Below are 110,179 nucleotides of genomic sequence, written 5' to 3'. Positions count from 1 at the left end.
GGATCGGAGTCGTGGACGATGCCCGCGCCGACGCGGAGGTGGTACTCGTCGCGGTAGCGGACCAGCGTTCGGATGACGATGTTCAGCGTCGCCCGGTCGTCGAATCCGAACGCGGCGATACTGCCGGTGTACGGCCCGCGTCTGGTCGCCTCGACCTCCTCGATGAGTTCCATCGTCCGCGGTTTCGGCGCGCCAGTGATGGTGCCGCCGGGGAACACCGCGGCGACGGCGTCGGCGAGCGTCGACTCCTCGCGCATCCGGCCTTCGACGACCGAGACGAGATGCATCACGGCCGCGTAGCGGTCGACCCGGCGGTACTCGGTCACGTCGACGCTGCCGTACTCGCACACCTTCCCGAGGTCGTTGCGTTCGAGGTCGACGAGCATCGCGTGCTCGGCGCGCTCTTTCTCGTCGCCGAGCAGGTCGGCTTCGAGTTCGGCGTCCTCCTCGTCGGTCGCCCCCCGTCGCCGGGTTCCGGCGATGGGTTCGGTGACGAGTCGGTCGCCCGCGCGTTCGACGAGCAGTTCGGGACTCGCGCTCACGAGGTCGACTGAGTTCGGGCCGCGCGCGCCGGAGAACTCCAGCAACCCGGAGTACGGCGCGGGATTCACCCGGCGGAGCGCCGCGTACGCCGTCACGGGGTGAACCGCAGCGGGGGCGACGAGGCGCTGGGAGACGTTCGCCTGAAACGTGTCGCCGTCGCGGATGTACCGCTTGATGGTCCGCACGCGGTCGGCGAACGCCTCGCGGCCGCAGTCGCTCTCGAACTGTCCTCGTTCGGTCGCGGCGGCGAGCGGTTCGACGCTCGGGTCGCCGGTCGTCGCGCGCTCGGCGAGCGAACTCGCCCGCTCGACGGCCGTCTCGTACTGTTCGTCGAGGTCGGTTTCAGGGTCGATTCGGGGGCAAGCGGTCACGCGGAGCGTCGTCCCTCCGCCCCGCGGTTCGCGCCACGCGGCCACGCAGTCGTAGACGCCGAGTTGCAGATGCGGGAGCCGCCGGTCATCGACCGCCGATTCGGGCAGCGTTTCGAGTTCGCGGGCGAGGTCGTAGGAGAGCCAGCCGAACGCGCCGCAGGGGTACGGCACCTCGCAGTCGCCGCGGGCGAGCGTCTCCGAATCGAGCAGCGCGGACAGCGCCGACAACGACGGCGACCCGGCGGCCGGTCCGGTGTCGTCCGCGTCCGTGCGCTCGGGACCGTCGCGGACGACTGCGTCGGCGCTCACCTGCAGTCGCTCGACGGGGTCGACGCCGAAGTACCCCCACCCCGACTGGCCGCCGGTCGTCTCCAGGAAGAATCCGCCGGGGCCGTCCCGCGCGCGTCGGTACGCCTCGAACGGGTCCGACACCGAGAGTCGGAGTTCGACCGGAACGCGAGCGCCCGGCGGCGCGTCCGTCGCCGTCGCTCTGAACTCGCGTCGAGAGGTCCGCACAACGGGTTCGGTCATCGGCGTCGAAGCGGCCGCGGGCGGTCCGCGCGTCCGGCAGCTTTCACTGCTCCCGAGCGCGCGCAATCCACGTGTCGACGCGCTTCTCGGAGACGTCTATCTGCTCGCCGAGTTCGGCGGCGTCGGCGGCAGCGAGGTCCGCGACGGTCTCGACGCCCGCGTCGGCGAGCCGCTGCGCGTAGGCCGGCCCGATCCCCTTGACCGTATCGACGGAGTCGGAAGACTCCGACGCCGGTTCGTCCGCGTCGGGCTCGGCCTCGGCGGTGTCGGCTTCCGCTCGGTCATCGTCGATGTCTATCTCGTCGCTCTCGGGACCGGCGGCCTCCGACGGCTCCGCTGCGGCCTCGTCCTCGGCGTCCTCGTCGACCATCGACTCCGTCGACGCCGTCGCGTCGGTATCCGCCGCGACCGGTTCGTCCTCGGTGGGCTCTTCCGCCTCGCTAATCGGCTCCGCCTCCTCGACGACGGATTCGTCGGCGTCTTCGACGGCCCTCTCGTCTGTCTCGTCGGACTCGGAACCGTCGGCCTCGTCTGCCTCGTCGAGTTCCGTCTCGAGGTCGGTGTCCATCTCGTCGCTCTCGGGGCCGGCGGCCTCCGCCGGTTCCGCCGCGGTCGTCTCCTCGGTATCCTCGTCGACCAGCGTCTCCGTCGACGCCGCGGCGGCACTGTCGGCGGCGGGGTCGGCGGATTCGGCGGCGTCGGCGGATTCGGCGGCGTCGTCTGCCTCGACGGACTCGTCGGTTTCTTCGACTGCGGCTTCCGTCTCCGTACTCGCCTCCGTTCGCGTGTCGCGTTCGACCGTCACGGACGGGTCGCGCTCACGCTCGTCGGTCGACCCGTTGAGGCCGAGCAACGACTTGAGCTTGTCCAAGAGTGCCATTGGCCGGTAGTATGATGCCTCCGTATTTAAAAACCCCCGACAGGTCACAGCCGCGACCGGAGGGCGGCGTCCATCTCGTCGACCGGCGCGTCCCGGCCGGTCCACCGCTCGAACGCGACGACGCCCTGGTACAGCAGCATCCAGGCCCCGTCGATGGTCGTCGCGCCCGCCTCGCGCGCCTCGCGCAGCAGTCGCGTGTCCGGCGGGGCGTACACCGCGTCCAGCACCGCGAGCCCGTCGTGCAGCAGGCCCGACGGAACGGGCGTCTCGTCGGACTCCATCCCGACGCTCGTCGCGTTGACGAGCACGTCGGCTTCGGGAACGGCGGCGTCGAGCGAGTCGAGGTCGCCGCCGGTGGCGACCCGGTCGGTCGCCTCGTCTCCGTTCAGTTCGTCGGCGAGTGCGGTCGCGCGCGAGGCGGTTCGGTTGGCGACGTGGACCGACGCGCCGTCGTCCGCGAGCGCGAACGCGGCCGCACGCCCCGCCCCGCCCGCGCCGACGACGACGGCGTCCGTCCCGTCGAGCGAGACGTCGTGGCGGGCGAACGACCGACTGACGCCGGCGGCGTCGGTGTTGTACCCGCGCGGGGTGTCGCCGGCGAAGTCGACGGTGTTGACCGCGCCGATTCGCTCGGCGAGCGGGTCGGCGTCGACGAGTTCGAGCGCGTCCCGTTTGAACGGAATCGTGACGTTGAGGCCGGCGACGCCGAGCGCGTCCGCGCCGTCGAGAGCGGCCTCGAACCGCTCGGGCGACGGTTCGAAGGTGACGTACCGAGCGTCCATCCCGAGCGCGTCGTACGCCGCCTCGTGCATCGGCGGCGACAACGAGTGACCGACCGGGTTGCCGACGAGTCCGAACACTTGCATACGTCGCGGTGGTCGCGGAAGCGACATAAGCACCCCGACAGCGGTGGAACTGGCGACTCGGTTGCGGCGAGAGCGTTACGTTCGTACGGGGACTTCGAAGCAGAAGAAATAGGTTTACCACCTTGGAAGTCAACGACGATGAGTTCAGTTCTTCGACACCCGCTGATGGCCGTCGCGGCCACGACGGGTCTTACTCTCCCGTGGGTCTACGTCTGGGCGACCGGGTCGGCGGAGTCGCTGCCGCCACTCTGGACCGTCGCCGTCAGCGGGGTCGCCGTCCTCGGGTCGTCGTTCCTCCTCGCGTGGGGGGCCGAGACCGCCGAGAAAGACGTTCCCCGCGCGTTCGCCATCGCGGTTCTCGCGGTGCTGGCCGTCGCCCCCGAGTACGCCGTCGACGCGCTGTACGCCTGGACCGCCGGGGCGAACATCGGCACGGCCCGCGGCGCGGAGGCCGCGAACCTCGCCGTCGCCAACATGACCGGCGCGAACCGCATCCTCATCGGACTGGGCTGGTCCGGCATCGCGCTGTTCACGCTCTACCGAGTCGGGAGCGCCTCCGACCCCGCGGTCGAGTCGCGTCCCGGGACGCTCGCGGACGTCGTCAACCTCGACCGGGACATCTCGACCGAAATCGCGTTCCTGCTCGCCGCGACGGCGTACGCCTTCTTCGTCCCGCTCAACGACGGTATCGGCGTCGTCGACACGCTGGTGCTGGTCGGTCTGTACGCCCTCTACATCGCCGTCATCGTCCGCGGCGACGTCGAAGAACACGAACAGCAGGTCGGCGTTCCCGCGTACTTCCACGGCTACCCGAAAGGCGGCCGCGTCGCCGTCGTGCTGACGCTGTTCGCGTACTCGGGCCTGATGATCTACTCCGCCGTCCACCCGTTCGCGCACGGCCTGGAGACGCTCGGCACCGAGTTTGGCATCCCCGCGTTCTTCATGATCCAGTGGATCGCGCCGCTGGCCAGCGAGAGCCCGGAACTCATCGTCGTCGCCTACCTCGTCAACAAGGCGCGCTCGACCGCCGGGTTCAACGCGCTCATCTCCTCGAAGCTCAACCAGTGGACGCTGCTCATCGGGACGCTCGCCGTCGTCTACAGCCTCGCGGCGGGGGCGGTCGGAACCCTCCCGTTCGACTTCAAGCAGTCGGCCGAAATCTGGATCACGGCCGCGCAGAGCTTCTTCGCGCTCGCGGTGCTCGTGAACTTCAACATCAGCGCCCGCGAGGCCGTCGCCCTGCTCGTGCTGTTCGTCTCGCAGGTCGGCATCGAGTTCCTCATCATCCGAGACCTCGTGACGCTCCCGTTCGGTATCGACGCTATCGACGTCCTCCTGATCTACACCGCCGTCTACCTCGTCCTCGGAACGGCGCTTTTCGTCCTGCGCCGCGACGAGCTCCGGGGGCTGCTCGACCGGACCGCCGACACCGCCCAAGACGCCTTCGGCCGGGGTCAGTCGCAGGCCGAACGCGCCGACTGAGTTCCCGGCCGTCTGACACTCCGGTCGACCGCGAACCGAATCCCGACTCGTTTTACGGTCGCTTCGCCTACGACTCGCCAGTGATCGCCATCGTCGTCAGTCGGGCCGACTACGCATCGGAACACATCGGCGAGCACCTGCTCGAACTCGCCGACTGGGAGGAACACGTAGACGACACCCGCCCGGACGCCGACGGCGGCGGGACCGTCCACCGAACCGACGGCTTCGAACTCCGGACGTTCGACGACCTCCACATCTACCTCGACGACCCCGCGGCGGCGTTCGTCGACGCCGCGGATTCCGGCGTCGACACCGAAACCGACGTCGACTCCGCTGCCGCCCCCGACTTGCTCGTCTTCGCCTCTCGGCACTCCGGCGAGACGGGGGCGCTTCTCACCGCTCACTTCACCGGCAACTTCGGCCCCGAGAAGTACGGCGGCGACGACCGGGAACTCGCGCGCGCCTGTCCGGGTGCACAGAAAACCGTCGTGAACGCGCTCGCCGAGCACGCGCCGGACGGCTACGAGGTCGGTATCGAGGCGACACACCACGGCCCCACCGACCTCTCGCTCCCGTCGATGTTCGTCGAACTCGGCAGCGACGACCCGCAGTGGGAGGACCCCGAGGCCGCTCGCGCGGTGGCCGAAGCGATTCTCGACCTCCGCGAGGCGGCGGTGAACCTCGAAAGCCCCGGCGACGAACCCAACCGCCACGTCGTCGGCTTCGGCGGCGGCCACTACGCGCCCCGGTTCGGCCGCGTCGTCCGCGAGACCGAGTGGGCCGTCGGCCACGTCGGCGCGGACTGGCAACTCGACGCGATGGGCGCGCCCGAGGCGAACCGCGACGTGCTCGAACGGGCGTTCGAACGGAGCGACGCCGAGTTCGCGCTCGTCGACGGCGAGAACCCGGAACTCGAAACCGTCGTCGACGACCTGGGTTACACCGTCGTGAGCGAGACGTGGCTTCGAGAGGTCGGCGACCGACCGCTGTCGGTCGTCTCCGCGCTCGAAGACGAACTGTCGACGGTCGAGGACGGTCTCCGATTCGGCAGTCGGCGCGTCGACGACCCCGACGCGTTCTCCGTCGTCGAGTTCCCCGCCGAACTGCTCGCCGAAGCGCAGGGCGTCGACGCCGAGTCGGTGCGCGAGGCGGTGCTCGACTCCGCCGTCGCCTTCGAGACGCAGGAGAGCGGCACGCGGGCCGTCGGCCGCCTCGCTCTGGCGGACGAGAGCGACTACGACGCGCTCGTCGACGCGCTGGCGACGGTTCTCGAAGCGAAGTACGACGACGTCGAACGCGACGAGAGTGACCGTGTCGTCCGTGCCAGCGAGCGCGCGTTCGACCCCGAGCGCGCGAAGACGCTCGGCATCTCCGAGGGGCCGACGTTCGGCAAACTCGCGGCCGGGCGAGCCGTCGAACACGAGGGCGAACGAATCGACCCGGACGTCGTCCACGTCGACCGGACGGTCGCGTTTCGGTACTAAACCGCCTGGCGGGTTTCCGGCGAGCTAACTGGTCGGCTATCTGTTCGGATAAATCTCCGGTTACCCTCGCGGAAAAATCGTCAGACGACCGTCCGACGCGAGGGGGAAAAGATAATTAAGGCCGCTCAGTAAGCTTTGCGCATAAATATGGACTCGATCGTCGACGAAGCAATAGACGAGGCCGAACAGTCGGGTGGGACCGGCGGCGAGGGATTCGACGCCGAACCGAAGCGTTCGGGGACGATGACGGACGACGAACTGCAGGACATTCTCAAAGACCTCCAGACGAACATCACCGTCGTCGGCTGCGGCGGGGCCGGCGGGAACACGGTCAACCGCATGGCCGAAGAGGGCATCCACGGCGCGAGTCTCGTCGCCGCCAACACGGACGTCCAGCACCTCGTCGACACCTCCGCGGACACGAAGATTCTGATGGGTCAGGAGAAGACCCAGGGCCGCGGGGCCGGGTCGCTCCCGCAGGTCGGCGAGGAGGCCGCTATCGAGAGCCAGCAGGAGATTCACGACGCCATCGACGGCTCGGACATGGTGTTCGTCACCGCCGGCCTCGGCGGCGGCACCGGCACCGGCTCCGCGCCCGTCGTCGCCAAGGCGGCCCGCGAGTCCGGCGCGCTCACCATCGCCATCGTCACGACGCCGTTCACCGCCGAGGGCGAGGTCCGACGGACGAACGCCGAGGCGGGGCTGGAGCGACTCCGCGACGTCGCCGACACGGTCATCGTCGTCCCGAACGACCGCCTGCTCGACGCCGTCGGCAAACTGCCGGTCCGTCAGGCGTTCAAAGTGAGCGACGAAGTCCTGATGCGCTCGGTGAAAGGCATCACGGAGCTCATCACGAAACCCGGTCTCGTCAACCTCGACTTCGCCGACGTCCGCACCGTCATGGAGAAGGGCGGCGTCGCCATGATCGGTCTCGGCGAGTCCGACTCCGAACAGAAGGCCCAGGACTCCGTGAAGTCGGCGCTCCGCTCGCCGCTTCTCGACGTCGACATCTCGGGGGCGAACTCCGCGCTCGTCAACGTCACCGGCGGCACCGACATGAGCATCGAGGAGGCCGAGGGCGTCGTCGAGGAGATTTACGACCGTATCGACCCCGACGCGCGCATCATCTGGGGGACCTCCATCGACGAGGAGCTCGAAGGTCAGATGCGGACGATGATCGTCGTCACGGGCGTCGACTCGCCGCAGATCTACGGCCGGTCGGACGAACCCGGCGCACAGCAGAGCCAGCAACCGCAGCAACCGCAGCAGGCCGAAGATATCGACTTCGTTGAGTAATCGAGTAGTCGAGTAATCGAGTAATCGAGTAGCCGAGTAATCGAGTAATCGGACGGTCACGTCGCGGTATCGCGGGGCGACCACGGAACCGGGCGGACGCCGACCCCGCGCCCGCGTCGGCTATTCAATAGATAGAAAAGGCATCACGCTCTATCGGTGACAACATGGACGTAAAATACGACATCGCGAGCTACGTGCGGGTACTGAAGATGGCGAGCACGCCGGAGTGGGAGGAGTTCAGCCAGATCGCCAAGATCGCCGGCATCGGCATCTTCCTCGTCGGCTTCCTCGGTTTCGTCATCTTCGCGGTGATGAGCTTCATCCCCGGGGGCATGTGAGATGGGCATCTTCGCCGTGAAGACGACGGCGAGACAGGAGCGCACCGTCGCCGACATGCTCGCCACGAAGGAAGAGCCCGAGATTCACGCCGTCATCGCGCCGGACTCGCTGACGAGTTACGTGATGGTCGAAGCCGACAACACGGCCGTACTCGAACGCCTCATGGACGAGATTCCGCACGCCCGGAGCATCGTCCCCGGCAACTCCAGCCTCGCGGAAGTCGAACACTTCCTCTCGCCGACGCCCGACGTCGAGGGCATCGCCGAGGGCGACATCGTCGAACTCATCGCCGGGCCATTCAAGGGCGAGAAGGCCCGCGTCCAGCGCATCGACGAGGCCAAAGACCAGGTGACCGTCGAACTGTACGAGGCGACGGTCCCGATTCCGGTGACGGTCCGCGGCGACCAGATTCGCGTGCTCGACTCCGAAGAACGGTAGTTCCGAACCGTGCGAGCGGCGTAGCCGCAAGCAGATTCCGAAGAGCGCTGACGCGCCCTTCGACCCCTCCTTCGCTCGCGTTGCTCTCTCGAGAGACCAGTGAGGAGCGACAGCGCCTCGAACCGTGCGAGCGATAGCTCCCGACCAATCCGAGCCGAGAAGCGAAAGAACGCCGGCGAGACTCGTCCCGACCGCTGTTTCAGTTTCCCGAAGGAGAAGCGCAGACGCGCCGTCGCAGCCCGTCGCTCGTCGAATCTATCCGGACGCTCCGTGGGCCGCGGCCGCCCGCGACCGGTTACTCGGGTTCCGTCTCCGACTTTGCCTGTCCACCGGCGTCCACCTGCTCGACGATTCGCTGGAGGTCCGCCTCTTCCTCGATTGCCGACTGGATACCCTCGCGCATGCGGACGGCCGCGGAGTCGGCGTTGTACGCGCGGATGTACTCGGCGCGGGAGTGCTCGTCGAACGCGTGGCGGATGGCGAAGTAGCCCTCGGGGACGATCGCGCCGCAGACTTTGCACTCGGTGCGTTCGTGTTCGTTGGTCTGGTGAACGACGGCGGATTCGGCGTCTTCGAACCGCGCGTCACAGCCCGCGACACCACACGTCCAGAGCGACATATCAGCCGACATGTAGGGAACTGCTAAAACCGTTTTCCTCGCCCGGCATCGTCGTCGTCGAATAGCAATCCCTAATTGAGTACTCTCGAGAGGGAGACTGTGAGTGGAAGCGAACGGACGCGGGTCGACATGCACGTCAAGTGTTTAGACGAGCGTGTCGTCGCCAGGGCGAAGCGCCGCGGTGTCGACGTGCTCGTCTACGCGCCGCACTTCACGCGTCTCCCGACGATTCGCGCCCGCGCCGACCGATTCTCCGACGACGAGTTGCTCGTCGTCCCCGCCCGCGAACTGTTCACCGGCCCGTGGAGCGACCGGAACCACCTCCTCGCTATCGGCCTCTCGGACCCGGTTCCGGATTTCATCACCATCGAGGGCGCGCTCGCGGAGTGTCGCCGACAGGAGGCGGCCGTGCTCGTCCCGCACCCGGCGCTGTTGAACGTCAGCCTCGGCCGGGTCGAGATCGAGGCGTTCCGGGACGAACTCCACGCCGTCGAGACGTACAACGGCAAGTGCTTTCCCTACCAGAACCGCCGCGCCGCCGCCATCGCAGACGAGTTCGACAAACCGGGGTTCGGGTCGTCGTACGCGCACTTGCGGGGAAACGTCGGCGAGGCGTGGACCGAGTTCGACCGACGCATCGAGACGGAGGCGGAGCTCGTGACGGCGCTTCGCGGGGGTGCGACGCGCCGCGTCGACCACCGACGCGGACTCCGGCACCGACTCAGAAACCTCGCCGAGTTCGCCCACCTGGGCCACGAGAACACGTGGGGGAAGATAGACCGCCTGCTCCTCTCCGGCACCGAACCGACGCACCCGCGCCAACTCGTCTACGAGGGTCGGTTCGACGACGTCGCCGTCTACTGACCGGCGACGAGTCCGAGCGGCCCGTCAGAAGCCGAACAGCATCGTGACCGCATCGAGACCGCCGTCGAGCGGCACGACGAAGTAGTGAACCGCCGCGAACAGCGCCACTTCTCCGATCGTGATGAGAACCGTCGCGAGGTCGGCCCACTTGCTCGACGTGGTGACGCCGAACGGGAGGCTGTACTCCTTCTCGTAGGGGTAGAAGAACGCCAACCCCCGCCTGCTGCCGAACAGGTCGAGCACGTAGTGCGTGAGGATGCCGACCCAGACGAAGTGGAGGTTGTCGAAGAGAATCGGGAAGGCGACGAAGATGCCGAGGACCGGGAGGTTGTGCAGCGTCTTTCGGTGTTTCCCGAACGCGGTGTCCACGTCCGGAAACAGCGCGCCGAGGACGAGCGGCACCGACAGTTCGGCGATGGCGACGAACGTAGGCACGTCGCCCGACGGTTCGAGCACGTAGCCGAGACCGATACTGAGGAGGGCGGCGTTCAACACGTGACCTTTCTTGTTCATCCGACGACGGTCCGTCGAACCGGACGGATACAAACGTTTCCACCTGTCGGCGGCGGGCGGGAGGCCACCGGTGTTCGACGCGCCCTCAGTCGACCAGCGCGCCTTCGAACGTCTCCATCGCCGCCCGCGCGAACTGCTGTTTCACTTCGAGACGCGTCCCGTCGAACTCGTGGCGCGTCGATTCCACGTACGACTCGCCGGTCCCCCACTCGGCGGCGTACGCGAGGCCGACGTACACCGTTCCGACGGGTTTGTCGTCGTCGCCGCCGCCGGGTCCGGCGATACCCGTCGTCGCCAGGCCCCACGTCGCGTCGGCGGTGTCTCGGACGCCCTGGGCCATCTCGCGGGCGACGGCGGCGCTCACCGCACCGTGTTCGTCCAGCGACTCCCGGGAGACGGCCAGCAGGTCGCGCTTCGCGTCGTAGGAGTAGGTGACGACCGAGCGGTCGAAGTAGTCGCTCGACCCGGGGACGTCGGTGAGGAGCGACCCGACGAGGCCGCCCGTGCAGGACTCGGCGACGGCGACGGTGTCGCCGCGTTCTCGGAGCGCGTCGCCGAGGCGTTCTTCGACCGGCGGCTCGTCGTCGTGTTCTCGCATGAGCGTGCTACGGTCCCGGTTCGCAAAAGTCTCTCCCGATTCCCCCGGAGTCGCCCGCCCTCGTCTACCGCGGGCGAAAGAGGCAACTACCCCCCGTCCGACGCCGTACCATGGACTACGAGGAACCGCTGTTCTTCCGGGTGATGCGCTACGCGGCGGCCGCCGACCGCGACGTGATAGACATGGTGAGCGGCAACCCCGACTGGGACGCCCCGGAGGCGCTCCGGGACGGCCTTCGGGAGTTCGCCGACGCCGACGTCGACGCGTTCCAGTACGGTCCGAGCGCCGGTCTCGACGAACTGCGCGAAGAGATAGCCGAGCGCCGAAACGTCGACCCCTCGCAGGTCGTCGTCACGAACGGCGCGGGCGAGGCGAACTACCTGGCGATGGCGCGGGCGCTGGAGCGCGACGCGGGCGACGGCGTGTTGCTCACCGACCCGGTGTACCCGTACTACCCCGGGAAGGCGCAGATGCTCGGCGGCGACGTGACGCTCGTCCCCGTCGTCGAGGGCGGCGACCCCGACGTGGCGGCGATGCGCGAGGCGGCCACGGAGGAGACGGCGCTCATCGTCGCCAACACGCCGAACAACCCGACCGGCGTCGTCTACGACCGCGAGACGATGGAAGAGCTCGTCGCGCTCGCAGAGGAGGTGGACGCGCTGCTCGTCGCCGACGAGGTGTACGACCACTTCGACTACACCGGCGAGTTCGAGAGCGCGCTCACCATCGACTCCGAGCACCGCGTCGTCACCAGCGCGTTCTCGAAGTCGATGTCGATTACCGGCTTCCGGGTCGGCTACGCCATCTTCCCGGAGGCGCTCGTCGACGCGGCGAAGACCCGACACATGCTCGTCAACGTCGCCGGGAGCAACCCCGCGCAGTACGCCGCGTTGCGGGCGCTTCGGGAGACCGACCCCTCGTACTACGAGGAGACGCGCGCGATGCTCCGCGAGCGCATCGCCGCCTTCACCGATGCACTCGACGAAGCGGGTGCGGAGTACACCCGACCGGAGGGCGCGTTCTACGTGCTCGCGCGGTTCGACGGCTTCCCGGGGACGATGGAGAACGTCGAGCGACTCATCGACGAGGCGGGCGTCGCCGGGATGCCCGGCGAGGCGTTCGGCCCCGCCCGTGACGAGTGGATTCGGTTCGCGCTCGTCACGCCGCGGGCGCAAGAGGCGGCGAAGCGACTCGCCGACTACTTCTGAGTCTCCGCCCGCGCGGACACCTCCGCGTTCTGACGCCCGAGCGCCGACCGGACCGACGGGTACACAAGCGCTCGGACGCGATGGGGCGTATGGCAAATCTCGACGTGGAACCCGTCGACGCCGTCGACGACTCCGAGGAAGCGGGCGGAGACGACGCGGCGTCGACAGACGTGGAAGTCGAGGCGACCGACGACCTCTCGGAGCTTCCCGGCGAGGTCGACGCCGCGGAGTTCGTCCTCTACGGCGGGAAAGGCGGCGTCGGCAAGACGACGATGGCGGCGGCGACGGCGCTGCGGAGCGCCGCAGACGGCGCGACGACGCTCGTCGTCTCCACCGACCCCGCGCACTCGCTGTCGGACACGCTCGGCGGCGAGATTCCGGCGGAACCGACGCGCATCCGCGAGGACATCCCGCTGTTCGCCGCCGAGATCGACCCCGACGCCGCGATGGACGAGGGGCTGTTCGGCGAGGGCGGCGACGCGTTCGGCGGGATGGGCGGGATGGGCGATATGTTCGGCGGGATGGGCGGGATGGGCGGTATGGGCGGCGCTGGAGGGAGTGAGAACCCCTTCGGCGGCGACGAGAACCCGTTCACTGCCGACGAGGGAGAGAACGGCCACCCGCTCCTCGACGGAACGATGCCCGGCGCGGACGAGATGGCGGCGATGCGGCAACTGCTCGAACACATGGACGACCCTCGTTTCGACCGGGTGGTCGTCGACACCGCGCCGACGGGGCACACGCTACGCCTGCTGCAGCTGCCGGAGATGCTCGACTCGATGGTCGGCCGCCTCGTCAGTTTCCGCGAGCGGATGCGGGGGATGATGGAGAACCTGAAGGGGATGTTTGGCGGCGCGGACCCCGGGCCGTCGGGGATGGAGCAACTCGAAGAAGCCAAAGAGCGGATCAAGCGGCTCCGAGCCGTGCTCAGAGACCCCGAGCGGACGGATTTCCGGGTCGTGATGATTCCAGAGGAGATGAGCGTCGTCGAGTCCGAGCGGCTCGTCGCCCGCCTCGACGAGTTCGGCATTCCGGTGCGGACGCTCGTCGTCAACCGCGTGATGGAGGACCCGAGCGACGTGGCGGGCATCGACCCCGAGTGGACGGTCGCGCCCGACCCCGAACACTGCGAGTTCTGCCAGCGCCGCTGGCAGGTCCAGCAGCGCTCGTTGCGGCGGGCGACGGAGCTGTTCCGCGGCCGCGACGTGAAGCGCGTGCCGCTGCTCGCAGACGAGGTTCGAGGCGAGGACGCGCTGCGGGTCGTCGCGGCGTGTCTGGCCTGAAACGAACCGGTTCTCCGACGCCGTTTAGCCGAGTTTCCGCGCGAGCCCGAAGAGACTGTCTCGGACGCCGTCGGGGAGGAAGCGGGCGAAGGAGCCGACGTCGGCGACGATACCGACCGGGTAGCGCGCCGCCGGTTTCGTCGCGCTGGCGGCGTTGACGATGTCGTCGGCGACTCGCCGCGGCGGCACCGCGCCGGGTCCGTCGCCGCCGAGCGCCCGGGTGTCCTCGAACAGTTTGTAGAACGATTCGTACGCACCCGAGCGCTCCGTCCCGTCGTCGACCTCCTCGTCGGCGCGCTCGGAGAACTGCGTCTGGACCGGTCCGGGTTCGACGAGGACGGCGTCGATACCGTACTCGGCGACCTCCGCGCGGAGCGCGTCGGTCATCGCTTCGAGCGCGAACTTCGACCCGGCGTAGACGCCGCTGCCGGGGAACGAGACGCGGCCGACGACGCTGGAGACGTTGACGATGGTGCCGTCGCCCGCCTCGCGCATGTGGGGGAGGACGGCGCGGACGAGGCGGTGCGGGCCGAACACGTTGACGGCGAACTGCTTTTCGACCGTCTCGGTGGGGACGTCTTCGATGGGGCCGAACTGCCCGTAGCCCGCGTTGTTGACGAGGCAGTGAATCGCTCCCTGCTCGTCGACGATGCGGTCGACGACCCTGTCGACGTCGCCCTGGTCGGTGACGTCGAGCGTTGCGAGTTCGCATCCCTCTTCGCCGAGCTGCTGGATGTCGGCGGGGTTGCGCGCCGTCGCGTACACCACCCAGTCCTCCGCGAGGAAGGCCCGGGCGGTGGCGCGACCGATACCGGACGAACAGCCAGTGATGAGGACAGTCTCTGGTTTCACACCGAAACGTCGTCGCCGGGATAGTTAACTGTACGGCGTTCGACGGGTGGGTTCAGTCGCGGTACTCGCGCTTGACTTCGTCGGCGTAGGCGTCGGCCAGCCGCGTCGGCTCCGGGAGTTTGTAGCCGTCGCAGAGCCGCTCGACGAGGTCGACGGTCGTCTCCGCGGAGACGCGGTGGCCGGGGCTGACGTACAGCGGGTTTATCTTGCGGCTCGACGCGTACTGCCGCGACTGGAACGCGTAGCCGACGACCGTCCCGTCGGGGGCGTCGACGCGACCGTCGGCTTCGATGGGCGTCCGCCAGCCTTCGGGCCGCTCCTCGACCGGCTCTCTCGGCGTCCCGCAGAGCAGTCCCTTGGCGACGCCGACGCTCGGCACGTCGAGGACGACGCCCATGTGCGTTGCCAGCCCGGCCTGTCTGAAGTGGATGCGACCGCTGCCGTCGAAGACGACGAAATCGGGCTCTGTCTCCAGCTTCTCGAACGCGTCGAGAATCGGCCCGCCCTCGCGGAACGACAGCAGGCCAGGAATGTAGGGAATCGAGAGGTCGGTGACGGCGTACGCGCGCTCGACTATCTCGGTGCCGCGGGCGACGACGACGGCGCTGACGGCCTCCTCGTCGAGAAACGCCTGGTCGACGCCGGCGACGAGCGGTCGTTCGCCCCGCGGGACGAGCGTCGATTCGGCGGTGGAAACGGCCGCCGGGTCGAAGTCGAACTCGTCCTCGAACCGGGCGACGTCGGCGATGTCGCGCTGGAGCTGTTCCATCTCCTCACGGGAGAGCGCCGGGTCGGGGACGAACTCGGGGTGGGCGGGAACCATCGCTCAGTAGCGGCGACGACCTCCGCCCATCCCGCCGTTGCCGCCGCCGAAGTTGAGGCGGTTCGGTATCTGCTGTTGGCCCTTGACGTACTGGCCGACGAGGAGGCCGACGAGGAGACCGGCCAGGTGGGCGTAGTGGGCGATGCCGCCGCCGAAAATCGGGGTGATAGCGCCCGTGAGGTCGAAGAGGACGTAGAAGCCGGTCAGCGCCCAGATGGGTAGCGGAATCGGCGGAATCAACAGCATCACGCGGAGGTCGGGGTTGACGACGGTGAGCAGTCCGAGCACCGCCATCGCCGCGCCGCTGGCTCCGAGGACGGCCGACGCCTCGCCCGTTGCGAGGGCGGTGCCTATCTGCGCCAACCCGGCGATCGCGCCGCTGGCGAGAAACAGCGCGGTGAAGCGTTTCGCGCCGAGGTAGCGCTCGACCAGCGGGCCGAAGAAGTACAGCACGATGCTGTTGGCCGCGATGTGGAAGAACCCGCCGTGCGCGAGAATCGAGGTGAACCACGTCCAGACGTACTCGGGGTTCTCGGAGGTCAGAAGGAAGATGCTCCGCCACGTCTCGCTGACGGTTCCGTAGTAGGTGACGCCGGCCCCGTTCGGCGGGAGACCGCCGGTGAGAAGGTAGCCGACGATGTACTCGGAGATGAACGTTATCCACATCAGCCCGAGGAACACGTAGGTCATGTTCCCGCGGAAGTAGCCCAGCGGACCGCCCGTCCCGGTCAGGCGGTCGAGAACGCCGTCGGAGCTCCCGCCCGTCCCGACGCTGTCGTCGAAGCTGCTCTCGAAAACTCCGCTCGGGTCGTCCCACTCGCCCATCCCGGGACAGTTGTGGTTCTCGGGGAGGCGATGTTCGGCGCAGAAGGTGTTGCCGCAGCGCCGACACTGGTACGGCAAGTTCTCGTACTCGCCGCACTCGTGACATTCTGCCATTGTGACTCCGTAGTCGTGGGGTGATAAAAGGGGTTTGCCTCTCGTGCGACCGGAGGGGACGAACGGCGGCGTTCTCCGACACGGGAGGTCTCGTCGGGTACGAACGGCCGCTCGATTCCTGCGTACGGCGCGTCGCTCACTCGGCCGCTTCGTCGTCCTCGCCGTCCGGGGAGTCGGACTTCTCGGGGACCTCGAAGTTGGTCGGAACGACGGTCACGTGGTCGACGCCGAGTCGCGGCTGTTTCGCTGCCATCTCGACCGCACGTAGCCGTCGAGGCCACAAAAGATTACCCATGCGCATAATTTATCGCGGGGCGGGCGCGGGATGCGCCCGACGTATATTCGGCCGGAGAGCGGGACGTAGCCGAACTGAGCCGGTTTAAAAGGGGACTGCCCGTTCAGCCGAAGTGTTCGTCGTAGAGCTCCTGAGCGTGTTCGATGGCGTCCATCGCGGCCTGCTTGTCCTCCCAGCCCTGCGTCTCGACTTCCTTGCCTTTCTCGAGGTTCTTGTACGTCTTGAAGAACTCGTCTATCTCGTCGAGTTTCTGCTGCGGGATGTCCTCGAGGTCCTCGATGTGCTGGAAGCGCGGGTCCTCGGTGGGGACGGCGATGACCTTGTCGTCCTGCTCGCCGTCGTCGTCCATCTTCATCAGGGCGACGGGGCGCGCCTCGATGATGCAGCCGGGGAACGTCGCGTCCTCGACGAGCACGAGCACGTCGAAGGGGTCCTCGTCGTCGTAGTACGACTGCGGGATGAAACCGTAGTCGCTCGGGTAGTGAACGTTCGAGTGCAGCACCCGGTCGAGAACGACGCCGGGGATGTCCTTGTCGTACTCGTACTTGTTGCGTTCGCCTTTCAGACACTCGACGACGGCGTAGATGACTTCCGGTGCGTCGGGTCCCGTTTCGAGGTCTTCCCAGAGATTCGTCATGCGTCCGTATATCCGCTAAGCGAGGGAAATGGTTTTCGGGACGTGTGTGGGGCGTATTCGCACACTTCGGCGTTCGGGCACTCGGCCACAAACTTCTTTCGTGTGTCGGACAATTGTTGTCTCGGGACCGAAACAACAGTTCGACCCGAACCCCGGCGGGAACACGTCCGGAAACGTACGCTTGTCGGATTCAAACAAACGATTTCCGACAAGTGTAGACGAGTTCTAATCAGTGGTTTAGTCCGGGTGTTCGGCAGTCCCTACCAGAAACAAACGTTGAGTTGAGAAGCGTTAAGTAGTAAGATGACATTTTAGTACGTATGTCAGAGGCACAAACAATCAACGACTCCGGCAGCGCACGGGACCTAACCGCGTTCCAACAGAACATCCTCGTCATCCTCGCCGAGGAACCCATGTACGGCCTCGCCATCAAGCGCGAGCTCGAGTCGTACTACGGCACCGAAGTCAACCACGGGCGTCTCTACCCCAACCTCGACGACCTCGTCGAGATGGACCTGGTGGAGAAGAGCGAACTCGACAAGCGGACGAACCAGTACGAACTGACCGAGACCGGGCACTCGGCAGTGCTGGACCGCCTCGACTGGATGCTCTCGAAGTTCGTCACCGACGAAGACCGGGCAGACGAAGTTCGCAGCGTCATCGAGACGTACGAGTAACGCCGGGGAACGGCTCTCCGGCCCGCTGGAACAGCAGTTCGAGCGACTCACGAACCATCGTTTTTTGCGCCTCAGTCGGCCAGGAGTTGCGCGGATAGTACTCCGTGACGAACTCCCGAAGTTCCGGCGTTCCGGCCGTCTCGACGCGTCGCACGTAGTGGTTGCCCATGAAGTCCGCGAACGCTCTGGCGTTGGCCGCGTGGTCGGCCCCCGACGCCTCCTCGACGGCGGCGACCAACTGCGAGTTGTGTCTCTCGACGGCCTCCCACTCGTCTTCCTCGCCGGTTCCCGAGAGCGACCGTTCTATCGCTCGGTCGGTGTCGTCGATTCGGTCGAGTACGACGGTACCGTCGTCGTCGATCCACTCTACGGGGTACAGGACCAGCGTGTCGTCGGCCTCCCTGTAGCGGGCCGTGTACCCGTAGTCGGCGAGCGACGCGTCGCGCCGCTCCCGATACGCCTCCGCCTCGTTCGAGTCCACCGCGTCGCGTGCGAGTCGGGTGAGCCGCTCCGCCGTCGTCCGTACGTCCTCGGGGAGTTCAGCCATCGTCGAGTGCCTCGTTCGCGAGGTTGTCGGCGCGTTCGTTTATCTCTCGCGGCACGTGTTCGAGCGTCCACCGGTCGAACCCCATCAGCAGTTCGTTCGCCTTCACGCGTCGTTCGCGCAGTCCGGGGTCGTTCGTCTTCCACTCGCCGCGGACCTGCTTGACGATGAGCTGCGAGTCGCCGCGCACGTCGACCTCGGCGAGTCCGTAGTCGCGGGCCGCCTCCAGCGCCGCGACGAGCGCCTCGTACTCCGCGCGGTTGTTCGTCGTCTCGCCGATTCGCTCGGAGCCTTCGGCGACGATTCCGTCGCTCGTGACGATAGCCCATCCGATAGCCGCCGGCCCGGGGTTGCCGCGACTCGCGCCGTCGAAGTAGACGTGGCCGCGCCCGCCACCCTCCCGCAGCAGTAGCGTGAGGTCGGACGGGTTCGCTCCTTGGACGACGATTTTGCTGTCGTAGGCGACGGCGACGGCGTCTCCGCGGGCCGCGCGCCACCGTTCGTGGTCGGTGTTCCCCGGAGAAACGTCGACGTCGGCGGCCTCCAGCCGTTCTCGGGCCGCCTCGGCGTCGCACTCGATAGTCGGCATCGACGGAGATTCGAGCGCTCGACTGAAAGGCGGTTCGTCTTCTGTCGCCCCGCTTCGCTCGCTCTTCGCGCCCGCGCTCGCCGCACACGACGGATACCTCTCGCTCGACCCAGATTTTAACAAGCTCCAGCGTACAATTACATAAACACGATGGCAGGACCCACTCGTGAGCGGCGGCGCGAGCGGCGACGGGCGCGAGGCGACCGGTCGGCCGAAACGGAGGCCGACGCGGACGAACTCGACGACATCGACCCCGACGACCTCGTCCGGACGGCGGACGGGGACCTCATCCACGAGGAGACGGGACTGGTCGTCGAAGAACAGAACATCGACCGCGGGCCGGAGTGGCGGGCGTTCAACCACTCCGAGCGCCAGTCGAAGTCCCGCGTCGGCGCGCCGATCACCGAGACGATGCACGACAAGGGGTTGACGACGACCATCGACTGGAAGGACAAGGACGCCTACGGGCGCTCGCTCTCCTCGGAGAAGCGTAGTCAGATGCACCGACTGCGCAAGTGGCAGGAGCGCATCCGAACCAAGGACGCCGGCGAACGAAACCTGCAGTTCGCGCTCAGTGAAATCGACCGCATGTCGTCGGCGCTCGGCGTCCCTCGATCCGTTCGGGAGGTTGCGTCGGTCATCTACCGCCGCGCGCTGAAAGAGGACCTCATCCGCGGGCGCTCCATCGAGGGCGTCTCGACCAGCGCGCTGTACGCCGCCTGCCGGCAGGAGGGGATTCCCCGGAGCCTCGAAGAGGTCTCGGAGGTCTCGCGCGTCGAGCGGAAGGAGATCGGCCGAACCTACCGCTACGTCTCGCAGGAACTCGGTCTGGAGCTGAAACCCGTCGACCCGAAACAGTACGTCCCGCGCTTCGCCTCCGCGCTCGACCTCTCCGAGGAAGTCCAGGGGAAGGCCAACGAGATAATCGACGAGACGGCGGAACAGGGTCTCCTCTCGGGCAAGTCGCCGACTGGTTACGCGGCGGCAGCTATCTACGCGGCGTCGCTTCTCTGTAACGAGAAGAAGACCCAGCGCGAGGTTGCCGACGTCGCGCAGGTGACCGAGGTCACCATCCGCAACCGATACCAGGAACAGATCGAAGCGATGGGCATTCCGAGTTAAGATTTACAACCGAAGACGGGACCACCCCCTCGCGTGCGCTGACTCGCGCCCGACGACCGGACGCGGTTGTGCGATTCGACGGTCGTCGAAGCGGACAGTCGGAGGCGAGGGGACTCGTCGCTCGCGCCGCCGCGAACTCGCTCGAATCGCCTGCTCGCAAGCGCCGAAATCGACGCCGTGAGTACATGCCGAAGCTTCTTACCCGCTGCGCGGCTATCTCGGTTGATGCGGCTCGACGACTACATCGAGTTCGAGGAGAACGAACGCGCCGAGCGACGGCGTCTGGCGATGGAGAAGTCCTACGCCATCGTCGACCACCTCGAATCCTTCCAACACCGGTTCGACGAGCGACTGCAGGGCGACTCGCTGTTCGGGAGCGTCTCGCCCTCCATCTTCGTCGGCCGCGCGAACTACCCGAACGTCTCGACCGGCATCCTCTCTCCCGTCGGCTTCGAAGACGACGCCGCTACCTTCGAGACGAGCGGCGCGTGGTACGACGAGGGCGTCGGCATCGAGGACGTGTTCCAGCGCCGGACGAGTTTGCTCAACTCGAACCAACCGGCGGGGGTGAAGGTGGGCGCAGACGCCAACGTCCACGACGCGTGGGACGGGTTCCTCGGCGTCCAACGAGAGGTCGCCATCGCCGACCGACCGGTGTCGGTCGAGATCGGCCTCGACGGCGCACCCGACATCGACTTCGACGTCGGCCGCGACGACGTGGCGACGCCGACGGGGCCGCGCGCTCGGGCGCAGTCGGCCGACTTGGCCGAGAACCCGCACGTTCCCCGCCCGGTGAAGAAGACGCTCGAAGACGACGACTGGCAGGCGCAGGGGGCGATGACCTACCTCTACCGCCGCGGCCTCGACGTCTACGACATCAACACGGTGCTCTCGGCGGGCGCGCTCGGCGAGTCCGCGAGTCGAAGGCTCGTCCCGACGCGGTGGTCCATCACCGCCGTCGACGACACCGTCGGCCAGTACCTCCGCGGGACGATCCGCGACGCCCCGAGCGTCGACACCGTACAGGTGTGGCGCAACGAGTATCTCGGCAACGCGTTCTGGGTGATTCTCGCGCCCGGTCAGTGGGAGTACGAACTCGTCGAGATGAAGGCACCGGGGAGCATCTGGAACCCCGACCCCGAGTCGGGGATGTGGGTCGCCAGCGACCGCGAGGGGTTCGAGGGTCGAACGGGGTACGTCGACGAGACGGCGGGCGCGTACTACGCCGCCCGACTCGGCGTGCTCGAACACCTCTCGAACGTCGGTCGTCAGGCGAAGGTGCTCGTCCTCCGGCACGTCTCCGACGACTACTGGGGGCCGGTCGGCGTCTGGCAGGTCCGCGAGTCGGTCCGCCACGCCTTCGAGGGCGAACACGGCGAGAGCGAGACGTTCGCCGACGCCGTTCGAGAGGTGGCGAACGTCCTCCCGGTGTCGATGGCGAACCTCCGGCGCAAATCCGCGATGGTCGCCGGCTTACAGACGAACCTCGCCGACTTCGGCGTCGGGAGTTCGGGTGACGACTGACGGGGAGCAAACTGCCCGCTGGTGATTACGCCGTATCGAGGTTCGCGTACGCCTCGTCGACCAACTCGCCGGTCTCGGCGACGATGTCGGCCATCACCTCGTCGTCGGGCGCGATACCCGTCAGGCGGGCGATGCGCATGATACTCACGTGGTACACCGTCTGAACGCCCGGTTCCTCCTGCCAGACGACCACGTTACAGGGGAACAGCGCGCCGATCTTGTTGTCGGATGCGTCGAGCACTCTGTCGGCGACGCTCGGGTTGCACGCGCCGAGCACGTAGTACGGGTCGCGGTCGGCGTCGACCTTCTCGTTGAGCAGTTCCGAGGGCGAAAACTCCGTCGGGACGCCGAACCCCGCGTCGAGGAACACCTCTCGAACGTGTTCGACGGCCTCCTCGTGGTCCATGTGGAGCGTCGCCCGTTTCTCGCCGATGTCTCCGGATTCGAGCGCCGACGGGTCTACTGGTAGCGCCATAGCTCACAGTCGGGTCGCCGACGCAAAAAGCGGGGTGGTCGTCGCCGTTCAGTTCGACGTCTCGACCGGGCCGTCGCCGACGACGGCGTGAATCTCGCGGACGAACGTCTGCCGCGTGTCGAAGTACGTCTCGTCGACGCGGTCGAGGACGTCCGAGAGCGTCTGCGGACCGCTCGGCGTCCGAACGACGGCGTCGCCCTCTTTCTGTCGGATGCTGCTCGCCTGTTGCGGCCAGGTCAGTCGGGACGCGACCTGCGCCAGCGGTGCGCCGTCGACCGGCTCGCCGTCGCCGAGTTCGACGACCGGCCCCTCGTCTTCGGCATCGTCGTCAGCCATACCCGCCGGTTTGCCACCGCCGACATTAATCTCTTCGACCCGCCTCCGACGGTCCCTCACGACCCGGCGCGTACCGACGGTCCCTCACGACCGACGGGAGGACTCCGCGACTGGTGCTCGACGCGGGGTTGCGAGTCGCGCGCCGGGGTCTCCGAATCGAGTCGAGCGGGAGGACGCGTGAGGCCGATTCGCGCCCGTTCGCGGCCGTACTCGCGGGGCGTCTGACGCGCGTCTGACGTATCGTTTTGTGGGGGGGTTACGTAGCCGCGCCCATGACGAGTCTCTCGGAGGCGTACAGGGCGGGAACGAAGCACACGAGCCCCCGTCGGCTGTACGCGGGAGTCGGGCTGTTTCTCGCCGGCGCACTGCTCGTCGTTCTCGGTATCCTCACCGCGACGACGAATCTCATCGTCGGTGCCGAGGCTCCCCTCTGGCAGGCGCGGGAGCTCGGTATCACGCTCGGCGGCCTCGGTCTCCCGGCGGTGTTTCTCGGAATCTTCGCCGTCCTCCCCGCCGGCCGTCGAACCCGCTTCGCCGCCGTCGTCGGTGCGCTCGTGACGCTCGCCGGCGTCGCGTTGTTCTGGGAGGCGTACCCCTGTCAGTGGTCCGGCGCGAACTGTCCGAGCGTCCAGGGTCCGGAGCTCACGCTGCCGACGGTCGGGCTGTACTTCCTCGGTAGCGCCACCACCTTCTGGTGTCTGTTCGTCGGCGTGGCGAACTTCAAGACGCGAAACGACCCCGGCGGAACGGTTCGCATGGAGATCACGCGACAGGGCGAGACGAAAATCGTCGAAGTCGAACGCTCGGCGGTGAAAGGACTCGGCGGCGTCGGACTGCTCGGTGCGACGCCCGACGGCGAAGTCGAGACGCAGACGAACCAGCCGGCGAGTAGACAGTCGGTGGACACAGTCGACGGCGAGTCGGCGACTCGCACAGGCCGCGAGAACGCCTCCGTCTCGGGCGACACCGCCGACTCGGTGCAGTCACCGGGGTGGGGCGGCACCGCTAACTCGACCGTCAGCGACGGCGGCGCGGCGGACTCGGACATCTACTCGCCGCTGGACGACCACGTTCCCGGCGACGCCGAGGTGTTGTCGCCGGAGACTCCGAGTCAGCCCCGACAGCCGAAGGGCGACAGCTACTGCGGCAGTTGCGCGCACTTCCAGTACGTTCAGACCGACCAAGGGATGCGGCCGTACTGCCACTACCACTCCGAAGTGATGGACGACATGGCCGCCTGCGAGGAGTGGAGCAGTCGAAGCGAGGGGCACCGTTGAGCGGTTCGAGCCCTTCCGTACTTTTAAACGGCTGACAGCGTCTCCTCGACGGCGTCCCAGTGGCTTCCCTTCCAGAAACACTGTCCGCAGCGCGTGCATCGGAACACCGCGCGCTCGTTCGGGTCCGGCGCGTACTCGGGCGTCTCGTCGTCGCCGTCGACGCGTTCGACCGGGCCGTTGCACCGCCCGCAGCGCGCAGGCCGCTCGCCGGGTGTGAGGTCGAATCCGGCGTCTCGTAGCTCCCGCAACTGGTCGACGACCGCACGTGATTCGAGGAGGACGCCGTCGCTCGCGCGCCGAGCGAGTTGCACGTCGCGCGTGAGGAGACGACGGCCCTCCCTTTCGGCGAGAGCCAGTAGCCGGTCGTCCGCTTCTATCCCTCGGTCGAGCGCGTAGACGGCGTCGTAGCCGCACATCCGGAGGTACACCGCGAGTTTACCGAGCATCACGTCGAGTAACAGCGGTGCGTCCGCCGGGTTCTCGGAGCACTCGTGAGCGGCGGCGTTCTCGGTCATCTCAGTGCATTCTCGTGAGCGGCGTCATCTCAGTGCAGGAACTCGCGGAGGCCAGCGGCGTCGCGGGCGTTGAGCACGTCCGTCGTCTCGGCCCAGCCGCGACGCGCGGTGTGGACACCGTAGCGGACGTTCTCGAACTCGCCGGGGCTGTGCGCGTCGGTGTCGACGGCGATGGTCGCGCCCGCGTCGACGCCCACCATGACGACTTCGCCCCAGAGGTCGAGTCGCGCCGGATTCGCGTTGATTTCGAGTGCAGTGCCGTGTTCGGCGGCGGCCGCCGCGAGGCGGTCGAAGTCGAGGTCCAACCCCGCGCGCTGGTTGATGAGCCGTCCGGTCGGGTGACCGAGTACGTCGACGGAGGGGTGTTCGACGGCGGCGACGAGCCGGTCGGTCGCCTCCTCGCGCCCCTGACCGAGCGCGCTGTGCGGCGAGGCGACGACGATGTCGAGTTCGGCCAGTAGGTCGTCGTCGACTGAGATGCTGCCCTCGGCGTCGATGTTCGCCTCCACGCCGTGGAACACCTCGATGTCGGCGTCGGCGCGAACGGCCTCGATTTCGTCCATCTGGTCTCTGAGTTCGTCGTCGGAGAGGCCGACGCCGCCGACCATTCCCGGCCCGGTCGCGTGGTCGGTGACGCAGTGGTACTCGTAGCCGCGCTCGGCCGCGGCAGCGACCATTTCCTCGACGGAGTTGGCACCGTCGGACCAGTCGGTGTGAGTGTGGAGGTCACCGAGAATCTCTCCCTCTTCGAGGAGGTCCGGGAGCGCGCCGATCTGCGCCGCCTGAATCTCGCCGTTGTCCTCGCGGAGTTCCGGCGGGATGACGGGCAGGTCGAGCGCGTCGTAGATTTCGGCCTCGCTTTCGCCGCCGATTCGTTCGCCGACGCGTTGGCCGGCGTCGGGGTCGTCGACCCCCGAAATGTCGAATATCCCGTACTCGTTTATCTTCAGGCCGCGTTCGATGGCGACGTTCCGGAGTTGGATGTTGTGGTCGCGGCTGCCGGTGAAGTACTGCAGCGCCGACCCGAACTCCTCGGGGACGACCACTCGCAAGTCGACGCGGATGCCGTTCGAGCGGAGGCTCGCCTTGCTCTCGCCGGCCTCGATGACGCCGTCGGCGTTCGACCAGTCGGTGAACGACGAGACGACGGACTCGCTGTCGTCGCTTCCGACGAGCACGTCCACGTCGCCGATGGTGTCGCGCCAGCGGCGAATCGACCCGGCGACCTCCGCGGAGTCGACGGCGTCGTCGCCGCGGAGGTACGCGAGCAGTTCGTCGGCGACGGGTCGGGCGTCGCCGAGCAGTTCGCGCTCCTGCGACTGGCGGGCGAAGGGGATGTTGTCGAGGATGTTCTGCTCGGTTTTCGCGCCGAACCCCTTCACCTCCCGTATCTCGCCGGCTTCGGCGGCGGCTTCCAGTTCGTCGAGCGTCGTGATTTCGAGCGCCTCGTAGAGGTCGCCGACCGTCTTCGGCCCGACGCCCTCGACGCTCGTCAGCGCGACCATGTCGACCGGGAGTTCGGCGCGGAGTTCTTCGAGTTCCTCGATTTCGCCGGTCTCGACGTACTCGACGATTTTGCTGGCGATGGCGTCGCCGACGCCGTCTATCTCCTCGACGGCGTCTTGGCCCTCCCTCGCGAGGTCGGCGACCGACCGCGGGTGGCTCCGGAGGTTCTCGGCGGCGCGGCGATAGCTCTGCGGTTTGTAGTCGACTCCCTGCGCTTCGAGGTACTGCGCGAACTCCTCGAAGCGGTCGGCGAGTTCGGCGTTGGTGGTCACGCGGACCACCTCGCGGAAACGGGAACGCCGGTGTGTCGGGCGCTCGTGTTCATCGGCTCATCCGCCCCGAGGAGTCGTCGCGGCCGAGCGCCTGCCGGAGGAAGTTCATCCAGCGCTTCTTGTCGGCGGCCTCCTGTAGCTCCGCCTCCTGATTGAGGTCCGTCGGACGGAGCGATTCCAGCGCGTTGAGCGCTCGGTCGATGCCGACGATGCTCTCGACCAGTCGCTTTCCCTCCTCGTAGCTCACCTCGTTGTTCTCTATCCTCTGGAGCCGCTGGAGTCGCTCTCGCCGGAGGTTCTTCTTCGCCCGGTCGACGCGCTCTCTCTCGCCCGACGGGATGGTGTCGCGCCGCTTTATCTCGAAGACGAACTGGCGGAGGTCTATCTCCTCGCCCTGCACGTCGATGCGGTCGGGGATGTCGGCCCCGACCGTCGCGCCATCGCGGTTGACACGCTCCAGCAACCGCTTTCGCTCGAACTCCTTCATACCTCCAGTTGTAGCGCTCGGCACTTCGCTCCTTCGTCCTCGGGACGTGGTGAGGTGACGGACGCGACGATGGCGGGGACGGAGACGACGATGGCGGGGACGGAGACGACGATGGTGGGGACGGAGACGACGATGGCGAGGGCAGAGGCGACGGCGGCGAGGACGGAAGCGACGGCGGCGAGGACGGAAGCGACGACCGCGACATCGACTCGTCGACTCGTCGGCACGCCCACGGCGTCGATTTCGAGCGTTGCGACTAAGGGAAGACTCTTTACGCTCTTCGACAGTATCCCGGGGTATGGGTTTGTTCGACCGACTGCGCGGTAACGACAATCCGCGCGTCGCTTTCATCGGTATCGACGGCGTTCCTTTCAGTCTTCTCGACGAGCACCGCGACGAGTTCCCCAACTTCGCGCGTCTGGCCGACGAGGGGACCGCCGGCGCCATCGACAGCATCGTGCCGCCGGAGTCGAGCGCCTGCTGGCCCGCGCTGACGACGGGCGTCAACCCCGGTGAGACGGGCGTCTACGGCTTCCAGGACCGCGAGGTCGGCTCCTACGACACGTACGTCCCGATGGGCCGCGACGTGCAGGCGACCCGCCTGTGGGACCGCGTCAGCGAGGCGGGGATGAACGCGACGGTGATGAACGTTCCCGTCACCTTCCCCCCGCAGCGAAACGTCCAGCGGATGGTCTCCGGCTTTCTCTCGCCGAGCGTCGACAAGGCGTCGCACCCGGACGAGCTCCGAGAGACGCTCGAATCGATGGGCTACCGCATCGACGTGAACGCGAAGCTCGGTCACCAGGAGGACAAGACCGAGTTCGTCGAGGACGCCCACGACACCATCGAGAAGCGATTCGAGGCGTTCTCGCACTACATCGAGCAGGACGACTGGGACCTCTTCTTCGGCGTCTTCATGACGACCGACCGCCTCAACCACTTCCTGTTCAAGGACTACGAACGCGACGGCCCGAACAAACAGGCGTTCATCGACTTCTACAAGAAAGTCGACGACTACATCGGCCGGATTCGAGAGATGCTCCCCGACGACGTGACGCTCGTCGTCGCCTCCGACCACGGTTTCACCTCGCTGGACTACGAGGTGCACTTCAACACGTGGCTCGAACAGGAGGGGTGGCTCAGCTACGAGGACGACGACCACGCCGAACTCGGCGACATCGCCGACGAGACGACGGCGTACTCGCTCATCCCCGGTCGGTTCTACCTCAACCTCGAAGGCCGCGAACCCCGCGGCAGCGTCCCCGAGGAGGAGTACGAGGAGAAGCGCGCCGAACTCAAGGAGGCGCTCGAGAACCTCGAAGGCCCCGACGGCCGGAAGGTCTGCGAGCGCGTCGTCGAGCGCGAGGAGGCGTTCCGCGGCGACCACGAGGACATTGCACCGGACCTCGTCGCCATCCCCGCCCACGGCTTCGACCTCAAGGCCGGGTTCAAAGGACACGACGACGTGTTCGGCGTCGGCCCGCGAAACGGGATGCACAGCTTCGACAACGCCTCGCTGTTCGTCGACGACCCCGAGGCGAACATCGGCGAGGCGGACCTGTTCGACATCGCACCGACCATCCTCGACCTGATGGAGATCGAGTACGAGCGCGCGGAACTCGACGGCGCGAGTCTGGTTTAACGGGCGATTCTTTCCGCTCCGTTGTTCGGCGCGCCGCCGAACGGGGCGGTGCTGACGGTTCTCGTTTTCTTCCTGCTGATAGCGTCGGCGATACCGGTTGCTGGCACGTGGTGGGTGTATCGGGACGCGCAAACCCGCGCGGAGACGGACCCGGTTCCGTGGAGTCTCGCCGCGTTTCCGTCCGGCGGGATTGCTGTCGTACTCTACGTGCAGATGCGCGGCGAAAAATCGTCGGCCGAACTGTCCGACTCGGGAGACGGAAGCGGCCGAAACAGTTCGTAACGCCGCTTACAACAACGAGTCGATCTGGTCGTTATCCCACATCCCGACCGGGTCGGGTTTCCCGTCTTCGGACTCCTGTTGGGCCTGTTTCGCGCGCTCCATGAACTGCTGGAGGCGCTCGGAGCGTTCGACGCCGCCGAGCAGGACGAGCGCCGCGAGTCGGCCGCTCTCCAGCGGGAAGTCGCCACCGCGGACCTGCAGACTGCCGGTCTCCTCTTCGACCCAACTCCGGGCGCGCTCGACGCCCTTCCGCGAGATGGTCTCGGCCTTCCCCGCGACGACGACGAGCGCCGAGTCGGCCTCCGTCGCCTTGGGGAGGCTCGTCCCCGTGAGAAGCGCCCGACGGACGGTGCTCATGATGGTGTTAATGTTCTCCTCGGCCTCCTCGCTCGCCTCGGAACTGGCGTAGCCGAGCGCCGCGACGCCACCCGAGCGGAGCGTGTTGATGATTTCGGAGGAGTCGACGACCGATTCGCCGACGCCCTCGGTCGCCTCGCCGGAGGCGAGGAGCAACCCGATGCGCTGGGCGATGGCCTGGTTGATGGCGTCGAACCCCTCCTCCATGCTCTCGCCGGAGGAGCGCCACGCGTCGTTGTCGACGAGCAGCACCGAGTCGGCCTCGCGGGCGACGGTCTTCAGCGACCGGCCCGCGTTCACCTGGTACATCGACCCCTCGTCGCGGCCCGGCAGGATGCCGAGACCGTAGACGGGGACGTCGTAGACGCGCTTCAGTTCCTTCACGAGGACGGGCATGCCGCCGCTGCCGGTGCCGCCGCCGAGACCGGCGACGACGAAGATGGCTTCCGCCTCTGCGGTGATGCGGCCGTCGAGTTCGCCCATCACTTCGCGGGCGTCCGACTGCATCACTTCCGCGCCGAGTTCGTTGTCGCCGCCGACGCCGTGGCCCTTCACTCTGTCTTGCCCGACGAGCACCGTGTCGAGCGGGAGGGGTTGGAGGTCCGCTTTCGCGCTGTTGACTGCGAGTGCGCCTCGGACTGCGCCGAAGCCCATCCGTGAATCGAACTCGGCCAGCGCCGTGGCGAGCTTGCCGCCGGCTTGGCCTACACCTATCAGGACGGTTTTCATATCTCCTTCTATCAGGGTCTAACCTTCAAACTTCCCCCAGAGACTTATGAGAGAAAACGGGTCCAGAATCACACACGATGAGCGACGAAACCGTGCGCAGAAGCGGCGTTTCGGACCGCGACGACGACGAACTCCGCCTCGGCCGCCTCGAGAAGCGACTCGAGGCGGTCGAGCGGGCGGCGACGGGAACCGACGCCTCGGTCGCGGACCTCTCTTCGGCCGCCGAGTTGGACGCGCGACTCACCGCCGTCGAAGAGCAGTTGTCCGAGTTCGACGACCGCCTTTCCGAACTCGACGCGGCGGTTCAGGCGCTCAGAGGCTACGTCGGCGGCGTCAGAGCGGTCAACCGCGCGGTCGAGCGTCGCGCGGACGCGGCCATCGCGGCCGTCGAATCGCTGGAGCGCGACCGACCGAACGGAGACGCCGTCGACGAGATTCTCGAGGGAGTCGAGGGCGAGAACGAGAGCGCGTCGTCCGAACCGACCGACGCTCCGGACTGCGACGCCGACGGTGCTGGTGACGAGACCGAGACCGGAGGCGCGAGCGGACTCGCCGCCCGCCTCCGAGAGACGTGGTGACGCGGTTCGTCGTGAGCGTCGCGCTCGCGGTCGCCCTCGTCGCCGCGTCGCTCCCCGCCGTCGAGAACGCCCGCGCGGACCGAACGACGAGCCACCTGGACGCCGAACTCACGCGCGTCGCCGACGCCGCTCGGGGTCTCATCGAGACGGAGGACGCCGTCGGCGACGCGTCGCTGGCCGCCCGCCGCGTCGTCACCGTCTCGGTTCCCGAGCGGTCGTTGACCGCCGCATCCGTCGATTACGTCGAACTGGACGGCGGAGGCGGCCCGACCGGTGCTTCGTTCGGATATCGGCTCGCGGGTCGCGAGGAAACGACCTACCACCTCGCGGACGTCCCCCTCTCGACGCGGTCCGGACCGGTGCGACTCTCGGACTCGGGCACGCACCGACTCGCCCTCTCGCTCGTCGAACGCGGTCGAGAACCGGTCGTGACGCTACGGCGTCTCGAAGCCGACGACGCCGGAGAACCGAACTGAAGTTCAAGTACGGTGAGGCGGCCACCCCGTCGCATGCGACTGCTCTCGCGGTTCGGCGTCACGGACGAACCGGCGGACGAAGCGGAGGAGACGGACTGTCGCTGCGACCCGTCGTTCGTCGAACCGAGCGGTACGGGCGTGGGTCGGCGGGTCGAACTCGTCGTCGACGCCGACGACTGTCCCGGCGGCGGCGACCTGGTCGCCGACCCCGCCTGTCGAGCGACCGTCGTCGACGCACTCACAGCGCGCGAGGCGGATGTCGTTCGCACCCGCTCTCGCGGGTACGAGCGGAGATACGACGGCGACGCGGCGGCGCTGCTGCTCGCCACCGGGCGGTTCGTCGAGCGGGCGACCGTCCACGACCCGGCGCTCGCCGACCAGGCGCGGCGCGACCCGCTCGGTGCGGCGCGGCGGGCGACCGGGCGCGCCGGTCCGGTGAGGCGAATCGCCGCCGAAACCGGTCTCTCGGAGGGGGCGGCCCGCGCATCGGGGTACGAAGACGCGCTCCGCCCGTTCGTCGGGCCGACGCTCATGCGCTCGCGCGTCGCCCTCCGACCGCCGCCGAACGCGACGCTCGTCGACCGCTGGTCGCTCGACGACGACACGACCGTCCGGCGGTACGACCGTGAAGGGGGTCGAGGGTGGTACCACCTCGACCCCGCGTTCACCGAACTCGACCGGTCGGGCGCCGCGGCGCTCGCCGAGGCGCGAAGTATGCTGGCGGACGGTGTCGGCGGTGCGAGCGACCGGGCACCCGGCCGGGCGGTTCGTGCCGTCGTCGCCGAGCACCGAGACGGCGGAGGCGGCAGCGACGCCGGTGACAACAACGAGAGCGGCGACGGAACCGACGACCTCCCGGTGGAGCGGCTCTCGTCGCTCTTGGCGAAGCACACCCGCGGACACGGCGTCCTGGACGACCTGTTCTCCGACTCCCGGGTCTCGGACGTGTTCGTGACCGCGCCCGTCGAGTCGAACCCGGTCCGGGTCGTCGTCGACGGCGACCGCCTCGACACGAACGTTCGGCTGACCCGGTCGGGCGCGGCGGCGCTGGCCTCGCGGTTTCGGCGGACGAGCGGCCGACCGTTCTCGAAGGCGCACCCGACGCTGGACGCGGTAGTCGACGCCGACGGCGGCCGAATCCGCGTCGCCGGCGTCTCGAATCCGGCGAGCGACGGTCTCGCGTTCGCGTTCCGCCGGCACGACGACGCGCCGCTGACGCTCCCGGCGCTCGTCGCTAACGATACTCTCTCGGCCGACGCCGCCGCGCTGCTCTCGCTCTCGGTCGAACGCGGAGCCGCCGGTCTCGTCGCCGGCACCCGCGGGGCGGGGAAGACGACGCTGCTCGGAGCCCTGCTGTGGGAACTGCCGACGGCGACGCGGACGGTCGTCGTCGAGGACACGCCGGAGCTCCCGGTCGACGCGCTCCAGCGCCACGGCCGCGACACTCAGTCGCTCTACGTCGACGCGGGTGACGAAGCGACGCTCACGCCGACGGGCGGCGTCCGGACCGCACTCCGGCTCGGCGAGGGGGCGCTCGTCGTCGGCGAGGTTCGCGGCGAGGAGGCCGCCGCCCTGTACGAAGCGATGCGCGTCGGGGCGAGCGGGAGCGCCGTCCTCGGAACGATTCACGGCGACGGCGGCGCGGCGGTCAGAGAGCGGGTCGTCTCGGACCTCGGGGTCCCCGAATCCTCCTTTGCGGCGACTGACCTCGTCGTGACGCTCTCGCCGAGCGGCGGGCGACACGTCGCTCGAATCGAGGAACTCCGCGTCACCGACGCGGGCGTCCGGTTCGTGACGCTGTTCGAGTACGCCGACGGCGCAGTTCGCTCGACGGGCGTCGTCGAGCGAGGCAACAGCGCGCTCGTGGACGCGCTCGCCGGACCGGACGAACGGTACGCCGACGTTCGAGAGGCGCTCGGGACGCGTCGGCGGTCGCTCCGAACGCTCGCCGACGGTGACCGAACCCGGCCGGCGGACGTCGTCGCGGCGTACGGGCACCGATGAGCGTCGAGAGCCGCGTTTCGACAGCGGCCGACGTCGTCCGGACGCTCGCCCGAGTGGCACCCGTCGACGCCGACGCCAGTCGGTCGCTCGACGACGCGTTGCGCTATCTCGACGCGCCGGTGTCGGGCGAGACGGTCGTCCGCGGCGGCTACGGAGCCGCCGTCGTCGTTGCGTTCTGTTCGTTTCCCGTCGTCGCGCTCCTGGCGTCTCCGCTCGTCGCCGTCGCCGCCGCGTTCGGTGGCGGTCTCGCCGCCGCCCACGTCGTCCACCGGGCACCAGTGCTTCTCGCGCGTACGCGGCGGGCGGGAGCGCTGGGCGACGCAGCCGGCGTCGTCAATCGGGCCGCACTCCGGCTTCGGCTGGACCCGACCGCCGAGCGGGCGGCGGTGTTCGCGGCGCGGACCGGCCGAGGCCCGCTCGCGGCGAGCCTCGCAGCGCACGTCCGCCGCGCCCGCGGGACGCCGCAGTCGGGGCTGGCGGCGTTCGGCGACGAGTGGGCCGACCGCCTCCCGGCGCTCGGACGGGCTACGACGTTGGTGCTCGCGAGCGCGGCGGCGACGCCGGGCGAACGCGAGCGCGGACTCGAACGTGCCCTCGACACCGTCCTCGACGGAACGCGCGACCGGCTCGCACGCTTCGCAGACGACGTGCGCGCGCCGCTGTCCGGCCTGTACGCCTTCGGCGTCCTGCTCCCGTTGGCGCTCGTCGGCGTGCTCCCCGCGGCGTCGAGTGCCGGCGTTCCCGTCGGCACGTTGACGCTGGTCGTCGTTTACGACGTTTTTCTCCCGTTGGCACTTCTCTCTGCGGTCGTGTGGCTCGTCAGCCGTCGACCCGTCGCCTTCTCGCCGCCCCGGGTCGGCTTCGACCACCCCGATGTCGGGGTCGCCCGCCGGGAGTACCTCGTCGTCGCGGCGGTCGCACTCGCGGGAGTCGGCGTGAGCGTGGCAGTCGTCGGGCCGTGGAGCGCGCCGCTGGTCGCCGTCGGCGGCCTCGTCGGCGGGTCGCTCGTCGTCCGCTACCGACCGGCCAGACGAGTTCACACGCGCGTTCGACGCGTCGAATCGGGACTCGACGACGCGCTGTATCTCGTCGGTCGCCACGTCGTCGAAGGCGTCGCAGTCGAACGTGCGCTGGAGCGAGTCGCCGACGAACTCGACGGCGCGACCGGCGAGATGCTGGCCGACGCGGTGACGACCCAGCGGGCGCTCCGCGTCGACGTCCGCGACGCCTTCCTCGGCGACGACGGCGCGCTGGCCTCGGTACCGAGTCCGCGCGCGAGAAGCGCGGCCGAACTACTGGCGCTGGCGGCGACGGAAGGCGAACCGGCGGGGGCGGCGCTCGTCGCGACGGCGGAGCAGCTGAGTCGTCTCCGGCGTCTCGAACGCGAGGCCCGCCGCCAGTTGTCCGAGCTCACCGAGACGCTACAGAACACCGGCGCGCTGTTCGGCCCGCTCGTCGGCGGGGCGACGGTGGCGTTGGTCGAACGGTTGGGCGGTGTGTCGTCGTCGCCGTCGTCGGAGGCGTCGCGGGCGGCGTCCCCGCTCGGGACGGGAGCGATGGACGCCGCGAACACCGCCGCCGAATCGGCGTCCGTGGCAGGTTCGTCGCTAGGAGGACACCCGGAAACCGCGGCGTTCGGCCTCGCCGTCGGCGTGTACGTGCTTCTCTCGGCGGTGCTTCTGACCGCCCTGGCGACTGCTATCGAGCACGGACTGGACCGCGTGCTGCTCGGCTACCGAATCGGACTCGCGCTGCTCGCGGCGACGACGACGTACCTCGCGGCGTTCGTCGCCGCGAACCTCCTCGTGTGAGAGTTTAAACCGGGGGAGGCGGCCAACCCGCCCCATGTTCGACGCACCTGTCGATACGTGGTACACGTGGCTCGGGCTCGCTCTCGCGTGCGTTGCGATGGTGGGGACCGCGCTGTCGTTCCCGACCGCGGCGGCGCCCGACGCGGCGGGCGTCGCCGACACCGTCGACGCCGTCGCCGCCAGCGAGTACGCGACGACGGCCGAACACCCGCTGGACGCGGCGGCGATTCGAGTCGGCCCGCACCGCGTGAGCCTCAGAAACGACGGCGGAACGACGCACGCGGCGTTCGCGTTCGGCCCCGTGACGCCCGTTCGGCCGGGTTCACGGCTCGAAACCGTGCTCTACGGCGGCGCGCCCGAGGAGGTTTTCGACAGTCGGCGGGCGTTCGTACAGGCGCTCGTGGAGGCACGGACCGCGGAGCCGACGTGGCGAACCGTCGACCGGACGCTCGTCGTGCGCGGAGTCGAGTGGGGGGAGAGAGATGTTACGCTCGTCGGCGCGTGACGGAAACGGGGCGGGTCGTGCGCAGACGGACCCGACGACGGCGCTCGTCGCCGTCTTCGCTGTCGTCGTCTCGCTCTCGCTGTACGCCGTCGTCTTCGACGGGGCGAGACCGTCGGAGGCGCGTGCGCTCGCCGACCCGACGCTCGAACGCGTCACGAGCGAACTGACCGAGGACGCCGTCGTCGACCCGGCAGCGCTCGACGGGACCCGCGGCGCCGCGCCGGACGGCTACTCGCTGAACGTCTCGCTCGCCGTCGGCGAACGCCGGTGGACCGTCGGACCGCCGGTCCCGACGGAGCGGGCGCGGGCGGCCCGCCGGCCCGGTTTCGACGAAGCGGCCCGTCGACCGAGCGTTCGTCTCCGGCCGGGAGTCGTCCGGCCGGGTCGCCTCCGGGTGGCGGTGTGGCGATGACGAGCAGCGTCCTCGACGCGGCGCTCTGTCTGCTCCTCGTCAGCGCCGCGGCGGTGACGCTCGTGGACGTGCCGTCGAGTCACGGGTCCTCCGACGCCGGCGCGTCACGGACGGTGGAGACGCTCTCGACGAGCACCGCCGAAGTCGAATACAGCCTCGCGACCGGCGCGCGCCGTGCGGACGACCCCGAACGATTTCCCGCGACCGACGGCCCGGCGTTCGACCGGCACGCCCACGGCACGCTCGCGCAGTTACTGGCCGAGTCGACGCTGGCGACGCCGGCGGTCGGCGGTGAGCGCCCGACGCACGCGGGTACCGACTTCCGCCGGCGCGTTCGCGCGGCCGTCGGTCGGTCGCTGCCGCCGCGGACGCACGTCGTCGCGGAGTGGCGACCGCACCCCGGTTCGAGTATCGCCGGGACGGCGACTGTCGGCGAGAGACCCCCGCCGTCGGCCGACGTTCACGTCGCGGTGCTCTCGGTGCCGACGGGGACGGAGGTCGACGACGACGCGGCCGCCCGGCGCGCGATGGACGACGGGTTCGCCGGCGTCGCAACGGTCGTGAGCGAGCGCCTCGTCAGAACGTGGTTCCCGCCGAGACGGACTCGTCTGGCGCTCGACGACGACTACCCTACGTCGGCGCTCGTCAGGTATCGCTACCGACGGACGGCCGAACTCGCGGGGGCGACGCTGCCGCCGACGCTGAACCGCTCGACGGTTCCGGCGGCGAACGCGCGACTCGTCTCGGCGCTGGAGCCGCGCGTCGAAGCGGACCTTCGGGAGCGGTACGACTCGCCGGCGGCGGCCGCCGTGTCGCTCTCTGGCGGGGCGGTCCGCATCACCGTTCGGCGGTGGTCGGCGTGAGCGACGGCGCGGGTGGCGGCCCGAACGCCGCCGACTTTCTCGACGGCGAACGCGGGCGCGTCCCGTTCGCGCTCGTCGGCGTGTTGCTGCTCGTGACGAGTTCGGCGTTCGCCGCGACGCTCGGCGGCCCCGCCGCGACGCGCGACGACGACGTCGAGACGGCGATGGAACGGGTCGACGCGGAGTCGGTCACCGCGCTCCGCGTCGCCGCCGACGAGGCCGCCGTCGACGCGGCGGCGACCCCCGTGACGGCCCGGGCGGAGACGCCGGCCGGGGAGGTGCTCAACGAGTCGTCGCCGTTCGTCGACTCGCTGCGCGTTCGCCTCTACCTCGCGGCGCGGGAGCGTTTCGAGCGGACGAGCTACCGCCGAAACGACGTGAGAGCTGCCGTGTCGATTCCGGCGGTTCGGAACGTCTCGGACCTCCGGCGGGCCAAGCGCGCGGTCACCGTCGAGCGCGTCGACGAGGGGTCGGCCATGCGCGTCACGCTCGAGAACGTGACGCGAACGGCGACGCGCGACGGCCGAGTCGTCGCCGCGCGGACCGACTCGCTGACCGTGACCGTGGCCAATCCGGTGCTGCTCGCACACGACAGAACGACAGCGTTCGAGACCCGACTCGGGCGTCCGGCGCTCGCCGGGCCGGGACTGGACCGTCGACTGACCGCGCGGCTATATCCGGTCGCGTGGGCGCGAGGATACGCGCAGAACCGCGGCGCGCCCATCGAGAACGTCGTCTCGAACCGTCACGTCGGGCTGTCGACGAACACCGGCGTCGTCGCCGTGCAGCGGGCGTCGTTCGGTCGGAGCGACCCGGCGGCCCGACGCGGCGTCGAGCGGGCGACGATGCGCGTCGGCGCGGCCGACCTGCTGGAACCGGCTCCGTCCGAAGCCGGCCGCATCGCGGAGGCGGTGCTCGCTCCGCCGAACGACCCGACTGCGCCGGAGGCAAACGCTCCAGTGCCGACGGCGGCGTCCGGAGAGGAACGGTCGCTCACCGTCGGCGTCAACCGGACCGCCGACGCCGCGTTCGTCTCGTTTCTCGACGGCGAACCGACGGCGGACGGCGAACCGACGGCGGACGGCGAACCGACGGTCGACGGCGAACCGAACCAGCGGTCGTTGACCGAGACGCTGGCGGCCGCGTACCGCGTCGACGCACACCGCTCGACGCGGGTCGTACAGACGCGCGAGGGGACGCCGAAACGCCCCGCCGCGCCCGGTCGAAATTGGAGTCGGGTGGGTGTCGAGACGCGGACTCGTCTCTCGGTGTCCGACGGCGACGGTCCGGTGCCCGAGACGACCGGTACGCGCACCGAGACGGCGACTCGGCGCGTCGTCGAGCGTCACGTTCGCACCGCAACGTGGCGACGGGGCAACGGGACTCGGACGACGCGGGCGACGTGGACCGACCGCTACCGCGTCGGCATCGCGCTCGGCGTCGAACGCCGGTCGCGCGACGGCGTTCCCGCCCGGCCGGTTACCCCCGAGTTCGAACGCGGCGGCGCGCTCGACGGGCCGAACCTCGACGACGTGCCCGAGCGCGCGTGGTCGGAGACCGTCGAACGCCGCGGCGGCGTCGACGCCGTGTCTCGCCGCGCTGTCGAGAACGCTCGGTCGAGCGGAGCGACGGAGACGAGAACAGCGACGCTCACCGGTCAGCGTCCCGAGCGACTCGAGCCGTGGGTGTACGACGACCTGGCGGCGTTCAGAGAGCGCCTTCGAGGCGTGAGCTTGGAACTCGACGCGACGCGCGTCGCAACCGGCGAGGCGAACCCACCCGCGGAACTGGCCGCCGAACTCCGGTCCCGTCGGTCGGAACTGCTCGACGCTCCCGAGACGTACGACGGCGCGGCCGACCGGGCGCGCGTCGCCGCGCGGGCGGCGTATCTCGAACGGGTGTTACTCCACCTCGACGCGCGGGCCGACCGGACCGCAGCGCGAAACGACCGACTGGGCGAGACGCTGGCCGGTCACGGAGCGACGGCGTCGTCGTCGTCCGAACTCGGTCGGCTCGTCGAAACCGCCGAGCGGTCGGTCGTCCCCGAACCGCGGACGTTCGGCGACGAGGCACCGGCGAGCGGCGTCGCACTCTACCCCGACGGGTCGCCGGCGTACCTCACGCTGGCTACCGTCGAACGAGCGCACGCGCCGACGATTCCGGCGAACGCGAGCTATCGGCCGTTGACCGCGCGGAACACGAATCTCGTGACGGCACCGTACGGCGACGTCGCCGACAGCGTCGTCGACGGAGCGATCGACCGGTCGAAGCGGGTGAGTCTCCGAACGGGCGGGCGAGTGCTCGTGGTGGCGAACCGGACCGCCGCCGCGACCGGAAACGCGACGCTCGACGAGCGGCGGCGTCGGCTCGGAACCGAAGTCGCCGCCGGCGTCGACGTGACCGAGAGCGCAGCGCGGACGACTCTTAGAGAGGAGACGTCGCTCACGGCGGCGGAGCACCGCCTCGCCGTCGACCGGGGGTTCGGCCGGTGGGACGGTCACGGGCGGCGAGCGCTCGCCGCCGTCAACGGCTCCGCGGCGACGGCCATCGCCGAGCGAGTCGGAGCGCGGCGAGGCTGGCACGACCGACGGACCGACCGTCTCGAACTCCGGCTTCGGTCATCGATGCTCGACGCCGCCCGCAGCGACGCCGCGCAGGTACGGCGGCGACCCACGGAGCGCACGTCGGCGGCGACGCAGTGGCTCGCTCGCCGCGCGAAGAAGGCGCTCGAAGCCGAACTGCGGGACGGGAGCGAGCGAGCCAAAGACCGCCTCGAAGAGCGGGTCGGCGAACGCCTCGAAGACACGAAGTGGGCCGACGAGGCGCTCGTCGGCGTACCATCCGGACTGCCGGTCGCGCCCGTACCGGGCTACTGGTACGCGACCGTCAACGTCTGGACCGTCGAGGTTCGCGGCGAGTACGCGCAGTTCGTCGTCACCGCGCGCCGCGGTCCGGCCGGGTCGAGCGACCTCCGGTACGTCCGCGACGGCGGCGCGGTGACGCTCGACGTCGACGACGACGGGGACGCCGAGCGCTTGGGTCGGAGCGAGCGCATCTCGTTCGAGGCGAAGACGACCGTCGTCGTGGCCGTTCCCCCGACACCGCCGGGCGTCGGCGACGTCGACGGTGACGCCGACGAGCGCTCCGGCGGATGGCCGGAGCCCGGCTGTACGCCGGAACGGCGGTGTTGAGTCGCCCCCGGAGGGTCCTGCGCCCGGAGTGACAACCGTTTTGCCCGACGCCGGGCGACTCCCTGTATGCTCTACGACGCTGCGGAGAACCCCGGGTCGTTGACGCCGGACGAGTTGCGCGCCGCCTACGACTCGCAGTTGGCTGCCGTCGTCGACGCGGTCGGCGTCGAAGCCGTCGCCGCCGAGTCGGGCGTCGACTGCGACCGAGTGGCCGCCCTGACGGACGGCGACTCGCCCGACCTCACGCTCGAAGAGGCCGCCGGTATCCTCGCCGCGGGCGACGGTTACCCCGACCGGGAGGCTATCGTGCTCGAACTGCGAGACCACCTCCTGATGGGGATGACCACGGGCGTCCTCGACGTGGACACCATCGCTTCGGACATCGACGCCGACCTCACCGGCCAGGAGGTCCAGCAGGCGCTCGAAGGTCGCATCCCGTTCTCGCTCGACGACCTCTCGGCCGTGCACCAGTTCATCGCCGAGCGGAACGACCGCCGATGAGCGCCGAGAGCAGCGACGGAGCGAGCAAGCGCGTCGTCGTCCTCGGCTGTGGCTACGTCGGCCTCGAACTCGGTCGTCAGTTGACCGCGGCGGGCCACGACGTCGTCGGCGTCAGGCGTTCCGACGCCGGGCTGGAAGCCATCGAATCGGCGGGGTTCGAGGCGGTGCGTGCGGACGTGACCGACGCGTCGTCGCTCGCCTCGGTGCCTGACGCCGACTGGCTCGTCTTCGCGGCGAGTTCCGGCGGGCGCGACGCGGAGGCGGCGCAGCGGGTGTTCGTCGACGGACAGCGGACGGCGCTCTCGGCGTTCTTCGGGCGCGACGACCCGCCCGAACGCTACGTGTACACGTCGAGCACCGGCGTCTACGGCGACCACGACGGCGACTGGGTCGACGAGGGGACCGAGATTCGGCCGACGACGGAGAAGACGCGAGTGCTCGCGGAAGCCGAACGAGTCGCCCGCGCGACGCCGCGCGAGTACGGGGTCGAGGGCACCGTCGCCCGCTTCGCGGGGCTGTACGGTCCCGACCGCTACCGACTCGAGCGGTATCTGGAGGGACCGGTGACGGAAGGGTATCTGAACATGGTCCACCGCGACGACGCCGCCGGGGCCATCGCGTACCTGCTGGAGACCGGCCAGGGACGCGACGAGGTGGTGTTGGTCGTCGACGACGAACCGGCCGAGAAGTGGACGTTCGCCGACTGGCTGGCCGACGAGTGCGGCGTCGACCGGCCGCCGAAACGGACGAAACAAGAGCGCCTCGGCGCGGACGACCTCTCCGACGCGGCGCGGCGACGAGTTCTCACGAGCAAGCGCTGTTCGAACGCGCGACTCCGCGAACTCGGGTACGAACTCGAGTTCCCCGACTACCGTTCGGGGTACGCGGCCGCGGTCGAACGGTATCGCGAGCGCACGCGCTGAACCCCGCGAATCCGCCTTCCCGTCTACCGAAACTCGCGCGAATATATTTGGGGAACCTTCTTACTGGTCGCGTTTGACAGACGGAGTATGCCGAGTAGGGCCGCCGCGACGGACGCGCTCACCGACGCGGAGGTGTTCGTCCGCGACAACCCCGAGATCGCGACGGTTCTGGCTGTCGGTCTCGTCGCGCTGTTCGGCGTCAGCTACGCGCTCCGCTGGTTCCGCCGCCCGATGGGCGTTCAGTTCAAGCGGGCGCTCGCGGATTTGGACGAAATCGCGGTGTTGATGCACCCGAACCCGGACCCCGACGCCATGGCGGCGGCCATCGGCGTCGCCTGCCTCGCCGGTCAGGTCGACACGCAGGCGCGCATCCAGTTCACCGGACAGATACGCCACCAGGAGAACCGCGCCTTCCGAACGGTTCTGGATTTGGACCTCGAACAGATAGACCACGTCTCCGAGATCGCCGCCGAGAACGTCGTCCTCGTCGACCACAACACCCCGCGCGGGTTCGCGGGGGCCGAGAGCGTGCTCCCGTTCGCCGTCGTCGACCACCACCCCGGCGACGGCGCGGGCGAGGAGTTCACCGACGTGCGGACGAACTACGGCGCGAGCGCCAGCATCGTCGCCGAGTACTTCCGCGACATCGGCGCGAAACCCGTCCCGCCGGACCAACACGCCAGCGAGATAAACGCCCGCTACACCATGCCCTCGGAGGTCGCAACCGGCCTGCTGTACGGGATTCTGGCGGACACGAAGCGACTGACTTCGGGCTGCGTCGCCGCCGACTTCACCGCCAGCGGCTACCTCTACCCCGGCGTCGACGAGGACCTCCTGGACCGCATCGCCAACCCGCAGGTCGGCGCGGAGGTGCTCGAAGTGAAGGCCCGCGCCATCGCGGGTCGGAAGGTGAAGGGCTCGTTCGCCGTCAGCGACGTGGGTCCCGTCTCGAACGTCGACTCCATCCCGCAGGCGGCGGACGAGCTGATGCACCTCGAAGGCGTGACGGCCGTCGTCGTCTGCGGCGAGCGCGACGGCACGGTGTACCTCTCGGGTCGCTCCCGCGACGACCGGGTCCACATGGGCCGGGCGCTCGAAGCCGCCGTCTCCGACATCCCGAGCGCGTCGGCGGGCGGACACGCCCGCATGGGCGGCGGCCAGATTCCGCAGGTCGACCCGGCCGGCGGCGACGTGCCGAGCCCCGTACCCAGAAACGGGCTGGTCGAGCGCCTGTTCCAGACGCTCACCGGCGACGTGTGAGCGCTGGCGCGCCACCGACGCCGCCGGCGACGTGTAACGCTTTTTCACCGGCCGCTCGTATCGAACCCATGGCAACCGCGAGCGGCACGTGGGGGTATCGGGACCGCTTCGGCGACAGCTTCGGTCGCACCTACTTCCGCCGGTTCGGCCCCGGCGTGGTGTCGAGCATCGGCGTCGGGACGTACCTCGGCGACCCGACCGACGCCGTCGACGACGGCTACCGAGAGGCGCTCGTCGAGGCGTTCGAGAGCGGCGTCAACCTCGTCGACACCGCGATAAACTACCGCTGCCAGCGGAGCGAGCGCGTGGTGGGCCGCGCGCTCGACGAGGCCGACATCGACAGAGACGAGGTGGTCGTCGCCACGAAAGGCGGCTTCCTCCCGTTCGACGGCGAGCGGCCGAGCGACCCGAGCGCGTACGTCCGCGAGCGGTTCGTCGAGACGGGCCTCGTCGACGTCGACGAACTCGCGCGCGGCAGCCACTGCATCGCCCCCGACTTCCTGGACGCGATGCTCGACCGGTCGCTCTCGAATCTCGGCCTCGACAGCGTCGACTGCTACTACGTCCACAACCCGGAGACGCAGTTGAGCGTCCGCGACGTCGACGCGGTGTACGACCGACTCGAAGCCGCGTTCACGAGACTCGAAGAGCGCCGGACGGCGGGCGACATCGGCGGCTACGGCGTCGCCACGTGGGAGGCGTTCCGCGTGCCGCCGGAGCATCCGAACCACCTGTCGCTCTCGGAGGTGGTGTCGCGGGCCGACCGCGCCGCCGACGCCGCCGGCAACGACCAGTCGGGACTGCTCGCGCTCCAGATGCCGTTCAACGTGGAGATGGCCGACGCGTTCACCGCGAACGTTCACGAACGCAGCGACGACGGTGACGGTGGCGACGGCGGCGAACGGGTGAGCGCGCTGGAGTTCGCCCACGACGCCGGACTCTCGGTGTTCGCGAGCGCGAGTCTCAAACAGGGTGAACTCGTCGCCGGACTCCCGGACGCCGTCGCCGCCGAGTTGGAGGGCGACTCGGCGACGCAACGGGCGCTCAACTTCGCGCGGAGCGCGCCCGCGGTGACGGCGGCGCTCGTCGGGACGAGTCGTCGAGAACACGTCGCCGAGAACGTCGCCGCCGGGACGTTCGACCCGCTGGGCGCGAAGGCGTTCGACGCCGTCTTCGACTGACGGGTGCTACAGTTCCTTCCACTCGCGGCCGCAGTCGGGACAGGTCCGGACCGAGAACACCTCGTCGGGGTCGTTGCGCTTCTTCAACGTCTCCTCGCACTCCTCGCACGCGAGACGCCCGTACGTGTCTTTGCCGAGTTCTCCCGCGCGCAGACCCTTCCGGGTGGAATCCATGGCCCGCCCTTGGCGCTCACACCACAAAAATACCCCGGCGAAAATAGTTGCAAATAGCGAGTGTGTTCGCAGCCTCCCTCTCTTGGAGCTGCGGAGTGCGCTCCGAGGCGAGGAGACGCGCGCCGTCGACACGGCGGTCTGCCGAGACAACCGGCTTGTTTTTCATCTGTCGCTCCTCAGAAGCATCCGATGGAGTACGTCCAGGAGCGAATCGCGACGCTCCACGACCTGACCGACCCCGCGCCAGACGCACCGACGGACCGCGCCGCCGTCGTGCTGCCGATGACAGAACGGGAGTACGCCGGTCTCGCCGCCGAGCGAGTGCTCTCGGAACTGGAACACGTCGACCCCGCCCGCGTCGTCGTTCCGCTCCGCGCGTCGGCCGAGCGAGTCGGCCCGTTCGCCGACTGGCTCTCGAAGTACGACCTGCGGCTGTCGGTACTCTGGTGCGACGGTCCACGGCTCACCTCGCGTCTGGCCGACGAGGGGCTGAACGGCCGACGCGGGAAGGGACGCGACGTGTGGTTGGCGCTGGGGCAGGCGCTCTCCGAGGAGTTCGTCGTCGTCCACGACGCCGACACGAAGACGTACTCGCGGTCGTACGTCGCCCGACTGCTGTTCCCGCTGTCGCACGGGTTCGAGTTCTCGAAGGCCTACTACGCCCGCGTCGAGAACGACCGCCTCTACGGACGGCTGTTTCGCCTGTTCTACGCGCCGCTGGTCGCCGCGCTGGCCGAGGAGACGGACGCGCCGATTCTCGACTACCTCTCGGCGTTTCGCTACGCGCTCGCCGGCGAGTTCGCGGCGACGAACGACGTCGCGCGTCGCCTACGCGTCCAGCGAACGTGGGGACTCGAAGTCGGGACGCTCGGCGACGCGTTCTCGCTCGCCGGCTTCGACGGCAGCGCACAGGTCGACCTGGGCGCGTACGAACACGACCACCGGGCGGTCGGCGGCCCCACCGGTCTCTCGGAGATGAGTCGGTCGGTCGGCGCGGCGCTGTTGCGAGCGGTCGAGGACCACGGCGTCGACCCGGCGTACGAGACGCTCCCGGAGCGATACGCCGAGAGCGCCCGCCGATTCGTCCGTCAGTACGCCGTCGACGCCGCGTTCAACGGCCTCGACTACGGCCGCGGCGAGGAGTACGAGCAGATCGAGCGATACACCGACGCCGTCGCCGCGCCCGTCGACGACGACCGACTGCCCGCGTGGGCCGACGCCCCGATTTCGGCGTCGACCGTCGCGGAGCTCGCTGAAGCCGACCTGCAGGAGGCGACCGACGGAGCGGTCGTCGAGCGAGAGGTGGACCGATGAGCCGAACTTACGACGACCTCGCGGGCGTCGTCGACCTCTTCGGCGCGCTGACGCACGCCGAACTCGAATCCGCGCTCGACGAACTCGCGTACAAACAGGGCTCGGAGACCGACGCGGAGGCGCTCTCGGCGGCCGTCGACGCGGCCATCGACGAGTACTATCTCGTCGAGTACGTCGCCGACGCGGGCGACCGGACGGTCGAGGCGGGCGACCAGACGGCAGAGACAGGCGACCAGACGGCCGAGACGAGCGACCCCGAACGGCGCAGCGCCGCCGACGGGACGTTCGTCGCGGTCGGTCCCGCGGCGTTTCCGTCGCTGCCGCAGAACGCCGAAGACCTCCCGCACATCCTCGACGTGCCGCGGCGCGAGGTCGACCGCCGGGCGCTCGGCGAACAGGTCCGCGAGCGCCTCGCGGCCGAAGCCGACGCCGCTATCGACGACGGCGACGAAGCGCGTCTGAACCGGCTGTACGACGTGACGTACGACCTCGACGCGTGGGCACCCGTCGAGACGGCCGCCGTCCGCGACCGACTCGATGCGGTTCTTCAAGACTAAGGCCGTCGAACGAGACCAAGGGACATGGACCTCACTGGAGTAGCGCGCCACGACCCGACCGCCATCGAGGGAGCGACGCGGCAGGCGGCGGTCGTCGCGCCCGTGCTACTCCGGGACGGCGACCCGCACGTCCTGTTCACGAAGCGCGCAGACCACCTCGGCGAACACCCCGGACAGATGAGCTTTCCCGGGGGCGGCCGCGAACCGAGCGACGTCGACCTGACGGCGACGGCGCTCCGCGAGGCGAGAGAGGAGATCGGCCTCCGCTCCGAGGAGGTCGAACTCGTCGGCCGACTGGACGACATCGAGACCAGCACCGACTACTCGGTGCGCCCGTTCGTCGGTCGCGTCCCCGACCGGGAGTACACGCCTGACGAGCGCGAGGTCGCCGAGATCGCCGTCCTCTCGGTCGCGGCGCTCACGGACCCCGCCAACTACGAGTCAGAACGCCGCGAGCATCCGACGTACGGCCCCGTCCGAATCCACTTCTTTCACGTCGACGGGTACACCGTCTGGGGGGCGACGGGGCAGATGGTCGTCCAGTTGCTGGAGCTGACGACGGACTGGCGAGCGCCCGCCGAGCCCGACCGAGTCGTCGACCCCGACGCCGAGTATCCCGTCTGAGTCGGTTCGAGGCTCGAAACTGCGAAAAAGCGGGAACCGCTACCGACCGAACAGCCGTTTGAGGAGGCTGCGGTCGCCCGGCCGTTCGGCCAAGAGCACCGAGCAGTCGACGTCGTTGAGAACGTCGAGGTTGAGCGACTCGCTGACCAGCCGCGAGAGCAGGCCGCGCTCGGTCGCGCCGATGACGACGAGCGTGTGGTCTTCGGCCTCCCGGGCGATTGCGCCTTCGACGTCGCCGGAGTCGTCGACGACGAGTTCGGCGTCGTCGAGGCCGTGGGCGGTCGCCCACTCGGAGAGGAACCGCTCGCCACCCTCGCGCTCGGAGACGTCGTCGACGACGTGTAGCAGGGAAATCTCGGAGCCGTCGGTGGCGCGGAGCGCCCCCGCCACTTCGGCACTCAGGTCGGAGTCCGGGCCGCCCGCGGTCGGAAGGAGAATTCTCGAGGTGTCGAGGCCGCGGTCCGAGAGGATGAGGAAGTCGCAGGGGAGCTTGTTGGCCAGTTCGTCGAGCGGTCGTTCGGCCCGGGCGGCGCTCCAGAGTTCGTTCGCGCCCCATCCCATCAGGACGAGGTCGGCGTGCGTGCGGTCGGCGATGGAGAATATCTCCTCGAAGGACCGGTGTGAGACGACGGTCGACGTCTCGCAGTCGACGTCGTAGCTGGCGACCGTCTCTCTGACGTCCGAGAGCTGTTCTTCGGACCTGGCGGCGATGCGCTCGCGCTGCCCGCTTCCGTAGCCGCGGGTGGTGCGTCTGGGCGTCTGCACGATGTGGACGATGTGGACGGTCGCGGCGTCGTTCTGACTGGCGAGCCTGCAGGCGAGTTCGACGAGCCGCGACTCGGTGCGCGGGTTGGCGATGGGCACCATCAGTCGGTAGGAGTCCTCTTCGGCGAACGCGGGCAGCTCGGTCGTGTTGATGAGCGGCACGTAGGAGCGACCGACGAGCCCGCCGAACGCCCACTCCCGCATCGAGAGCTGACGGGTCGTCCCCTCGAACCGAGCGGATTCGAGCCGATGTTCGCTCGTCTGGAAGTAGTTGACGAGGGTCACCAGGACGATGCCGCCGATAGTGTTGCCGAGAAGTACCGGGAGGACGAACTGCACGAGGCCAGTCGAGAACGCGATCTCGCCGATGAAGACCGCGTACGTCATCTCGGTGAACGAGGTGACGACGTGGAACAGGTCACCGAGGGGAATCGAGAGGAAGGCGAGGTAGACGATGACCAGCCGGGAGATGGTGTCGCGGGCGGCGTACACTATCCAGACGACCCCGGCGACGATGAGTCCGGCAAATGCGGCCTTGAAGAACAGGTCCCACCACGCCGTCTCGAGACCGTGCTCGGCGAGGTGTAACGCGGCGGTCGCCGCCTCGGGGGAGAAGACGCCGCCCCACGCCAGCACCGCGGCACCGATTATCCCGCCGGCGAAGTTTCCGGCGAGGACGATGAGCCAGTGGCGCAGCAACGCCGGGACGCTGGCGAGGCGCTCTATCGTCAGCGCCACCGGCGGGAGCGTGTTCTCCGTGTAGAGTTGGTAGCCGCCGAGAATGATGTAGATGAATCCGAGCGGGTAGAGCAGCGCGCTCAGTATCGGGTCCTCGTTCGTCGTCGCCGATAGCGACGCGGTCAGCAGAACGGTGATAGAGATGGCCAGTCCGGCGGCGAGCGCGCTGAAAAACAGTTCGCGGCCCTTCGAGGTGACCTCCTCGTCGGCGACGGCGACGATGCGCTGGAACACCTCGTCGGACGAGAAGCGGTCCCTGACGACCGCGCCAGCGGCGGGCGCGCCGCTTCGAGACCGGTCGACCGCCTCCCGCACCGAGTCCAACTGTTCGGACCTGTCGGCGTCGGAGTCGTTCATTACTCAAACGAAATGCTAGAACTACAAAGCGTTTGACCCTCGAAACCGCCCGACGACCGGCCGTCCCGTGGCATCGAGTGACACAATCCGACCGGTGCCAATACTGACCGGAACAGAACCCTTTTCACCCTCTCGGGGGTTACAGCGGAGTACATGGTCGCACAGACGATGGATCGAGTTCCGCGACGATGAACCGACGTTTCTGAACAGCGGTCGCCCCGGAGTAACCCGATGAAAGCACTCACCGGCGAGTCTGTACTCTCGCACACTGGTATCGACGCCGTCGCGCTCAAACCCGCCGAGTGCGACGTGCGCCGCGCCGCCGACCTCTCGGCGGCGACGATCGCAATCGACTACGAAGGGGTCGACCACCTCCCCGAGGCCGACGTTCTCGACGCGCTCTCGCGGACGGCGGACGTCCGCCTCACGACGCCGGTCCGCGCCGACGGGTTCGACCCGCTCGGCGACGACTCGCGCCTCGCCGACGTCCCCGACGGCGTCGGGCGCGTCCTCGTCGCCGGCCACGCCGCCTACCTCTCCGAGGACGAGCGGCGGAGAGCCGTCGCCCCCCGGCTGAAGGCGGCCCGCGAGGCGGCCCCCGACGCGTGGGTCGGCACCGAGGGAATCGAACGCGTCGCGCTCGCCGCCGGGGGAACGCAGTACGAACTGCTGTCCCGGACGACAGACCGGGAGGTCCGGGCGCTTCGCGCCGCGGGCTACGACGGCGAGATCGCGCTGTACGCGCCGACCGTCCTGGCCGACGACGAGGACGAGATTCTCGACGCCGTCGGCGGCTACGTCGCCCGGAGACGGCCCGTCGCCCGGGCGCTGCCCGACGGGTGTGCGACGGACTCGCGCGCGGAGGGACGCGCCCGAGACGTGCTGTCGAAGGCGAGCCGGGACTACGCGCTCGTCGGTGCGCCCGAGACGGTCCGCGAGCGAGTCGCCGCGCTCGAATCGCTGGGCGTCGACACCGTCGTCGGCTACCCCGCCCGCGGCATCGACGAGTTCCTCTAACTCCCACTTCTCGTTCTCTTCCGCCGGACGAAGCGCTAAGTACGACGACCGTGAGTTCGGAGCATGCTAACTCTCACTGCCGACGAGGGCCGTCTTGGCCGGTTCGTCGCCGACCGACTCCCATCCCGCCCGACGGAACCGTATCGCCCGACGGAGGCGCGTCGCTGATGCGCGTCGCCGTCGTCGGCGGCGGCGCGGTCGGGCTCACCGCCGCGTACGACCTCGCGACCCGCGGGACCGACGTGACGGTTTTCGAGCGCGGCGAGTACGACCCCTCCTCGTCCCCCGCAGCCGGTAGCTCCGCACGTGCGGCGGGCGTGCTGTACGACGCCTACGCCGAAGATATCGACGCCGAAATCGGCGGCCGGGCGCTGGAGCGCTTCCGCGAGTTCTCCGGCGAAGACGGCTTCGAGTTCCGGGAGTGTCCGTACGTGATCGCCGTCGGCGAGGGCGACGAGACGGCGGCCGGAGCGATGGCGGCGAGCGTCGACCGGATGCGCGCCCACGGGCGAGCGGTGTCGGTCGTCGACCCCGAGGAACTCGGCGACCGCTTCCCGATTCGGACCGACGACCTGCTCGCGGCCGCCGTCGCCGAGAACGCCGGCTGGACCGACCCCGCGAGCTACGTCTCTGCGATGGCGACGAAAGCCCGACGCGAAGGCGTCTCCTTCGAGACCGGCGCGGAGGTGGCACTCGGCGTCAACCCCCCGAACGTCGTCGACGACAGGGTGACGAAGCGGTTCGACGCCGTCCTCGTCGCCGCCGGGGCGCACACGAAACGAGTACTCGCGGACGCTGGCGTCTCTGTCCCGCTGAAACCGTACCGAGTACAAGCGCTGACCGGCCGCCGACGGTACGACGGGCCGATGGTGTACGACGCGACGGCGGGCGTCTACCTCCGACCGCACCCGACCGGGATACTCGCCGGCGACGGCACAGTCCCGGTCGAGGCCGACCCCGACGAGTGGAACCGCGACGCGGACGACTGGTTCGTCGACGACATCCGTCTCGCGCTCGACGAGCGGACCGGCTACGACCTCGACGTCGAGCGGGCGTGGGCGGGCCTCTGCACGGCGACGCCCGACAGCGACCCCCTGCTCGGGGAACTAAGTGAGGGTGTGTTCGTCGCCGCCGGATGGCAGGGTCACGGCTTCATGCGCGCGCCGGCGACCGGTGAGGCGGTCGCGCGGCAGATTCTCGGCGAAAGCGAGGGACTCGCGCCGTTCGACCCGGCGCGGTTTTCCGGCGACGAGGAGTTCGAGATTCGAGAAGGGATGGCGCTGGACTGAAGAGAAGGGAGCGTCGAGAACGCTCGGACTCAGTCGCGTTTTTCGTCGTCTTCGTCGTCTTCGTAGTTTTCGCCGTCTTCGCCGTCCGCACCGTCCTCGTCGCGGGACTCCGCCTGCTCGACGAACTCGTCGTCGACTTCGTCCATGGACTCGTCTGTGGGTTGCCCCGCCGCCTCGGCGGGCTCGAACCGCGCGTCGGGGTCGTTGGCGGCCGCCTCCTCGTCGGTTATCGAGTCGGTGGAGGCCGTCGCGTCCGTTCCGGCGGCGGAGGCGTCGGTGTCCTCCTCCGCCGTGTCGTCTTCGCCGCTCGCGCTGTGCTCGCCGCTCGAACCGTCTTCCTCGGCCGAGTCAGCGTTCGCCGCTTCCTGGGCTTCCTCCTCGGTCGGTTGCTCCTCGACGACGCTCGTCTCGCCGCCGGCGGCGTCGGCGTCGACTCCCGTGGCGTCCGCTTCGGTCTCGCTCTCCTCCTCGACGGTGACGTTTTTGCCACCCCCGGTTTTGGGGATGTAGACCCGAAGCGTGCCGTGTTTCGTCACCGTCGCCGTCGCCGCCTCCGCGTCGACGGAGGCGTCGTCGGGGAGTTTCGCCTTCCCGTCGAGCGAGAGTCCCCGACCGGGGAAGCGCATCTCGAAGCCGTCGTGGAAGTCGCGGAACCGGTCGATTCGGACCTGGACTTCGGTGTCGACGAAGCGGACCTGCACGTCGCTCTTGTTCGCGCCGGCCGCGTCGAAGACGACGAGATAGCTGTCGTCGCTCTCCAGGAGGTCGTACGAGAGCGGTTTCCGCTCCTGGACGTGGCCGAAGCCGCGACCGACGCGTTCGACCACCGCGTTGGCCACCGACTCGCCGAGTTCTCGTAGGTCGTTCATAGTTCGATAGCTTCGAGGCAGTCGGTCTGCTGGCAGTACGGGCAGACGAAATCCCCGACGCCGACGTCGTCGGGCATGTCGTACGTGTAGTGCAGTTCGAACATATCCATCTCACAGTCGGAACTGGTGCAGGCTACTTCGAGCGTCGCGGGCATGGTGACAGATAGCAGTCCCATCCAGATAAACGCGCTGGGTGCGAACAAGCCCTCGTCGGCGTGATATGGGCGCCGGTTATAAGAGTGCCGAGCAAGAACGAGTCAGTCAGCTATACACTACATGAATGACGGGTATCTCCCTCCCGAGCACGTCTACAGCGTTATCTTCGACGCCCACGCCGAGGAGGCCGGCGAGCGGAGTTGGTTGGTCGAAGCCGACGCGACGGAGGAGACGTTACGCATCGTCGACTGCGCCCCGGTAGCGGAGCGGTTCGGCGTCTCCCCGCACCGGACCGACGCCGTCGCCGCTCTCGCCTCGTTTCTGGCCGACCTCGGGGGCCGAAACGCGGTCGGGCTCGACTTCCCGTTCGGCCTCCCGAAGGCGGTGGTCCCCGAGCGGCGGTGGCGTCGGTTCGTCGACCGACTCCCCGACTGGTTCTCCGGTCCCGAGGATATGACCAAGCGCTGCCGAATGCACGCCCGTCTCGTCACCGACGGCGCGGAGACGGACGTTCTCCGCGCGACGGAGGAACCGCTGAGCGCCGTCGCCGCTTACGACAAACGGCTCTGCGCGGAGACGTTCTACGGCATCCGCGACGTCCTCCGTCCGCTCGTACTGACGGACACCGCGCGGGTCGTCCCGATGCAGCTCCCGAGCGAGGACCGGCCGCTGGTGCTGGAGACGTACCCGGCGGGGACGCTCGACACACTGCGGTGTCAGAAGCGCGACGGGCGTCCCGCCGGTAGCGGTCCGACGCCGGCGCTCGTCCTCGACAGCCTCACCGACCGCTCGGTCGAGTTCACCCCCTCGGCCCGCGAGCAGGTTCTCGACGGCGGCGACACCGCGCTCGAGGCGGTCGTCGCCGCGTTCGCGACGTTCCGAAACACCGTCGACCCCGCGAACCTCCGGATGACCGACGAGCTCCCGTCGGTCGAGGGGTACGTCTACGTCTGAACGGGCGAGAGACGGAGGGACGCTTCACGTCTAAACGGCCGAGAGACGGAGGGACGCTTCACGTCCGAACGGGCGAGAACCGCACCGTTTTACCCGTCGACCGACAACCCCGGCCCATGACCGACCCCGCCGACCTCGAAGTGACGCTCGTCGACGGGTACGTCGACGAACCGGCGCATTTCGGCGTGCCGCCGTACATCTCGACGTACCCGCGCTTTACCGCCGGTGCGATGGTCGACGCCGGGGTGCCCGAGGAGCAGATTACGTACCACACCATCGACGAACTCCGCGAGGACAGACAGAAGTGGGCCGACGTCGCCGACGCGGACCTGTTCGTCTACATCGGGGGGATGACCGTCCCCGGCAGCTACGTCGGCGGGACGCCCGCCGAACCCGACGAGGTGAAGGAACTCGCGTGGACCGCCGACGGCACCACGCTGATGGGCGGGCCCATCCGCTTCGGCGTCGGTGAGGAGAACGCCGGCGGCCAGGAGATGGAGCGCAAGGACCTCGACTACGACTTCGTCGCCAAGGGCGACGTCGAGGCGGCCGCATACGACCTCGTCGACAGCGGATTGGAGGGGTTCGGCAACCGGATGCGCGACAACGAAGAGCTCGACCGCTGGGCCGCGAAAGGGGCGTTCGTCGTCGAACAGCACCCCAACCACCCCGACTATCTCATCTGCGAGATGGAGACCTCCCGGGGCTGTGCGTACCGCTGCTCGTTCTGCACCGAACCCCTGTACGGCAACCCGGCGTTCCGAACCGCCGACTCCGTCGTCAAAGAGGTCGAGAACCTCTACGACCGCGGCGCCCGACACTTCCGACTCGGCCGGCAGGCCGACATTCTGGCGTTCGGCGGCGACGGCGAGGCGCCGAACCCGGACGCGCTCCGGCGACTGTACGGCGGCATCCGCGAGGTGGCCCCCGACTTGGGGACGCTCCACCTCGACAACATGAACCCCATCACCATCGCGCGGTGGCCCGAGGAGTCCAGAGAGTGCATCCGCATCATCGCCGAGCACAACACGCCCGGCGATACTGCGGCGTTCGGCCTCGAATCGGCCGACCCCGTGGTGCAGGAGGAGAACAACCTCAACGTCAGCGCCGACGAGTGTTTCGAGGCTATCAGAATCGTCAACGAGGAGGGCGGGTGGCGACCCGGGGAGCGCGAGACGTCGCGCGTCTCGAACGCGAGCGGTGGAACCGCGAGCGACCCCGCCGCCCCCACCTACGGCGACGACGCCGCGAGTCGCCTGCCGAAGCTCCTCCCCGGCATCAACCTCCTCCACGGGCTGATGGGCGAACGCGAGGAGACGTTCGCGCACAACAAGCGCTTCCTCCAGCGGGTGTACGACGAGGGGCTGATGGTCCGTCGCATCAACATCCGGCAGGTGATGGCGTTCGACGGCACTGAGATGTCGTCGACGGGGTCGCAGATCGCCAAGGACCACAAGAAACTGTTCAAGCGGTACAAGCAGGAGGTCAGAGAGGAGATAGACCGGCCGATGCTCAAGCGCGTCGCGCCGCCCGGGACAGTCCTCGAAAACGTCCACCTCGAGTACCACCAGGACGGCACGACGTTTGGCCGCCAGCTCGGGACGTATCCCCTCTTGGTCGGCATCCCCGGCGAACGTGAACTCGGCCGAACCATCGACACCGCCGTTGTCGACTACGGTTACCGCTCGGTGACGGGCGTGCCGCACCCGCTCGACGTCAACGGCGCGTCGATGGACGAGTTGACCGCGATTCCGGGTCTCGGCAAGTCGAAGGCGGGCGACATCATCGTCAACCGGCCGTACGACTCCGCCGACGAGGTGGACGACGTCCTCGCGAAGTTCGTCAGCGTCGCCGGCGACGGCGGCGGGGACGCGAGCAGCGCCGACTGATGCGGGAGAGAGTTCGCCGACTCTCCGTCCCGGTCGCCACCCGCGCGCCGACGGGCGCGACGAACGCCTACCTCGTCGGCCGCGATTCGGCGCTCTTGGTCGACCCCGCCGCGCGGACCGACGAACTCGACGCGCTCGTCGCCGGGGCGACCGTCGAACACGTCGCCGTCACCCACACGCATCCGGACCACGTCGGCGCAGTCGCCGACTACGCCGCCGAGACCGGCGCGACGGTGTGGGCGCGTCGCTGGCGCGAGGAGCGGTTCGAACGAGCGACCGGAGTCGAACCGGACCGGACGTTCTTCGAAGGGACCGAAATCGACACCGATACGGGGCCGGTCGGCGTGTTCGACACGCCCGGCCACGCCGTCGACCACGTCGCGTTCGGCGTCGGCGACAGAATTCTCTGCGGCGATTTGGCCGTCGAACCGGGAAGCGTCGTCGTCGGGGCACCCGAAGGCGACGTTCGCGCGTACCTGACCGCCCTCCGTCGGCTGCTCGCGAAGCGTCCGGCGCTACTGCTGCCGGGACACGGGCCGGTAATCCGAGAACCGAAAACGACGCTCGAACGACTGATTCGTCACCGACTCGACCGGGAGGCGAAGGTGCTCGAAGCGGTTCGTGAGGGGGCGACGAGCGTCGACGACGTGCTCGATGCCGCTTACGAGAAGGACCTGACGGGCGTCGAGGATTTGGCGCGGGCGACCGTCGTCGCGCACGTCGAGAAGTTGGCCCGCGAAGGGGACGTATCGCGGGACGGCGAGCGCGTCCGACCGCTGTAAACTGCCGCCTCCGTACTCGGACATCTACCATCGAGACGCCTCCCCCTCCCACCGATAGACATTCGTACCGGAACGTCATCGACCCGAACGAATGCAGACGCCGCGAGTGCTTCTGACGAACGACGACGGAATCGACGCCCCCGGCATCGAGGCGCTGTACCGCGAACTCGACGCCGTCGCCGACGTGACGGTCATCGCCCCCGACGAGAACCAGAGCGGGATGGGCCGCACGCGAAACGGCGCGGTCACCCTCCGCGACCACGAGTGGGGCTACCGACTCGCGGGGACGCCGGCCGACTGCGTGGCGTTCGGCCTCGGCGGCGGTCTCGACGCCGAGTTCGACCTGGTCGTCTCCGGAATCAACGACAGTCCGAACCTCGGCAACTACGTCGTCGGCCGCTCGGGAACCGTCGGCGCGGGCATCGAAGCCTCCTTCCTCGGCGTCCCGGCCATCGCCGTCTCGGCGTACCACTCCGAGGATTTCCACTGTCACCCCGGCGAGGCGTACGAGTTCACCCGCCCCGCCGTCGTCGCCCGAAACCTGCTCGAACGCGTCTGGGAGACCGAGGTGTTCGAGGACGCGGACCTGTTGAACGTCAACGCCCCCGTCGACGTCGATTCGCCGCCGCTTCGGCTCACACACGTGTTGGCCGACTACGCGCAGTCGGTGGAGGAGGCGGAACCGGCCGCCGCCGACGGCGGTGAACTGGGCGACGCGGTCGATGCGGCCGAGGGGGAGACGACAGACCGAGAGGTCCGACTGGTCGACCAGACGTGGCCGCACGTCGTCGGTTTCGGCAATCCGATGCCGGGCATCGACGGCCACCGCGAGCGCTACCCCGAGGGGAGCGACCGCCGAGCGGTCATTGACGAATCGGTGAGCGTCTCGCCGCTGTCGATGACCCACGAGTACGTCGAGACGCCGGAACTCGACGCGGTGGTCGACTCGGTCGAGTCGTCGCTCGCGGAGTGAGCGCGGACGAAGAGGTCCGGGCCGAGGGCGACGGCGTTTTCACCGTCGGCCCCGGAGACGGAGCCGAGTAGATGGAGTCGCTCGAAAGCGAACTGGAGCGGGCGAAGGAGCTCGACACCGACGAGTTAGCCGACGCTATCAAGTCCATCGGCTTCGAGTGTACCCGCTGCGGGGCCTGCTGTAAGGGGTACACCGACGACGGCGACAAGGAACCGCACACGGCGACGGTGTTCCCCGACGAGGTTCGGCAACTGGACGGGGAAACTCCGGCCGAGTACGAGCACCGAAGCGACAACGTCGCTTCGGGCTCCCGCTCGGACCCCCCGCGGGAGTGGCGCGACATCGCCCGGCCGATGCCGTACGGACTGACCGAGGCAGACGACGGAGAGGCGGAAGGCGAGACGTTCGAGTGGGCGCTGCAGACCGACGCCTGCGGCGACTGCACGTTCTACGAGGAGGACGAGAGCGGCACGGGCGCGTGTTCGGTCCACGAGAACCGGCCGCTCATCTGTCGGACCTACCCGTTCAGTGTCGCGCTCGGCGGAACCACCCAACCGATGGGCGAGGCCGTCGACGGCGAGGGGATGGTCCGCGCCCACGAGTGCGAGGGACTGGGCCGCGACATCTCCCGAGAGCACGCCGAGGAGCTCGCGGCGGCGCTCAAAACCCGTGCCGTTCGGGAACTCGAAGAGGCGATAGGCGTCCGCGACAACTACGCGCCGGTGGAGCGAGCGCCGGGCGAAGTGGTCGTCTACGACTCCGAAGGCGCGAAGCGACCGGACGGCACCCCGCGCTGAACGGGACAGTGCGCGCGCCGCACGCTGGACGGTCCCCGCGCTGAACCGGCCGCACACGGCCCCTCGCGTGTCAACGGCCGAAACAGTGTTGGCGGCGGTACATCTTTAACGACGGCCGCCGACCCATCACAGTGGAGGTCTCTCCCTTGGAAATCTCAGATAAACTCCTGTGTCTGTTCAGTGCGGAAGTCCGCAGCGACGGCGACTCCTACACCGTCGAAATCCCGCGTCGGGAGGTCGAAACCGGTTCTATCGAAGCGGGCGAGACGTACCGCGTCGCGCTCATCTCCCGCGAGACCAAACCCGACGCCGCGGCCGAGACGTCGACGGCCTCGACGACGTCGACGACGGCCGACGCCGACGAGCCTCAACCGCCGGTCGAAGTCGGCGAACTGCGCTACGTCGAGATCGAGGACATCGGCAAACAGGGCGACGGCATCGCCCGCGTCGAGCGCGGCTACGTCATCATCGTCCCCGACGCGGACGTCGGCGAGCGGGTGAAGATAGAGATCACCGAAGTGAAGTCGAACTTCGCCGTCGGCGAAGTCATCGAAGACGAGTTCTGACGTTCGAAGGCGGGTTCTCTACACGACTTCCGCGTTCCAGTACGACACCGACGAGAGCTTCTCCCCGAACTCGTTGTCGCGTATCGTCTCGTCCAACTCGCGGAGCTCTCCGGCGATTCCGTTGGGAATCTTCCGGTAGAGACCGTACGGGAGGATGAAGTCGTGGGACTCGTCGGCCAGGCGGAGACCCGCACCCGAGAGCAGTTGTTCGACGTCCTCGCGCGAGTAGAGGTGCGACCCCATCGGTAAGAGCCAGTTGTAGACGACCCGACTGCTGAAACTGTTGAACGTGTCGAAGAACACCTGCTCCTTCGAGACCCGACGCATCTCCGCGAGGAACTTCGCGGGCGTGTCCGCGAGGTGGAAAAACCGCATCGCCATCACGGCGTCGAAGTGGTCGTCCGGAAACGGCAGTCGCGCGGCGTCGCCGCGGATGAACTCGATACGGTCTCCGACGCCGGCGCTGCGCGCTTTCTGTCGACCCTGCGCCATCATCGCCGCCGAGATGTCGAGTCCGACGACGTCCGCGCCGCGTTCGGCGAGCATCACCGTGAACCGGCCGGTCCCGCACGCGATTTCGAGCACGTTCTTCCCTTCGACCGGTCCGAGTGCCGAGAGCACTGCCTGCTTCTCGCGGCGGTCGATGAGTCTCCCGCCCTTCGAGAATCGCTTCGAGTCGTACTCGCGGGCTACGTCGTCGGCCTGGTACCACTCCTGTCCTTTCACACTACCTCCGACTGTACGCCGAAACACCAAAACCGTACTGGATACCCGGTGACACTCGACCGGTGGCTTATGGTAACACACGTCATAATAGTGGTATGGCCACCTGTCGACACTGCAACGCCGAACACCCGCCGGAGGAGTTGGTTCGCCACGAACTACCGGGACTGACGATGGTCCACTGCCCGGACTGTCAGTGCTTCATGGGTCGCTACCGGCGACACGGCGACGACCCGGACCGCCGGTAGGTCGACCGAGCCCTCACCCGCTGGTGACGACGTGGTCGGCCGGAATGCGGACGATGACGCGCGGTCCGGACTCGTCGCCGTGGTGGGGGTACTCGTCGACGCCCATGTACTTCTCGGCGAGTTCGTCGATGTGGTCGACGGCCCCTTCCTCGGTCAGCGTCGCCCTTCCGCGAACCGAGACGTAACGGTAGGGGTCGTCGGGGTCGAGAACCGAGACGCCGACGTCCGGATTCTTCCTGATGTTCTTCTCCTTACGCCGTCCTCGGGCGGTGTTTATCAGGATGGCCTCCCGGTCGTCGTGGTCGACCCAGACCGGGGTCACCTGCGGGGTACCGTCCGGGAGGGTAGTGGCGATGTGAGCGAACGACTTCTTCTCCAGAATGTCGACGTGCGACGTTGGAATCACAGTGGAGTCATCGGTGTGTGCCGTCAAAACGCTTCTCAATGGGGTGTCATTGATATTGATATTAGGAAATAATACTATCTGGATTCGTATGCCGCATATGTAGCCAAACTTTACCACCGACCGGGAGCACGAGTGGGTATGAGCACCACTACCGCGGAGACCAACCAGCACGACCGTCTCTCGGAGTCCGAGTTCCGCAACCGCCTCCGCGAACTCCCCCCGAGCGCGAAACTCGTCGCGAAAGTTCTGGAGGGCGACGCGCCGCTCTCGCAGGGCCAACTCGCCGAGGAGTCGCTGCTTCCGGACCGGACCGTCCGCTACGCGCTGAACCGTCTCGAAGAGTCGGACCTCGTCGGTTCGCGGTACAGTTTCAAGGACGCCCGCAAGCAGGTGTACTTCCTCAACACGTAAGCGACCCGAAGCGCACCGGAGACAGTTTTCGACCGATGCGATACCGGAGAGCGACGCCCAGAGACGGCCTCGACTTCCGAGCGGCCCCGACTTCCGAGCGGCCCGCTCGCGTCGGCGTCTCTCGCACTTTCTTCCGTACTTTCTTCCGCACTTTCATCTGTGCCTTCCTCCGACGCCCGGCGTGGCAGTGACTGACATATGTCGCAACCGGACGGTGGCGAAATTTAAGTAGTTCGTCGCACACTGGGGGGATATGGAGCTCTCGGTCGTCGTCCCGACGCTCAACAATCGGGACCTGCTCGCCGCCAGCCTCGACTCGTTGGCAGCGGCCGCACCCGACGCGGAGGTCATCGTCGTCAACGGGCCCTCCGCCGACGGGACGACCGGAATGGTCCGCGACCGCGACGACGTGGACGTCCTCGTCGAGGTGTCGGCGCGGACGCTGAACGTCGCCCGCAACGCGGGCATCGAAGTCGCCTCCGGCGACGCCGTCGCGTTCGTCGGTCACGACCTGCTCGTCGAAGAGACGTGGTGCGACGCCGTTCTCGATGGGCTGGCCGAGGCGGAGGCGGTCACCGGCCCCACACATCGAACGGTCCGCGCCGGAGTGACGACCGAGACGCCGGAACACCGCCGAATCAACGACCGCGAGGTGACCTACTTCAACGGCGGTAACGTCGCCTTCCGTACCGAGACGCTGTCGAAACTGGACGGTTTCGACGAGTACCTCGAGACCGGGGGAGCGAGAGACGCCGCCCACCGCTTGGCCGGGTTCGACGGCACCGTCTCCTGGCAACCGGAAGCGTGCGTCCGCCGCGAGCACGAAGCCGAGGCCGACGGCGGCACCGACCGCCGGGATTACCACTGGAAGTACCGCGCGCTGGCGTACCGACTGGTGAAGAACTACGGTCTCCGCCCGACCACCGTTCGACGGACCCTCTCGCACGCGGGCGGCGACGCGTACGCCGCCGCCCGCGACGTGGGAAGCGGCGAGGCGACCCCGACAAGGTGGGTCGGCAACGGTCGGGACGTCGTCGTCGGTATCTCGATGGGTACCTCCGACGGACTCGTCGCCCGCGCCCGCGACCGGTCGGCCACCCGCAACCCTCACGGCGTCTCGAAGCGCGCCGACCGGGCTGTCGCCCGGTACGATTGGCGATGAGGCGAACGGTGTGAGACGAACCTCGTTGTGAGCGGAGTGAGACGAACCTCGTCGCGAACGGAGTGAGCCGAACCTCGTCGCGAACGGAGTGAGCCGAACCTCGTCGCGAACGGAGTGAGCCGAACCTCGTCGTGAGCGCAGCGTACGAGCGGTACCGTCTCGCCCGCAGTTCCGTGAGCCCGTCGCTGTCGACTGGCCTCGTACCGACCCGTGCTTCTCGATTTTCCGCACTCAACGAAGTGAATAGTTCAACGCATAATAATTCACGTTTGTACACCATATATTCATTATTTTCACAAAAGAACGAGCCAACACGTTTGTAATGCTGTGTTTGTAATGAGGAACACTGACAGATAGTATGAGCACTCAAACCAGCGGCGGGTCGGGTTTCGGCGACTACGACCGATTCGTCTACGTGACCGCAGCGCTGGCGGCGTTGAACGGACTCCTGTTCGGATTCGACACGGGCGTCATCTCCGGGGCGTTCCTCTACATCGAGCGCTCGTTCCAGATGACCTCGCTCTTCGGTGTCGAACTCGGGACGGCGTGGGTCGAAGGACTGGTTGTGAGCGGCGCACTGGTCGGTGCCGTCGTCGGTGCCGCCGTCGGCGGACGGCTCGCGGACCGCATCGGCCGCCGTCGACTCATCCTCGTCGGCGCAGCCGTCTTCTTCGTCGGGTCGCTGCTGATGGCCGTCGCACCGACAGTCGAGGTACTCGTCATCGGACGCATCATCGACGGTCTCGCCATCGGGTTCGCCTCGATGGTCGGCCCGCTGTACATCTCCGAGATATCCCCGCCGAAGATTCGCGGGTCGCTCGTCTCGCTGAACCAGTTGGCGGTGACGAGCGGTATCCTCGTTTCGTACTTCGTCAACTACGCGTTCGCCGACTCGGGCGCGTGGCGAATCATGCTCGGCGCGGGCATGATTCCGGCCGTGGTGCTCGGAGTCGGAATGCTGTTCATGCCCGAGAGCCCCCGCTGGCTCATCGAGCAAGGCAGAGACGACGACGCCCGAGAGGTGCTGTCGAAGACGCGCGACCGGACGACGGTCGACGAGGAGATGTCGGATATCAAAGAGACGGTGGCCGTCGAGTCCAGTGACCTCCGCGAACTGCTCGAACCGTGGGTCCGCCCGATGCTCATCGTCGGCGTCGGCCTCGCCGTGTTCCAACAGGTCACGGGTATCAACACGGTCATCTACTACGCGCCGACCATCCTCTCGTCGACGGGGTTCGGCGACTCGGCGTCGATTCTGGCCACCGTCGGTATCGGCGTCGTCAACGTCGTGATGACCGTCGTCGCGATTTCGGTCATCGACAGAGTGGGCCGCCGCCCGCTCCTCCTGGTCGGTCTCGGCGGCATGACGGCGACGCTCGTCGTACTGGGCGCGGTGTTCTACCTCCCGGGACTCTCCGGCGTTCTCGGGTGGGTGGCCACTGCCAGCCTGATGCTGTACGTGGCGTTCTTCGCCATCGGCCTCGGGCCGGTGTTCTGGCTGCTCATCTCGGAGATCTACCCGCTGGCGGTTCGCGGCTCCGCGGCGGGCGTGGCGACGGTCGTCAACTGGGCGGCGAACCTCGCGGTCGCGCTCACGTTCCTGCAGATCGTCGAACTGATGGGACAGAGCGGGACGTTCTGGCTCTACGCGGCGTTGAGTCTCGTCGGCCTCGCGTTCTGTTACTTCCTCGTGCCCGAGACGAAGGGTCGCTCGCTCGAAGAAATCGAGGCCGACTTCCGCGAGAGCGCCGTCGGCAGCGCCGCGGGCGACGCGACCGGCGACGCGACCGGCGACGGGACGCCAGACGACGACTGAGCGCCCACAGTCGGTCGTTCACCGAGAGGGTCGTTCGCCGAGAGCTCTCACCGCCCGCCGGGCGCGAGCGACGGAACCACCCGCGAGGGATTTTTCGAGAACGCCCGGACCATCGCGTCCTCCGAGACGTCGAGCGTCAGCAGCTCCATGACGGCGACGTTCGGGTGGACCGTCGGCGCGCCGCTGCCGAACAGAATCCGGTCGGGGTGTTCGAGCAGACCGCGTTCGAGCAACGAGCGGTATCTCACGGCGCTGGTGTCGAGGTACAGCTCGTCGTGGTGGTCCAGTAGTTCGAGCGCCGCCTCCATCCGTCCGAAGTCGAGCGGAAAGCCGCCGAAGCTCGTCAGAACGACCGGAAACGAGCGCCGGAGAACCGTCTCGGCGGCCGTCGACGGCGGGAATCCGGCGGAGCCGTGGACGACGACGGGGAGGCCGACATCGTCGAGCACGTCGAGGACGTCCTCGTCGGGGAGGCCGTCGGCCGAGGGGTCGAGGACGAAGCCGTGAAACCGGTCGTCGTACGCGTACCGTTCGACGTCACCCGGCGAGGTCTGGTGGTCTCCGCGGGAGGCCGCGAGGTTCCGGAGTCTCGCACCGGTCGTCGGCGACGGGTCGCGCGGACCGTTGAGTCGGGCGAACGCCGAGAACGGGCGGTCGACGCTGAGCCGGGCGACGGCGTTGTTCGCCCGGAGATAGCTCTCGTCGCGTCGGTGACGGCCGGGGGCGACGACGGCGTGGACGACGCCTGCCTGGTGCATCTCGCGTTCGAGGCGTTCCGGCGAGAGGTCCCGTCCGCGGGTTGCGACGTCTTCGGCGTCGGGGTCGAGACGCGCGTGAACGTCGACGACGCGAAACCCGTGTTCCAGTTCCAGCATCGTGCGTCCGGTTTCTCCACGACGTTATGAGCGTTGCGAGCGACCGACGGCGAAGTACTATGGTTGTCGGTGCCGTAACGCACTGTAAGACACGTGAGAACCCGCGGCACGTGTGGTGGGCGGCGAAGGCACCCCGAACCGAGTACGACCAACGCAGCGAGAATCGAGTGTGAACGACGACGACATAATGTCTCACGAAACGACAGACACCAGACCGACGAGCAAACCCGTCTTACGTGACGGGGCCAGAGTACAGTACTTCTCCTACGACCCGACGAGCGACGAGTGGGTGACCGTCGCCGTCGTAGACGCGGTCGCGGCGGCGAAAGGAACCGACATGAGCGAACTCCCGCCGCTGTACGAGAGCGGCCTCGACCCGGACGCGCTGGAGGAACTGTTCGACGGCGAGACACCCTGGTCGTTCGCGTTCTCGTACGCCGGTCGGTCGGTCCTCGTCGAAGGGGACGGTACCGTCTGCGTCGAGAACCCGAACTGACACCCGACCCGGGTGACTTTCTGCGAGACAGTATCTGACAGAGTCGCGCCTCTGCGCCCGATTTCCGACCGATTCTGCGAAATCTATATATAGAACTGCAAACCATGGACCGCTGAGGTTCACTTACCATGGCATCACGCATGCAGCAACCGATGTTTATCCTGGCAGAGGGCAGCGAGCGAACGCGCGGACAGGCCGCCCAGGACTCGAACATTCGAGCGGGGAAGGCCGTCGCCAACGCCGTCCGAACGACGCTCGGGCCCCGCGGGATGGACAAGATGCTCGTCGACTCCTCCGGAGAGGTCGTCATCACCAACGACGGGGCGACCATCCTCAACGAGATGGACATCGAACACCCCGCCGCGCAGATGATCGTCGAAGTGTCGCAGACGCAGGAGGACGAGGTCGGCGACGGGACCACGACGGCCGCCGTCCTGACCGGCGAACTGCTCGCGCAGGCCGAGGACCTCCTCGAAGCCGACCTCCACCCGACGGTCATCGTCGAGGGCTACCACGAGGCCGCCCGTCTCGCCCAGGAGGCTATCGACTCGCAGGTGCTCGATATCGACCTCGAAGACGACATCCTCGAACAGGTCGCCGAGTCCTCGATGACCGGGAAGGGAACCGGCGACGTCACCGCCGACGTGCTGGCGAAGCAGGTCGTCAAGGCGGTCCGACAGGTGGCAGACGGCGACCGAATCGACCGCGACGACATCCACGTCCACACCCGGACCGGCGCGAGCTCCAGCGCGACCGAACTCGTCGAGGGCGTCGTCATCGACAAGGAACCCGTCAGCGACAACATGCCGCGCACGGTCGAGGACGCCACCGCCGTCGTCCTCGACATGAAACTCGACGTCCGGAAGGCCGAGGCCGACACCGAGTACAACATCACGAACGTCGACCAACTCAACGCCGCCATCGAAGCCGAGGACACCGAACTCCGCGGCTACGCGAAGACGCTCGCCGACGCCGGCGTCGACGTCGTGTTCTGCACGAAGTCCATCGACGACCGCGTCGCCGGCTACCTCGCCGACGCGGGCATCCTCGCGTTCAAGAGCGTGAAGAAGTCCGACGCCCGCGCGCTCGCCCGGACGACCGGCGCGAAGCGTCTCGGCTCGCTCTCGGACCTCGACGAGTCCGACTTCGGCCACGTCGACAGTGTACGGGTGAAGAAGTTCGGCGACGACGAACTCACGTTCATCGAGGGCGGCGAGGCGGCGAAGGCCGTCACGCTGTTCCTCCGCGGCGGCACCGAACACGTCGTCGACGAACTCGAACGCGCGATGAACGACGCCGTCGACGTGGTCATCGCCGCGCTCAACAAGGGCGGCGTCGTCCCCGGCGCGGGGGCGACCGAGGTCGCTATCTCCGACTACATCCGCTCGGAGTCGGCGGGTATCGAAGGGCGCAAGCAGCTCGCGGTCACCGCCTTCGCCGACGCCGTCGACAGCCTCCCGCGCACGCTCGCCGAGAACACCGGCATGGACTCCATCGACGCGCTGGTCGACCTGCGCGCCGCCCACGACAGGGACGGCCGCGCCGGCATCATCTCGGCGGGCCGCGCCGGCGAGATCGGCGACCCCGTCGAAGCCGGCATCCTCGACCCCGCCGCCGTCAAGCGCGAGGCCGTCGAGTCGGCCACCGAGGCCGCGACGATGATCGTCCGCATCGACGACGTCATCGCCGCCGAGTAGGGCGACCCCCGCGATTTTTTCGATACTGCGACGCTGTCTCGTGAGCGGTGCGACCCCGGTCTCACACCCGCGGGAGCGACCAGCCGTACCGGAGCGCGACCAGCCGGACGGTGAGGACGAACCCCGCACAGACGGACGCGGCGAGGTCGGTGGAGACGTTCACCTCGACGAGCAGCCAGAACACGACGCCGCCGAGCAGCGCGGGCGTCGCGTAGAAGTCCTCGCGGAGGACGGCCGGGACGCGCGTCAGGAGGAGGTCGGCGAGACTGCCGCCGCCGACGGCGGTCAGCGTCGCGAGGACGACCACGCCGTACGGTGACAGGCCCGCCTCGAACCCGACGAGCGCGCCGGTCGCCGCGAAGGCGGCCAGCCCGATGGCGTCGGGCACCTGTATCGTCGGGTGGTCGCGCAGCCGGCGCGAGGCGAGCGACGAGAGGAACACCGCGAGGCCGACGCCGACGACCGCGACGCTCATCTCGCTGACCGACTGGAGCGACGCGGGCGTCCGGCCGACGAGCACGTCGCGCATCGTCCCGCCGCCGAGCGCGGTCAGCACCCCGAGGACGGCCACGCCGAACAGGTCGAGGTCGGCGTCGGCGGCCTTCAGCGACCCGACGACCGCGAAGGCGACGAGGCCGACGACGTTCATCACCGAGAACGCGTCAACCATCGCACCCGAGTCTGACCTCGTCGCCGACGCCGACGCCGAACGCGTCGTCGCCGCGGCCGCGGTTGACCGCCAGTTCGACGTTGCCGTGACTCCCGACCGTCAGGAGGCGCTCGCCGGGGGCGACGGCGGCGAACGACGCGCCGACCGGGACCCGCTCGCCGTCGACGGTCGCGGCGTCGCGGCCGTCGAGGAGGTCGCCCGGGAGGTTCGTGACGGCGTTGCCGAAGTCGTCGACGACGAGCACTTCGCCCGTCGCCGCGCGTTCGCCGACCTCGGGGTCGGGAAACGAGAGGTCGACGAACTCGCCGGTCGGGGAGACGACGTCGAGCGTCTCTACGGCGTCGACGCCGACTTCGTGGACCGCGGCGGCGGCGGGCGCGAACACGTCCCGACCGTGGAACGTCGCGGAGTCGGGGTTCTCGTAGGCGTAGTCGAACAGTTCGATCTCGGTGGGTTCCCCGCCTTCGTCGCTCTCGTCCTGTCGTTCGGCGAGTCGACGCGCCGCCGGGAGCAGGAGGCCGTTGTCCGGGCCGACGAGCGCGTGGTCGCCCGCGCGGACGACGACGGCGGCGCGGTCGGTGCCGACGCCGGGGTCGACGACGGCGAGGTGGACGGCGGGCGGAAAGTACGGAAGCACCTCCCGGAGCCAGAAGGCGGCGGTTCGGACGTCCTGCCGGGGGAAGTCGTGGGCGACGTCGACGAGACGGGCGTCCGTCTTCGAGAGGACGACGCCCTTCATCGCGGCGGGGTACGGGGTACCGAAGTCGGAGGCGAGCGTAATCATCTCACGCGGGGTCGGCGTTGCCGTCGCCGTTGGCGTCGGAGTCGCTGACGCGCTGGATGCGCTCGATTCCGTCTATCTCCTCGACGACGTCGACGACGGACGAGGGGACGAGATGCTGCCAGTTTCGGTCCCGAATCATCCGTTCGCGGAGTTCGGTCCCCTCGAGCACCTCGCGCCGGAACATCGGCGACTGGCGCACTTCCACGCCCGCCTCGTTGAACAACTGGACGACGAGCGGGTTGTTCGAGTACGCGACGTCGAAACTCGGCGACATGCTCTGGACGTGGCTCACCCAGACGGAGTTTCGTTCGAGGTCCTCGATGGGGACGACGTACGTCGTGAGGTCGAACTCGGACAGCGACTTCGTCAGCATCAGGACGCGCTCGCCCGCGGTGAAGGGGTTACGCGGACTGTGTGAGTCGCCCGCGCTCCCGATACCGAGGACGAGTTCGTCGACTTCGGTGGCGATCTCTTCGACCATGTGGTGGTGGCCGTTGTGGTACGGCTGGAACCGTCCGATGTAGAACCCCCGCATGGCCGAACAGTACCGTCGCAGCATTTATAAACACGGCGAGTCGGTCCAATCGCCGAATTCGGGCTCGAGAAGCCTATAAGCGAGTGGACTGGTTGGAACAGCGACGGATGCCAGGGGAGAAAGTATATCAGTCGAGCGACCCTCCGGACAGGTAGCGACATAGTTCTATGAGCAACGACATGGACAAAGACGACAGCCTCCCGGAACAGGGGGCAGACGAGTCCGCGCCGGCGTCCGAAGAGGACGTCACGGACCCCGTCGACGACGGGGCCGACGAGCGGACCATCGACGACCTCGGAAGCGACGTCGAGGTGTCGGCCGAAGTGGCCGACGACGTCGACGAGGACGACCTCCTCGGTGGTCTCAAAATCGAGACGACCGAAGACATCGAGGTCCCCGACCGACTCGTCGATCAGGTCATCGGACAGGAGCACGCTCGCGACGTCATCCTGAAAGCGGCCAAGCAGCGTCGCCACGTCATGATGATCGGCTCTCCGGGCACCGGGAAGTCGATGCTGGCGAAGGCGATGAGCGAACTCCTCCCGAAGGAGGAGCTTCAGGACGTTCTCGTGTACCACAACCCCGACGACGGTAACGAACCGAAGGTTCGGACCGTCCCCGCGGGGAAGGGTGAACAGATCGTCGAGGCCCACAAAGAGGAAGCCAGAAAGCGCAACCAGATGCGCTCGTTCCTCATGTGGATCATCATCGCGGTGGTCGTGGGTTACTCGCTCATCATCGCCCAGCAGGTCCTCTTGGGTATCCTCGCGGCCGGCATCATCTTCCTCGCGTTCCGCTACGGCTCCCGCGGTAGCGACGCGATGATCCCGAACCTCCTGGTGAACAACGCCGACACGTCGACGGCCCCGTTCGAGGACGCCACCGGCGCGCACGCCGGTGCGCTGCTCGGCGACGTCCGTCACGACCCGTTCCAGTCCGGCGGGATGGAGACGCCGAGTCACGACCGCGTCGAAGCGGGCGCGATTCACAAGGCGAACAAAGGCGTGCTGTTCATCGACGAGATCAACACGCTCGACATCCGCTCCCAGCAGCACCTGATGACGGCGATTCAGGAGCGCGAGTTCTCCATCACCGGCCAGTCCGAGCGCTCCTCGGGCGCGATGGTCCAGACCGAGCCCGTGCCGACGGACTTCGTGATGGTCGCGGCGGGGAACCTCGACGCGATGGAGAACATGCACCCGGCGCTGCGCTCCCGCATCAAGGGGTACGGCTACGAGGTGTACATGGACGACACCATCGAGGACACGCCGGAGATGCGCCGCAAGTACGCGCGCTTCGTCGCCCAGGAGGTCGCCAAGGACGGTCGCCTCCCCTCGTTCAACGAGGCGGCTATCGAGGAGATCATCCTCGAGGCCCGTCGCCGCGCGGGTCGGAAAGGCCACCTCACGCTCGAACTGCGTAACTTGGGCGGGTTGGTCCGCGTCGCGGGCGACATGGCCCGCGCCGAGGACGCCGAGTTCACCACCCGCGAGCACGTGCTGCAGGCGAAGGGTCGCTCGCGCAGCATCGAACAGCAGCTCGCGGACGACTTCATCCAGCGGCGCAAGGACTACGAGCTCTCGGTCAACGAGGGCTACGTCACCGGCCGCGTCAACGGACTCGCGGTCATGGGCGAGGACTCCGGTATCGTCCTCCCCGTGATGGCCGAAGTGACCCCTTCGCAGGGTCCCGGTACGGTCATCGCCACCGGTCAGCTCAAGGAGATGGCCCAGGAGGCCGTCGACAACGTCTCGGCCATCATCAAGAAGTTCTCCGACGAGAACATCTCCGAGAAGGACATCCACATCCAGTTCGTGCAGGCCGGACAGGGCGGCGTCGACGGCGACTCGGCCTCCATCACCGTCGCGGCCGCCGTCATCAGCGCGCTGGAGAACGTCGGCGTCGACCAGTCGCTGGCGATGACCGGTTCGCTGTCGGTCCGCGGCGACGTGCTCCCGGTCGGCGGGGTCACCCACAAGATCGAGGCCGCCGCCAAAGCGGGCATGGACCGCGTCATCATCCCGAAGGCGAACGAGCAGGACGTGATGATCGAGGACGAGTACAAGGAGATGATCGAGATCATCCCCGTCAGCCACATCAGCGAAGTGCTCGACGTGGCGCTCGAAGGCGAACCCGAGAAGGATTCGCTCGTCGACCGCCTCAAGAGCATCACCGGCTCCGCGTTCGAGAAGCAGGGCACCCCGAGCCCCTCGAACCCCAGCCCGCAGTAGCCTAACGCACCGGATATGGCCGACTGGACGACGTTCGCGGGATTCGCGGGCGTCGTCCTCTTCCTCCTCCTCTTGTTGGCTCGCGCATCGCAAGGAGTCGTGAGCGACGGCAACGCCGCCCGCGACGACAACGCCGTCGGTGACGGGACTACTGATACCGACGAGAACGGTACCGAACGCGAACCCGTCGTCGGAGCGACGAGCGCCGATACCGCGTCCGCTGATTCCGGCGTCTTCGCCGGCCCCTCCGATGCCGATACCGATGCTGCCGATAGTACCACCGTCACTGCCGCCGAGAGTACCGCCGCCGACGCGCCACCCGACGTGGCTGCCGTCGACGGCGAGAGAGATACTACCCCCGTCGACGGCGAGAGAGATACTACCCCCGTCGCCGAGCGCCCGGAGCGCCTCGAAGACGCGGAGTTCCCGGGACGAGTGCGGTACGGTCCGTCACCCGCTCGACAGGCCGGCGACGACGGCGCGGACTCCACAGACATCAGCCTCGGTGCGGCCGGCGACCTCTCGACGGGGGCGCTGTTGGCGAACGTCGCGCTCTCGCAAGGGTTGTTCGCCGGACTGTTGCTCGCCGGAGCGTGGGTCGCGGAGATTCCCGCCTCGGCGTTCGGCGTCACCGCGGCGACGACGGACCTCACCGCGCTGGGCCTCGGCGTCGCGTTCGGCGTCGGTCTCTACGTCCTCAACGAAGCCGCGGCGATGGTCGGCGAGCGGTTCGACTTGGGCGGTGGTGAAGCGCTCCGCGAGGCGCTAGCGCCCGACTCCGTCGGCGGGTGGGCGGTTCTTCTCTTGGTCGTGCTTCCCGTCATCGCCGGATTCGAGGAGCTGTTGTTCCGCGGCGCGCTCATCGGCGTGCTCTCCACGGGGTTCGGCCTCTCTCCGTGGCTCCTCGCCCTTCTGTCTTCGGTCGCCTTCGGCCTCGGCCACGGCGCTCAGGGACCGGTCGGTATCCTCGTCACCGGCGCGATCGGCTTCGTCCTCGCGGCGGCGTTCGTCCTCACCGAGAGCCTGCTCGTCGTCGTGGTCGCGCACTACCTCGTCAACGCGCTGGAGTTCGTCGTCCACGAGGGCTTGGGGTGGGAGTGGACCGGACGGGAACGAACGAGTTAGGGTCTCGGAGTCGAAACTCGCGGGCAGATGGCCGCCCTTCAGTCGCTCCCGCGAAGCGTCCGCGTCCTCCTCGCCGTCGGCGTCGTCGTCGTCGCCGTCGCGGCGATGTACGGCACCGCGACCCGGAACGCGGCGCTCTCGTCGCTGTGGACGCTCGTCTACGCGACGCTGTTCTTCGTCTGGGGCGTGCGACTGTGGGAGGGCCGCGGCGACGGGTCGGCGCTGCGCGTCGTCGGCGCGGGGGCGCTGTTCGTCGCCGCGTTCGTCTGGACGCTGGAGTTCGTCGGCCTGTTCCAACGCGGCGCCGCGGGTGCCGTCGTCGACGTGGTCACCCTCCTGGCCGTCGTGCTCGGCGTCGGGGCGTACCTCAAACTGGAGTCGTTCGGCGGAAGCGAGTGAGCGACGACACTAACCCTGTTCGACCCGCCGAAGCGCGGCGGCCACGTCTTCCGGCGTCGCGCCCGTCGCCTCGATTCGGTGGTCGGGAATCAAAAGCGGAACCGGATTCTCTCGAAGCGCCTTCTCGACCAGTCGAACGTCCTCCTCGTCGTCGGCGTCGAGTCCGGCCAACCGCGCCAGTCGTTCGACCGAAATCGTCTCGCCGTGGGGGACGTTTCGGGTCGCTTCCAACACGCTCCGCTGGTCGGTCGGTACGGTCAACGCGACGGGGGCGTCGTCGAAGTGGTCCTCCGCGCCGCCGAGATAGTCGAAGATGCGGTCCAAGATGGGATGGTCGGGTTCGGCGTCCTCGGGTACGGAGTCGGGGAACGAGACGTTGATGACGCGACCGCCGACGACGCCGAGTTGGACGACGGAGTCGAGCGTCGGCGACTCGCGCGCGTAGATTCCTGCGTCTTCCATACCCGTATCGAGGTCGGGGCCGGTCTTCAAAGGGCCGCTCGCCGTTCCACAGTCACAACGCTTATGAACAGATTAGTGCATTAGTGTACATTGATGAACGACACAGCGGACGTCGCCCCGGCGGTGCGCTCGATTCTCGCCGCCGCGCGCGACAGAGACGGCGGGAGCGAACGGCTCTCGGTCGACGCGCGGTCGTTGCCCCGCGCGTTCGCCGCCGCCGAGAGCGACGGACGAGTTCCCGTCATCGCCGAGGTGAAACCGACGAGTCCGACCACCGAGGGGACGCGCGAGGGCGACCCGGTCGAACTCGCCCGACAGATGGTCGACGGCGGCGCGGCGGCGCTGTCGGTGCTCACCGAACCCGAGCATTTCGGCGGGTCGACCGAGAACCTCCGACGGATTCGTGAGGCCGTCGACGTACCCGTGCTTCGCAAGGATTTCGTCGTCCGAGAGGACCAGTTGGACCTCGTCGAATCCGACGTGATACTGCTCATCGCCCGCTTCGTCGACGACCTCTCCGGACTCTTGGACGCGGCCGAAGCCCGCGACTTCCAGGCGCTCGTCGAAGTCCACGACGGTGAGGAACTCGCGGAGGCCGTCGAGGCGGGTGCCTCGATAATCGGCGTCAACAACCGCGACTTGGCGAAACTCGAAGTCGACCTCTCGACCTTCGAGTCCGTCGCACCCGCGGTGCCCGAGGACGTGACGCTTATCGCCGAGAGCGGCGTGACGACGCCCGAGGACGCCCGACGGATGCGCGACGCGGGCGCGGACGGACTGCTCGTCGGGTCGGCCATCATGGCGGGCGACGTGCGAACGGAGACCGAGAAGTTCGTCAACGCGGAGGCCCACGAGTAACCATGAGCACGAGCGACGGGAAGTTCGGCCGCTACGGCGGCCAGTACGTCCCCGAGGCGCTGATGCCCGCCATCGAGGAACTGGAGGACGCCTACGAGCGCTACGTCCTGAACAACGAGGACGGCTTTATGGACGAGTTCCGACAGCGACTCCGCGACTTCGGTGGTCGGCCGACGCCGACGCAGTACGCCGAGCGGCTGTCGGAGCGCTACGGCCGCGACGTGTACATGAAGCGCGAGGACCTCGTCCACGGCGGCGCGCACAAACTCAACAACGCGCTCGGACAGGTCCTCTTGGCGAAGTACATGGGCAAAGACCGCATCATCGCCGAGACCGGCGCGGGTCAGCACGGAACCGCGACGGCGATGGCCTGCGCACATCTCGACTTCGACTGCGAGGTGTACATGGGCGAACGCGACATCAACCGCCAGCGACCGAACGTCTTCCGGATGAAGATAAACGGCGCGGAGGTCAACCCCGTGACGGTGGGCCGCGGAACCCTCAAAGAGGCCATCTCGGAGACGATGCGCGACTGGGCGACGAACGTCGAAGACACCCACTACGTCATCGGCTCCGTCGTCGGCCCGCACCCGTTCCCGGCGATGGTCCGCGACTTCCAGTCCGTGATCTCGGAGGAGGCCCGCGAACAGATGCGAGAACGGGCGGGGACGCTCCCCGATTCGGTTCTCGCGTGCGCGGGCGGAGGTTCGAACACGATGGGCGCGTTCGCGGAGTTCGTCGACGACGACGGCGTCGACCTGTACGCCGTCGAGGCCGGCGGGTCGTCGCTGTCGGTCGACGAAGAGAAAGGCGTCGCACCCAACTCCGCGTCGCTGTCGACGGGCGGCGAGGGCGTCCTCCACGGCGCGCGCACCAAACTGCTACAGGACCGCGACGGACAGATTATGGAGTCCCACAGCGTCTCCTCGGGGCTCGATTACGCCGGCGTCGGCCCGGAACTCGCCTATCTCGTCGACGAAGAGCGCGTGACTCCGGTGAACGTCGACGACGACGGGGCGCTGGAAGCGTTCCACCGTCTCTCGCGGATGGAGGGCGTCATCCCGGCGCTGGAGACGGCGCACGCGTTCGCGTACTTGGAGGATGAGCACGGGAACCTCGGCGAAACAGTCCTCGTAAACGTCTCCGGCCGCGGTGACAAGGACCTCGAATCGGTCATCGAAGAGACCGAGAAGCGAGGTATCGAGAACGCGCCGGACATGTCGATGTTCTCGGGAGGGCTCCGATGAGCCGCATCCCCGAGGCGTTCGCCGACGGACCCGCGTTCATCCCGTACCTCGCCGTCGGCGACCCCGACTACGAGTCGTCCATCGAGTACGTCGAGGCGCTCGAACGCGGCGGCGCGGACGTCGTCGAACTCGGCCTCCCCTTCTCGGAACCGGTCGCGGAGGGGCCGACGATACAGAACGCGGTCGTCCGGGCGCTCGAGGGCGGCATGACGCCGACGCGGTTCTTCGAGTTCGTCGAAGAGCTCGACGTCGACGTGCCGCTGGTCTGCATGACGTACTACAACCTCATCTACCGCTACGGCGACGACGACGGGAACCGACCGCGCGCGTTCGTCGAGAAGGCCGCCGAGGTCGGCCTCGACGGCTTCGTCGTCCCGGACCTCCCCGCCGAGGAGGCCGGCCCGCTCCGCGAGGCGTGCGACGAGTTCGACCTCGACCTCGTGTTCATCGTCGCGCCGACGACGGAGGGCGAACGGCTGGAGCGAATCATGGAGCAGGTCTCTGGTTACGTCTACGTCCAGGCGCGCCTCGGCGTCACCGGGGCGCGCAGCGACGTATCAACGCAGACCGACGAGAGTCTCGCGCGACTCGACGAGTGGGACGTGCCGAAGGCCGTCGGCTTCGGCATCAAGACCGGCGAACACGCCGAGCGAATCGTCGCCGGTGGCGCGGACGGCATCATCGTCGGCAGCGCGCTCGTCGATATCGTGGCTGAAGGCCACGAGAACGGCGACTCGACCGAAACCGTCGCCAGCCGCCTCGAAACGAAGGCGCGCGAACTGAGCGAGGGTGCTTCTCGCGGGTTCGCGCAACGCCCACCGCATCCGGAACGCACATAACCGTACACTGGTACAGGTTCACATACTCATGAACACAGGAATCCACGCACGACTCGACCGCATCTCCACAGAGGGGCGATACCTCGTCGTCCCGATGGACCACGGAATCACACTCGGGGCCGTAAAAGGCCTCAAGAACATCGAATCGACCATCTCGGCGGTGACCCGCGGCGGGGCCGACGCCGTCCTCACCCAGAAGGGTATCGCCCCGCGCGTCCACCCGCACAAGAACGGCCGCGGCTACATTATCCACCTCAACGCCTCCACCGTCATCGGCCCCGACAGCAACGACAAGCGGATGACCGGCACCGTCGAGGAGGCTGTTCGCGCCGGCGCCGACGCCGTCTCTCTCCACCTCAACGTCGGCAGCAACTACGAACCCAAACAGCTGGAGGACCTCGCGCGCGTCACCGACGACGCCGAACGCCTCGGCATTCCCGTGCTGGCGATGGCGTACGCCCGCGGCCCCGACATCGACGGCAGTAACCCGGAAGCGCTCGGCCACGCGGTCCGCCTCGCGGAGGAGGCGGGCGCGCACGTCGTCAAGACCGGCTACAGCGGTAACGCCGAGACGTTCGAGCACGTCGTCGAGTCGACGCGCCTGCCCGTCGTCATCGCCGGTGGAAGCCGAGGCACCGACCGGGAGACCGTCGAGATGGTCCGCGGCGCGATGGACGCGGGCGCGGCGGGCGTCTCGATGGGCCGCTCCATCTTCCAGCACGACGACCCCGAGGCCATCACGCGCGCCGTCTCCGCCGTCCTCCACGACGACCAGTCGGCCGAGGAGGCCATCGAACACGCCGGACTCGGCATCGAAGCCTGAGTCCGCCGGCCCGAGCGACGACGGTCCACCGGCCGTCCGCCGAACCGAGCTTTTTGTCGCCCTCGCACGAACGGAGCGTATGGCAACGACGAGTTTCGACTTCGACGGCGAGACGGTCATCGTGACAGGCGGGTCCTCCGGCATCGGTCGGGCGATGGCGAAGCGATTCGGCGAGTCCGGCGCGACGGTTGTCGTCGCCGACGTGCGCGAACAACCGAAGGACGTGGGCGAGGAGACGCCGACGCACGAGTTGGTACGCGAGATGGGCAGCGACGCCGAGTACGTCGAGACGGACGTGAGCGACCGCGACGAAGTCGAATCCGTCGTCGAGGCGGCCCGCGAGTACGGCGGCGTCGACGTGATGGTGAACAACGCCGGCCTCTTCGTCGAGGGCGACATGCTCGACCTCTCGCCCGAGGAGTTCCGCCAGGTCCACCGCGTCAACGTCGACGGCGTGTTCTTCGGCGTCCAGGCGGCGGCCACCGACATGCTCGACCGCGGCGAACCCGGCTGCATCGTCAACACGGCCTCCATCTCCTCGAACCTCGCCCAGCACGGGCAGGTGCAGTACGACTCGACGAAAGGGGCGGTGCGGATGATAACCCGCGGTGCGGCGCTCGAACTCGCCGAACACGGCATCCGCGTCAACGCCGTCGCGCCCGGCCAGATAGCGACCGAGTTCACCGAGGGCCTCACCGAGGAGATGTACGAAGACGCCGAGAGCGGCGGCTTCCTGAAGCCGATTCCGCTGGGCCGCCCCGGAGAACCCGAGGACATCGCCGACGCGGCCGCATTTCTGGCGACGGAGGGGGCGAGTTACATCACCGGCGAACTGCTGCACGTCGACGGCGGCTGGCAGATCTGTTGATCGACCTCGATCGTGAACGGCTCCCGCGGTCTCTGTCGCATCCGCCACGTTCAAGCCGTACCCCCGAGAGAGTCGGACAATGACACGGAGCGTCTGGTTGAAGGCCGACGACACGGTCGGCGACTGGGAGGTTCGAAAGCAGCGAATCACGACGGGACTCGAAGCGGGCGTCGACTGGGTGCTCGTCGACGAGGCCGACGTGGCCCGCGTCCGCCAACTCGGCGACGTGAAGGTGGCGGCGTTCCGCGACGACGCCGACGTCCACGTCGCCGACGCCGAGGACGAGGAGGAAGAGGAGACCGCGAAGGCCGACGCCTACATCGTCGGCAAGGACGGCGAGGGCGACGGCACCGTCGACCTCCCCTCCGACCTCTCGGGGTCGGCTGACCTGACGACGCTCCGACACAGCGACAACCGGGCACAGGGCGCGTACGTCCGCATCCGCGGCAAGGAGTACGAGACGTTCGCCCAGGCGGCCGCCCGCGACGCCGACCACACGCTCGTCGTCGGCGAGGACTGGCAGATAATCCCCCTCGAGAACCTCATCGCGCGCATCGGCGACCAGACGGAGTTGGTCGCGGGCGTCACCTCCGCCGAGGAGGCCCGCGCGGCGTTCGAGACGCTCGAACACGGTGCCGACGGCGTGCTCCTCGACTCGGACAACCCCGACGAGATACGCGAGACGGTCGAGGTCCGCGACGCCACCGAGCGCGAGCAGCTCGACCTCCGGTGGGCCGAGGTGCAGTCGGTCGAGCGCGTCGGCATGGCCGACCGCGTCTGCGTCGACACGGGGAGCCTCCTCGAACACGACGAGGGGATGCTCGTCGGGTCGATGTCCCGCGGACTGTTCTTCGTCCACGCCGAGACGGCCGAGTCGCCGTACGTCGCCTCCCGCCCGTTCCGCGTCAACGCCGGGGCGGTCCACGCCTACGTCCGCACGCCCGACGGCGGGACGAAGTACCTCTCGGAGCTGAAGAGCGGCGACGAGGTGCAGGTCGTCGACACCGGCGGTCGGACGCGCGAGGTCATCGTCGGCCGCGTCAAGATAGAGAAGCGGCCGATGTTCCGCGTCGAGGTGGACGTGGAGGGCGACCGCGTGGAGACGCTGCTCCAGAACGCCGAGACCATCAAAGTCCCGACGAGCGAAGGGAGAAAAGCCGTCACCGACCTCGAAGCCGGCGACGAACTGCTGCTCTACTACGAGCAGGTGGCGCGACACTTCGGCGAGGCGGTCGAAGAGAGCATCATCGAGAAGTAAGCGCGAATCGTCGTCCCCGAGCGTTAGCGGTCTATTTTCGATTCGCCGGCGGCGAGCGCGTCCTCGAACGCCGCCGTCTCTCGAACCGCGGCCAGCGCGACGGGCGGGTCGGGGTTCTCGGGGTGCGGCCGCAGCGTGCGGACGAGCCACTGCACGTCGTGCCACTCGCCCAGTTTGTACCCGACGTTCTCGTAGACGCCGACCGGTTCGAAGCCCATCGCCCGGTGGAAGCCGACGCTCGCGGGGTTCGGCAGCGTCGTCCCCGCGTAGACGTTCACGTAGCCCTGCGCTTCGAGGATTCCGAACAGCGCCGCGTAGAGGCCGCGGGCGACACCGCGTCGCCGCGCGTCGTCGGCGACGTACACCGACGAATCGACCGACCACCGATAGGCGTCGCGCTTGCGGTGCGGCCCAGCGTAGGCGTAACCGACGACGCGCTCGTCGCGTTCGCACACCAGCCACGGGTGCGATTCGAGCGTCGACGCGATTCGCGCTTCCACCTCCGCTTCCGTCGGCGGTGTCGTCTCGAAGGAGACGGCGGTGTCGCGGACGAACGGTTCGTATATCTGCCGGACGCCGTCGGCGTCGTCGGGTGTGGCGAGGCGTATCACGGATGCAAGGACGGGCTACTGAACCGTAATACGTTGTATGAACCCAACCCAGCCCTGAAAAAGGCCGTAAGATTCCTGGAAACGCGCGTTTCGGGCGCTATAGCCGGAACAGGCACGAAATACCACTCGCTTCCGAGTCAGTAATTTTCACCCATGTTCCATACGCAAGCTTCTTTAGGAATCCTGTGGACGAATCGGATACGCAATGGCTGTACTTTGGCTGGATGACGTACGCGCCGCCGACGTCGATACCGTCGGCGGTAAAGGGGCCTCGCTCGGCGAACTCACGTCCGCGGGGCTTCCTGTCCCGCCGGGCTTCGTCGTGACCGCCGACACCTACCGAACGTTCATCGAGGAGGCGGGTATCGACGAGGAGCTCTTCGAGGCGATAGATATCGACCCCGAAGACTCGAAGGCGCTCGCCGCGGCCCACGAGCGCGCACACGAACTCATCACGGAGACCGAACTCCCCGAAGACGTCCGCGAGGAGATTCTGGAGGCGTACCGCTCCGTCGGCGACGGCGAGGCGTTCGTCGCGGTTCGGTCGTCGGCCACCGCCGAGGACCTGCCGGACGCCTCCTTCGCCGGCCAGCAGGAGACGTTCCTCAACGTCCGCGAGGAGAAACTCGTCGAGCGCGTCAAGGAGTGCTGGGCGTCGCTGTTCTCACAGCGCGCCATCTACTACCGGACGCGACAGGGCTTCTCGCACGACAAGGTCGACATCGCCGTCGTCGTCCAGCAGATGGTCGACGCCGAGAAGAGCGGCGTGATGTTCACCTCGCACCCCTCGACGGGTGAGCCGCGCATCATCATCGAGGCGGCGTGGGGGCTCGGCGAGGCCGTCGTCTCCGGGTCGGTGTCGCCCGACAACTACGTCGTCGACCGCGACTCCGCGAGCGTCCAGGAGGAGACGCTCGCCGACAAGAAACTGATGATGGTCAAAGACGCCGAGACGGGCGAGACGTCGACGGTGGACGTCCCCGAGGAGAAGCGCGAGGCGCGGGTGCTCACCGACGAGGAGATAGAGCGACTCGTCGAACTCGGCTGCGAGGTCGAAGACCACTACGAGACCCCGCAGGACGTGGAGTGGGCCATCTACGACGGCGAGGTGTACATGCTCCAGTCGCGGCCCATCACGACGATATCGGACGCCGACAACGGGGTCGAGGTGGCCGCAGACGGCGACGGCGTCGACGCGACGACGCTCTCGTCGAACGGCAACAGCGGCGAGAGCGAGTCGGCGTCGTCGGGCGGAGACACGCTCCTTCAGGGCCTGGGCGCGAGTCCCGGTATCGTCTCCGGCGAGGTGCGAATCGTCACCAAGCTCGACCAGCTCGACAAGGTCTCCGACGGCGACATCATCGTCACCGAGATGACGATGCCGGACATGGTGCCGGCGATGAAGCGCGCCGCCGGCATCGTCACCGACGAGGGCGGGATGACGAGTCACGCCGCCATCGTCTCGCGCGAACTCGGCGTCCCCGCCGTCGTCGGCACCGGGAGCGCGACCAGGGAGCTGTCGGACGGTCGAGTCGTCACCATCGACGGCGACAAAGGGACGATACGCGAGGGACAGCAGACGAAGAAGGAGGAACAGCACGAGCCCGTCGAGGAGATGCGCCCGAAGACGCCGGTCAAACCGATGACCGCGACGGAGGTGAAAGTCAACGTCTCCATCCCCGAGGCCGCCGAACGCGCCGCGGCGACCGGTGCCGACGGCGTCGGGCTGCTCCGGGTCGAGCACATGGTGCTGTCGCTCGGCAAGACGCCCGAGAAGTACATCGCCGACAACGGCGAGAAGGCGTACGTCGACGAGTTAGTCGAAGGGATTCGGGGCGTCGCCGACGAGTTCTACCCCCGCGCCGTCCGCGTGCGGACGCTCGACGCGCCGACCGACGAGTTCCGCCAACTGGAGGGCGGCGACGGCGAACCGAAGGAGCACAACCCGATGCTCGGCTACCGCGGCATCCGCCGTAGCCTCGACACGCCCGAGGCGTTCGCCCACGAACTGGAGGCGTTCCGCCGCCTCTGGGAGATGGGCTACGACAACGTCGAACTGATGCTCCCGCTGGTCAACGACGCCGAAGACGTCCACCGCGCGACGAAACTGATGCGCGAGGCGGGCATCGACCCCGAGAAGCGAACGTGGGGCGTGATGATAGAGACCCCCGCGAGCGCCCTCTCGATACGGGAGCTCGCGGAGGCGGGCATCGACTTCGCCTCCTTCGGGACGAACGACCTCACCCAGTACACCCTCGCGGTCGACCGCAACAACGAGAACGTCGCCGACCGGTTCGACGAACTCCACCCTGCCGTCTTAGAGCTCATCGGGTCGACCATCGAGACGTGCCGCGAACTCGGCGTGAAGACGAGCATCTGCGGTCAAGCCGGTTCGAAACCGCAGATGGTCCAGTTCCTCGTCAACGAGGGGATTACCTCCATCAGCGCGAACATCGACGCGGTGCGCGACGTCCAACACGAGGTCAAACGCGTCGAGCAGAAACTGATGCTCGACTCGGTTCGGTAACGCGGTTTACCGCCGGCGAGTCGTTTTCCGCCCCTCACTACGGTTTTATGTGTGCTTGCGCCAACCTCACGATGAGTAACAGATGCCCTCCACACCGTCACCGACCCCGGACGCCGCCGCTTCGGACGGCCCCGGCGGTCCGTCAGTCCTCCACCGCGTCGTCGCGCTGCTCGTCGGCGTCGGCCTGCTCGTCGCCGCGTTCGTCGTCGGAACGATCGCCAGCCTCGTCGTCATCCTCCCGCTGTTCTTCCTCGGGTTCGGCGTCACCTCGACGGCCGTGCTCGTCTTCGGGTCGATACCCCAACAGCTGACGTTCGCCGGAATCGGCGGGCTCTACGCCCGACTGCGACTCGACTCGCTGCCGATTCGACGGCCCGACGGCGCGGAGCTCCGATTCGCCGTCGGCGCGACGGTTCTCGCCGTCGTACTGGCGTCGGCGCTGTCGTACGCGCTGACGCTCACGAGTCTCGAACCGGTCGAGAGCGTCATCGGCGAGGTCGCACAGAACGACCCGACGGTGCTGCTCGCGCTCGCGGTGCTCTCCATCGTCCTGGTCGCGCCCGCCGAGGAACTGCTGTTCCGCGGTGCGATTCAGGGCCGCCTCCGAACCTCGTACGGCCCGGTCGCCGCCGTCGTGCTCGCCAGCCTCATCTTCGCTTCGCCGCACGTGTTCAACTACATCGGCAACCCCGTCGCCGTCGTCGCGACGACGGGTGTCATCTTCGTCACCGGGTCGATACTCGGCGTCGCCTACGAGCGAACCGGCAACCTCGCGGTGCCGATACTGATTCACGCCGCCTACAACACGACGCTGTTCGGCATCGCGTACGTCCAGCTCGTCGCGCTCTGAGGAGGCGACCGACGGTCCCCTCGACGCGCCGCGTCTCGCGGCCGAGCGAGAGCGGAACGGATAAACGATGGCAAAAATTACTGTCACGGCATGCAGCGCGCCGTCCCGCAGGACTTCTCCCGCGTGCTCTCCTCGATGTGCACCGAACCCCACCCCGCCGCGCGGGAGGCGGCGGTGCGTTTTCTCTCGACCAACCCCGGCGACCCCTCGACCTACCAGCGTATCGCCGAGTTGGAGGCGGAGGTGGTCTCCGGTCTCGGCGAGTTGGCGGGCCTCCCCGACGCTCGCGGCTACGTCGCAAGCGGCGGCACCGAGGCCAACGTCCAGGCGGTTCGGGCGGCCCGAAACCGCGCCCGCGACGAGTGGACGACCGCACCGGAGACACCGAACGTCGTCGCCCCCAAGAGCGTCCACTTCAGTTTCCAGAAAGCCGCCGACGTGCTGGGCGTCGAACTCCGGACCGTGCCCGTCGACGACGGCTACCGCGCGGACCCCTCGGCGGTCCGCGCCGCCGTCGACTCGGAGACGGTTCTCGTCGTCGGCGTCGCGGGGACGACCGAGTACGGCCGCGTCGACCCGATTCCCGAACTCGCCGCGGCCGCCCACGACGCCGGCGGCGACCGACCGTTCCTCCACGTCGACGCCGCGTGGGGCGGTTTCGCGCTCCCCTTCACCGACCACGCGTGGAACTTCGCGCACGCCGACGTGGACACGATGACCGTCGACCCGCACAAGCTGGGGCAGGCGGTCGTCCCGGCGGGCGGTTTTCTCGCCCGCGACCGCGCGGCGTTGGACGCGCTGGCGGTCGACACGCCGTATCTCGAGTCGACCTCGCAGGCGACGCTCACCGGGACGCGCAGCGGCGCGGGGGTCGCGGGCGCCGCCGCGGCGCTCGACGCGCTGTGGCCCGACGGCTACCGCGAACAGTTCGAGGAGTCGATGGCCGACGCCGAGTGGCTGGCCGCCGAGCTGGACGCCCGCGGATTCGACGTCGTCGCTCCCGAACTCCCGCTCGTCGCGTGCGAACTGCCGGAGTCGACGTTCGACGCGCTCCGCGACGCCGGATGGCGGATTTCGCGGACGGCGGCGGGCGAACTGCGCGTCGTCTGCATGCCGCACGTGACCCGCGAGATGCTCCGGCGGTTCGTCGCCGACGTCGATTCGTTCTCGCCGAAGTGAATCCGACGCGTAGCGACCACGCTGCCGACGAACCTGAAGGTTTACAACGCCGCACTTGCGAGGTTCAGGTGTGACCGCGCTGCTCCCCGCGTTCGACCTCGCACTCGCCGCTTGGCTGGATTTCTCGTGGATGGAGCGCGCCGTCGAACACGCCACCGGCTGGTTCGGCCTCGTCATCATCTTCGTCTACTCGTTTCTCATCGCGTTCGCGCTGCCCGGCGTGAGCGAGGTTGTTCTCGCCGCGCCGCTGAATCTCGGCCTCGACTACGCCGGACGGATGACGGTCATCATCCTCGTCAGCGCGACGGGGAAAGCCGCCGGGAGCGTCTTCGCGTTCCACATCGGCCAGGAGGCGAAGGACTCCGGAATCATCATGCAGTGGCTCTCGCGCCTGCCGGTCGACATCGTCGCCTGGTCCGAGAAGCAGACGATGAACATCGCGCGCAAGTGGGGGTACGGCGGTCTCGCGCTCGCGCTCTGTGTTCCCTTCTTCCCGGACACGCTCTCGATATACGCCTTCTCGATACTGGAGGAGGATTACCTGAAGTTCGCGGCGGCGACGTTCGTCGGCAGCGCCGGGCGACTGCTCGTCACGCTGGCGTTCTTCCACGGTGCCGTCGCGGTGCTGTGAACGGGAGAGTTAAACGGTAGCACCGTCTCCCGTGTACCGTGACCCGACGGACCCACCCATCGGACGCTCGCTTTGGCGACGCTCCCGCGATGCGCATGCGACGCTTCTAGCGCCGGGTGGACCCGTCAGTTCGTCCGTCGGTCGGTAACGCGACCGACGAACGTTCGCCGCGAAACTCGGTCGTTCCGTTCTCCCCTCCGAGCGACGCACCGCGTCGCCCCGGAGCGACGTACCGGAGCCGATTACCACGAACCAGCGGGCTTTAGGCCCGCATTCACGATACCACACACATGAGTCACGAGCAGTTCCCCACGGACCGACCAGCGGTGGTGACCTGCGGGTTGCCGTACGCGAACGGCGACCTGCACGTCGGCCACCTCCGAACGTACGTCGGCGGCGACGTCTACTCGCGCGCCCTACGAAAACTCGGCCAGCAGACGGCCTTCGTCTCGGGGTCTGACATGCACGGAACGCCCGTCGCGGTCAACGCCGAGAAGGAGGGCGTCACCCCCGAGGAGTTCGCCCTCGGGTGGCACGAGACGTACGAGGAGACGTTCCCGAAGTTCAACGTCGAGTTCGACAACTACGGCCACACCCACGACGAGACGAACACCGAACTGACGAAGGAGTTCGTCCGCACGCTCGACGAGAACGGCCACGTCTACGAGAAGACCATCATGGTCGCCTACGACCCCGAGGAGGACCAGTACCTCCCGGACCGCTACGTCGAGGGCGAGTGCCCGTACTGCGGGGCGAAAGCCCGCGGCGACGAGTGCGACGAGGGCTGTCAGCGCCACCTCGAACCGGGCGAGATCGTCGACCCGGTCAGCACCATCACGGGCAACCCCGCCGAGTACCGCGAGCGGACGCACAAGTTCTTCCGCGTCTCGGAGTTCCAGGAGTATCTTCAGGAGTTCATCGACCGCCTCGAAGGCACCTCGAACGCCCAGAACCAGCCCCGCGAGTGGATCGAGGGCGAACTCCAGGACTGGTGTATCACCCGCGACATGGACTGGGGCATCGACTACCCCGGCGAGGAAGACGACGGAACTGAAGAGTTGGTGCTCTACGTCTGGGTCGACGCGCCCATCGAGTACGTCTCCTCGACGAAGCAGTACACAGAGCGCGTCGGAAGCGACGAGTACGACTGGGAAGAAGTGTGGCAAAACGAGGGCGACATCGTCCACGTCATCGGGCGCGACATCATCCAGCACCACACCGTGTTCTGGCCGGCGATGCTCCGCGGCGTCGACTACGAGGAACCGCGCGCCGTCATGGCCAGCGGCTTCGTCACCCTCGGCGGCAAAGGCTTCTCCACTTCCCGGAATCGGGCGGTGTGGGCCGACGAGTATCTCGCCGAGGGGTTCGACCCGGACCTGCTCCGCTACTATCTCGCCACCAACGGCGGCTTCCAGCAGGACGTCGACTTCTCGTGGTCGAAGTTCCAGGAGCGCGTCAACGGCGAACTCGTCGGCACCGTCGGCAACTTCCTCTACCGGTCGCTGCTGTTCGCGTACCGGAACTACGAGGGAACGCCCGAGGCCGACGTCTCCGAGGAGGTACAGAACCGTATCGAAGGCGCGATTCGCGAGTTCGGCGAGGCCGTCAACGACTACTCCGTCAGGAGAGCCGGTCTCGCGACCGTCGAACTCGCACGCTTCGGCAACGAGTACATCCAGCGCAACGAACCGTGGAAGCTCACCGACGAAAAGCCAGAAGAGGCGGCGCAGGTCATCCGCGACTGCGTCCAGATCGCGAAGGCCGTCGCCGTGCTCTTCGAACCGGTCGCGCCCGGCAAGTCCGAGCGACTCTGGGAGGCCCTCGGCGAAGCGGGCTCCGTCCACGACGTGGAAGTACACGCCGCGCTCGACGCGCCGCCGGCGTCGTTCGACGAACCGACCGAGCTGTTCGAGAAGATAGAGGACGAGCGCGTCGAGGAACTGAACGAGAAGCTCGACGAGCGGGTCGCGGCGGCGACCGAGAGCGAGGCGGACGACGGTGACGAGACCGAAACCGAAAAGGAGGAGTCGGAGACGGACGCCGACTCGGACGTGAGCGACCTCGAACCCATCTCCGAAGATAGAATCAGTTTCGACGAGTTCCAGGCGCTCGACCTTCGCGTCGGCGAAATCGTCTCGGCGGAGGGCGTCGACGGCGCGGACAAGCTGGCGAAGCTCGAGGTCGACATCGGCCGCGAGGTCCGTCAGATCGTCGCCGGTATCAAACAGCTCCACGACCTCGACTCGCTCGTCGGCGAGCGCGTCGTCGTCGTCGCCAACCTCGAGAAGGCCGAACTGTTCGGCGTCGAGTCCAACGGGATGTTGCTGGCCGCGGGCGAACAGGCCGACATCCTGACGACCCACGGCGACTCGGTTCCGGGGACGAAAGTCCGGTAACCGCGACGCGGCGTCTTTCTCAGCCGTTTCGGTCCGGTCGGACGAGTACGCCTGCGAGCAGCAACAACGCCCCGATAGCGACGACGAACAGCGCCGTGACGAGTCCGTTCTCGGAGTCGAACTCGGCGAGGACGAGCGCCGCAGACAGCGCAGCGAACGCGACTATCGCCGACCGCGTGGCGAGGCGACTGGGTCCGTCGGTCGCCGCCGATTGGCCTCTGAATCGATCGACGCCGCTCCGGAGGAGGACGACAGTCGGGAGCAGACAGCCGACGACGACGGCGAGGTGAACGGCGACGACGCCGATACTGTCGAGCGTCGGGACGGGGGCAGTGCTGCCGACGGCGTACAGTCCGAGTAGCGAGAGCAGTGCGAGCGCGAGCGTCCGCTCGATGCGGTGATCGGAGGGAAGCGGGAGCGAGGGCTGTTCGGACATCGTCCGCTGATTCTCGCTCGCTGACAATAAAAGTAAGTGGGGCGACCCGTTTAGCTCTCCCGCCGGAACTCGTCGACGAGTTGCACGTAGTCGTCGGTTACAACTTCTATCTGGTTCGCGTCGAGCGTCAGCGACTCCTCGTCTGGCGCGGCGGAGTCGGCCATGTCCGCCTCGACGCCGGTGTACGGCTTGACGACCGCCCGGTCGTTTTCGACGGCGTTGACGCGTCCGATTTCGTCGCCGTCGGGCGTGACGACGGGTTTACCGACCGCTTCCTCGGTGACGTGTTCCATAGCGTAAAACCGTACGACTGCGAGCGAGTTATAGCTCCGGTCGGGACGAAAAGCTTGGGGCCGAACCGCCGGCCGTTCGTCCCGTTCGACCCTCACAATCGTTCACTCGGTGGCGAGTTTCATCGTCGGGGTTTTTTAGCCGGACGGCTGTATCGCCACGTATGAGAAACGCCAAAATCGTCTGCACGCTGGGTCCGGCGTCGGACGACCGAGGGACGATTCGGGGACTCGCCGACGCGGGGATGTCCGTCGCGCGACTGAACGCGAGCCACGGCACGACGGACCACCGCGCGACCGTCGTCGACCGCATCCAGGCCGTCGACGAGGCGACCGAGGACCCGCTCGCGGCGATGGTCGACCTCCAGGGTCCGGAGGTCCGCACCGCCCCGCTGGACGAACCGATCACGCTCGAAACCGGCTACGAGGTACACTTCTTCGAGGGCGACACCGCGACGCCCGAGAGAGTCGGTCTCTCGTTGCCCATCGACGCCGCCGAGCCGGGCGACACCATCCTTCTCGACGACGGTCGAATCGAGGCGACGATCGTGCGCGTCGTCGACGACGGCGTCGTCGCGCGCATCGACTCCGGCGGGAAGCTCGGCGGCCGGAAGGGCGTGAACGTCCCGGGCGTCGACCTCGACATCGACCTCATCACCGAGAAGGACCGACGGGAGATAGAACTCGCCGCCGACAAGGACGCCGATTTCGTGGCGGCGAGTTTCGTCCGCGACGCCTCCGACGTGTACGCCATCAGCGACGCCATCGAGGAGGCGGGCGGCGACATCCCCGTCATCGCCAAAATCGAGCGGGCGGGCGCGGTCGAGAACCTCGACGGCATCATCGACGCCGCCTACGGCGTGATGGTCGCCCGCGGCGACCTCGGCGTCGAGTGTCCGCTCGAAGACGTGCCGATGATACAGAAGCGCATCATCAGCAAGTGTCACGCCGACGGCGTCCCCGTCATCACCGCGACGGAGATGCTCGACTCGATGGTCCACGCGCGGCGACCGACCCGCGCGGAGGCCTCCGACGTCGCGAACGCCGTCCTCGACGGCACCGACGCCGTCATGCTCTCGGGCGAGACGGCCATCGGCGACCACCCGATTCGCGTCGTCGAGACGATGGACCGCATCGTCCGTCAGATAGAGGCCAGCGAGGAGTACGACGAGACCCAGGAGCAGCGCGTCCCCACGGCGACCGAGGAGTCTCGCACCGAGGCGCTGGCTCGCTCGGCTCGCTACCTCGCCCGCGACATCGGCGCGGCGGCCATCGTCGCCGCCTCCGAGTCCGGCTACACCGCGCGGAAGACGGCGAAGTTCCGACCCGGGGTGCCGGTTATCGCGACGACGCCGAACGACCGCGTTCGCCGCCAGCTATCGCTGTCGTGGGGCGTCAGCGCTCAGTACGCCGACTACCGCGAGAGCGCCGAAGAAGTGATGCAGGGCGGCGTCAACGCCGCCCTCGAATCGGGCGTCGCCGAGAGCGGCGACACGCTCGTCGTCCTCTCGGGGATGATGACCGAACTGGAGGAGACGAACACGACCAACATGCTGAAAGTCCACGTCGCCGCCGAGGCCATCACGACCGGCCGCAGCGTCGTCGGCGGACGCGTCTCCGGGCCGGTCGTCCGGTCGGCCGACGGCGACCTGACGGAACTGCCCGAAGGTACGCTGCTAGCGCTCGACGCCAGGTTCGACGGCGAGTTCACCGGCGACGTGAACAAACTCGGAGGCATCGTCGACGCCCGCGAGGGGATGACCGGCTACCCGGCGCTCGTCGCCCGAGAAATCGACATCCCGATGATAAGCGGCGCGTCGCTCCCCGAGGACTTCGACGACGGGACTCTCGTCACGCTCGACGCCGAGCGCGGCATCGTCTACGACGGTAACGTCATCCGGCACGAGGCGAAACGATAAGCCGAGCCTCGTCGTGGACCGGTCGCTCCTCGCACCGGCGGCAGACATTTCAGCGACCGTTTCCTACGTCACGTATGCGCGATTCTCACACCGGGGGGCGAGACGAGAACGAGGCCGACGACGGCGAGTCCGAGTGGCGGTTCGGCATCGACGACGTCGGCGAGGACGCCGACGCGGACGACGGAGAGAGCGAGACGCGAACACAGCGACGCGAGCGACCGCCGCTGGAACCGGAGTCGCCGTCGCTGGAGAACAGTTTGTTCGTACTCGTCGGCGTCGTCGGGACGCTGGTGTTCATCTTCAGCGTACTGTAACCGAGAGCCGAAGCGTTAATCATCCGACGTACTTAGGTCAGCTATGGCACGCCCGCGTCTCGCACACGTACTCCTACAACTGGACATCGGTCCCGACGCCCTCCCGCTGCTGCTCGTGATGGCCGGCCTCGGCCTCTCCATCTTGGAAGCGTTGGCCCCCGGTGCGAACTTCATCATCGTCGGTATCGCACTGCTGGCGGCCGGACTGGTCGGACTGTTCCTGCCCGCACTGGCGAGTCCGCTCCTCTTGGGGATTCTCGTCCTCGTCTTCGGTGCGCTCTCGTTTTACGTCTACCGTGAGTTCGACTTCTACGGCGGGAAGGGAACCGCCCAGACCTCCGACTCGGACGCGCTGAAAGGCAAGACCGGGCGCGTCACCGAGCGCGTGACGAAGTCGGAGGGACAGATAAAGGTCGCCGGCGGCGGATTCAACCCCTACTACGCGGCCCGGTCGTACCACGGCGAGATTCCCGAGGGAACCGAGGTGATGGTCGTCGACCCCGGCGGCGGCAACGTCGTGATGGTCGAGTCGTTCGACATCGTCGAAGACGAGATCGACCGGGAACTGGCGAAAGGGCGACGCGAACGCGAGGCGGCCGCGGACGAGGTCATCGAACGCGAGCAGGGGCGCGAAGAGGAGACCGAACGGGCCTAAGCGGCTCGCGGACTCCGGGCGAACCGAGAAATCGGGAGACGGTTCGGCGGACAGACCGGGGAAGTTGAGGAAAACCTTATCAATCAAACATACAAAGGTCCAGTTATGGACCCCGTCCTGTTACAGACTGGCCTGGGAATACCCATCCTCTTCGTAGGTGTGCTATTCCTCTTGCTGGCTGTCCTCGTAGTGTTCCAATCCGTCGAAATCGTCCAGGCGTACGAGAAACGCGCGCTGACGGTGTTCGGCGAGTACCGCAAACTGCTCGAACCGGGTATCAACTTCATCCCGCCGTTCGTCTCGCGGACGTACCGCTTCGACATGCGGACGCAGACGTTAGACGTCCCGCGACAGGAAGCTATCACGCGCGACAACTCGCCGGTGACCGCCGACGCCGTCGTCTACATCAAAGTGATGGACGCCAAGAAGGCGTTCCTCGAAGTCGAGGATTACAAGACCGCCGTCTCGAACCTCGCACAGACGACGCTCCGCGCCGTCCTCGGCGACATGGAGCTCGACGACACGCTCAACAAGCGCCAAGAGATCAACGCGCGCATCCGCAAGGAGCTCGACGAACCCACCGACGAGTGGGGTATCCGCGTCGAATCCGTCGAGGTGCGCGAAGTGAACCCGAGCGCCGACGTCCAGCAGGCGATGGAGCAGCAGACCTCCGCCGAGCGTCGTCGCCGCGCGATGATTCTCGAAGCCCAGGGTGAGCGGCGCAGCGCCGTCGAGAGCGCCGAGGGTGAGAAGCAGTCGAACATCATCCGCGCGCAGGGCGAGAAGCAGAGCCAGATTCTCGAAGCACAGGGTGACGCCATCTCGACGGTGCTCCGCGCGAAATCCGCCGAGTCGATGGGCGAACGCGCCGTCATCGACAAGGGGATGGAGACGCTCGCCGACATCGGTTCCAGCGAGTCGACGACGTTCATCCTCCCGCAGGAGCTCACCTCGCTGGTCGGCCGCTACGGCAAGCAGCTGACCGGCAGCGACGTCCAAGAGCAGGCCGGCCTCGACAGTCTCGACTTCGACGAGGAGACTCGTGAGATGCTCGGCCTCGACGACATCGAGGAGATTCTCGGTCAGATCGACCAGGCCGCCGAGATGGACGTCCAGCAGCTCGAACAGGAGGCGCAGGCGGTGAAAGCCGGCGACGCCGGCGACATCAAGAGCGCCGACGAGGTGATTCAGGAGGCCAACGCCGAAGACGAGGCCGACATCAAGGACGCCGACGAGGTCATCGAGGAGACCGACGGTCCGTCGGGCGACGCCCGCGCCGCCGACGGCGACGCCGCCGACGCGAAATCCGCCGAGACGAGCGACGAGGCGGACGAAGAAGAGATGGAGTTCGACCGAGAACTCCAGTAAACGAAGCGTTTTTGTCCTCCACACCCCGAACTGGGGTAGATGTCCGACCGGGTAGACGAAGAGAAACGGGCGACGCTCCGACGGTTCGCCGCACTCGGCGCGGCCGTCCCGTTCGCTCGCCTCGACGAGACCGACGACGAGTCGCGCAGCGACGTCCGCGATGCCATCGTCGGCTATCTGTCGACGACTCCCGGCGCTCACTTCTCGAAAGTCCGAGACGACCTCCGTCTCGGAACCGGCGAGACGCAGCACCACCTCGACAAACTGCTCTCGGAAGGTGTCGTCCTCTCGCGGCGCGACGGTGACTACCGCCGGTTCTTCCCGGCTCAGCGGTTCTCCGAGTTCGAACAGGTCGCACTCGGCTACCTCCGCCGCGACACGCCGCGAAAGATGCTCCTCGAACTGCTCCGTGACCCCGACGCGACGGGCGTCCAACTCGCGGACGCCGCCGACGTCTCCACGGCGACGGTGAGTTCGTACAGAAAGCAGTTGGAGGGCGCGGGTCTACTCGCGGCGGAGAGCGGCCTCAGCGTCGAACGACCGGAGACGCTCATCATGTTGCTCGTGCGGTACGCCGACTCCTTCGGGGCCGAAACCATCGCGTTTGCGAACGAGGCCTACGAACTCGTGGAGTACAACGCGTAGCGGCGGTCGGTTTTCGAGACGGGCGTCTCTGCTTCCGTGTCGTCCAAAAATACCGTCCGAAAAGAGCGAGTGCCCGGAGGGGGGGAGGGCCGCCGTCAGCGGGGGTCGTCAGTTACAGGCTCACTTTCCACGTCGTCCCCGACGAGTAGCCCCACTTTTCGACCGTCACGTCGAAGTCCCCGTCGAGGATCGCGGTCATGTTCGCGCCGACTTCCTTCGCGCTCAGTCCCAGCTCCTCGGCGATGAGTCGCGATTTGAAGTACGTCTGCGTCGCCGCGTGGGTGCGAAGGTACCTGAGGATTCGTTGCTGCTTATCACTGAGCTCGGTGGCCGTGGTAACGCTCATATCACTGCCGTGGTGATTGGCACTAATATGGCATTTGGTACGCGAGGTTAATGTACTCACGTCCTGCGATTTACAATCGTAAAGCGAGCGTAATCGGTGGGTTCGAGCGCGGCGTGGTACGAAGGTCTAATAGTAAATATTTCGTGACTGTAAGCACCAAACTACGTTCTGGTAAGGCTGTATTTACGACCGCAAATCCGCGGTAATCTCGCATTACGTCCCGAATTCGAGGCGGTTCGAGCGACACGCGACTGTCAACGGCGAACAAATACTCAAACTACAATTCCATCAGTCCTGAGAGTCAGAAGCTTCTTAGCCACTGTCGATGCATAGAGAGACAATGGACCGTCCGGTCGAGGTCAGCGTCGTTCTTCCTGCGTACAACGAGGAACATACGATAGAGGAGACGGTGCGGACCACGCTTGAGACACTTGCAGCGTTTCTCCCCCGCGATGCCGTCGAGGTCATCGTCGCAGAGGATGGGTGCGACGACCGCACCCCGGAGATCGCCGACCAGTTGGCCGCCGAGGACAGCCGAGTTCGCCACTTCCACTCGGACGAGCGACTCGGACGAGGCGGCGCGTTAGAGCGAGCCTTCGAGGCCGCCAACGGCGAGACGTTGGTCTACTTCGACACCGACCTCGCCACCGACATGCGCCACCTCGAAGAACTGGTCGAACGCGTCCGTACCGACGGGTACGACGTGGCCACCGGTTCGCGGTGGATGCCCGACAACGTCGCCGACCGCCCCGTCAAGCGGGGCGTCCCGAGTCAGGCGTACAACGGGTTAGTTCGGCTGTTCCTGCGCTCGGAGCTTCGAGACCACCAGTGCGGCTTCAAAGCGATGAGCCGCGAAGCGTTCTACCTGCTGAAAGACGACATCAAGGACAACCACTGGTTCTGGGACACCGAACTGCTGGTTCGTGCGCAGCGGAGCGGCCTCCGAGTCGCGGAGTTCTCCGTCGACTGGGAACCGAAAGGCGACACGAAAGTCGACCTCGTCCGCGACATCTTCGGGATGGGTAGTCAGATCGGACGCACCTGGTGGGAGCTCTCGGTTCGCCCGCGAATCGACCGCCGGGTGACGATGGCCGCGGGGATCGCGCTCACGCTCGTCGCGCTCGCGCTCATGACCGTCTATCTCGACCCGCAGGAGGTGCTCGACGTGATGGGCGCGGCGGACCCCGCACTCGTGCTGTTGGCGGCCGTCGTCTACCTCGTCTCGTGGCCAATCCGCGGGCTCCGCTACCGCGACATCCTCGCGGAACTCGGCTTCCGCGAGAAGACGGGTTTTCTGACCGGTGCCATCTTCATCAGCCAGACCGGTAATCTCGTCTTCCCCGCTCGCGCCGGCGACGCCGTCCGCGCGTACGTCGTGAAGGCGCGGCGCGGTATCCCCTACCCGTCCGGATTCGCGTCGTTGGCCGCCGAACGCGTCTTCGACCTGCTCACTATCACCGTCCTCGCCGGGACGGTGCTTCTGGGTCTGGTCGCCACCGGGAACACGTCGGCGCTCGTCGAGGGTCTGCTCGGCACCGGCGGCGGAGAGGTCGGTGCCGGCAACCGGCAGGCGGGTCGGACGGCGGCCGTCGTCGCCGCGAGCGTCGGCCTCGCGGCGATACTCGCCGTCGTGGGTATCGTCGCCAGCGCCCGCTCGGACCGCAACCTCGTCCGGAGGACGCTCGGGCGGTTCTCCTCGGACTCGTACGCCGACTACGTCGCGGGCATCATCGAACAGTTCGTCGTCGACCTGCAGCGGACCGCCGGTCGCCGCGACGCGTTCGCCCGCGTCGGCGTCAGCAGCCTCGCTATCTGGGTGCTCGACGTCGTGACCGCGATTCTCGTGCTCGTCGCGCTCGGCGCGAACGCCGAGATGTCGGTCGTGACGCTCGTGGCGGTGAGTTTCTTCGCCGTCAGCGTCGGCAACCTCGCGAAGGTGCTCCCGCTGTCGCCCGGCGGCATCGGTCTCTACGAGGGCGCGTTCACCATCCTCGTGGTCGCGCTCAGCCCGGTCTCGGCCACCGTCGCCGTCGGTGCGGCGATTCTCGACCACGCGGTGAAGAACGTCGTCACCATCCTCGGCGGCGTCGCGTCGATGCTGGCGCTCAACGTCTCGCTGACCAAGGCGGTCGAAGAGAGCGCCAACGCCCGCGAGCAGACCGAGCCGATAGAGTCGGACTGAGCGTCAGTACAGCTCCGAGACGAACGGACCGAGCGCCCCCGCGACGGCGGTCGAAAGCGCCGCCTCGCGGTCGATTCGGCCGCCCGTCAGCGCGCCCGCGGCCCCCTCTCCTTCCGCGATTCCGGTGGTGCCGAGCACGTCGTCCATCACCGGACCGAGTTCCTCGCCGCCGCGGATTCGGGCGGCGACTCGCGACGGGAGGCGGACGCTCGGTCCCGCACCGCGGCCGACTCGGACGCCGTCCGTGACCGCCGCCCACATCACCAGATACAGCCCCGCCGCTCCGTCGAACGACGCGACGCCGCCTTCCAGACCGACGCCGTAGTCGTACGCCTCCCTCTCGTCCTCGCCCTTATCGTACGCCTCCCACGCCCGCGTCTCCGCGCCGGCTATCGTCTCGGTGTGGCCCCTCGGCTGTTCGGAGACGCCCGAGGAGACGGCGACTGCGTCGACCGTCGCGTCCCCGACGACAGTTTCCACCGCGGCTCTCTTGACCGGGTTCTCGCTCCCGACGACGACTCGCATACCACCGACTCCTCACGAGGAGTTATCGATGTATCGGAATCGGTGAACGAACGGGAAGCGGAGGTCAAAGTCGATGAACGAACGGAAAACGAGGGTCGGAGCCGAGAGCGCCCGTCAGTGCAGTATCTCCGCCAGCCTCTCGATGCCGTCGACGAGTCGGGGGCTCGGTTGGTTCAGAAGCGAGTCGTCGACGACGTGGACCTCCGGGTCGACCGCCCACGCCCGCTCGCCGACGACGCCCGGGTCGACTCGCTCGCCGCGGCCGCAGATGTGGAGAATCGCGTACTCCGGGTTCGCGTCGACGACGCGCTCGGCGTCGACCTCGCGGGAACGCTCGCCGGGCTCGACGAACGGATACCGACCCCCGGCGGCGACGACGGCGTCGGGGACCCAGTTGCCGGCGGCCATCGGCGGGTCAGACCACTCCTCGCAGTAGACGACGGGTCGAGGTTTGCCGGCGACCCGCTCGGCGACGGCGTCGAGGCGCGCTTCCGCGTCGGCGCGGAGGGTTTCGCCCGCCTCCGGACGGCCGACCGCTTCGCCGACGGCGATGAACGTGTCGAGGACGTCCGAGAGCGTCGCCGGTTCGACGTGGTGGACGCGGTACCCTCGGCCGTCGAGTTCGTCTCTGATCTCCCGCTGGAGCGCGTCGCTCGTACAGACCAGATCGGGGTCGAGTTCCGCGAGCCGGTCGTAGTCGGGGGTGAGCCACCCGCCGACCGCGGGAACGTCGACGTCGCAGTGGGTCGTCGCGCCGAGCAGACGGTCGCTCGCGCCTATCGCGTCGAGCGTCGCCGTCGCACTCGGTGCGAGCGACACCACGTCGGGTCGCGCCGTGTCGGGGTCGGTCATCACTCCCAGTGGGTCCCGCGAGTTCAAACCACTGGCGCAATTTTGAGTATTTTAATGTTGTGATATTCATTTACGAATGGCTGTTTGAGCGGCGAGTCGACGGAAATCGCGCCCAACACCAAACCACTTATATGAAACACCGTCCTGAAACGGACAAGGACCGCTCTGGACGCTCGGCCCACGTTCTTTGGCCCGTCTCGACCCGGAGCAGTAGCCGTCTCACACAATGAGCGAACGGACGTACACCAGACGAACGGACGAACAGGAGAGAGAGAAACCCGAGAGCGACGAATCGGTGCGGTGTCCGGAGTGCGGCGGACACGTCGTCACCGACACCGAACACGGCGAGACGCTCTGCGAGGACTGCGGCCTCGTCGTCAGCGAGGACTCCGTCGACCGCGGCCCCGAGTGGCGCGCGTTCGACGCCCGCGAGAAGGACCAGAAGTCCCGCGTCGGCGCGCCGACGACGAACACGATGCACGACAAGGGGCTGTCGACGAACATCGACTGGCGGAACAAGGACGCCTACGGCAACTCGCTCGGCTCCCGACAGCGCCAGAAGATGCAGCGACTCCGCAAGTGGAACGAGCGCTTCCGCACCCGCGACTCGAAGGAGCGCAACCTCAAACAGGCGCTCGGCGAGATCGACCGCATGGCGTCGGCGCTCGGGCTGCCGAAGAACGTCCGCGAGACCGCGTCGGTCATCTACCGCCGCGCGCTCGACGAGGACCTGCTCCCCGGCCGCTCCATCGAGGGCGTCGCCACCGCCTGCGTCTACGCCGCCGCGCGGATGGCGGGCGTCCCCCGCAGCCTCGACGAGATCGCCGACGTCTCCCGCATCGAGAAGAGCGAGGTCGCCCGGACGTACCGCTACGTCGTCCGCGAGCTGAAACTCGAAGTGAAGCCCGCCGACCCCGAACAGTACGTCCCGCGCTTCGCGTCGTCGCTCGGGCTCTCCGAGGAGGCCGAGCACCGCGCCCGCCAGTTGCTCAAGAACGCCAAGGAGAAAGGCGTTCACTCGGGTAAGTCGCCGGTCGGACTCGCCGCCGCCGCCGTCTACGCCGCGGCGCTTCTGACCAACGAGAAGACGACGCAAGCCGCCGTCTCGGACGTCGCCGACATCAGCGAAGTCACCATCCGCAACCGCTACCACGAACTGCTCGAAGCCGAAGACGGCGTCGGCGTCGCGTAACTCGGGGTTCTCTTTTCGGTCAATCGCGCCAGTACGTCCGCGTCAGGAGGACGAGCACGGGGATGATCTCGATACGGCCGACCCACATGAGCACGACCATCACTAGCTTCGTCGTCGCCGGGAACTCGACGTAGCTGCCGAACGGCCCCGCGAGGCCGAACCCGGGACCGATGTTGAGAAACGTCGCGGCGCTCGCGCCGAGCGCCTCCAGTTCGGTGAGCGAGAGACCGACGCGGGCGGCGTCGACGATGACGAACACCGTCGCGCAGGCGAAGATGACGAGGTTCAGCATCGTGTAGGCGTACATCTGCCGGATACTGTCCTCGTCGACGATGCCCTCGTCGAGCCGCACCGGACGAACCGCGCTCGGGTGGACCGCGGTGAAGATGTCCCGACGGAGCGACTTCACGATAACGAGCCACCGGAGTAGTTTTATCGAACAGGTCGTGCTGCCGACCATCCCGCCGAAGAACATGCAGAGAAAGAGCACGTTCTTCGCCGACGGCGACCAGAGGTCGAAGTTCGTGCTCGCGTAGCCCGTCGTCGTCAGGATGGAGACGACCTGAAACGTCGCGTGGCGGAGCGTCTCCTCTATCGAGTACTGCTGGTGAGGTTCGACGAGCAGCAGGCCCGCGACGAGAAGCGAGAGGAACGCGACGATGCCGACGTAGACGCGGAACTCCTCGCTCCGAAGCGGAGCGTCGTACTTGCCCCGCGTGACGCGGTAGATGATGACGAAGTTCGTCGCGCCGACGAACATCACGGGGACGTACGCCCACTGGACGGCCGGCGAAAACGCCGCGATGCTGTCGGCGCGCGGCGAGAAACCGCTCGTCGAGATGCTCGTGAACGCGTGGTTGACGGCGTCGAACAGCGTCATCTCGGGTGCGAGCCCCGCGAGGTGGAGCGCGTACACCCCGGCGACGGCCGCCACGGTCAACCCCAGATACAGCGTCCCGAGCAGGCGGGCGGTCCCCTCGATGCGCGGCGTCAGTTTGCGGACGCTCGTCGTCGCCGTCTCCGTCTCCATCAGCTGCGCGCCGCCCACCGACAGTTCCGAGAGGACGGCGACGGCGATGACGAGAATCGAGAGACCGCCGAGCCACTGGATGAGCGACCGCCACAGCATGATGGGGCGGGAGTGGGCGTCGAAGTCGACGATGACCGTCGCCCCCGTCGTCGTCGTCCCGCTCATGCTCTCGAACAGCGCGTTCACCGGGTCGGCGATGACGCCGTTGCCGGCGAGCACGAACGGAATCGCGCCGACGACCGGGAGGACGAGCCACGTCAGCGCGACGATGAGATACCCCTCCCGGGTTCCCGGTTCGGTGTCGGAACTGACTCGTTCGAGCGGTGCGCCGACGGCGACGACGAGGGCGAGCGTCACGGCGAACGGCATCACGTCGACGCCCTCGTACAGCGCGAACAGCAGCGGAATCGCCAGCGGCACCGAGAGATACTTCGTTATCTTGCCGATGAGTGCGAGACTCCCCCTGACGTCGACGCGGAGCGTCGAGAGACCGAAACTGGACAACGTCGGGCGGGACACGACTGCGAGAGGGTCGCCGATTCCCATGAGTTCACCGGTCGGTTCCGAGCCGAACTCGGCGAACTGCCGCCGCGCGTCGCCCGCTCGGTTCCGCTCACGGACTGCGACGGACCCCAAACACTACATAACAACGAGCTCACAGGTAAGTCGTGCAGACAGAACACGTCCATCGACTCGGCGACGCTGCGGCGATGGACGACGTGGATACGGGGTCCGTCGAACTGGTGGTCACGTCGCCGCCGTATCCGATGATTTCGCTGTGGGACGACCTCTTCTCCGCGCGCGACCCGCGCGTCGCCGACGCGCTGGCGGCGGGCGACGCCGACGCCGCCTTCGAGCGGATGCACGCCCAACTCGACGCGGTGTGGGACGAAATCGTCCGCGTGCTCGCTCCGGGCGGCGTCGTCTGCGTCAACGTCGGCGACGCCACGCGGTCGATAGGGGGAGCGTTCCGACAGTTTCCGAACCACTCGCGGGTGCTGTCGGCGCTCCGAGAGCGAGGACTTCGTCCCCTCCCGGACGTGCTCTGGCGGAAGCCGACGAACCGCCTGACGAAGTTCATGGGTTCGGGGACGTTACCGCCGAACGCCTACGTCACGCTCGAACACGAGTACATCCTCGTGTTCAGGAAGGGCGGTCCCCGCGAGTTCGAGGCGGGCGACGACTGCCGATACGAGAGCGCCTTCTTCTGGGAGGAGCGAAACGAGTGGTTCTCGGACCTCTGGACGCTCACCGGCACCGACCAGACGCTGGCGGCGCCCGGCGACGGCCGCGAGCGCTCGGCGGCGTTCCCCTTGGAACTGCCGCTCCGGCTGGTCCGCATGTACTCGGTGTACGGCGACACCGTGCTGGACCCCTTCCTCGGGACCGGAACGACGACGTTGGCCGCGATGCTCGCGGGGCGCAACTCGGTCGGCTACGAACTCGACGCGACGGTGCTCGAGGCGTTCGACCGCCGCCTCGACGGACTCGCCGAGCGGTCCCGAGAGCGGACCCGAGAGCGGGTCGCCCGCCACGAGTCGTTCGTCGCCGAGACGGACGCGGAGGTCGCCTATCGCGCCACCAACTACGACTTCCCGGTCGTGACGAAACAGGAACGAGACGTTCGACTGTACACGGTCTCCAACGTCGACGTGGTCGACCGAGTCGAAGACGGGCGTCGGTACGTCGTCTCGCACGTTCCCTACGAGAGTTAACCTCGGACACCGTCCGTGCTCGGACTTCGGACAACGGGTCCATTTTTGACCTCGGCGACCCGTGTGAGCGCATGGAGTTCGACTCGTTCACGCTGGCGGCCAGTACGGACGACCTGGGACCAGCGCAGGAACTGGCCGTAGTGCGAGAACACGCCGATATCGTCGAGTTCCGGTTGGACCTCGCGGGGGACCCGCTGGAGGCGCTCGACGACTACGACGGCGACCTCCCCGTACTCGTGACGAACCGCCCAGAGTGGGAGGGTGGAGAGGCGTCGGACGACGGCCGACTGGCGACGCTCGAAGCGGCGTTCGACCACGACGCCGTCGTCGCCGTCGACGTCGAACTCGCGGCGCTCGGCCCTCACGGACCGGACGTCCCGAGCGCCGTCGACCTCCGCTCGACCGCCAGAGAACGCGGCCTCACCGTCGTCACGTCCGTTCACGACTTCCGGAAGACGCCGGCGATGGACAACCTGCGGAGCCTCCTGTCGGCGGCGTGCGAGGCGGGCGACGTCGGGAAACTGGCGGTGACGGCCGCGGACCGCGCGGACAGCCTCGCGCTGCTCTCGGTGACCCACGAGGCGACGGCGGCCGGTCACCGGGTGGCGACGATGGCGATGGGCGAACCGGGCCGCCACACGCGCGCCGTCGCGCCGGTGTACGGGTCGAAAATCGGCTACGCGCCGCCGCGCGCCGAGAACGCGACCGCTCCCGGACAGTACGACCTGCAGACGCTCGCCGAGTTGGTGCGACGGCTCTAACCGCGTCGCCAGCGAGCGGAGGCGTCTCACTGGGCGAACCAAATATCAAAAAGTAAGTATTTACACCCGGTCAGAAGTTCGCGTAGAACCCACTAACTTATGCCTCGTGGCTCTGGACGTTGGGGCCATGACCGACACACCCCGGCGCGCGCTCGTCGCCGCCGTTCTCGGGACTGTGTTCGCCACCGTCGGCATCGCGGGCGTCGCCCACCTCTACCTCCGGCGGTGGCGTCGCGGCGTGGGTTGGTTTCTGTTCGTCGGCGGCAGCGCCGTCGCGCTCGTGTTCGCGCTGAACCCCTCGACGCTGTCGATGTCGGCGGTGCTCGCGGAGCCGGTCGCGGCGCTCGCGTCTGCGAGCGTCGAACCCGCGGCCGTCTACCCGCCGCTTCTGGTGCTCCTGGGTCTCAGCGTCTACGACGCCTGCCGCATCGCCGTCAAGCCGGCCGCGTCGAGTGACGCGGACGTCGCCTGTCCGGTCTGCGGTTATCCGCTCGACACCGAACTGGAGTTCTGTCACTGGTGTAGCTCGGCTATCGTGTGGTCCGAACCCGGCGCCGAGTCGGAGCGCTGACCGCTCTCAGGCTTCGAGTATCTCGTCCGTATCGATCTCGGGAACGACGAGCGTGCCGTCAAGCGCCGTCACCGCTCGTCCGCCGACGCGGACCTCGTCGCCGACGCGAACCCGAACGCGACCCGGTCTGTCGACGAACTCGCCCTGCTCGAACTGCATCTCGTCGGGGAGCGTGTCGAACGCGCCGACGTGTTCGAGGTACGCCCCGCACGCGCCGCTGGCGGTCCCGGTGACGGGGTCCTCGGGGACGCCCGCGCCGGGCGCGAACATCCGCGCGTGCAGCGTCGATTCGGCGTCTAACGTATCGAAGCAGAACAGGTAGACGCCGGTCGCGTCGTGTTCGTCGGCCAGTGCGGCGACCGCGCCCATGTCGGGCGTCGCGCCGCCGACCGCGTCGAGGAAGTCGACGCCGAGGACGAGAAACGGGAGGCCGGTGGAGGCGACGGCCGCCGGGAGTTCGTCGGCGACCGCCCGAAACGACTCGACGGGGACGCCGAGCGCCTCGCTCGCGCGCTCGTAGTCGACGTCGACCGGTCGGACGGTCGGCTGTGACTGCGTCATCCAGACGACGCCGTCGTCGGTGAGCTCGATTTCGAGGTCGCCGACGTTCGTTTCGAGCGTGTGAACGCCCGCGTCGAGGACGCCCTCCTCGGAGAGATGCGCGTGCGCCGCGACGGTCGCGTGACCGCAGAGGTCGACCTCCTGCGTCGGCGTGAAGTAGCGAACGCGTCGGTCTGCGCTCTCCGAAGGGCGGAGAAACGCCGTCTCGCTCACCGACAGTTCGCGGGCGACCGCCTGCATCTGTTCGACCGAGAGGCCGTCGGCGTCGGGGACGACGCCGGCGGCGTTACCCGCGAGCGGTTCGGTAGTGAACGCGTCGACCAACAGCGCGCGACGAGTGTCCATGCGCCCACCACCGGCCGGGGGACAAAGAAAGTACCAGTCGGCGAGTGTCGGTGCTGACGGCGACGCACCGACGGTCCCGCGAGGACGAGTAGACGGCCCAGCGCGGCCTCGGGGTCGTCCGTCGGGAACTCGCGCGGAGAAACGCGCTAAAATAGTATCCTGCGGTGTTACCTCAGCCGTCTCCGCCGCGACGGGTTACGCCGCCGTATCGGTCGACTCGTTCGTGCTCGTCTCCGTGGTAGTCGGTTCGGACGTGGTGGTCGTGGTTTCAGTCGTCTCGGTCGACGTCGACGTGGTAGTCGTGGTTTCGGTCGGCGTCGACGTGGTGGTCGGCGTCGACGTGGTGGTCGGTTCGGACGTGGACGTCGCGGTTTCGGTCGTCTCCGTCGGCGTCGACGTCGCGGTCGACGTTGACGGCGAACCGCACGCTTCGACGCTCTCGGTTATCGCCGAGGTCTCCTCGTCCTCGACGGGCACCGACTCGCCGGTGTCGCTGCGGACCGCCTCGGTGACCACGTAGTACTGGTCACCTGCCGACCCGCCCAAGTCGAGGTCGATGGTAGTCGACTCGCCGGGACCGAGTTCGACGTTACCGCTCGTCCCCGCCTCTTGGACGGTGTAGCTGTACGTCACCGCGAACTCGTTGGGGTTCGAGACGGTGAGTTGACCGCACTGGTTCGAGCTGTCCTGAATCGACTGCACCGACGGCGACGTGGAGGTCGTCGTCTCGGTCACTACGGGCGAACTCGTCTCGGTCGGCGTCGAAGTCGTAGTGTCGGTCGGCGTCGAAGTCGTGGTGTCGGTCGGCGTCGACGTCTCGGTCGTCTCCGACGGAGCACAGGCCTGCACGCTCTCGGTTATCGCCGAGGTCTCCTCGTCCTCGACGGGCACCGACTCGCCGGTGTCGCTGCGCACTGCCTCGGTGACCACGTAGTACTGGCCCTCGGCGACACCCAGGTCGAGGTCGATGGTGGTCGACTCGCCGGGACCGAGTTCGACGTTACCGCTCGTCCCCGTCTCTTGAACGGTGTAGCTGTACGTCACTGCGAACTCGTTGGGGTTCGAGACGGTGAGCACACCGCACTGGTCCGAACTGTCCTGTATCGGCTGGACTGTCGGCTGTTCGGTCGTCGTCTCGTCGGCGTCGTTCGAACCGCCGGCGTTAGCGGAGTCGTCGGTACCGCCGTCGCCGCCGGCGTCGTCCGTTTCAGCGTCGTCAGAACTACCGGCGCTGCTGTCGTTCGTAGCGGTCGTCGGGGACTCCGTCGTCGCGTTCGTCGCATTCGTCGTCGTCGCGTTCGCCGTCGTCGCGTTCGTCGCGTTCGGCGTCGTCGCGTTCGTCTCGTTGGTGACTACCTCGGTGCCGGCGTCGCTGCTCGAATCGTTGACCGGGGAGAGCGACCCGGCGTCGAACTGCGACGCGAAACCGGAGCCGATGGCTATCGCGCCCAGGGCGACGACGAGGAGCACCACCAGTGGTACGTACTGTCGTTTGGAACCAGGGTCGGGCATTGCCTGCGGCAAGAACTAGTACCCCCTTTGTTATGGGCAGCCGTTCGATTGTTTCGGCCGTATGGGTCGGCATACTGTTCTGATAAGCCGACCGTACGACCGCCGGACCGAACCGCGATTGCGCGCAGTTCGAATCGCGCCGAACGCTTTTACTCGAAGCGGCCGTAGTGTGAACGAAATGACGAGAACAGCGACGCGCGGAGATGACAATCGATGAATATGCTCGTCGACGGCGAGTGGACCACCGACGCCTACGAGTCGACCAACGACGAGGGGGAGTTCGACCGACAGGAGACGTCGTTTCGGGACCGAATCCGAGACGACGAGGACGCGACGTATCCCGTCGAGGCGGGTCGGTACCATCTCTACATCTGCCGGGCCTGCCCGTGGGCGCACCGAGCGGCGATGACGCGCTCGCTTCTGGGACTCGAACACGCCATCTCGCTCTCGTTGACCGAACCCGTCCGCATCGACGACGGCTGGGAGTTCTCCGAACAGTTTCCCGACCCGCTGTACGACGAACCGTATCTGCGAGACGTCTACGTCCGCGCGGACGACGAGTACACCGGCCGCGTGACGGTGCCCGTTCTCTGGGACCAGAAGGAAGAAACCATCGTCAACAACGAGTCCGAGGAGATAATGCGGATGCTCGACACGGAGTTCGGCCGTCTCGCCGAGCGCAACGTCGACCTCTACCCCGAAGGGTACCGAGACGAAGTCGACCGGCTCATCGACGACATCTACGAACCAATCAACAACGGCGTCTACCGCGCCGGGTTCGCCGACACGCAGGACGCGTACGACAGCGCCGTCGACGACCTGTTCGACGCGCTCGACCACTACGAGAGCGTTCTCGACGACCAGTGGTATCTCGCCGGCGACGTGCTCACCGAAGCGGATCTGGCGATGTTCGCCACGCTGGTCCGCTTCGACCACGTCTACCACACTCACTTCAAGTGTAACCGCCGGGCGATTCACGAGTATCCGAACCTCTGGAACTACGCGAAGGAACTGTACCAGCTGCCCGGAATCGCGGACACGGTGAACCTCGAACACATCACCGAACACTACTACCGGAGCCACGGCGACGTGAACCCCAAGCGATTGGTCCCCACCGGGCCGGACATCGACTTCTCGGAACCGCACGACCGGGACCGTCTCGCGGGGGGACCACCGGACGCCCTGTTCGAGTAGTTTTTTCGCACAGTCAGTTTTTGGAGAAACACTCTCGAACGTGACGTTCGCCGAAACCTTTCGAGGCTTCGTGCTGAGTTCTCACTGGGAGAACACACGTGATGAACAACCGACGAGAGACGATAGACGAAGCGAAGCGCGTCGCCCGTACGCTGTTCGACGAGGAACTGACCGAGTCGTCCGACGGCGATTCGAACGCGGAGTCGGAGCCGTTCGACGTCGAACGGTTCCTCCGAACGCTCGCGGGGCAGGACACAGAACAGAGTCGCGAGCGACGGACGGGGAAACAACTGGTCGCGGGTTCGCTCGTCGCCCTCGGCGTACTCCGTCGACTGGCCAGAGACGAACGAGTCGAGCGGTTGCTGGCGGAGACGAGCGTCACGGAACGGGAAACCGAAGCGGAACCGACGCCCGAGGAGTCGTTCGAGTCGCGGTCGGTCGTCGGGACGCTCCTGCGACTGCTCGCGTTCGCGGTGGTCGTCGCCGTCGTCGCCTTCGCCGTGCGAAAGCGCCGTACGGGAGGCGACTCCGAACCCGACGCGACCGAACGCGACATCACGGAGACGAACGTCGCCGAGGAGGACGTGATGGGAGCGAGCGCCGCCGAGGAAGCGGACGTCGACGAGATGGTCGACGCCGTCGAGGACGACGAGGGCGACATCTCGCCCGAACCCGGCGAGACGGTCGTCGAAGACGACGTCGTCGAGGCGGCGACGAACGAGGACGAAAGCGAGGGCGAGGACGAAATCGGAGACGACGACGAAAGCGAGGGCGAGGACGAAATCGGAGACGACGACGAAAGCGAGGGCGAGGACGAAATCGGAGACGACGAAAGCGAGGGCGAGGACGAAATCGGAGACGACGACGAAAGCGAAGACGAAGGTGAGCACGGCGACCAGACCGCCGGTGAGGCTGCACTGGAGACGGAAGAGTCGGACGACGAGACCGAGGGAGAGGAGAGCGACGCCGAGTCAGATTCGGGCGGTACCGAGGGCGAGTCGCCGCTCGAAGGCGACGGGGAAGCGACGAACGAGTCGCCCAACCAGTGAGCGCGTCGGCGACGCGTCCTCGCACGGCCACGGAGCGCCGCTTCGGCTCGTTTCCTCCGGGCGATTCGGTTTTCGGGAGTGAAGTGCGTCGACGAGCGACGCCGTCCGCGTAGCTCTACGGCTGTGTCGTGCCGTCTCGAATCGCTCGCTCGGCGTCGGCCAGCGCCGCGTCGGCGTCGAACTCGTCGACGATTCGTTCGAGTTCCTCGCGGGGTCGCTCCCGTAGCTCGCGGGCGTGTCGGGTGACGTTCGGCACCGCGCGGACGATGTTGTCGACGACGGGGATAGCCGCGGCCTGCGCCGACCGCGACATGGGGTTGAGGTCGACGACGATTTCGATTTTCCCCATCGCCGCCAACGCCTCCGCTCTGTCGCCGTCTTCGAGGGGGACCAAGACGACGTCGGCGTCGCCGATGCCGTCGGCGTCGACTTTCGCGCGTTCGTGTGAGAGTCCGGGGATGCGGCCGTCGGCAGTCAGTCCCTTCACGTCGGTCGCACCGTGGTCGCGCAGGTGGTCGGCGATGGCGGTCATCCGCTCGTCGGTGCGGTTGAACAGGTTCACTTCGAGGTCCGCGCCGACGACGTCGGCGAGTTCGACCAGTTCGCCCGGGCAGAGCGCGGCGACGTTGCCGTTTATCGACAGCACCGGGTGGTCGGCCAGAAGTAACTGCGCGGCGGCCGCGCGCTCGGCGGCGTCGGCGCTCTCCGTCGTTCGCTCGCCGAGGAGGTAATCGAACGCCTCGCCGCGTCCCTGGGCGATGAGCCCCTGCCTGCTGGTGATGCCCTCGTCGACACCCTCCTCGATGCGGTGTCGCGTCAGCAACGACTCGTATCGGGGGTGGTCCTCGGGAATCTCGGTCATAGCGGCGATTGACGGGGGAGGGTAAAAACCGGTGCTACTCGCGGTGCGGTACCGAAGGCGAAGCGCCGTCGGCTACGAGCGCGGCCGAGTCGTCGTCGAGCAGTCGTGCGCCCGAGGGGTGGCTCTGACAGACCGCCGGGTCGTAGCCCGCCTCCGAGAGCCCCGTTCCGAGCGCGAACACCGAGTCGCCGAGCATCGCCATCGACGCCGCGCCGTCGACGGCGTTCACATCGCGTATCGCCTCCTCGACGCGGTCGGTGAGCAGTCCGGCTTCCCGGGCGAAGCGACGCGACGCGAACATGAATCGGTCGAGCGTCGGCCGCTCGACGAGACTCGACAGCGCGCGACTCCCGGCCTCCGAGAGCCGGGTGGTGTCGCCCGAGAGCACGTCCTCGGTGGAGAGTTCGCCGAACGTGACGTACTCGACGCGGGTCTGGGCGGGTATCCCGTCCAGCAGTCCCTCGCCGGGTGCGCCGGGTTCGAGGCGAATCGGCACGCCGCCGTGCGCCTGTGCGACGACGTCGCCGAGACCGGTTCCCGACTGTACATCCGCGCCGTGGGCGAGCGTGACGAGTTCGTTCTCCGAGAGCGCCCGGTCGAAGACGCCGTTGGCCGCCAGCGCCGTCCCGAGCGCCATCGCGCCCGAGACGCCGAAGCCCGCGCCCAACGGTAGCGACGTGTCGGCCTCGACGGCCGCCGTCACCGAGAGGGCGTCGAGCACGCGTTCGACCGGGTCGACGCCGATCGCGTCGCCGCCGAGCGTCACCGTCGTCGTCGTCGCCGGTCGGACGCGGACGGTGACGCCCTCGGAGAGCGTTACGCCCGCTCCGCGGGACCCGGCGACTCTCGGGTCGTCGTCGGGGTGGGCGCTGAAGAATCCGGTCACGTGGCCCGGAACGAACGCTACTACCTCGTCGGCCATACTCGGTCATCCCCCCGCCGCAGGTTTAACAGTTACAATCCCGACCGGCCGTCGCTCCGGCCGTTCGCGTCGATAAATGGCGCATTTCCGTTCGGTAGTGTGCTACATCTACTCGGATCGAAAACGCCGCAGATCGGGGGCTGAACGAGTCTGTCGGCGGTCGAGCGGACTGAACGCGGGAAACGGTCGCGCCGCTTTTTACGCAATCACGTCGTCGTCGGTGACGCGACCAGCGGGTCGCAGACAACTGACGGAGGACCCACCGATGGCAACTAACATCACCGAAGACGACGAGGGAAAGAAGGTCGTCGCCGACGACGGCGACACCGTAGGCATCGTTGCCGATGTTGAACACGGAACCGCGTACGTCGAACCGGACCCCGGACTCACCGAGAAACTCAAATCGAAGCTCGGTTGGGGTGAGAGGGACGAGGACACGTACCCGCTCCAGGAGGAAGCCGTCGAAGCGGTCACCGACGACGAAATCAGACTTCGTCGGGACGTGTGACGCTCGGCGCGTCTGTCACGCCGTCCGCAACCTAACTCGCCGGACGGTCGGCTAGCCAGACATGCATCACTCCCGGACGCACCGGCGTTTCGCGTCCAGTCCGTCGGTTTTCACGGGAAACGAGTCGGCGGTGACGCCGGCGGTCGCACGCGACCGCCTCTATCGATTCTGCACGTCGAAGACGACCGCCCAGCGCCGCTGCTGCGGCGTCAGCGTTGCTGTTCTGCGACGTTTCGTTGTCAACGTTGCTGTTCTGCGAACGCGACGCGCGCGCGTTCGGATGCTGGTCGGCGTCTTCGGCGAGGACGCCCTCGTCGCGGAGCGCCTGTATCTGAGCCTTCGTCTCTGTCGGGTTGAGTTCGCCGAGGACCGCCGTCGCACCGAGGAGGAGACTCCGCGGGACGCCGGTCCCCGCGCCGCCCACGTCGAACGCGTCGGTGCTGTCTCCGACGTCGTCGAGGATGACTTCGAGATATCGCCTCACGTCGCTTTCTCCCCGGAGGTCCTCGTGCCAGCGCTCCGGGTACGTACTCACTCGGCCGTCGCCGACCGCGTACAGCGCGTCGTCGCCGACCCACGAGGTGGCGTCCGTCCGCCGTTCCTCGATTGCGGACGGAACGCTCCCGGCGTCGATTCGCGCGCCGTCCGCCTCCAGTCCCTCGGCGTACGTCACGACGCGCGACGGGTCGACACCGAGACGGTCGCTCCGCTCGTGTCGCTCGATGAGTGCGACGAGGTCCGTGACCAGCAGCGTCCGTCCGCGGTCGCCCGCTTCTTCGAGTACGTTTTCGTTGAGTCCGGGCATCGAACCGAGTTTGGGAGTGAACGCGAATAAGTCGCTTGGCCGCCTCAACTATCTGTCAGTATCGTCGACACGGAAGCGGATTCGTCGCTGTCGGGCCTTCGAGTGACGCGAAAGATGAGCGGTCGTCGGTTCGGTCGTCGCCTACGGCGACAGTCGCTGCCTGTCACGCGGGAACAGAACCGCTTCGCGGATGTTCTCCAGCCCGAGCATCGTCATGATGAGGCGCTCGCCGCCGAGGCCGAAGCCCGCGTGCGGGGGCATCCCGTACTTGAACATCTTCGTGTAGTAGTCGAACGACTCGGGGTCGAGCCCCTGCTGTTCGAAGCCGGCGACGAGTTCGTCGTAGCGGTGTTCGCGCTGCCCGCCGGAGACGAGTTCCATGTTCGGGTGCATCATGTCGAACCCGGTCGAGAGCGTCTCGTCGTCGTCGTGGTCCTTGATGTAGAACGGCTTGATCTCGCTGGGCCAGTCGGTGATGAAGTAGTGTTCACCCACGTCGTCGCCGAGCGCCTTCTCGCCCTCGGTCGGCAGGTCGTCGCCCCAGACGAGATGCTCGTCGAGTTCGCCCGACGCGTTGATGCGCTCGATGGCCTCCTCGTAGGTGAGACGCGGGAACTCGCCGGCGGGGGCCTCGAACTCGTCTTCGAGTCCGAGCGCTTCGAGCTGGCGCTGACAGTTCTCCTCGACCGCTTCGTACGCCGCCTTGACGACGGCTTCGCAGACGTCCATCGCCTCGGTGTGGTCGATGAAGGCCGACTCGAAGTCGATGGAGGTCGCCTCGTTGAGGTGTCGCGGCGTGTTGTGCTCCTCGGCGCGGAAGATGGGGCCGACCTCGAAGACGCGCTCCAGACCGGAGCCGACCATGAGCTGCTTGAACAGCTGCGGCGACTGGTTCATGAACGCCTCTCGGCCGAAGTAGGTGATGGGGAACAGTTCGGTTCCGCCCTCGGTGCCCGTGGCGACGATCTTCGGCGTGTTGATCTCGGTCGCGCGCAGGTCGCGGAACCGCTCGCGGACGGCGCGCTGTACCTCGGCGCGAATCTCGAAGATGGCCTTCACCTCGTCCTTACGGAGGTCGAGCGTCCGGTTGTCGAGGCGCGTCGGCAGTTCGGCGTCGACCTTGCCGGAGGGGTCGAGCGGCAGTTGCGGGTCCGCCTCGGCGACGACGTCGAGGCTCTCGGGGACGACTTCGACGCCCGTCGGCGCGCGCGGCTCCTCGCCGACGTCGCCGGTCACCGAGATGACGCTCTCGCGGTGGACGCCGAGGCCGGTCTCGACGAGCTCCTCGTCCATCTCGTCTTTCTCGAACTTGACCTGAATCTTCCCGGTGGTGTCCCGCAGGATGAGGAATGCGATGCCGCCGAGGTCACGAACCTCGTGGACCCAACCGGCGAGCGTCACCGTCTCGCCGGGTTCGGCGTCAGCTGCGTACGTTCGGTTGTGCATGTCTACGCGTTCCGCGTCGGGAGGTTAAAAACGACCGATTCCGCCCGGAGCGCGCGACGGGTCGCCAGTCACCGTGTCTCACGCACCGGCCGGAACAAAACACATTTGCACCTGTCGGTAACCTCTCTGGTATGTCGCGGGAACTCGACGACCTCGACCGCTACATCATCTACGCGCTTCAGGGCGACGCCCGCGGGACGACCGCCCGAGAGATCGCCGAGATGAAGGGGGTCTCCGCCAGCACCGTACGCAACCGAATCCGCCGACTCGAAGAGGGAGAGATCGTTCGGGGGAGCCACCTCGACATCGACTTCGAGGCCGCCGGGTACCAACTGTACACGCTCATTCTCTGTACCGCCCCGATTCCGAAGCGCGAGCAACTCGCGCGCGAAGCGTGCGACGTCGACGGCGTCGTCTCGGTCCGCGAGATAATGACCGGCGACGAGAACGTCCACATCACCGTCGTCGGCGAGGACAGCGACGACCTGAGCCGAATCGGTCGCGACCTGAGTTCGCTCGGCTTCGAGATCGTCGAAGAGGAACTCATCCGCAACGAGTACACCTGCCCGTACACGCCGTTCAACGAAACTACGGACGAGTAGTCGCGTTCTTCGGTTCGGTACGCCTCTCCGCGGAGCGACGGCTTCGGCGCTTCGATCCGCCGCCTCTCGGAGTGCCGCCGGATGCGCTCGCCGACGTCGCGACGAGAGACGGTTGCGGACGCGTTCACGTCTTTACGGACGCGTTCACGTTTCGACGACCGACAGACCGAACGATGCGTCGCTTAGATTTGAGTATCTTCAATTGTGTAATAAATACTATAACGAATAGTAGATGCGAAATCAGCAAAATATCGCCTTCTTTATGCCGTTTCAGGAGCAAGAACCGGATATGAGAGTTCCCGCACGGCAGTCGAGCGACGAAACGTCGAAGGTGGGCGGACGGGCGCGGATTCACCTGGTCGAAGGTCGGTGCCGAGGCCCGGGTCGTCTCGGGCCGCGCCGGATTCCGCACGCGGACGCGGAGAACCGCGTCTCGGAGGTGAACTGAGTGGTCGAAGCGTCCGAGATCAACATCCTCGGCCTCCTGTTGGTTCTGGCCGTCGCGTGGGTGTTCGGTGCGCTCGCGGAGCGGTTCGGCTATCCCGCGATGATGGGTGAGCTGTCGGCGGGGCTCCTCTTCGGTCCGCCGATACTGGGGATCATCCAACCCTCGGAGGTGTTGGCGGTGCTGTCGGAACTCGGCGTCTTCCTCCTGATGGTGTACGTCGGCACCGAAGTCGACCTCCACAAACTGTTCGAACTCGGGCCGCAGGCGCTTCTCATC

General features: G+C 67.7%; 114 protein-coding genes and 1 pseudogene (2 of these 115 cut by a window edge). 72 read left to right on the top strand and 43 right to left on the bottom strand.

The features are described from left to right. The 3 genes in view from FCF25_RS10940 to FCF25_RS10930 are tightly spaced (at most 44 nt apart) and all read right to left on the bottom strand, a layout consistent with a single transcriptional unit that may run on beyond the window. Positions 1–1,445, bottom strand: partial view of an anthranilate synthase component I family protein gene (locus FCF25_RS10940; RefSeq protein WP_137048745.1) — the 5' portion only. It extends 130 nt beyond the left edge of the window; the window shows 1,445 of its 1,575 coding nt (coding positions 1–1,445); the start codon lies at positions 1,443–1,445; the stop codon falls past the left edge of the window. Positions 1,446–1,488: 43 nt separating this feature from the next. Then, the gene (locus FCF25_RS10935; protein ID WP_137048743.1) at positions 1,489–2,325 is read right to left on the bottom strand and encodes a helix-hairpin-helix domain-containing protein; all 837 of its coding nucleotides are present in this window, start codon (positions 2,323–2,325) and stop codon (positions 1,489–1,491) included. 44 nt (positions 2,326–2,369) lie between these two features. Next, positions 2,370–3,191: a shikimate dehydrogenase gene (locus tag FCF25_RS10930; protein WP_137048741.1), complete on the bottom strand. Its 822-nt coding sequence runs from the start codon at positions 3,189–3,191 to the stop codon at positions 2,370–2,372. A gap of 138 nt (positions 3,192–3,329) precedes the next feature. Between FCF25_RS10930 and FCF25_RS10925 the strand changes: the two genes are divergently transcribed. From FCF25_RS10925 to FCF25_RS10905, 5 genes are all read left to right on the top strand, one after another. Beyond that, positions 3,330–4,673: a sodium:calcium antiporter gene (locus tag FCF25_RS10925; protein WP_117592168.1), complete on the top strand. Its 1,344-nt coding sequence runs from the start codon at positions 3,330–3,332 to the stop codon at positions 4,671–4,673. 80 nt (positions 4,674–4,753) lie between these two features. After that, positions 4,754–6,157 (top strand): D-aminoacyl-tRNA deacylase, encoded by a 1,404-nt coding sequence (locus tag FCF25_RS10920; protein ID WP_137048739.1) that lies wholly within the window; start codon positions 4,754–4,756, stop codon positions 6,155–6,157. A gap of 147 nt (positions 6,158–6,304) precedes the next feature. After that, a complete protein-coding gene (gene ftsZ, locus FCF25_RS10915) occupies positions 6,305–7,453 on the top strand; it encodes a cell division protein FtsZ (RefSeq protein WP_117592172.1) in 1,149 nt (382 codons plus the stop codon). 164 nt (positions 7,454–7,617) lie between these two features. Continuing rightward, positions 7,618–7,791, top strand: a complete 174-nt coding sequence (locus tag FCF25_RS10910; RefSeq protein WP_117592174.1) for a protein translocase SEC61 complex subunit gamma — start codon at positions 7,618–7,620, stop codon at positions 7,789–7,791. A 1-nt stretch (position 7,792) separates the two neighbouring features. After that, a complete protein-coding gene (locus tag FCF25_RS10905) occupies positions 7,793–8,230 on the top strand; it encodes a transcription elongation factor Spt5 (protein ID WP_058581097.1) in 438 nt (145 codons plus the stop codon). A 295-nt stretch (positions 8,231–8,525) separates the two neighbouring features. Here the strand turns inward: FCF25_RS10905 and FCF25_RS10900 are convergent, their stop codons facing one another. Next, positions 8,526–8,849, bottom strand: a complete 324-nt coding sequence (locus FCF25_RS10900) for a hypothetical protein (RefSeq protein WP_137048737.1) — start codon at positions 8,847–8,849, stop codon at positions 8,526–8,528. A 129-nt stretch (positions 8,850–8,978) separates the two neighbouring features. Here FCF25_RS10900 and FCF25_RS10895 point away from each other — a divergent pair, with 129 nt between their 5' ends. Beyond that, positions 8,979–9,713, top strand: coding sequence for a PHP-associated domain-containing protein (locus FCF25_RS10895; RefSeq protein ID WP_117592178.1), 735 nt, complete (start codon positions 8,979–8,981; stop codon positions 9,711–9,713). Positions 9,714–9,737: 24 nt separating this feature from the next. On the opposite strand, the gene FCF25_RS10890 is transcribed toward FCF25_RS10895, so the two are convergent. Next, positions 9,738–10,226, bottom strand: a complete 489-nt coding sequence (locus FCF25_RS10890; RefSeq protein WP_137048736.1) for a metal-dependent hydrolase — start codon at positions 10,224–10,226, stop codon at positions 9,738–9,740. 85 nt (positions 10,227–10,311) lie between these two features. Further along, a complete protein-coding gene (locus tag FCF25_RS10885) occupies positions 10,312–10,824 on the bottom strand; it encodes a CinA family protein (protein WP_137048734.1) in 513 nt (170 codons plus the stop codon). Between the two features lie 110 nt (positions 10,825–10,934). Here FCF25_RS10885 and FCF25_RS10880 point away from each other — a divergent pair, with 110 nt between their 5' ends. Together FCF25_RS10880 and FCF25_RS10875 are read left to right on the top strand one after the other, a co-directional pair. Continuing rightward, entirely contained in the window at positions 10,935–12,032 is a 1,098-nt protein-coding gene (locus tag FCF25_RS10880) for a pyridoxal phosphate-dependent aminotransferase (protein ID WP_137048733.1), read from the top strand. A gap of 89 nt (positions 12,033–12,121) precedes the next feature. Then, positions 12,122–13,315 carry a TRC40/GET3/ArsA family transport-energizing ATPase gene (locus FCF25_RS10875; protein ID WP_137048731.1) on the top strand — a complete coding sequence of 398 codons (1,194 nt, stop codon included), beginning with the start codon at positions 12,122–12,124 and terminating at the stop codon, positions 13,313–13,315. Between the two features lie 24 nt (positions 13,316–13,339). On the opposite strand, the gene FCF25_RS10870 is transcribed toward FCF25_RS10875, so the two are convergent. The 4 genes from FCF25_RS10870 to FCF25_RS10855 form a co-directional block, all read right to left on the bottom strand. Further along, the gene (locus FCF25_RS10870; protein WP_137048730.1) at positions 13,340–14,167 is read right to left on the bottom strand and encodes an SDR family oxidoreductase; all 828 of its coding nucleotides are present in this window, start codon (positions 14,165–14,167) and stop codon (positions 13,340–13,342) included. A gap of 52 nt (positions 14,168–14,219) precedes the next feature. Then, the gene (locus tag FCF25_RS10865) at positions 14,220–14,990 is read right to left on the bottom strand and encodes an endonuclease V (protein ID WP_137048728.1); all 771 of its coding nucleotides are present in this window, start codon (positions 14,988–14,990) and stop codon (positions 14,220–14,222) included. Between the two features lie 3 nt (positions 14,991–14,993). Further along, positions 14,994–15,929: a rhomboid family intramembrane serine protease gene (locus FCF25_RS10860; protein WP_117592189.1), complete on the bottom strand. Its 936-nt coding sequence runs from the start codon at positions 15,927–15,929 to the stop codon at positions 14,994–14,996. A gap of 398 nt (positions 15,930–16,327) precedes the next feature. Then, complete coding sequence (locus FCF25_RS10855; protein ID WP_117592191.1) at positions 16,328–16,861, bottom strand: inorganic diphosphatase; 534 nt, start codon at positions 16,859–16,861, stop codon at positions 16,328–16,330. Between the two features lie 320 nt (positions 16,862–17,181). Here FCF25_RS10855 and FCF25_RS10850 point away from each other — a divergent pair, with 320 nt between their 5' ends. Next, positions 17,182–17,538, top strand: coding sequence for a PadR family transcriptional regulator (locus FCF25_RS10850; RefSeq protein WP_117592192.1), 357 nt, complete (start codon positions 17,182–17,184; stop codon positions 17,536–17,538). Here FCF25_RS10850 and FCF25_RS10845 read toward each other — a convergent pair. Continuing rightward, positions 17,519–18,085, bottom strand: coding sequence for a rnhA operon protein (locus tag FCF25_RS10845; RefSeq protein ID WP_137048726.1), 567 nt, complete (start codon positions 18,083–18,085; stop codon positions 17,519–17,521). The genes FCF25_RS10850 and FCF25_RS10845 overlap by 20 nt on opposite strands. Continuing rightward, positions 18,078–18,671, bottom strand: coding sequence for a ribonuclease HI (gene rnhA, locus FCF25_RS10840; RefSeq protein ID WP_117592195.1), 594 nt, complete (start codon positions 18,669–18,671; stop codon positions 18,078–18,080). The genes FCF25_RS10845 and rnhA overlap by 8 nt, the downstream gene beginning before the upstream one ends. Positions 18,672–18,821: 150 nt before the next feature. Here rnhA and FCF25_RS10835 point away from each other — a divergent pair, with 150 nt between their 5' ends. Both FCF25_RS10835 and nreA read left to right on the top strand, forming a co-directional pair. After that, entirely contained in the window at positions 18,822–19,793 is a 972-nt protein-coding gene (locus tag FCF25_RS10835; protein ID WP_117592197.1) for a transcription initiation factor IIB family protein, read from the top strand. 225 nt (positions 19,794–20,018) lie between these two features. Then, the gene (nreA, locus tag FCF25_RS10830; protein WP_117592198.1) at positions 20,019–21,317 is read left to right on the top strand and encodes a DNA repair protein NreA; all 1,299 of its coding nucleotides are present in this window, start codon (positions 20,019–20,021) and stop codon (positions 21,315–21,317) included. Between the two features lie 25 nt (positions 21,318–21,342). Here nreA and FCF25_RS10825 read toward each other — a convergent pair whose 3' ends face one another. Beyond that, positions 21,343–21,792, bottom strand: a complete 450-nt coding sequence (locus tag FCF25_RS10825) for a DUF302 domain-containing protein (RefSeq protein ID WP_117592199.1) — start codon at positions 21,790–21,792, stop codon at positions 21,343–21,345. A gap of 48 nt (positions 21,793–21,840) precedes the next feature. Next, positions 21,841–22,128: a DUF5789 family protein gene (locus FCF25_RS10820; protein WP_117592201.1), complete on the bottom strand. Its 288-nt coding sequence runs from the start codon at positions 22,126–22,128 to the stop codon at positions 21,841–21,843. Positions 22,129–22,400: 272 nt separating this feature from the next. Here FCF25_RS10820 and FCF25_RS10815 point away from each other — a divergent pair, with 272 nt between their 5' ends. Further along, on the top strand, positions 22,401–23,405 hold the full coding sequence (locus FCF25_RS10815; protein WP_137048724.1) for a YihY/virulence factor BrkB family protein: 1,005 nt from the start codon (positions 22,401–22,403) through the stop codon (positions 23,403–23,405). A 23-nt stretch (positions 23,406–23,428) separates the two neighbouring features. Here FCF25_RS10815 and FCF25_RS10810 read toward each other — a convergent pair whose 3' ends face one another. The 4 genes from FCF25_RS10810 to FCF25_RS10795 are packed head-to-tail and all read right to left on the bottom strand — an operon-like array spanning position 23,429 to position 26,418. Beyond that, positions 23,429–23,920, bottom strand: coding sequence for a Mut7-C RNAse domain-containing protein (locus FCF25_RS10810; protein WP_117592204.1), 492 nt, complete (start codon positions 23,918–23,920; stop codon positions 23,429–23,431). 29 nt (positions 23,921–23,949) lie between these two features. Beyond that, positions 23,950–25,698, bottom strand: a complete 1,749-nt coding sequence (gene polX, locus FCF25_RS10805; protein ID WP_137048722.1) for a DNA polymerase/3'-5' exonuclease PolX — start codon at positions 25,696–25,698, stop codon at positions 23,950–23,952. Positions 25,699–25,747: 49 nt separating this feature from the next. Continuing rightward, entirely contained in the window at positions 25,748–26,185 is a 438-nt protein-coding gene (locus tag FCF25_RS10800) for a DUF5788 family protein (RefSeq protein ID WP_117592206.1), read from the bottom strand. Continuing rightward, a complete protein-coding gene (locus FCF25_RS10795) occupies positions 26,182–26,418 on the bottom strand; it encodes a hypothetical protein (protein ID WP_137048720.1) in 237 nt (78 codons plus the stop codon). The genes FCF25_RS10800 and FCF25_RS10795 overlap by 4 nt, the downstream gene beginning before the upstream one ends. Before the next feature lie 65 nt (positions 26,419–26,483). On the opposite strand from FCF25_RS10795, the gene FCF25_RS10790 reads away from it, so the two are divergent. Next, positions 26,484–27,827 carry an alkaline phosphatase family protein gene (locus FCF25_RS10790; RefSeq protein WP_137048718.1) on the top strand — a complete coding sequence of 448 codons (1,344 nt, stop codon included), beginning with the start codon at positions 26,484–26,486 and terminating at the stop codon, positions 27,825–27,827. Between the two features lie 288 nt (positions 27,828–28,115). On the opposite strand, the gene FCF25_RS10785 is transcribed toward FCF25_RS10790, so the two are convergent. After that, positions 28,116–29,195: a tubulin/FtsZ family protein gene (locus FCF25_RS10785; RefSeq protein ID WP_137048716.1), complete on the bottom strand. Its 1,080-nt coding sequence runs from the start codon at positions 29,193–29,195 to the stop codon at positions 28,116–28,118. A gap of 77 nt (positions 29,196–29,272) precedes the next feature. Between FCF25_RS10785 and FCF25_RS10780 the strand changes: the two genes are divergently transcribed. The 12 genes from FCF25_RS10780 (at position 29,273) to FCF25_RS10725 (ending at position 42,900) form a co-directional block, all read left to right on the top strand. Further along, on the top strand, positions 29,273–29,773 hold the full coding sequence (locus FCF25_RS10780; RefSeq protein WP_137048714.1) for a hypothetical protein: 501 nt from the start codon (positions 29,273–29,275) through the stop codon (positions 29,771–29,773). Continuing rightward, a complete protein-coding gene (locus FCF25_RS10775) occupies positions 29,770–30,249 on the top strand; it encodes a hypothetical protein (protein WP_137048712.1) in 480 nt (159 codons plus the stop codon). The genes FCF25_RS10780 and FCF25_RS10775 overlap by 4 nt, the downstream gene beginning before the upstream one ends. A gap of 33 nt (positions 30,250–30,282) precedes the next feature. After that, positions 30,283–32,253, top strand: coding sequence for an ATPase, T2SS/T4P/T4SS family (locus tag FCF25_RS10770; RefSeq protein WP_137048711.1), 1,971 nt, complete (start codon positions 30,283–30,285; stop codon positions 32,251–32,253). Beyond that, a complete protein-coding gene (locus FCF25_RS10765) occupies positions 32,250–34,064 on the top strand; it encodes a type II secretion system F family protein (protein WP_137048709.1) in 1,815 nt (604 codons plus the stop codon). The genes FCF25_RS10770 and FCF25_RS10765 overlap by 4 nt, the downstream gene beginning before the upstream one ends. Positions 34,065–34,098: 34 nt before the next feature. Then, a complete protein-coding gene (locus tag FCF25_RS10760; protein ID WP_117592219.1) occupies positions 34,099–34,569 on the top strand; it encodes a hypothetical protein in 471 nt (156 codons plus the stop codon). Beyond that, positions 34,547–34,981 carry a hypothetical protein gene (locus tag FCF25_RS10755; RefSeq protein WP_137048707.1) on the top strand — a complete coding sequence of 145 codons (435 nt, stop codon included), beginning with the start codon at positions 34,547–34,549 and terminating at the stop codon, positions 34,979–34,981. Before FCF25_RS10760 ends, FCF25_RS10755 begins: the two co-directional genes overlap by 23 nt. Further along, positions 34,978–35,844 (top strand): hypothetical protein, encoded by an 867-nt coding sequence (locus FCF25_RS10750; protein WP_137048705.1) that lies wholly within the window; start codon positions 34,978–34,980, stop codon positions 35,842–35,844. Before FCF25_RS10755 ends, FCF25_RS10750 begins: the two co-directional genes overlap by 4 nt. Then, entirely contained in the window at positions 35,841–39,035 is a 3,195-nt protein-coding gene (locus FCF25_RS10745) for a hypothetical protein (protein ID WP_137048703.1), read from the top strand. Before FCF25_RS10750 ends, FCF25_RS10745 begins: the two co-directional genes overlap by 4 nt. Before the next feature lie 66 nt (positions 39,036–39,101). Beyond that, the gene (locus FCF25_RS10740) at positions 39,102–39,536 is read left to right on the top strand and encodes a DUF5791 family protein (protein ID WP_137048701.1); all 435 of its coding nucleotides are present in this window, start codon (positions 39,102–39,104) and stop codon (positions 39,534–39,536) included. Continuing rightward, positions 39,533–40,459 (top strand): SDR family oxidoreductase, encoded by a 927-nt coding sequence (locus tag FCF25_RS10735; protein ID WP_137048700.1) that lies wholly within the window; start codon positions 39,533–39,535, stop codon positions 40,457–40,459. The genes FCF25_RS10740 and FCF25_RS10735 overlap by 4 nt, the downstream gene beginning before the upstream one ends. A gap of 87 nt (positions 40,460–40,546) precedes the next feature. Continuing rightward, positions 40,547–41,719 carry a bifunctional oligoribonuclease/PAP phosphatase NrnA gene (locus tag FCF25_RS10730; protein WP_117592230.1) on the top strand — a complete coding sequence of 391 codons (1,173 nt, stop codon included), beginning with the start codon at positions 40,547–40,549 and terminating at the stop codon, positions 41,717–41,719. 68 nt (positions 41,720–41,787) lie between these two features. Continuing rightward, positions 41,788–42,900, top strand: a complete 1,113-nt coding sequence (locus FCF25_RS10725; RefSeq protein WP_137048698.1) for an aldo/keto reductase — start codon at positions 41,788–41,790, stop codon at positions 42,898–42,900. Between the two features lie 6 nt (positions 42,901–42,906). On the opposite strand, the gene FCF25_RS15650 is transcribed toward FCF25_RS10725, so the two are convergent. After that, positions 42,907–43,074 carry an HVO_0758 family zinc finger protein gene (locus FCF25_RS15650; protein WP_168191239.1) on the bottom strand — a complete coding sequence of 56 codons (168 nt, stop codon included), beginning with the start codon at positions 43,072–43,074 and terminating at the stop codon, positions 42,907–42,909. A gap of 189 nt (positions 43,075–43,263) precedes the next feature. On the opposite strand from FCF25_RS15650, the gene FCF25_RS10720 reads away from it, so the two are divergent. Genes FCF25_RS10720 through FCF25_RS10710 form a run of 3 tightly spaced genes read left to right on the top strand, consistent with a single transcriptional unit; the run spans position 43,264 to position 45,569 of the window. Continuing rightward, the gene (locus tag FCF25_RS10720; RefSeq protein WP_137048696.1) at positions 43,264–44,388 is read left to right on the top strand and encodes a glycosyl transferase family 2; all 1,125 of its coding nucleotides are present in this window, start codon (positions 43,264–43,266) and stop codon (positions 44,386–44,388) included. Beyond that, positions 44,385–44,945 (top strand): hypothetical protein, encoded by a 561-nt coding sequence (locus FCF25_RS10715; RefSeq protein WP_137048694.1) that lies wholly within the window; start codon positions 44,385–44,387, stop codon positions 44,943–44,945. The genes FCF25_RS10720 and FCF25_RS10715 overlap by 4 nt, the downstream gene beginning before the upstream one ends. Positions 44,946–44,969: 24 nt before the next feature. Continuing rightward, on the top strand, positions 44,970–45,569 hold the full coding sequence (locus tag FCF25_RS10710) for a CoA pyrophosphatase (protein ID WP_137048692.1): 600 nt from the start codon (positions 44,970–44,972) through the stop codon (positions 45,567–45,569). 39 nt (positions 45,570–45,608) lie between these two features. On the opposite strand, the gene FCF25_RS10705 is transcribed toward FCF25_RS10710, so the two are convergent. Further along, positions 45,609–47,429 (bottom strand): formate/nitrite transporter family protein, encoded by a 1,821-nt coding sequence (locus tag FCF25_RS10705; protein WP_117592239.1) that lies wholly within the window; start codon positions 47,427–47,429, stop codon positions 45,609–45,611. A 231-nt stretch (positions 47,430–47,660) separates the two neighbouring features. Here FCF25_RS10705 and FCF25_RS10700 point away from each other — a divergent pair, with 231 nt between their 5' ends. After that, a complete protein-coding gene (locus FCF25_RS10700) occupies positions 47,661–48,446 on the top strand; it encodes a luciferase (RefSeq protein ID WP_137048691.1) in 786 nt (261 codons plus the stop codon). A 167-nt stretch (positions 48,447–48,613) separates the two neighbouring features. After that, positions 48,614–49,735 carry an FAD-binding oxidoreductase gene (locus FCF25_RS10695; protein ID WP_137048689.1) on the top strand — a complete coding sequence of 374 codons (1,122 nt, stop codon included), beginning with the start codon at positions 48,614–48,616 and terminating at the stop codon, positions 49,733–49,735. Between the two features lie 440 nt (positions 49,736–50,175). On the opposite strand, the pseudogene FCF25_RS16080 reads toward FCF25_RS10695, so the two are convergent. Together FCF25_RS16080 and FCF25_RS15640 are read right to left on the bottom strand one after the other, a co-directional pair. Continuing rightward, positions 50,176–50,604, bottom strand: a pseudogene (locus FCF25_RS16080) (Hsp20/alpha crystallin family protein); the annotation flags it as partial. After that, positions 50,601–50,759, bottom strand: coding sequence for a hypothetical protein (locus FCF25_RS15640; RefSeq protein WP_168191238.1), 159 nt, complete (start codon positions 50,757–50,759; stop codon positions 50,601–50,603). The pseudogene FCF25_RS16080 and the gene FCF25_RS15640, both read right to left, overlap by 4 nt. A 121-nt stretch (positions 50,760–50,880) precedes the next feature. On the opposite strand from FCF25_RS15640, the gene FCF25_RS10685 reads away from it, so the two are divergent. The 6 genes from FCF25_RS10685 to FCF25_RS10660 all read left to right on the top strand — a co-directional run bounded on the left by FCF25_RS10685 (position 50,881) and on the right by FCF25_RS10660 (position 56,721). Beyond that, complete coding sequence (locus tag FCF25_RS10685) at positions 50,881–51,714, top strand: hypothetical protein (protein ID WP_137048685.1); 834 nt, start codon at positions 50,881–50,883, stop codon at positions 51,712–51,714. Between the two features lie 116 nt (positions 51,715–51,830). Continuing rightward, positions 51,831–53,603 (top strand): radical SAM protein, encoded by a 1,773-nt coding sequence (locus FCF25_RS10680; RefSeq protein ID WP_137048683.1) that lies wholly within the window; start codon positions 51,831–51,833, stop codon positions 53,601–53,603. Beyond that, entirely contained in the window at positions 53,603–54,385 is a 783-nt protein-coding gene (locus FCF25_RS10675) for an MBL fold metallo-hydrolase (protein ID WP_137048681.1), read from the top strand. Before FCF25_RS10680 ends, FCF25_RS10675 begins: the two co-directional genes overlap by 1 nt. A 91-nt stretch (positions 54,386–54,476) precedes the next feature. After that, positions 54,477–55,358 carry a 5'/3'-nucleotidase SurE gene (gene surE, locus FCF25_RS10670; RefSeq protein WP_117592251.1) on the top strand — a complete coding sequence of 294 codons (882 nt, stop codon included), beginning with the start codon at positions 54,477–54,479 and terminating at the stop codon, positions 55,356–55,358. Positions 55,359–55,429: 71 nt separating this feature from the next. Beyond that, positions 55,430–56,155, top strand: a complete 726-nt coding sequence (locus FCF25_RS10665) for a YkgJ family cysteine cluster protein (protein ID WP_137048679.1) — start codon at positions 55,430–55,432, stop codon at positions 56,153–56,155. 146 nt (positions 56,156–56,301) lie between these two features. After that, on the top strand, positions 56,302–56,721 hold the full coding sequence (locus FCF25_RS10660) for a TRAM domain-containing protein (RefSeq protein ID WP_117594115.1): 420 nt from the start codon (positions 56,302–56,304) through the stop codon (positions 56,719–56,721). Positions 56,722–56,739: 18 nt separating this feature from the next. On the opposite strand, the gene FCF25_RS10655 is transcribed toward FCF25_RS10660, so the two are convergent. After that, positions 56,740–57,447 (bottom strand): class I SAM-dependent methyltransferase, encoded by a 708-nt coding sequence (locus FCF25_RS10655; protein ID WP_137048677.1) that lies wholly within the window; start codon positions 57,445–57,447, stop codon positions 56,740–56,742. A gap of 95 nt (positions 57,448–57,542) precedes the next feature. Here FCF25_RS10655 and FCF25_RS15635 point away from each other — a divergent pair, with 95 nt between their 5' ends. Next, entirely contained in the window at positions 57,543–57,692 is a 150-nt protein-coding gene (locus tag FCF25_RS15635) for a hypothetical protein (RefSeq protein WP_168191237.1), read from the top strand. Positions 57,693–57,705: 13 nt separating this feature from the next. On the opposite strand, the gene FCF25_RS10650 is transcribed toward FCF25_RS15635, so the two are convergent. After that, the gene (locus tag FCF25_RS10650) at positions 57,706–58,098 is read right to left on the bottom strand and encodes a PPOX class F420-dependent oxidoreductase (protein WP_137048675.1); all 393 of its coding nucleotides are present in this window, start codon (positions 58,096–58,098) and stop codon (positions 57,706–57,708) included. Positions 58,099–58,236: 138 nt separating this feature from the next. On the opposite strand from FCF25_RS10650, the gene FCF25_RS10645 reads away from it, so the two are divergent. The 3 genes from FCF25_RS10645 (at position 58,237) to FCF25_RS10635 (ending at position 61,487) form a co-directional block, all read left to right on the top strand. Further along, positions 58,237–58,509: a helix-turn-helix domain-containing protein gene (locus tag FCF25_RS10645; protein ID WP_117592258.1), complete on the top strand. Its 273-nt coding sequence runs from the start codon at positions 58,237–58,239 to the stop codon at positions 58,507–58,509. Between the two features lie 253 nt (positions 58,510–58,762). Next, a complete protein-coding gene (locus FCF25_RS10640; RefSeq protein WP_117592260.1) occupies positions 58,763–59,671 on the top strand; it encodes a glycosyltransferase family 2 protein in 909 nt (302 codons plus the stop codon). 358 nt (positions 59,672–60,029) lie between these two features. Then, positions 60,030–61,487, top strand: coding sequence for a sugar porter family MFS transporter (locus FCF25_RS10635; RefSeq protein ID WP_137048673.1), 1,458 nt, complete (start codon positions 60,030–60,032; stop codon positions 61,485–61,487). Positions 61,488–61,534: 47 nt separating this feature from the next. Here FCF25_RS10635 and FCF25_RS10630 read toward each other — a convergent pair whose 3' ends face one another. Next, positions 61,535–62,362: an amidohydrolase family protein gene (locus FCF25_RS10630; protein WP_117592263.1), complete on the bottom strand. Its 828-nt coding sequence runs from the start codon at positions 62,360–62,362 to the stop codon at positions 61,535–61,537. A gap of 169 nt (positions 62,363–62,531) precedes the next feature. Between FCF25_RS10630 and FCF25_RS10625 the strand changes: the two genes are divergently transcribed. After that, a complete protein-coding gene (locus FCF25_RS10625) occupies positions 62,532–62,858 on the top strand; it encodes a HalOD1 output domain-containing protein (protein WP_198665650.1) in 327 nt (108 codons plus the stop codon). A 140-nt stretch (positions 62,859–62,998) separates the two neighbouring features. Further along, the gene (gene thsA, locus FCF25_RS10620; RefSeq protein WP_137049397.1) at positions 62,999–64,555 is read left to right on the top strand and encodes a thermosome subunit alpha; all 1,557 of its coding nucleotides are present in this window, start codon (positions 62,999–63,001) and stop codon (positions 64,553–64,555) included. 61 nt (positions 64,556–64,616) lie between these two features. On the opposite strand, the gene FCF25_RS10615 is transcribed toward thsA, so the two are convergent. From FCF25_RS10615 to FCF25_RS10605, 3 genes are read right to left on the bottom strand one after another with little or no spacing between them, the layout of a single operon-like run. Then, positions 64,617–65,225 carry a trimeric intracellular cation channel family protein gene (locus FCF25_RS10615; RefSeq protein ID WP_137048671.1) on the bottom strand — a complete coding sequence of 203 codons (609 nt, stop codon included), beginning with the start codon at positions 65,223–65,225 and terminating at the stop codon, positions 64,617–64,619. Beyond that, the gene (locus FCF25_RS10610; RefSeq protein ID WP_137048669.1) at positions 65,218–66,009 is read right to left on the bottom strand and encodes an S-adenosyl-l-methionine hydroxide adenosyltransferase family protein; all 792 of its coding nucleotides are present in this window, start codon (positions 66,007–66,009) and stop codon (positions 65,218–65,220) included. Before FCF25_RS10610 ends, FCF25_RS10615 begins: the two co-directional genes overlap by 8 nt. A gap of 1 nt (position 66,010) precedes the next feature. Continuing rightward, positions 66,011–66,544, bottom strand: a complete 534-nt coding sequence (locus tag FCF25_RS10605; RefSeq protein ID WP_117592270.1) for a nicotinamide-nucleotide adenylyltransferase — start codon at positions 66,542–66,544, stop codon at positions 66,011–66,013. 167 nt (positions 66,545–66,711) lie between these two features. Between FCF25_RS10605 and lonB the strand changes: the two genes are divergently transcribed. From lonB to FCF25_RS10590, 3 genes are read left to right on the top strand one after another with little or no spacing between them, the layout of a single operon-like run. Next, positions 66,712–68,775: an ATP-dependent protease LonB gene (lonB, locus tag FCF25_RS10600; RefSeq protein ID WP_117592272.1), complete on the top strand. Its 2,064-nt coding sequence runs from the start codon at positions 66,712–66,714 to the stop codon at positions 68,773–68,775. A 15-nt stretch (positions 68,776–68,790) separates the two neighbouring features. Next, positions 68,791–69,900, top strand: a complete 1,110-nt coding sequence (locus tag FCF25_RS10595) for a CPBP family intramembrane glutamic endopeptidase (RefSeq protein ID WP_137048667.1) — start codon at positions 68,791–68,793, stop codon at positions 69,898–69,900. 27 nt (positions 69,901–69,927) lie between these two features. Next, positions 69,928–70,299, top strand: a complete 372-nt coding sequence (locus FCF25_RS10590; RefSeq protein WP_117592275.1) for a hypothetical protein — start codon at positions 69,928–69,930, stop codon at positions 70,297–70,299. A gap of 9 nt (positions 70,300–70,308) precedes the next feature. On the opposite strand, the gene FCF25_RS10585 is transcribed toward FCF25_RS10590, so the two are convergent. Beyond that, the gene (locus FCF25_RS10585; RefSeq protein ID WP_137048665.1) at positions 70,309–70,761 is read right to left on the bottom strand and encodes an MGMT family protein; all 453 of its coding nucleotides are present in this window, start codon (positions 70,759–70,761) and stop codon (positions 70,309–70,311) included. A 93-nt stretch (positions 70,762–70,854) separates the two neighbouring features. On the opposite strand from FCF25_RS10585, the gene trpC reads away from it, so the two are divergent. The 6 genes from trpC (at position 70,855) to FCF25_RS10555 (ending at position 76,654) form a co-directional block, all read left to right on the top strand. Then, positions 70,855–71,619, top strand: coding sequence for an indole-3-glycerol phosphate synthase (gene trpC / locus FCF25_RS10580; RefSeq protein WP_137048663.1), 765 nt, complete (start codon positions 70,855–70,857; stop codon positions 71,617–71,619). Between the two features lie 2 nt (positions 71,620–71,621). Further along, positions 71,622–72,866, top strand: coding sequence for a tryptophan synthase subunit beta (trpB, locus tag FCF25_RS10575; protein ID WP_117592282.1), 1,245 nt, complete (start codon positions 71,622–71,624; stop codon positions 72,864–72,866). Continuing rightward, positions 72,863–73,705, top strand: coding sequence for a tryptophan synthase subunit alpha (trpA, locus tag FCF25_RS10570; RefSeq protein WP_137048661.1), 843 nt, complete (start codon positions 72,863–72,865; stop codon positions 73,703–73,705). The genes trpB and trpA overlap by 4 nt, the downstream gene beginning before the upstream one ends. A gap of 28 nt (positions 73,706–73,733) precedes the next feature. Then, the gene (locus FCF25_RS10565) at positions 73,734–74,528 is read left to right on the top strand and encodes a 2-amino-3,7-dideoxy-D-threo-hept-6-ulosonate synthase (RefSeq protein WP_137048659.1); all 795 of its coding nucleotides are present in this window, start codon (positions 73,734–73,736) and stop codon (positions 74,526–74,528) included. Positions 74,529–74,607: 79 nt separating this feature from the next. Beyond that, positions 74,608–75,396, top strand: coding sequence for an SDR family NAD(P)-dependent oxidoreductase (locus tag FCF25_RS10560; protein ID WP_137048657.1), 789 nt, complete (start codon positions 74,608–74,610; stop codon positions 75,394–75,396). Positions 75,397–75,475: 79 nt separating this feature from the next. Continuing rightward, a complete protein-coding gene (locus tag FCF25_RS10555; protein WP_117592289.1) occupies positions 75,476–76,654 on the top strand; it encodes a 3-dehydroquinate synthase II in 1,179 nt (392 codons plus the stop codon). Between the two features lie 23 nt (positions 76,655–76,677). Here FCF25_RS10555 and FCF25_RS10550 read toward each other — a convergent pair whose 3' ends face one another. Beyond that, a complete protein-coding gene (locus tag FCF25_RS10550; RefSeq protein ID WP_137048656.1) occupies positions 76,678–77,265 on the bottom strand; it encodes an arsinothricin resistance N-acetyltransferase ArsN1 family B in 588 nt (195 codons plus the stop codon). A gap of 205 nt (positions 77,266–77,470) precedes the next feature. Between FCF25_RS10550 and ppsA the strand changes: the two genes are divergently transcribed. The 5 genes from ppsA to metG all read left to right on the top strand — a co-directional run bounded on the left by ppsA (position 77,471) and on the right by metG (position 84,848). After that, complete coding sequence (ppsA, locus tag FCF25_RS10545; RefSeq protein WP_137048654.1) at positions 77,471–79,792, top strand: phosphoenolpyruvate synthase; 2,322 nt, start codon at positions 77,471–77,473, stop codon at positions 79,790–79,792. A gap of 82 nt (positions 79,793–79,874) precedes the next feature. After that, entirely contained in the window at positions 79,875–80,642 is a 768-nt protein-coding gene (locus FCF25_RS10540) for a CPBP family intramembrane glutamic endopeptidase (protein ID WP_117592294.1), read from the top strand. A 90-nt stretch (positions 80,643–80,732) separates the two neighbouring features. Continuing rightward, positions 80,733–81,821: a tyrosine decarboxylase MfnA gene (mfnA, locus tag FCF25_RS10535; RefSeq protein WP_137048652.1), complete on the top strand. Its 1,089-nt coding sequence runs from the start codon at positions 80,733–80,735 to the stop codon at positions 81,819–81,821. Between the two features lie 130 nt (positions 81,822–81,951). Then, positions 81,952–82,452 carry a YqaA family protein gene (locus FCF25_RS10530; protein ID WP_137049396.1) on the top strand — a complete coding sequence of 167 codons (501 nt, stop codon included), beginning with the start codon at positions 81,952–81,954 and terminating at the stop codon, positions 82,450–82,452. A 290-nt stretch (positions 82,453–82,742) separates the two neighbouring features. Next, entirely contained in the window at positions 82,743–84,848 is a 2,106-nt protein-coding gene (gene metG, locus FCF25_RS10525; protein ID WP_137048650.1) for a methionine--tRNA ligase, read from the top strand. Between the two features lie 19 nt (positions 84,849–84,867). On the opposite strand, the gene FCF25_RS10520 is transcribed toward metG, so the two are convergent. Together FCF25_RS10520 and FCF25_RS10515 are read right to left on the bottom strand one after the other, a co-directional pair. Next, the gene (locus FCF25_RS10520; protein WP_117592300.1) at positions 84,868–85,284 is read right to left on the bottom strand and encodes a hypothetical protein; all 417 of its coding nucleotides are present in this window, start codon (positions 85,282–85,284) and stop codon (positions 84,868–84,870) included. A 50-nt stretch (positions 85,285–85,334) separates the two neighbouring features. Then, positions 85,335–85,577, bottom strand: coding sequence for a hypothetical protein (locus FCF25_RS10515; protein WP_117592301.1), 243 nt, complete (start codon positions 85,575–85,577; stop codon positions 85,335–85,337). 161 nt (positions 85,578–85,738) lie between these two features. Here FCF25_RS10515 and pyk point away from each other — a divergent pair, with 161 nt between their 5' ends. The 5 genes from pyk to FCF25_RS10490 all read left to right on the top strand — a co-directional run bounded on the left by pyk (position 85,739) and on the right by FCF25_RS10490 (position 90,475). After that, complete coding sequence (pyk, locus tag FCF25_RS10510; RefSeq protein ID WP_137048648.1) at positions 85,739–87,493, top strand: pyruvate kinase; 1,755 nt, start codon at positions 85,739–85,741, stop codon at positions 87,491–87,493. A 74-nt stretch (positions 87,494–87,567) separates the two neighbouring features. After that, positions 87,568–87,807: a hypothetical protein gene (locus tag FCF25_RS10505; protein ID WP_137048646.1), complete on the top strand. Its 240-nt coding sequence runs from the start codon at positions 87,568–87,570 to the stop codon at positions 87,805–87,807. A 43-nt stretch (positions 87,808–87,850) separates the two neighbouring features. Continuing rightward, entirely contained in the window at positions 87,851–88,462 is a 612-nt protein-coding gene (locus FCF25_RS10500; protein WP_137048644.1) for an NfeD family protein, read from the top strand. A 105-nt stretch (positions 88,463–88,567) separates the two neighbouring features. Next, on the top strand, positions 88,568–89,830 hold the full coding sequence (locus FCF25_RS10495) for an SPFH domain-containing protein (RefSeq protein WP_117592308.1): 1,263 nt from the start codon (positions 88,568–88,570) through the stop codon (positions 89,828–89,830). Positions 89,831–89,869: 39 nt separating this feature from the next. Next, the gene (locus FCF25_RS10490) at positions 89,870–90,475 is read left to right on the top strand and encodes a winged helix-turn-helix transcriptional regulator (RefSeq protein ID WP_117592310.1); all 606 of its coding nucleotides are present in this window, start codon (positions 89,870–89,872) and stop codon (positions 90,473–90,475) included. 112 nt (positions 90,476–90,587) lie between these two features. Here FCF25_RS10490 and FCF25_RS10485 read toward each other — a convergent pair whose 3' ends face one another. Then, complete coding sequence (locus FCF25_RS10485; RefSeq protein WP_117592312.1) at positions 90,588–90,821, bottom strand: hypothetical protein; 234 nt, start codon at positions 90,819–90,821, stop codon at positions 90,588–90,590. A gap of 325 nt (positions 90,822–91,146) precedes the next feature. On the opposite strand from FCF25_RS10485, the gene FCF25_RS10480 reads away from it, so the two are divergent. Beyond that, on the top strand, positions 91,147–93,003 hold the full coding sequence (locus FCF25_RS10480) for a flippase-like domain-containing protein (RefSeq protein ID WP_137048643.1): 1,857 nt from the start codon (positions 91,147–91,149) through the stop codon (positions 93,001–93,003). A gap of 3 nt (positions 93,004–93,006) precedes the next feature. Here the strand turns inward: FCF25_RS10480 and FCF25_RS10475 are convergent, their stop codons facing one another. Then, entirely contained in the window at positions 93,007–93,528 is a 522-nt protein-coding gene (locus FCF25_RS10475) for a DUF84 family protein (protein WP_117592315.1), read from the bottom strand. Between the two features lie 114 nt (positions 93,529–93,642). After that, entirely contained in the window at positions 93,643–94,380 is a 738-nt protein-coding gene (locus FCF25_RS10470) for a cobalamin-binding protein (protein WP_137048641.1), read from the bottom strand. A 226-nt stretch (positions 94,381–94,606) separates the two neighbouring features. On the opposite strand from FCF25_RS10470, the gene FCF25_RS10465 reads away from it, so the two are divergent. Next, the gene (locus FCF25_RS10465) at positions 94,607–95,572 is read left to right on the top strand and encodes a transcription initiation factor IIB family protein (RefSeq protein WP_137048639.1); all 966 of its coding nucleotides are present in this window, start codon (positions 94,607–94,609) and stop codon (positions 95,570–95,572) included. 19 nt (positions 95,573–95,591) lie between these two features. On the opposite strand, the gene FCF25_RS10460 is transcribed toward FCF25_RS10465, so the two are convergent. Continuing rightward, positions 95,592–97,148, bottom strand: coding sequence for a TrkH family potassium uptake protein (locus FCF25_RS10460; RefSeq protein ID WP_137049395.1), 1,557 nt, complete (start codon positions 97,146–97,148; stop codon positions 95,592–95,594). A gap of 122 nt (positions 97,149–97,270) precedes the next feature. Here FCF25_RS10460 and FCF25_RS10455 point away from each other — a divergent pair, with 122 nt between their 5' ends. From FCF25_RS10455 to FCF25_RS10445, 3 genes are all read left to right on the top strand, one after another. After that, positions 97,271–98,317, top strand: a complete 1,047-nt coding sequence (locus FCF25_RS10455) for a DNA-methyltransferase (RefSeq protein ID WP_394347877.1) — start codon at positions 97,271–97,273, stop codon at positions 98,315–98,317. Between the two features lie 71 nt (positions 98,318–98,388). Continuing rightward, positions 98,389–99,078 carry a type I 3-dehydroquinate dehydratase gene (locus FCF25_RS10450; protein WP_137048637.1) on the top strand — a complete coding sequence of 230 codons (690 nt, stop codon included), beginning with the start codon at positions 98,389–98,391 and terminating at the stop codon, positions 99,076–99,078. Between the two features lie 127 nt (positions 99,079–99,205). After that, positions 99,206–99,649: a zinc ribbon domain-containing protein gene (locus FCF25_RS10445; RefSeq protein WP_137048635.1), complete on the top strand. Its 444-nt coding sequence runs from the start codon at positions 99,206–99,208 to the stop codon at positions 99,647–99,649. A gap of 6 nt (positions 99,650–99,655) precedes the next feature. Here FCF25_RS10445 and FCF25_RS10440 read toward each other — a convergent pair whose 3' ends face one another. Then, positions 99,656–100,555: a PhzF family phenazine biosynthesis protein gene (locus FCF25_RS10440; RefSeq protein WP_137048633.1), complete on the bottom strand. Its 900-nt coding sequence runs from the start codon at positions 100,553–100,555 to the stop codon at positions 99,656–99,658. 195 nt (positions 100,556–100,750) lie between these two features. Next, positions 100,751–102,067 (bottom strand): hypothetical protein, encoded by a 1,317-nt coding sequence (locus tag FCF25_RS15630; protein ID WP_168191236.1) that lies wholly within the window; start codon positions 102,065–102,067, stop codon positions 100,751–100,753. A gap of 213 nt (positions 102,068–102,280) precedes the next feature. Between FCF25_RS15630 and FCF25_RS10430 the strand changes: the two genes are divergently transcribed. After that, positions 102,281–103,261, top strand: a complete 981-nt coding sequence (locus FCF25_RS10430) for a glutathione S-transferase family protein (protein ID WP_137048631.1) — start codon at positions 102,281–102,283, stop codon at positions 103,259–103,261. A 101-nt stretch (positions 103,262–103,362) separates the two neighbouring features. Next, positions 103,363–104,310, top strand: coding sequence for a hypothetical protein (locus FCF25_RS10425; protein ID WP_137048630.1), 948 nt, complete (start codon positions 103,363–103,365; stop codon positions 104,308–104,310). Positions 104,311–104,425: 115 nt separating this feature from the next. Here FCF25_RS10425 and FCF25_RS10420 read toward each other — a convergent pair whose 3' ends face one another. Together FCF25_RS10420 and FCF25_RS10415 are read right to left on the bottom strand one after the other, a co-directional pair. Beyond that, a complete protein-coding gene (locus tag FCF25_RS10420) occupies positions 104,426–105,172 on the bottom strand; it encodes a 4-phosphopantoate--beta-alanine ligase (RefSeq protein ID WP_117592336.1) in 747 nt (248 codons plus the stop codon). Between the two features lie 34 nt (positions 105,173–105,206). Further along, positions 105,207–106,094, bottom strand: a complete 888-nt coding sequence (locus FCF25_RS10415; RefSeq protein WP_137048628.1) for a pantoate kinase — start codon at positions 106,092–106,094, stop codon at positions 105,207–105,209. 265 nt (positions 106,095–106,359) lie between these two features. Between FCF25_RS10415 and FCF25_RS10410 the strand changes: the two genes are divergently transcribed. After that, positions 106,360–106,602, top strand: a complete 243-nt coding sequence (locus FCF25_RS10410; RefSeq protein ID WP_117594122.1) for a PRC-barrel domain containing protein — start codon at positions 106,360–106,362, stop codon at positions 106,600–106,602. A 31-nt stretch (positions 106,603–106,633) separates the two neighbouring features. Here the strand turns inward: FCF25_RS10410 and FCF25_RS10405 are convergent, their stop codons facing one another. Then, on the bottom strand, positions 106,634–107,407 hold the full coding sequence (locus tag FCF25_RS10405) for a hypothetical protein (protein ID WP_137048626.1): 774 nt from the start codon (positions 107,405–107,407) through the stop codon (positions 106,634–106,636). A gap of 141 nt (positions 107,408–107,548) precedes the next feature. Then, the gene (gene aspS / locus FCF25_RS10400; RefSeq protein ID WP_117592341.1) at positions 107,549–108,853 is read right to left on the bottom strand and encodes an aspartate--tRNA(Asn) ligase; all 1,305 of its coding nucleotides are present in this window, start codon (positions 108,851–108,853) and stop codon (positions 107,549–107,551) included. Positions 108,854–108,984: 131 nt separating this feature from the next. Here aspS and FCF25_RS10395 point away from each other — a divergent pair, with 131 nt between their 5' ends. From FCF25_RS10395 to FCF25_RS10390, 3 genes are all read left to right on the top strand, one after another. Then, entirely contained in the window at positions 108,985–109,455 is a 471-nt protein-coding gene (locus tag FCF25_RS10395) for an Lrp/AsnC family transcriptional regulator (RefSeq protein WP_117592343.1), read from the top strand. Between the two features lie 289 nt (positions 109,456–109,744). After that, positions 109,745–109,903, top strand: coding sequence for a hypothetical protein (locus FCF25_RS15625; RefSeq protein ID WP_168191235.1), 159 nt, complete (start codon positions 109,745–109,747; stop codon positions 109,901–109,903). Continuing rightward, on the top strand, positions 109,904–110,179 hold the beginning of the coding sequence (locus FCF25_RS10390; RefSeq protein WP_117592345.1) for a cation:proton antiporter. The gene runs 969 nt beyond the window's last position; 276 of the gene's 1,245 nt are visible here — the first part of the coding sequence; it begins with the start codon at positions 109,904–109,906; its stop codon lies off the right edge, out of view.

The organism is Haloprofundus sp. MHR1, from assembly GCF_005155585.1.
In the GTDB taxonomy this organism is placed as follows: Archaea; Halobacteriota; Halobacteria; order Halobacteriales; family Haloferacaceae; genus Haloprofundus; species Haloprofundus halophilus.
The sequence above is the reverse complement of the archived record's forward strand: the minus strand, read 5'-3'. Positions and strand labels throughout refer to the sequence as shown.

Bases quoted from the DNA above. Each gene is read 5' to 3' on its own strand.
- FCF25_RS10630 (WP_117592263.1), bottom strand. From the start codon at position 62,362: ATGCTGGAACTGGAACACGGGTTTCGCGTCGTCGACGTTCACGCGCGT.
- FCF25_RS10590 (WP_117592275.1), top strand. From the start codon at position 69,928: ATGGCCGCCCTTCAGTCGCTCCCGCGAAGCGTCCGCGTCCTCCTCGCC.
- FCF25_RS10850 (WP_117592192.1), top strand. From the start codon at position 17,182: ATGTCAGAGGCACAAACAATCAACGACTCCGGCAGCGCACGGGACCTA.
- FCF25_RS10820 (WP_117592201.1), bottom strand. From the start codon at position 22,128: ATGGCTGACGACGATGCCGAAGACGAGGGGCCGGTCGTCGAACTCGGC.
- FCF25_RS10495 (WP_117592308.1), top strand. From the start codon at position 88,568: ATGGACCCCGTCCTGTTACAGACTGGCCTGGGAATACCCATCCTCTTC.
- FCF25_RS15635 (WP_168191237.1), top strand. From the start codon at position 57,543: ATGGCCACCTGTCGACACTGCAACGCCGAACACCCGCCGGAGGAGTTG.
- FCF25_RS10865 (WP_137048728.1), bottom strand. From the start codon at position 14,990: ATGGTTCCCGCCCACCCCGAGTTCGTCCCCGACCCGGCGCTCTCCCGT.
- lonB (WP_117592272.1), top strand. From the start codon at position 66,712: ATGAGCAACGACATGGACAAAGACGACAGCCTCCCGGAACAGGGGGCA.
- FCF25_RS10810 (WP_117592204.1), bottom strand. From the start codon at position 23,920: ATGACCGAGAACGCCGCCGCTCACGAGTGCTCCGAGAACCCGGCGGAC.
- FCF25_RS10880 (WP_137048733.1), top strand. From the start codon at position 10,935: ATGGACTACGAGGAACCGCTGTTCTTCCGGGTGATGCGCTACGCGGCG.
- pyk (WP_137048648.1), top strand. From the start codon at position 85,739: ATGAGAAACGCCAAAATCGTCTGCACGCTGGGTCCGGCGTCGGACGAC.
- FCF25_RS10475 (WP_117592315.1), bottom strand. From the start codon at position 93,528: ATGCGAGTCGTCGTCGGGAGCGAGAACCCGGTCAAGAGAGCCGCGGTG.
- FCF25_RS10855 (WP_117592191.1), bottom strand. From the start codon at position 16,861: ATGACGAATCTCTGGGAAGACCTCGAAACGGGACCCGACGCACCGGAA.
- FCF25_RS10520 (WP_117592300.1), bottom strand. From the start codon at position 85,284: ATGTCCGAACAGCCCTCGCTCCCGCTTCCCTCCGATCACCGCATCGAG.
- trpB (WP_117592282.1), top strand. From the start codon at position 71,622: ATGAGCACGAGCGACGGGAAGTTCGGCCGCTACGGCGGCCAGTACGTC.
- FCF25_RS10875 (WP_137048731.1), top strand. From the start codon at position 12,122: ATGGCAAATCTCGACGTGGAACCCGTCGACGCCGTCGACGACTCCGAG.
- FCF25_RS10895 (WP_117592178.1), top strand. From the start codon at position 8,979: ATGCACGTCAAGTGTTTAGACGAGCGTGTCGTCGCCAGGGCGAAGCGC.
- FCF25_RS15640 (WP_168191238.1), bottom strand. From the start codon at position 50,759: ATGCCCGCGACGCTCGAAGTAGCCTGCACCAGTTCCGACTGTGAGATG.
- FCF25_RS10640 (WP_117592260.1), top strand. From the start codon at position 58,763: ATGGAGCTCTCGGTCGTCGTCCCGACGCTCAACAATCGGGACCTGCTC.
- FCF25_RS10765 (WP_137048709.1), top strand. From the start codon at position 32,250: ATGAGCGTCGAGAGCCGCGTTTCGACAGCGGCCGACGTCGTCCGGACG.
- FCF25_RS10740 (WP_137048701.1), top strand. From the start codon at position 39,102: ATGCTCTACGACGCTGCGGAGAACCCCGGGTCGTTGACGCCGGACGAG.
- FCF25_RS10825 (WP_117592199.1), bottom strand. From the start codon at position 21,792: ATGGCGCTACCAGTAGACCCGTCGGCGCTCGAATCCGGAGACATCGGC.
- FCF25_RS10890 (WP_137048736.1), bottom strand. From the start codon at position 10,226: ATGAACAAGAAAGGTCACGTGTTGAACGCCGCCCTCCTCAGTATCGGT.
- FCF25_RS10905 (WP_058581097.1), top strand. From the start codon at position 7,793: ATGGGCATCTTCGCCGTGAAGACGACGGCGAGACAGGAGCGCACCGTC.
- FCF25_RS10730 (WP_117592230.1), top strand. From the start codon at position 40,547: ATGCCGAGTAGGGCCGCCGCGACGGACGCGCTCACCGACGCGGAGGTG.
- ppsA (WP_137048654.1), top strand. From the start codon at position 77,471: ATGGCTGTACTTTGGCTGGATGACGTACGCGCCGCCGACGTCGATACC.
- FCF25_RS10705 (WP_117592239.1), bottom strand. From the start codon at position 47,429: ATGAACGACTCCGACGCCGACAGGTCCGAACAGTTGGACTCGGTGCGG.
- mfnA (WP_137048652.1), top strand. From the start codon at position 80,733: ATGCAGCGCGCCGTCCCGCAGGACTTCTCCCGCGTGCTCTCCTCGATG.
- FCF25_RS15650 (WP_168191239.1), bottom strand. From the start codon at position 43,074: ATGGATTCCACCCGGAAGGGTCTGCGCGCGGGAGAACTCGGCAAAGAC.
- FCF25_RS10485 (WP_117592312.1), bottom strand. From the start codon at position 90,821: ATGAGCGTTACCACGGCCACCGAGCTCAGTGATAAGCAGCAACGAATC.
- FCF25_RS10395 (WP_117592343.1), top strand. From the start codon at position 108,985: ATGTCGCGGGAACTCGACGACCTCGACCGCTACATCATCTACGCGCTT.
- FCF25_RS10610 (WP_137048669.1), bottom strand. From the start codon at position 66,009: ATGATTACGCTCGCCTCCGACTTCGGTACCCCGTACCCCGCCGCGATG.
- FCF25_RS15625 (WP_168191235.1), top strand. From the start codon at position 109,745: ATGAGAGTTCCCGCACGGCAGTCGAGCGACGAAACGTCGAAGGTGGGC.
- FCF25_RS10755 (WP_137048707.1), top strand. From the start codon at position 34,547: ATGTTACGCTCGTCGGCGCGTGACGGAAACGGGGCGGGTCGTGCGCAG.
- FCF25_RS10750 (WP_137048705.1), top strand. From the start codon at position 34,978: ATGACGAGCAGCGTCCTCGACGCGGCGCTCTGTCTGCTCCTCGTCAGC.
- rnhA (WP_117592195.1), bottom strand. From the start codon at position 18,671: ATGCCGACTATCGAGTGCGACGCCGAGGCGGCCCGAGAACGGCTGGAG.
- FCF25_RS10540 (WP_117592294.1), top strand. From the start codon at position 79,875: ATGCCCTCCACACCGTCACCGACCCCGGACGCCGCCGCTTCGGACGGC.
- FCF25_RS10925 (WP_117592168.1), top strand. From the start codon at position 3,330: ATGAGTTCAGTTCTTCGACACCCGCTGATGGCCGTCGCGGCCACGACG.
- FCF25_RS10815 (WP_137048724.1), top strand. From the start codon at position 22,401: ATGACGAGTCTCTCGGAGGCGTACAGGGCGGGAACGAAGCACACGAGC.
- FCF25_RS10420 (WP_117592336.1), bottom strand. From the start codon at position 105,172: ATGACCGAGATTCCCGAGGACCACCCCCGATACGAGTCGTTGCTGACG.
- trpC (WP_137048663.1), top strand. From the start codon at position 70,855: ATGAACGACACAGCGGACGTCGCCCCGGCGGTGCGCTCGATTCTCGCC.
- FCF25_RS10680 (WP_137048683.1), top strand. From the start codon at position 51,831: ATGACCGACCCCGCCGACCTCGAAGTGACGCTCGTCGACGGGTACGTC.
- FCF25_RS10410 (WP_117594122.1), top strand. From the start codon at position 106,360: ATGGCAACTAACATCACCGAAGACGACGAGGGAAAGAAGGTCGTCGCC.
- FCF25_RS10700 (WP_137048691.1), top strand. From the start codon at position 47,661: ATGAAAGCACTCACCGGCGAGTCTGTACTCTCGCACACTGGTATCGAC.
- FCF25_RS10675 (WP_137048681.1), top strand. From the start codon at position 53,603: ATGCGGGAGAGAGTTCGCCGACTCTCCGTCCCGGTCGCCACCCGCGCG.
- FCF25_RS10935 (WP_137048743.1), bottom strand. From the start codon at position 2,325: ATGGCACTCTTGGACAAGCTCAAGTCGTTGCTCGGCCTCAACGGGTCG.
- FCF25_RS10445 (WP_137048635.1), top strand. From the start codon at position 99,206: ATGACCGACACACCCCGGCGCGCGCTCGTCGCCGCCGTTCTCGGGACT.
- nreA (WP_117592198.1), top strand. From the start codon at position 20,019: ATGCGGCTCGACGACTACATCGAGTTCGAGGAGAACGAACGCGCCGAG.
- FCF25_RS10860 (WP_117592189.1), bottom strand. From the start codon at position 15,929: ATGGCAGAATGTCACGAGTGCGGCGAGTACGAGAACTTGCCGTACCAG.
- FCF25_RS10470 (WP_137048641.1), bottom strand. From the start codon at position 94,380: ATGACCGACCCCGACACGGCGCGACCCGACGTGGTGTCGCTCGCACCG.
- FCF25_RS10450 (WP_137048637.1), top strand. From the start codon at position 98,389: ATGGAGTTCGACTCGTTCACGCTGGCGGCCAGTACGGACGACCTGGGA.
- FCF25_RS10785 (WP_137048716.1), bottom strand. From the start codon at position 29,195: ATGAAAACCGTCCTGATAGGTGTAGGCCAAGCCGGCGGCAAGCTCGCC.
- FCF25_RS10720 (WP_137048696.1), top strand. From the start codon at position 43,264: ATGGAGTACGTCCAGGAGCGAATCGCGACGCTCCACGACCTGACCGAC.
- FCF25_RS10465 (WP_137048639.1), top strand. From the start codon at position 94,607: ATGAGCGAACGGACGTACACCAGACGAACGGACGAACAGGAGAGAGAG.
- FCF25_RS10910 (WP_117592174.1), top strand. From the start codon at position 7,618: ATGGACGTAAAATACGACATCGCGAGCTACGTGCGGGTACTGAAGATG.
- FCF25_RS10735 (WP_137048700.1), top strand. From the start codon at position 39,533: ATGAGCGCCGAGAGCAGCGACGGAGCGAGCAAGCGCGTCGTCGTCCTC.
- metG (WP_137048650.1), top strand. From the start codon at position 82,743: ATGAGTCACGAGCAGTTCCCCACGGACCGACCAGCGGTGGTGACCTGC.
- FCF25_RS10615 (WP_137048671.1), bottom strand. From the start codon at position 65,225: ATGGTTGACGCGTTCTCGGTGATGAACGTCGTCGGCCTCGTCGCCTTC.
- FCF25_RS10885 (WP_137048734.1), bottom strand. From the start codon at position 10,824: ATGCGAGAACACGACGACGAGCCGCCGGTCGAAGAACGCCTCGGCGAC.
- FCF25_RS10695 (WP_137048689.1), top strand. From the start codon at position 48,614: ATGCGCGTCGCCGTCGTCGGCGGCGGCGCGGTCGGGCTCACCGCCGCG.
- FCF25_RS10685 (WP_137048685.1), top strand. From the start codon at position 50,881: ATGAATGACGGGTATCTCCCTCCCGAGCACGTCTACAGCGTTATCTTC.
- FCF25_RS10415 (WP_137048628.1), bottom strand. From the start codon at position 106,094: ATGGCCGACGAGGTAGTAGCGTTCGTTCCGGGCCACGTGACCGGATTC.
- FCF25_RS10780 (WP_137048714.1), top strand. From the start codon at position 29,273: ATGAGCGACGAAACCGTGCGCAGAAGCGGCGTTTCGGACCGCGACGAC.
- FCF25_RS10665 (WP_137048679.1), top strand. From the start codon at position 55,430: ATGGAGTCGCTCGAAAGCGAACTGGAGCGGGCGAAGGAGCTCGACACC.
- FCF25_RS10930 (WP_137048741.1), bottom strand. From the start codon at position 3,191: ATGCAAGTGTTCGGACTCGTCGGCAACCCGGTCGGTCACTCGTTGTCG.
- FCF25_RS10845 (WP_137048726.1), bottom strand. From the start codon at position 18,085: ATGGCTGAACTCCCCGAGGACGTACGGACGACGGCGGAGCGGCTCACC.
- FCF25_RS10440 (WP_137048633.1), bottom strand. From the start codon at position 100,555: ATGGACACTCGTCGCGCGCTGTTGGTCGACGCGTTCACTACCGAACCG.
- surE (WP_117592251.1), top strand. From the start codon at position 54,477: ATGCAGACGCCGCGAGTGCTTCTGACGAACGACGACGGAATCGACGCC.
- FCF25_RS10760 (WP_117592219.1), top strand. From the start codon at position 34,099: ATGTTCGACGCACCTGTCGATACGTGGTACACGTGGCTCGGGCTCGCT.
- aspS (WP_117592341.1), bottom strand. From the start codon at position 108,853: ATGCACAACCGAACGTACGCAGCTGACGCCGAACCCGGCGAGACGGTG.
- FCF25_RS10425 (WP_137048630.1), top strand. From the start codon at position 103,363: ATGAACAACCGACGAGAGACGATAGACGAAGCGAAGCGCGTCGCCCGT.
- FCF25_RS10405 (WP_137048626.1), bottom strand. From the start codon at position 107,407: ATGCCCGGACTCAACGAAAACGTACTCGAAGAAGCGGGCGACCGCGGA.
- FCF25_RS10770 (WP_137048711.1), top strand. From the start codon at position 30,283: ATGCGACTGCTCTCGCGGTTCGGCGTCACGGACGAACCGGCGGACGAA.
- FCF25_RS10560 (WP_137048657.1), top strand. From the start codon at position 74,608: ATGGCAACGACGAGTTTCGACTTCGACGGCGAGACGGTCATCGTGACA.
- FCF25_RS10530 (WP_137049396.1), top strand. From the start codon at position 81,952: ATGGAGCGCGCCGTCGAACACGCCACCGGCTGGTTCGGCCTCGTCATC.
- FCF25_RS10790 (WP_137048718.1), top strand. From the start codon at position 26,484: ATGGGTTTGTTCGACCGACTGCGCGGTAACGACAATCCGCGCGTCGCT.
- FCF25_RS10515 (WP_117592301.1), bottom strand. From the start codon at position 85,577: ATGGAACACGTCACCGAGGAAGCGGTCGGTAAACCCGTCGTCACGCCC.
- FCF25_RS10430 (WP_137048631.1), top strand. From the start codon at position 102,281: ATGAATATGCTCGTCGACGGCGAGTGGACCACCGACGCCTACGAGTCG.
- FCF25_RS10595 (WP_137048667.1), top strand. From the start codon at position 68,791: ATGGCCGACTGGACGACGTTCGCGGGATTCGCGGGCGTCGTCCTCTTC.
- FCF25_RS10460 (WP_137049395.1), bottom strand. From the start codon at position 97,148: ATGGGAATCGGCGACCCTCTCGCAGTCGTGTCCCGCCCGACGTTGTCC.
- FCF25_RS10605 (WP_117592270.1), bottom strand. From the start codon at position 66,544: ATGCGGGGGTTCTACATCGGACGGTTCCAGCCGTACCACAACGGCCAC.
- FCF25_RS10715 (WP_137048694.1), top strand. From the start codon at position 44,385: ATGAGCCGAACTTACGACGACCTCGCGGGCGTCGTCGACCTCTTCGGC.
- FCF25_RS10835 (WP_117592197.1), top strand. From the start codon at position 18,822: ATGGCAGGACCCACTCGTGAGCGGCGGCGCGAGCGGCGACGGGCGCGA.
- FCF25_RS10725 (WP_137048698.1), top strand. From the start codon at position 41,788: ATGGCAACCGCGAGCGGCACGTGGGGGTATCGGGACCGCTTCGGCGAC.
- FCF25_RS10585 (WP_137048665.1), bottom strand. From the start codon at position 70,761: ATGGAAGACGCAGGAATCTACGCGCGCGAGTCGCCGACGCTCGACTCC.
- trpA (WP_137048661.1), top strand. From the start codon at position 72,863: ATGAGCCGCATCCCCGAGGCGTTCGCCGACGGACCCGCGTTCATCCCG.
- FCF25_RS10480 (WP_137048643.1), top strand. From the start codon at position 91,147: ATGCATAGAGAGACAATGGACCGTCCGGTCGAGGTCAGCGTCGTTCTT.
- FCF25_RS10500 (WP_137048644.1), top strand. From the start codon at position 87,851: ATGGCACGCCCGCGTCTCGCACACGTACTCCTACAACTGGACATCGGT.
- FCF25_RS10710 (WP_137048692.1), top strand. From the start codon at position 44,970: ATGGACCTCACTGGAGTAGCGCGCCACGACCCGACCGCCATCGAGGGA.
- FCF25_RS10505 (WP_137048646.1), top strand. From the start codon at position 87,568: ATGCGCGATTCTCACACCGGGGGGCGAGACGAGAACGAGGCCGACGAC.
- FCF25_RS10565 (WP_137048659.1), top strand. From the start codon at position 73,734: ATGAACACAGGAATCCACGCACGACTCGACCGCATCTCCACAGAGGGG.
- FCF25_RS10555 (WP_117592289.1), top strand. From the start codon at position 75,476: ATGACACGGAGCGTCTGGTTGAAGGCCGACGACACGGTCGGCGACTGG.
- thsA (WP_137049397.1), top strand. From the start codon at position 62,999: ATGCAGCAACCGATGTTTATCCTGGCAGAGGGCAGCGAGCGAACGCGC.
- FCF25_RS15630 (WP_168191236.1), bottom strand. From the start codon at position 102,067: ATGCCCGACCCTGGTTCCAAACGACAGTACGTACCACTGGTGGTGCTC.
- FCF25_RS10645 (WP_117592258.1), top strand. From the start codon at position 58,237: ATGAGCACCACTACCGCGGAGACCAACCAGCACGACCGTCTCTCGGAG.
- ftsZ (WP_117592172.1), top strand. From the start codon at position 6,305: ATGGACTCGATCGTCGACGAAGCAATAGACGAGGCCGAACAGTCGGGT.
- FCF25_RS10900 (WP_137048737.1), bottom strand. From the start codon at position 8,849: ATGTCGCTCTGGACGTGTGGTGTCGCGGGCTGTGACGCGCGGTTCGAA.
- FCF25_RS10800 (WP_117592206.1), bottom strand. From the start codon at position 26,185: ATGAAGGAGTTCGAGCGAAAGCGGTTGCTGGAGCGTGTCAACCGCGAT.
- FCF25_RS10635 (WP_137048673.1), top strand. From the start codon at position 60,030: ATGAGCACTCAAACCAGCGGCGGGTCGGGTTTCGGCGACTACGACCGA.
- FCF25_RS10490 (WP_117592310.1), top strand. From the start codon at position 89,870: ATGTCCGACCGGGTAGACGAAGAGAAACGGGCGACGCTCCGACGGTTC.